We start from the raw sequence: 82,688 nt of genomic DNA, 5'->3' as shown, positions 1-82,688 counted from the left end.
ACGACCTACAAGGTTACCCTGAAGAGCAACGAGCACGGCACGATCACTATCAAGGAGCAGGTTGATCTCAACGCTGTTTCCGAGGGAACGAAGCTAACTGTCGTAGCTAAGGGTGCCAACGATAAGTGCGAGCTCACCAAGCTTACGGCCAATGGTGAGGACATCCTCAAGGATAAGACCTTCACCGTCACCAAGGACACGGAGGTTGTTGCTGTCTTCGTCGACCACACGGGCATTGATGCAGTTGCTGCGGATGCGTTTGTCATCTATCCTAACCCCGCTAGCGAGTCCGCTACCGTCACAGGTCTAGCACCTGAGGCAGCCGTAGCACTCTACACGCTGGATGGACAGCTGATCACGCGCCTAGTAGCTGACCGCTCAGGTCGCCTACAGATAGACCTCACTGCACTGAGCGAGGGTACCTATCTCGTAGTCACCGAGGGAGCTGCACAGCGCCTCGTCGTCAAGCACTAATGCGCACGATCTGACAGACGATAAGTTTGTCAGACTATAATAAGAGAGAGCTCCGTAGGACTAGTCCTGCGGAGCTCTCTATGTGTGTTTAGAGATTAGACGTTAGAGATTAGAGGTTAGAGATTAGACGTTAGAAGTACGATCATTCAGATGTCTCCGATGGCTCCAATCACTCCGATCTCTAACCTCTAATTTCTAATCTCTAACCTCTAATCGAATTCCTACCTAGGAATTTGCCAAATAGCTACCTAGGAATTGATCCAATTCCTACCTAGGAAATAAAAAATTCTTCGGAGGAATCAAATGAAACTTCGGAGGAATCAAAAAATAAGTCCGAAGAATTTGCCATTTCCTAGGTAGGAAATCAGACAAGCTCGTTTTTATCATGTGTTAGCCCTGTATTGAAGGGAGAATTATTTGTTTGTTCATATGGTTTTTATATATTTGCGATTAGATAGTGTTTGATATCGTAAGCGGAAGTTTTGGATAGAAGGCTTTTGCTCCTTGTTGAGTAGCTATCTCACTCTAGGGTATAGGAGCGTGCTTATCCTAGATTACTGAACAAATTTAGAAAGACAATAAGACTTAACTATGGGGTAAGCCGTATCTTATCGAGGAGTCTCTTGTATCAAAGCGTCCCTTACTTGGTACTTTGTAGCCAAGTGAGCGTGTGACACCATTTTTTGAAGTGGTGAAGCTTCAAGAGATAGAAACTTGTAGTGTGCGACTAACCGTCAATAAGATAGACGTTCACTTTTAATATATACTACTATGAGAAAAACAGTTACACCGTTACTCTTACTACTCTTAGCTCTTTGTGGTTTATCTATGGGCCATGCAGCAGAGAGAATGCTCACTCCTAGAGACATCACAGGCTCTTCGATACGGGCTATTACATCCGCAGAGGTTACTACGGACTATCTGATGGCTAAACCTCAGAGTAAAGCCACAAATGAAAGCCACACAAGTGCTCTCTCAGGTCAAAGAGGCGAAGAGGCAGAGCCTTGTGTCATCATCAAAGTTAAGCCGGACAAAGATGTTTACGTGGGGGTCTCTGTCTTCGAGGAAGGCGCTAAGGTAAAGGTTGAGACCGACGAGGGTGTCGTCTCTGAGATAACTCCTCCAAAAGCTCGTCCCTCTATCGAGAAGTATACGTCCAAGCGTGGTATGATCCGAATCATCGGGTTGATACATTCGATAGATAGTTCCGAAAATGGTGGCAGAGTATACGAGATTGATGCCTCTCAAAATCCTAAACTCGTCCAGCTGTTTGCCATACACAACACGATGAACACTATCAATGTCAAGGGGTGCAAAGATCTCACCTTCATTAACTGTGCTGGTAGTGAGCTCCCATCAATTGATCTCTCTGAATGCACAGAGCTGGAGACTGCTTGGCTTCCTGGAAACAAGTTTACAACTGTAGACTTGACAGGTCTAACCAAACTGAAGGAGGTGAGCTTAGAGCGCAACAACCTCTCTGAGATAAAGGGCCTCTCAGGTTGCACCGAGATAACCGAGCTAAATGTTGCTGAGAATCAACTTACGGCACTCTCTCTCGAAGGCTTGTCACGTCTAGAGAAGCTTGACTGTAGGGAGAATGGGCTGACAGCACTCGACCTCACCCCATCCCCCGCACTCAAAGAGATATACTGCTACAAGAATGCTATCAATGGTCAAGCTATGAAGCAACTCGTTGAGAGTTTGCCCTCTAGAAGTGGAAGGGGCTATGGCGATCTATATGTGATCAACTCATCGGACAATAGTGAAGCGAACCAAATCTCTAAGGAGGACATAAAGATAGCAGACAAGAAGTCTTGGAACGTCTATGACTACAAAGACTATGAGAATGGTGGCAAGAATCCACTAGCCAATGAGCGCGTTGCTAAGGCTAAGAGCTATAGTCTACAGCTTACGAGAGACTACATTGATATAGCTTTTGCTACTCCTGACACAGAGGTCGCTCTATATACGGCTGGTGGCACGCTCCTACAGAGTGCACGTACAGACCTTATGGGTAGTCTACAGCTACAGGTCGCAGAGCTGCCCGCAGGCGCTTACCTCCTTTCTATAGGAGATGAAGTCGCTAAGATAATGCTCTAACACTTGCGATACACTCTTGCTACGAGACTGTCTCGTGCAGTCTTATACTAAATGCACAAGGAGGGACTCCCTCAGTCGATGTCCGTCAGATCTTGATCTGAGGGAGTCACTCCTAACTAAGATAGTTGACTCGAAGAGTCACATATACTAACCTAACAACAATACAATGAGAAGATTACTTCCCCTCTGGCTATGCCTACTAGCGCTTGTCGCAACGCAACTCTATGGGCAGCAGAATAGCCTGAAGCAAGATGATGTAGTTATTAAGCACAAGGTGGCATTCTTCGCCTCTCCTACTAGTGGGGGAACCATAGACGCTGTGTACTTTGACGATAACTTCAGGATGATCTATTTTCAATCTGGAGATTCAGTTCCTGAAAACCGTGTACCCATCTTTACAGCCAAAGCTAATGATGGCTATAAGCTGAAGAAGTGGGTCGTCAATGGCGAGGATGTAAAGCTTAATGAGAAGCGTCCAAATGACTGTAAGGTTGTGGTTCAGACGGATCTTAGGGTAGAGGCTGTCTTTGAAGATTTGAATGCTACGCCTCAGAAGACCTACGCATTGACACTAACCCCTTCAGAAGGAGGCAAGATTGTTGCTAAAGCTGATGGTGCGGAGATCACAGACTTAACTAAAGTTGCTCAAGGTACTAGGGTAACCATCGAGGCTACACCAGACGCTGGTTACAAGCTCACCAAGCTTACGGCAAATGGTGAGGACATCCTCAAGGATAAGACCTTCACCGTCACCAAGGACACGGAGGTTGTTGCTGAGTTTGTCGACCACACGGGCATTGATGCAGTCGTTGCGAATGCGTTTGTCATCTATCCTAACCCCGCTAGCGAGTCCGCTACCGTCACGGGTCTAGCACCTGAGGCACCCGTAGCACTCTACACGCTGGATGGACAGCTGATCACCCGCCTAGCTGCTGACCGCTCGGGTCGCCTACAGATAGACCTCACCGCAATGAACGAGGGTACCTATCTAGTAGTCACCGAGGGAGCTGCACAGCGACTCGTCGTCAAGCACTAATGCTTATGCTCAGCTCTTCATATCATATCGCAAGGCACTATAAACAAATAAACTAATACATCTCATGAAAAGATTATTACCTCTTTTACTATGTCTCTTGACACTAGCAGTACCAAGGCTCTATGGTCAGGACTGCACTGTCACCTTTTCAGCCGACCCTGCCGAGGGTGGCTCCGTGATAGTTAAGAATCAGACAGATAACTATGCCTCCGTTCAAACTGGAGGTAAGGTCTCTAAAGGTAGCAAAATCTCAGTAACCGTTGTGGAAGGAGATGGTTACGAATTTGACCACTGGGAGATAGATGGCCAACCTAGTAGCGAGTATACAAGACTAAGGTTCGAATACGTAGTGGAGAAGGATGTCACCTTCAAGGCTAGCTTCCGTAAGCTGGAAAGTCTAGCTGTGACCTTCTCTGCAGAAGGACCTGGTTCCATAAGGGGAGCGAATCGTGGTCGTCCAATAACCACTGGCCAAATCCTTGAAGAAGGTACTACCCTACACTTCTATGCAACAGCTAACGAAGGTGCTGAGTTCCGTGACTGGACTGTCAATGGAGAAAAGGAATCTGAAGGGATTCCAAGTATTGAATACGAGGTTCAGAAGGGTAAGCCAAACACCATCGTGGCAAACTTCGTGTCGACGGCAGCTGCCAAGGAGTATGTCGTGAACTTTGTCGCTGACCCTGCCGAGGGAGGCTCAGTAACGGCAGAGAATACAGTAACCTATAAGCCAGTTAAGACAGGTGCATCTGTCGCAGAGAATGCCTCCTTGAAATTCACAGCTACGGCAAACGAAGGCTATGAATTCGAGAAGTGGACCGTCAATGGTGCAGACACTCCTGGATCCTTCACAGACCCCATGGAGCTCTCTCTCGATATTACAGGTGAGACTAGTGTCGTAGCTCACTTCAAGGCTCCAAAGAAGTACGCAGTGACCTTTGCCGCTGAGCCTGCCGAATATGGTACGGTCACAGCTACGCGCTACGATCGTGATTCTGAAAAGGATATCCCCTTCAATTCGGGCGATGAGATCGAGGATGGTATCTGGGTCACCTTCAACGCTAATCCTGGCGCAGACTACAAGGTTGAGAAGTGGCTTGTCAATGGTGCGGCGATTGATATGCCTAGCAACCCCAATAAGTATGAGATTCAGCTCAAGGAAGCCCTTGATGTGAAGGTGGTCTTCACGACTAAGCCCAACGAGGTGACGCTGAAGTATAGTGTTGCTGAAGAACCAGCTGAGGCTGGGCAGATTGCCGTCGCTGTCACACCAAAGGGTGGTGGCGATGCCGTCTCTGTCGATAGTGGCAAAAAGGTGGCTCGTGGTTCGAGCGTTACCTTCACCGCCACACCAGCGACTGGCTACGAAGTCGATAAGTGGCTCGTCAATGGTACGAAGGATAAAAAGGCTGGTCAAAGCACTACCCTAACCATGACCCTAGATGAGGATACCGAGGTGCAGCTCTTCTTCCAGAAAGAAGCAAAGAAGTGTACCATTAACCTCACCGCTGACCCTGTTGAGGGTGGTACGATCAAGGCGACTGGCTATGTCAATGATGTGTTCACGACCATAACTAATGGTAAAATCGTTCCCGAGAACTCTTATCTAGACTTTGAGGCCACGGCAAATGAGGGCTATGAGTTTGAGAAGTGGACGTTCAATGGTACTAAAAAAGAAAATCTGTTTGGTGAGCCAAATAAGCTCTCCTTTGTCCAGATTATTGACAATACGAATGTCGTAGCTCACTTCAAGAAAGTCGCCTCTAAGATCACGATTACCTACACCGCTGGTGAGCACGGTAAGTTTACCGCGGTAAAGGTTCAGAAGGATGGCGAGGATGATGTGGTTGTCAAGTCAGGTGATGAGGTAGACAGAGGCGCATACATCGTCTTCAACGTGATGCCTGACAAGGGTTACATCGTAGATAAGTGGACCGTCAATGGTGAGGAGGTACACAGTAGAGAGGTGAACTCCTACGATGCTTCCTTTGACGAGACCAGCGAGGTCAAGGTAACCTTCAGAAAGCCTAAGCTGACGATCGCTGCAGCTGAGGGTGGTAAGATAGTCGCTAGGGTGGGCGATAAGGAAGTGTCTAACGACGCTGACGTCGCTCTGGGTGCGAATGTCTCCATCGAGGCTACACCAGACGCTGGCTACGAGCTCACCGCTCTTACAGCAAACGATAAGGATATCCTCGCTGCCAAGTCCTTTGCGATGAAGGGAGACACGAAGGTTGTCGCTACCTTTACTAAGAAGGCTCAGCCCACGACCTACAAGGTTACCCTGAAGAGCAACGAGCACGGCACGATCACTATCAAGGAGCAGGTTGATCTCAACGCTGTTTCCGAGGGAACGAAGCTGACGGTCGTAGCTAAGGGAGCCAACGATAAGTGCGAGCTCACCAAGCTTACGGCAAATGGTGAGGACATCCTCAAGGATAAGACCTTCACCGTCACCAAGGACACGGAGGTTGTCGCTGTCTTCGTCGACCACACGGGCATTGATGCAGTCGCTGCAGATGCGTTTGTCATCTATCCTAACCCTGCTAGCGAGTCCGCTACTGTCACAGGTCTAGCACCTGAGGCAGCCGTAGCACTCTACACGCTGGATGGACAGCTGATCACGCGCCTAGCTGCTGACCGCGCTGGTCGCCTACAGATAGACCTCACCGCACTGAGCGAGGGTACCTATCTCGTAGTCACCGAGGGAGCTACACAGCGCCTCGTCGTCAAGCACTAAGGACCACGATCTGACAGACGATAAGTTTGTCAGACTACAATAATAGAAGAGCTCCGTAGGACTATCCTGCGGAGCTCTTCTCGCATATTTAGAGGTTAGAGCGAGACGTGTGGCGACTGGTAGAAATACACGGAACGAGTAACGGTTGTAGGGACGCACGAGAGTGTCTAGTGGGAGGGCGTCCGTTGTGTCAAAGGTTACAGTGTCAGGGCTTTAACGGGAACGGACGCACAGATCGTGCGTCCCTACAAAGGGTTACTCGTCTCGTGTGTCCGTACACAGGGTTACTCGTCTCGTGCGTCCGTACACAGGGCTACTCGTCTCTAATTTCTAATCTCTAATTTCTAACCTCTAACCTCTAACCTCTAATCTCCCCCCCCCTAGGAAATGCCCAAATTCCTCCGTAGATATTTTTGATTTGCTACCTAGGAAATGGTCAAATTCTTCGGACTTATGATTTGATTCTTCCGAAGTTTCATTTGATTCCTCCGAAGAATTTTTTCTTTCCTACGTAGGAATTGGGCAAATTCCTAGGTAGCTATTTGGCAAATTCCTAGGTAGGAATTCGATTAGAGGTTAGAGTTTAGAAATTAGAGGTTAGAGGGGACTCCTCTAGTGGCACTAGTAGCTCTAGTGGCACTACTAGTATTAGTGCCCCTGGCTAACAGCCAATAGCCAACCGCTAATAGCTAAAGTGTGGCGCGCGTCAAAATTGTGTACCTTTGTGCAGATTAGCCCCCTTCTATGCGGTTGATGCCTGCGAGGAGGGTTGGTCTTGAGGGGAGCGAAGGGTTCGCCTCCCGATCACACATTACAGACAGAAGATAGAAGACAGTATACCAAGATGATTATAGTCAACGACCTCACGATACAGTTTGGCAAGCGCGTGCTCTTTGCCGATGTCAATCTTAAGTTTACCCCCGGCAACTGCTACGGCATTATCGGTGCCAACGGTGCGGGTAAGTCAACGATGCTCCGTATGATTAGCGGTGAGCTAGATCCGACGCGTGGCACCGTCACTTTCGGACCTGACGAGCGTCTCTCGGTGCTGAGTCAGGATCACTTTGCCTTCGATGAGTACACGGTCATCGACACCGTCTTGATGGGGCATGACAAGCTCTGGAAGATCATGAAGGAGAAGGACGCTATCTACGCTAAGGAGGACTTCTCCGACGAGGATGGTGTCAAGGCGGCTGAGCTGGAGGAGCAGTTTGCCAACCTCGATGGGTGGAACGCTGAGAGCGAGGCGGCAGCCCTCTTGAGCGGTCTCGGTATCAAGGAGGATCTGCACTACCGTCTGATGGGTGACATTAGCGGTAAGCAGAAGGTGCGTGTGCTACTAGCGCGCTGTCTCTTTGGCAAGCCGGACAACCTACTCCTTGATGAGCCGACGAACGACCTAGACCTAGAGACTGTCTCTTGGCTTGAGGACTATCTCGCCGAGACTGAGAGTACGGTCCTCGTGGTGAGCCACGACCGTCACTTCCTTGATGCTGTGTCGACCCACACGGTGGATATAGACTTTGGTAAGGTGAGACTCTTCGCAGGTAACTACAGCTACTGGTATGAGTCTAGTCAGTTGGCACTGCGCCAGCAACAGCAGCAGAATAAGAAGCTTGAGGAGAAGAAGAAAGAGCTCGAGGAGTTCATCCGTCGCTTTAGTGCCAACGTGGCAAAGAGCAAGCAGACTACCAGCCGTAAGAAGATGCTGGATCGTCTTGATATCAACGAGATCGAGCCGTCGTCACGTCGCTACCCAGGCATCCTCTTCCAGCCAGACCGTGAGCCGGGCAACAAGGTGCTAGAGGTCAACGATCTCTCGGCCGTGACGGACGAGGGAGAGGTGCTCTTCAAGGGGCTGACCTTCAATGTGGAGCGAGACGACAAGATCGTCTTCATCAGCCACGACCCGCGTGCTATGACGGCACTCTTTGAGATCATCAATGGCAACCGCAAGGCGCAGCAGGGGAGCTACGAGTGGGGGCAGACGATCACGACTGCTTATCTACCATTGGACAACAGCGCTTACTTCGATACCGACATGACAATCCTAGACTGGCTCGGGCAATTTGCCAAGGACACGAACGATGTCTACCTCAAGGGCTTCCTAGGGCGTATGCTCTTCAGCGGTGAGGAGGTGAACAAGCGCGCCTCGGTCCTTTCGGGAGGTGAGAAGATGCGCTGTATGATCAGCCGTATGATGCTTCCCCCAGGGGCTAATGTGCTGATCCTCGACACCCCGACGAACCACCTGGACCTGGAGTCGATTCAGGCGTTCAACAACACGCTTATCTCCTTCAAGGGGAATGTCCTCTTCTCAAGCCACGACCACGAGTTCATCCGCACGGTGGCGAATCGTGTCATCGAGCTGACGCCAAACGGGATCATCGACCGTATCATCAACTACGACGACTACATCACCGATCCGAAGGTGGCTGAGCTACGCGAGAAGTACTACAACGCATAAAGAGAGCACACGCCTATGGCTCGTATCCTCGCTATCGACTACGGCACCAAGCGCACGGGGCTGGCGGTGACCGACTCGCTACAGATCACGCCTGGGGCGCTCGACACGGTGCCTACGCATCAGCTCCTCAACTACCTAGCGGATTACTTGGGGCGTGAGGAGGTGGAGACGATCGTCCTCGGCAAGCCGACACAGATGGACGCAACGCCCTCGGCGACGTGGCAGGCGATACAAGCTTTGGCTAAGAAGCTGCAACATCTCTATCCTCAGATACGTCTAGAGTATGTGGACGAGCGCTTTACCTCTGTCTTGGCACAGCAGACGATCCGCGAGGCGGGCATCGGCAAGCAGCGCCGCCGACAGGACAAAGGGTTGGTGGATCGTATCAGTGCGACTATCATTTTGCAGAGCTATCTAGAGAGTTTGCACATACTTCACTAAAAGAAAGAATTAACCGTTTACTCTTATGGCTAAGACCTTACCTATATACCTTTACGGACAATCAGTGCTTCGCAACATGAGCGAGGACATAACGCCTGACTATCCGAACCTCTCGGAGCTGATCGCAGACATGTGGCAGACGATGTACGAGAGTGACGGCATCGGCTTGGCGGCTCCACAGATCGGGCGCAACATACGTCTGCAGGTGATCGATGCGACGCCTCTGGCGGATGAGTATCCTGAGTGTGCCCAACTTAAACTGGTTATGATCAATGCGCATATGCACTCCCTGAGCGAGGATACTTGTTCGGAGGCTGAGGGTTGTCTGAGCTTGCCCGGCATTAACGAACGGGTCGTGAGACCTAAGTCGATCGTGGTGGACTATATGAATGAGCAGTTTGAGCCACAGCATCTAGAGCTCTCGGGCTTTGCGGCTCGGGTGGTGCAGCATGAGTATGATCACCTAGATGGCAAGCTCTTTGTGGATCACATATCGGCGATGCGTAAGCGACTAATCAAGAAGAAGCTCCAGCATATAGTCGACGGTCGGATACGTGTCGGCTACCCCGTGATGCGTAATACGATACATTAGCCCGTATGCGCCCGCTCCTACGATCACTCTCTCTGCTCCTCTGCATGCTCTGCGTGTGGAGCAGTGCGCTATGGTCGCAGATAGATACGGAGCGTGTGATGACGATCGGGCGCAATGCGATCGGCTTCAAGGATTTCGTGGTCGCCATTGAGCACTTTAACCAAGTGATCGAGGTGTCGCCAACGATGGCTGAGCCGTACTATTACAGAGCTTTTGCGAAGCTTATGCTGGGCGACTATGCGGGTGCCGAGCGAGACGCGACGCTCTGCCTGGAGCGCAACCCTTTTCTCTCTAGAGCTTACATGGTACGGGGGGCGGCACGGCACAATCAGCAACACTATGCGGAGGCAGCGACAGACTATGCGCAAGCGCTCAAGATCACGCCGGACGACTTTTACCTCTCGTTCAACCTCGCGGGCTCGCTCTACGGAGCCGAGCAGTATGAGCGTGCCGACTCGGCAGCGCTCGCCCTGACGCAGCGTCACCCGAAGGAGGCGCGGGGCTACTTCCTCGCCGCGGAGATAGCGTTGCGACGACAAGACACGGTCGCGGCGGAGGGACGGATCGCCGAGGGCTTGGCGATAGACTCGCTGAGTGCTGCGCCTTATCGGATGCTCTCGACGATTGCTTACCTGCGGGGTGACTACAAAGGGGCGCTACGCTACCATGACAAGAGCATAGAACTAGATCCAAACCAAGCTAGCGACTACATCAACCGTGGACTGACACGCTACAAGCTAAAGGAGTACCGTGGCGCTATGGAGGACTACAACCAGGCGCTCCTCTTGACGCCTCACGATGCGGTCGCTCGCCACAATCGCGCCTTGCTACGTATCGAGGTGGGCGATCTACAGGGTGCTCGCGAAGATCTGCTAGAGGTGGTGCGTCTGCAACCGACCAACCTGACGGCACACTTTAACTTAGCTTTGGCCCAGACGCAGACGGGACAGTACCGTGAGGCGATCGAGACGCTAGACTATATATTAGGTCGTCGACCAGAGTTCCTCTCGGGTTACTATCAGCGCTCGGAGGTGAAGCGTCTGCTCGGTGACGCTGCTGGAGCGGACAGAGACTACTGGTTCGCCTACAAGCTAGAACGTGGGCAGGTCAAAGCGCCTAAGCCGACCATCGCTGACAGCACTGGGTCAAGTGTGGCGAGCGATGAACTGTATGCGCTAGACCATCACGCTGAGCTACAGTCTGCGAGCAGTGATGCGACACCCTCTTCGCTTACTACAGAAACCTCTTCGCTCCGTGGTTCGATCCAAGAGCAAGCCAGTTCGTCGGAGGCTTGTCCTGCTTACGAGCTCACTTACTTTGTGCAAAAGAGTCACGACAAGCTCTTGCCTCGCTCGAACTTTTCCGCAGAGCTAGAGGCGTACAACGAGCGTACGAGTTACCAACCCCGTCTCTTGCTTGCCATCGGTGCTCAGTCGCTAGACAGCACGCAGCTCCATGTCGTGCTGGAGGATATCGCGCGTCTGCAGGCTCGTGGCGCAGAGCAGTCGGCCGACTGGCACCTGCGTATGGGCATCGACAAGCTACTCTTGCGAGACATCGGCGAGGCGGTCTCACAGTTCAACGCTTGTCTCGATCTGGCCCCTCAGCAGCCACTTGCTCTTCTGGCGCTTAGCACGGCGCGTCTCATGCAGGCGGAGACGCTTACAGAGCCTAAGCAACAGAAGCTTATGTACGACTTAGCGATGCGTCAGCTCACCACCGCCATCAGTCACGCCCCGCAGATAGGCTATCTCTACTATAACCGTGCTCATCTGCACCAGACGCTGGGGCATACGGATCAAGCGATCGCAGACTACACCAAAGCGATCGAGCTCCTGCCCCAAGCTGGCGAAGCTTACTACAATCGTGCCCTGCTCCTCCAGCAGCAGGGACAGCATGAGCAGGCGATAGATGACTTGAGCCGTGCTGGCGAGCTGGGCATCTATCAGGCTTATTCTCTTATCCATACTATTCAGACACGCTGATGATATCCGTTCAAGACCTTACGGTAGACTTTGGGAAGCAACTCCTCTTTGACTCGATCAACTTTGTCATTAGCAAGGGCGAGCGGGTCGCACTTGTCGGGCATAATGGGGCGGGTAAGTCAACCTTGATGAAGATCCTCGTCGGCATCGAGCAACCTACGAGTGGTACCGTCAGCCGTCCTCGAGACCTTTCGATAGGTTATCTACCACAGGTCAAAGAGTTGGTCGACCACACCACCCTGCGGGCGGAGGTCGAGGAAGTCTTTAAGGATGTGCAGTCGCTCAATGATCAGTACGACCGCCTGAGCGAAGAGCTGGCGACCCGCACGGACTACGACTCGCCTGAGTACTTAGAGTTGATCGAGCGCCACGGACATCTCACCGATCTGATACAGATGCACCACCCGTCGCAGTACCTTGCCGAGATGGAGCGGACGCTCCTCGGACTGGGCTTCGAGCGGAGCGACTTCGACAGGCCGACCCGTGAGTTCTCGGGTGGATGGCGTATGCGTATCGAGCTGGCGAAGGTGCTGCTGAGCAATCCCGATCTGCTCCTCCTCGATGAGCCGACGAACCACCTAGACATCGAGTCCATCGACTGGCTCGAGCACTTTCTCATCGCCCGTGGAGTCACGCTCCTCCTCGTCTCGCACGACCGTACCTTCCTCGACAATGTGACCAACCGCACCATCGAGATCGAGCTGGGACGCATCTACGACTACAAGACTTCCTACAGTCACTATGTCACCCTGCGTGAGGAGCGTCTGGAGCAGCAGAAGCGAGCTTACGAAAATCAGCAGAAGAAGATCCAAGACATCGAGTCCTTCGTCGAGCGCTTCCGCTATAAGCCGACGAAGAGCGCACAGGTCCAGAGCCGTCTCAAGCAGCTAGACAAGATCGAGGAGATCGAGCTCGACGAGATAGACACACGGCACATCAACTTTACCTTCCCGATGGCAGGGCGCAGTGGCGACTATCCCGTCATCATCGAGGACCTAGACAAGAGCTACGGCTCTCTCTCCGTGCTGCGCGACGTATCGATGACCATCAAGCGTGGCGAAAAGGTCGCCTTCGTCGGGAAAAACGGCTCCGGTAAGTCAACCCTCATGCGCTGTATCATGGGACAAGAGGAGTACACCGGCAAGCTCCAGATAGGACACGGCGTAGAGATCGCATACTTCTCTCAGAATAGGGCGCAGGAGCTTCCCGCCAATCAGACTATCCGTGACGCCATCGACAGCTTGGCGCGTGGCGACATGCGACTACATATCAATGACATGCTGGGTGCCTTCCTCTTTGGCGGGGAGGTGGCCGACAAGCCGATCAGCGTGCTCAGTGGTGGCGAGCGCGCTCGTGTCGCCATCATGCAGATGCTCCTAGAACCTGCCAACCTGCTCATCCTCGATGAGCCGACCAACCACCTGGACATCCGAACCAAAGAGATCCTCAAGCGAGCCATCGCAGCCTTCCCCGGGACCGTCATCGTCGTCTCGCACGACCGTTACTTCCTCTCGGGGCTCGTCGACCGCATCTTCTCCTTCGGCCATGGTGCCGTACGGGAGTGCATGAACGGTCTCGACGGCTACCTCGCCACCCTCCACGAAGAGCTCAGCCAATCGCCAACAGCTAACGCCCAACAGCCAAAGCCCAAAGCCCAGCCACTCGACTACCAGCAGCAGAAAGAGCAGCAAAAGCGTCTGCGCACCCTCCGTCGTACCGCCGAGACCCTCGGCGAGCAGGTCTCCAAGCTACATGATCAGCAGGCTGAACTGGAGAAGAAGATCGAGACCTCCCCGTCTCCTCAGCTTATCGAGCAGTACACCCTCGTCAATGGTCAGCTTCAAGAGGTTACCAAGCAGTGGGAGGATGCCGAGTTTGCCCTCATGGAGTACGAGGAGGAGATCCAACAGTAGTAATTAGCCAGCCAACCCGTGAGACAGTTCCTTAAGCTCTTCGGCAAGTACATCCGCCCCTACCGCCACTACATAACAGGTGGCGTCATTGCCAATATCCTCTCGGCGCTGCTCAACCTGCTCGCCTTCTCGCTCATCATGCCGATCCTGCGTATCCTCTTTGGTATGGAGCGAGCCACACCCGTCTACCATACGCTCGACAGCATCAACTGGTTACGTCCTTCAGACTGGAGCGTAGCTGTAGACTACATCGTGGGGAACTTCAACTACTACGTCTCCCAGCTCATCCAGCAGTACGGCCCCTCCCGCACGCTCCTTCTGCTCTGCATCTACCTCGTCGTCATGACGTTCATCAAGGTAGGCGTCACCTACGCAGGCATCTATATGCTCGTGCCGATCCGTACAGGCGTGGTCCGAGATCTGCGCAATGAGTTCAATGCCAAGCTCCTTCGGTTGCCGATTTCGTTGATCAGCGAAGAGCGCAAAGGCGATCTCCTCGCACGCTTTTCGGGAGATGTCGCCGAGATCGAGTACTCCATCATCAGCATCCTAGAGAGTCTCATCAAGAACCCCATCCTCATCGTCATCTACCTCATAGCGCTCTTTGCGATCAGCTGGGAGCTTACCCTCTTCGTCCTCATCGTCCTGCCGATAGCGGGCTACATCATGGGTGCCGTAGGCAAGCGCCTCAAGCGAGACAGCCTCGAGGGGCAGACGCAGTGGGGACGACTCATGAGCATGGTCGAGGAGACCCTCTCGGGTCTACGTATCATCAAGGCATTCAATGCGGAGCAACAGATCTCTCACCGCTTCACCTCCGCCAACGAGCGCTATCGTCGTACCATCGCGCAGGTCTACGCTCGGCAAGGCTTAGCGCACCCCATGAGTGAGTTTCTCGGCACCACCGCCATCGCCATCATCCTCTGGTATGGCGGTAACCTGATCTTCGCTGGTAGTAGCAGTATCACGGCCGATGCTTTTATCTACTACCTCGTCATCTTCTACAGCATCATCAATCCGGCCAAAGAGCTCAGCCGCGCCTCTTATTCTATCCAAAAGGGGCTAGCCTCCATGACGCGTATACAGACTATCCTCGACTATCCCGAGCGTGTCACAGACCCCGCGGAGCCTCTGCCCGTCACCTTTGACCAGAGCATCTCTTACGAAGATGTCTCCTTCCGCTATCAAGAGCCCTGGATCATCCGCCACCTTAACCTCACCATACCTAAAGGTCAAATGATTGCACTCGTGGGAGCCTCTGGTGCGGGAAAGAGTACGCTCGTGGATCTCCTGCCTCGCTTTTACGACGTCACCTCAGGACGCATCACCATCGACGGGACAGACATACGACAAGTCAAGGCGAGCGACCTGCGCGACCTGATAGGATATGTCAATCAGACGCCGATCCTCTTCAACGATACGATCCGCAACAACATTACCTTCGGCATGGAGCGCCCCGTCAGCGACGAGGAGGTACGCACCGCTGCCGAGGCCGCCAATGCGACTGAGTTCATCGATCAGCTCCCCGAGGGGATGGAGTACAACATTGGTGATGGCGGCAGCAAGCTCAGTGGCGGGCAGCGCCAGCGACTCAGCATAGCACGCGCCCTGCTCAAGGACTCGCCCATCCTTATCCTCGACGAGGCAACCTCGGCGCTCGACAACGTCTCCGAGCAGCTAGTCCAGGAGGCCATCCAGCATCTCGTCAGCGACCGCACCACCATCGTCATCGCACACCGTCTCTCCACGATCATGCACGCCGACCTCATCTGCGTCATGCAGGAGGGGCAGATCATCGAGCAGGGCACCCACGAGGAGCTACTTGGGCGTGGCGGGATCTATGCCCAGCTCTACCAGATACAGTTTAAGGAGTAAAAGCTCCCCCTCCCTGTATCTAGAAAAGCCTCCCCCACATATCATATGAAACAACCATCGACCCTCCTCGCCAGCCTGATCCTATCTCTTGTCGCTCTCTGCACGCCCATCGCGATGCAAGGACAAAGCGACAACGCCAGCGACAGCCTCAAGTGTAGACTGTTGCATAAAGGCGAATCGCTGTGTTGCTTTCGGGATTCGGCTTCGGTCACATACGGAGGTATGCTCCCTTCAGACCTCACCCTCAGCGCCTTGCGCTTCATCCTTTCTGCAAAGTCAGGACAATCTTGCAAGCAAGATTGTGAGACTGTTGACTTTTGCAACAGTCACATACGGAGGTATGCTCCCTTCAGACCTCACCCTCAGCGCCTTGCGCTTCATCCTTTCTGCAAAGTCAGGACAATCTTGCAAGCAAGATTGTGAGACTGTTGACTTTTGCAACAGTCTCAAGATGCGCTGTGGCATCGTGCTGAGTGGAGGAGGCGCTAAGGGACTAGCACATATAGCGCTCCTCGAGCTGATCGACTCCCTGCAGATACAGGTCGACTATATCTCTGGCACCTCCATGGGGGCTGTGGTCGCTGGACTTTACTCGTCTGGGCATAGTGCCACGGAGATCAAGGAGCTGGCCCGTCAGGAGGACTGGGGACGCATCCTGAGCAATCGGCTACCTTACGACAAGGTGGACATGTGTGAGAAGGAGGACTACGGGACTTATGCGCTAGAGTTTCCCATGCGCCGAGGCATCCCCAAGCCACCCTCCTCAATCATCGAGGGGCAGTACCTGATGGAGGTTTTGATGCGCTACACCTTTCCCGTGCGACATATCACCGATTACGCCCAGATGCCGATACCGCTCCAGCTCGTAGCCTCGGATGTCGGAGCGGGAGGCGCCTGCGTGATGACCTCAGGATCGATGCCACTCTCCATACGCGCCAGCCTTGCGATCCCAGCCTTCTTCGCACCCGCTGTGGTCGATGGTAAGCTACTCGTCGATGGAGGCTTGGATCGCAACTTTCCTGTCGAGGAGGTTCGCTCCATGGGAGCCAACTTCGTCATCGGTAGTTATACCGGAGCTAGACTGCGAAACGTGGAGGAGCTTGAGCATAGTCCTATTGATGTCATCCTGCAGTCCTATGCACTCCTGACCAAAAAGGAGGTAGAGCGTCAAGCCAGTCAAGTAGATGTGATGCTAGACTTCTCCCAAGCGTTGAAAGACTACACTTCGGCAGACTTTAGTCAGCGTGAGCGGATCATAGCGCTCGCAGAGATTGAGGCGCACAAGCTCTTGCCACAGCTCATCGCCCTCAAGGCTCGGCAACTCGCCCAGGGCATTACTTCTCAGAGGCGACAGCTCGCCCCAGTCTCTATACCGATCCAGCAGGTCAAAGTCTCAGATCAGTGGGGAAGCCCCCTAGATGAGTCAGAGACAAAGTTCATACAAAGTGTGATCGGTGACGATTTCTCTATCCTAGACTCCCTGGAGCTTCTCCAGCAGCGCATTGAGATGCTGATGGGCTACAACCGCTACGCACAGGTCTACTACACCTACGAGGCAGACTCGACGAGAGGAGACCATGAGGTCAACACGATACACTTCTTTATCAAGAAAAAGCCACAAGCCCTCCTCCGACTAGGAGCTTACTACGACCCCTACGAGTCGGCAAACATCATTCTCAACACTTCACTCAGAGATCTGCTCCTCCCCAACTCGCGACTCTCCGCCAAGCTCGCCATATCTCAGCTCCCTAAGCTACGCGCTAGCTACTGCAAGTGGCTCGACAACGGTTACTCCTACTGGCTCAGTCCTTACATCTCCCTCCGCCTAGACCGCTGTGACAACATCCGTCTGCGCTACCTCTCACAGATAGAGGACCACACGGAGGCCACCTTCTACCAGGCATCCCTAGCCAGTGGTCTGAAGATGGGCTACACCTTGTCGCCACAGTCTCAGATAACGCTCGGCATCCAGTACGGCTCTATGTATGTGTGGCAACCACGCCCACCCTTTGACCAAGATATGAAGGCTTCTGCACAGGCACCCTCGTCTGACTGGGTGCCTATGAATCAGTTCAACCAGCTGATACAGGCCAACCGCACGCCTAAGCTAAGCTACCGCCACGGCACCTGGACGATGAATCTAGCTTACCAGCAAAACAGCTTGAATCGAAAGGCCTTTGCTACACGGGGTAACCACTTCGCACTAGCCGCAGAGCTTACGCTAAAAAACTCCTACGCTCTCTCACCACTCCCCGCAGATGCCTCGGAGAGCCAGAAGCAGACCCACAACTTGCTCAATCCTGAGGAAAGCATATCCCCACAGCGGGGACCCCTCTTGCATCTCTCTGTCTATGAGCATCTAGTCGCCCCCCTGAGTCGGAGGGTAGCGCTACACGGACGACTCTTTGGCGGGGTCAATCTAGACCTTGGCAAGCCTTGGCGAGAGAGCTTTCACTTCGACAGTTACCTCTTCTTAAGTCAGAAGTTTCACCTCGGGGGCTTTGCCAATGTCGGTCTAGACGATCAACCCATCTTCTCTGGACTACGATACCGAGAGTATCCGGTCAACAACTTAGCAGCGCTCTATCTAGGTGTACAGTACACCCCGATCAAGAACCTCTACATCACCCCACACATCAGCGTCGGTGCAGATGTCCAGGCACCCAACATACAGGACAGCGACCTCCTCTACGGCGCTGGCATCGATCTAGACTACGACTCCCTGATAGGACCTATCAAGCTCTCGTTCAGTCGCTCCAACGTCCTACGCGCCTCACGCTTTTTCTTTAGCCTCGGGTACGCCTTCTGACACCATCGCTAGACCTACCTGCTCCGACCTCGGGAGAAGTCCGAATCCTCGTGAATATTCGAATACTCAGAGTCGGGCTGTAGCGCTACGTCGTGTAGCTCGCTCCACACTCCTCGGTTATCGTCCTGTGCAGCTCCTAGGGGAGTGGTTATGATGCGTCGGCCCTGAGGTGAATGGGTTAGGTGCAAGCGGTGTCGCCATTTTTCACTATCTTTGTAGAGAACGAAAGTAAATCACACTATGGCTGCCAAAGACAAGAAAGTACTCTACATCTCTCAGGAGATATATCCCTACCTCCCTGAGAGTGACCTCGCACATGTCGCTCGTTACCTCCCAGAGCATATACAGAATGCAGGAAATGACGTACGTATCTTCATGCCACGCTACGGCCTGGTCAATGAGCGTCGCAACCAGCTTCACGAGGTGATCCGTCTGTCGGGTATCAACGTCATCGTCGACGACTACGACCACCCGCTCGTCATCAAGGTCGCCTCGATCCCCTCTACACGTATACAGGTCTACTTCATCGATAATGCTGATCTCTTCGGACGCAAGAGCCTCTTCGGTCCTCCCTCCGAGGGAGCGCCAAGTGACAATGCGGATCGCAGTATCTTCTTCATCCGAGGCGTCCTGGAGGCGATCAAAAGCTTGCACTGGATCCCCGATGTGATTCATTGTCTGGGGTGGTTCTCCGCTTTGGCGCCCGTTTACCTGAAGACGGCTTACAAGGACGATCCCTACTTCGAGCGCGCTAAGGTGATCTTCTCGGTCGATGGCAACGAGGAGGAGGGCGAGATCGGCGAAGACCTGATCAAGAAGCTTGAGTTTGACAAGATTACAGGCGACATGCTGGACCCGCTGCAAGGAGAGGTGACGCCAGATGCGCTACGTCGTATGGCGATCCACTACTCAGATGGTGTGATCCTGGGTCAGGAGTCTGTCTCTCCCGAGCTCATTGAGTACCTTCGCTCGGAGCCCGACCAAAAAGTGCTGGAGTACCCCGGCCCAGCGGTAGACCACGCTGAGGCTTATGTAGACTTTTACCGCAGCTTTACGGAGTAAGAGCTTCCCTTTCTGATATATAAACGAAGCCCCTGGCGATCGATACACGATCTCTAGGGGCTTCGCTGTATTAGGAGGTTTCGCAGGGCTGACGCATTATAAATAAAAATGAGTTCATTTCAATTCCTACCTAGGAATTTCCCAAATAGCTACCTAGGAATTGGCCCAATTCCTACGTAGGAAAGAAAAAATTCTTCGGAGGAATCAAATGAAACTTCGGAAGAATCAAATCATAAGTCCGAAGAATTTGGTCATTTCCTAGGTAGCAAATCAGAAATATCTACGGAGGAATTTGGGCAATTTCTAGGTAGGAAATCAGACGAGCTCGTTTTCATCATGCGTCAGCCCCTGATTTTCATACCCAAAAATGGCTAGTATGAGGGAAATAAGTCGTACCTTTGTGCTGTTTATGTGGCTCCGTCTATCAGATCATAGTGGTGGAGTGGTGAGAGGTCGCTGGTGTCCCCTATTTCTAGCACTTGCTTACAAGTCTCTCCTGCTGTAGAAGATGGTGCTGAGCGCATAGCAAACAGAACGTATGTAGGGGTCTATTGCTAGGAAGGTTTCGCTCAATCACCCTCTCAAGGAGTTGAGCCCTACGCCTTTTATTCATCCTAATTATGACAGACAAACCGAACAAAAGAATTATCGAAGAGGTAGTGGTACGCTTCTCAGGCGACTCAGGTGACGGTATGCAGCTCACGGGTTCAATCTTCTCTGACATGTCAGCGATGTATGGTAACTCGGTCTCGACGTTTCCTGACTATCCTGCAGAGATCCGTGCTCCTCAAGGCACACTGGGAGGTGTGTCGGGCTTTCAGGTGCGCATCGGCCATGACCAAGTCCACACGCCTGGAGACTATGCCGACGTGCTGGTGGCGATGAATGCTGCAGCACTCAAGGTCAATGTGAAGAATCTACGTCACGACTCGATCATCATCATCGATAGCGACTCTTGTGGAGAGAAGGATCTCAAGAAGGCTCTCTACGAGACAGACGATCCCATCAAGGAGCTGGGACTCAACCCTGACAGAGTCCTCGCATGTCCCATCAGCACGATGGTTCAGGAGGTACTTAAGGATGTGGATATGGACGCTAGAGGCAGACTAAGGTGCAAGAACATGTTTGCCCTGGGTGTCGTCTCGTGGCTCTTTGACCGTCCCCTAGAGCAGGCTGAGCACTTCATCAGCAAGAAGTTTGCTAAGAAGGAGATCATTCGTCAGGCCAACATAGCAGCTCTCCACGGAGGCTACTCCTATGCGGCTAATACCCACGCATCTGTAGGCACTCCCTTTGTCATCGAGGGCGCTCCACAGGAGGCTGGCGTTTATCTTGACGTGACGGGCAATAAGGCTACCGCTTTCGGACTCATAGCTGGCGCTGAGCGTGCTGGACTCAAGCTCTTCCTCGGATCTTATCCTATTACTCCAGCCACAGACATCCTTCACTTCCTTGCTAAGTACAAGTCTCTCGATGTCATTACCGTACAGGCTGAGGACGAGATAGCTGGTATCTGTACTGCCATAGGAGCCTCCTATGCTGGTCGTCTAGGTGTTACCTCGACGTCGGGTCCTGGTGTGGCTCTCAAGAGTGAGGCACTCAATCTAGCCGTCATCGCTGAGCTACCTCTCGTACTCGTAGATGTACAGCGTGGTGGCCCCTCGACAGGTATGCCTACGAAGTCAGAGCAGACCGACCTCCTACAGGCTATGTACGGGCGTAATGGTGAGTCTCCGATGGTCGTAATCGCTCCTACCTCTCCCTCTAAGTGCTTTGACGCCGCTTACTATGCGGCCAAGATAGCTGTAGAGCATATGACTCCAGTTGTTCTGCTCTCAGACGCTTATCTGGGCAATGGTTCGGTTGCTTGGCGTATACCTGACTACGAGCAGTATCCCGCTATCAAGCCTCATTACGTAGATCAGTACAAGGGCGAGGAGCCTTGGATGCCTTATATGCGTGATCCCGAGACGCTCGTACGCTACTGGTCTGTACCTGGTCCTGGCGCTCTGCCATACCGTACAGGTGGTCTAGAGAAGGATAATAAGACTGGCGCTATCAGCACGGATGGTCCTAACCATGAGCTGATGGTCCTACAGCGTCACAACAAGATACAGCACATCGCAGAGGTGATCCCACCGCTCACCGTAGAGGGTGATGTCGAGGATGCTGAGCTGCTTATCGTCGGGTGGGGTAGTACCTACGGCCACCTGAGCGATGCTTGCCATGCCCTGCAGAAGAAGGGGCATAAGGTAGCGCACACGCAGTTTACCTTTATCAATCCTATGCCTAAGAACACGGAGGAGATCCTGCGTCGCTACCCACGTGTCGTCGTTGCTGAGCAGAACCTCGGTCAGATGGCTATGCTCCTACGCAATAAGGTATCTGATGCCAATATCTATCAGTACAATCAAGTGCAGGGACAACCGCTCAAGGTGGAGAACCTCGTCACTGCCTTCGAAGAGATAATCGCTGAGCAACTGTAAAAACCACAACTGCTATGATTGAAACAAATAGTAATCTAGAGAAGGGCACACTACGCTTTGCCCCCAAGGATTTCAAAAACGCATCACCCGTCAAGTGGTGCCCAGGTTGTGGCGACCACGGTGTCCTAGCGGCTGTCCACAAAGCGATGGCTGAGCTAGACATAGCTCCCGATGAGACGGTCGTCGTCTCTGGTATCGGTTGCTCCTCGCGACTACCTTATTATATGAGTACTTTCGGCTTCCACACCGTCCATGGTCGTGGTGCTGCCGTAGCTACAGGTGTCAAGGTGGCTCGTCCCGACCTCACCGTATGGCTGATGTCTGGCGATGGCGATAGCCTCGCTATCGGTGGTAACCACTTTATCCATGCTGTACGACGTAATGTCGATATCAACGAGGTGCTCTTTAACAATCGCATCTACGGACTGACCAAGGGACAGTACTCACCTACGTCGCCTCGTGGTCTGGTCACCAAGAGCTCACCTTACGGAACTGTCGAGGATCCATTCGAGCCAGCTGAGCTGGTGATGGGTGCTCGTGGCAACTTCTTCGCTCGCTCACTTGATGTGGATCAGCCTACGCTCACCGCTTGCTTGCTAGCGGGTGCTAAGCACAAGGGCTTTGCTGTCACAGAGGTGCTGGTGAACTGTATGATCTTCAACAACGGTGCTCACGCTGCTATCAGCGACCGTGCCGTTCGTGCCGACAAGACGATCGTCCTGCAGCACGGTGAGAAGATGCTCTTTGGTGAGGACAAGCAGCGCGGTCTCGTGCTCGATGGCTTCAAGCTACGTGCCGTGACAATCGGTGAGGATGGCTATACGCTCGACGATGTGCTGACGCACGATGCGCACGAGCCGAATCCCTTCCTACATATGATGCTCGCCGCTATGAACGCAGCCGACGGCCTCCCCGTCGCTATGGGCGTCATACGTGATGTCGAGGGACCGACTTACGACTGGGCTGTCCATGATCAGATCGATCAGCAAAAAGCAAAGAACAAGGTCCGCACACTCCGCGAGCTCCTCATGACGGAGGACACGTGGGAGATCAAGTAAGGCGCACCTCTTAGTCTACTCATCACCTGCGTAAGGTGACAAAAATAGCGAGGGAGACTCACGGATGGGTCTCCCTCACTGTTTCTTTATGGCTGTTAGCTGTTGGCCGTTGGCTGTTGGCTAGGGCTATCGGAGCAATCGGAACTATGAGAACTATCGGAGCAATCGGAACTATCTGAATGATCGGACTTCTAACCTCTAACCTCTCATCTCTAACCTCTAACCTCTAATTTCTAATTTCGTACCTTTGCGCTATAATAGAGAGAACTGTATGGATTACAATCACCACGACATAGAGCAAACGGCTCAGCGCATCTGGCATGACGCAGATATTTATCGCGTAGAGATAGACCGTGATAAGCCTTCGTACTACGTACTCGACATGTTTCCCTATCCCTCAGGGGCGGGACTACATGTGGGGCACCCGCTAGGATACATTGCCTCAGATATTTACGCTCGCTATAAGCGACTACAAGGGTACAACGTCCTGCACCCGATGGGGTACGACGCCTTCGGTCTGCCGGCCGAGCAGTACGCTATCCAGACGAATCGTCACCCGGAGGAGACGACGCGGGTCAACATAGCGCGCTATCGTGAGCAGCTAGACAACATTGGCTTTGGTTTCGACTGGAGTCGCCAGGTGGTGACCTGCGATCCGGAGTATTACAAGTGGACGCAGTGGGCATTCATACAGCTTTTCCACCATTACTACGACACCGCCACGGAGCGTGCCGAGCCTATCGACAAATTGATTCAGTATCTAGAGGTTCACGGCACGGAGGGCTGTACAGCCTACGCCAGTACGCCACTGGAGCTGACGGCTGAGGCGTGGCGAGCTGCGAGCGAGGCGCAGCAGTCAGAGTGGCTGATGCACTACCGCCTGGCCTTCCTCGGCGAGAGTGTGGTCAACTGGTGCCCTGAGCTGGGTACCGTCCTCGCCAATGATGAGGTGAGCGATGGCGTGAGCGAGCGTGGTGGCTACCCCGTGGTGCAGCGCAAGATGAAGCAGTGGAGCCTCCGCGTCTCTGCTTATGCGGAGCGTCTGCTAGCGGGTCTCGACCAGCTCGCCTGGAGCGATGCTCTCAAGGAGATGCAGCGTAACTGGATCGGTAGGTCGATCGGAGCATCGGTTACCTTCAAGGCTAGCACGGCTCATGGCGAGCTGCCTATCGAGGTCTTTACCACTCGTCCCGATACGCTCTACGGAGTGACCTTTATGGTGCTAGCTCCCGAGAGTAGTCTGGTGGCTGACCTGACTACGGAGGAGCAGCGTGACGCTGTTGAGACCTACCTAGATCGCACGAAGCGCCGCACAGAGCGTGAGCGTCAGGCGGATCACTCGGTGACGGGTGTCTTCACGGGCTCTTATGCACAGCACCCGCTGACGGAGGCGTTGATCCCGATCTGGATCAGCGACTATGTGCTGGCGGGCTATGGCACGGGCGCTATCATGGCGGTTCCAGCGCACGACTCGAGAGACTTTGCTTTCGCACGGCACTTTGACCTGCCGATACGTCAGGTTGTTTTGCCAAAGGGTGGCGAAGCGTCCGATCCCTCTACTTGGAGCGAAAGCCTCGACAGCAAAGAGGGCGAGCTGATCAATTCGCCGCTCCTCAATGGCAAGTCAGTCTCTGAGGCAATTGACTGGATGTGTCACTACCTGGACGAGCAGGGGCTCGGTCAGAAGCGGATCAACTACCGCCTGCGCGACGCTATCTTCAGCCGCCAGCGCTACTGGGGCGAGCCGATACCTATATATTATAAGGAGGGCGTGCCGCACACGCTACCGCTTGACAAGCTCCCGCTGACTCTGCCTGAGGTGGACAAATATCTCCCCACGGAGAGTGGCGAGCCTCCGCTAGGACGTGCCAAGCACTGGTGCACCGAGGAGGGCTATCCCTACGAACTCTGCACGATGCCAGGCTTTGCGGGGAGTAGCGCATACTACCTACGCTATATGGATCCGCATAATCATGATGCTTTGGTCTCCCCCGAGGCCAATAACTACTGGCGACAGGTGGATCTCTACATCGGCGGTACGGAGCATGCTACGGGGCACCTGATCTATAGTCGCTTCTGGAATAAGTTCCTCTACGACCTCGGGGTCGTGTGCGAGGATGAGCCATTCAAGCGACTGGTCAACCAAGGGATGATCCAGGGGCGCTCCAACTACGTCTACCGCATCAAGGGGACGAACCAGTTTGTCACCTACTCGCAGCGTGAGCAGTACGACGTGACGCAGATGCACGTGGACATACACTTGGTCCACAACGATGTCCTCGATCAGGAGGCATTCCGCCAGTGGCGTGACGACCTGCACGATGCGACCTTTATTACCGAGGCGGATGGTAGCTATCTCTGCGGCTATGGGGTGGAGAAGATGAGCAAGTCCATGTTTAACGTGGTCAACCCCGACGAGATCATCGAGCAGTATGGCGCTGATACGCTGAGGATGTACGAGATGTTTCTCGGTCCCCTGGAGCAGAGCAAGCCGTGGGACACGAATGGCATCGACGGCGTCTATCGCTTCCTCAAGCGTGTCTGGTCACTCTACCACAACAGTGAGGGGCAGCTCACCGTCTCGGCCGATGCTGAGGCTAGTCGTGAGCAGCTACGCACGATCCATAAGCTGATTCAGAAGATCACTCAAGACATCGAGCGTCTCTCCTTCAACACCTCCATCTCGGCCTTTATGATTGCCGTGGGCGAGCTACAGAAGGCCGAGACCACTTCGCTGGAGGTGCTTCGACCCTTGGCGGTTCTGCTTTCGCCCTTTGCGCCACATATCGCAGAGATGCTGTGGCAGGAGATGCGCTCCGCATGCAGTAGCGACACGCTCTCGGCCGAGAGCATCGTTACGGCCGCATGGCCCCAGTGTGACGAGTCGCTCATCGCTGAGGATTCGGTGCGCTATCCCGTGAGCTTCAATGGTAAGGTGCGCTTTAACCTCGAGCTCCCCGCTGGTCTCTCCAAGGAGCAGATCGAGGAGCAGGTGCTAGCGCATCCCGACGCGGTCAAGTGGATCGACGGCAAGCCACTCAAGAAGGTAATTGTCGTGCCAGGGCGCATAGTCAACATAGTATTGTAATGACAAAGTCTTCGGCCCCTGCCGTACTGGCGCTGGGCCAAGGGAAGACTATTCCATCTATCTCTAGAAAACAAATCATATAGTATGTCTCAAGCTTTAGGAGCTTCCAATAGTAATCGAGCGAAAGTGTGGTACTTCGTTCACGACTTCTTTTTTATCGTCCTAGGGGTCTGCCTCTATGTGATCGGCTGGGCGGGCTTTATCCTCTCGCAGGAGATCGCCACAGGCGGGCTCGCAGGTGTCACAACCATCATACAGATAGCTACAAGCATCCCCGCCTTTATCCCTTACAACATCATCAACGTCGGACTGCTGATCGTCTCGATCATCTTCCTGGGGTGGCGCTACTCCGTCAAGACGCTCATTGGGGTCATCCTCATGGGTATCGCTATCCCTATTGGTCAGGCTCTCTTTGGAGATCCGAATACTGAGGTGTACCACAACCTGAGTCACTGGCTTACGGACAACATCCCCAATGTGGGTCCCCTGCTACAGGGAGAGCGCTTTATGGCGGTCATCATTGGCGGTATCCTGTGCGGTAGTGGTCTCTTTTTAGTCTTTCATGTGAATGGCAGTACAGGTGGTACGGATGTCATTGTCTCTATCTTTAACAAGTACACGACGCTCTCGCTGGGGCGTGCTATGATCTTGATAGATGCGACGATCGTGACGGCCTCTTACTTTGTCAATGTCTACATCTCGGGCAAAGATCCGCAACTCGGCGCTGAGCTACTCACCTTCTCGATTGTGGAGGTGGTCTTCTGCTCGATGACGCTCGACTACTGGACCAATAGCAACAAGCACTCGACACAGCTCTTTATCTTTAGCAAGAAGTATAAGGAGATCAACGAAGCAATCACGCAGCGCCTGCACCGAGGCTGCACGCTCATCCATGCCGAAGGGGGGTACTCGCAGGAGGAGATGCGCATCCTCATGGTGGTCACTCGCAAGGCGCAGCTACAGAGCATCAATCGTATCATCAAGGAGATCGACCCCAATGCCTTCGTATCGGAGGGCACCGTGCACGGGGTCTACGGACGAGGCTTTGACAATCTGAAGTAAGGTCAAAGTCAAGGCGACATGCTCGCTACGAGTCGGCACAACAAAGCACTACTCGCTCTACTAGGCTGTTTGCTAGTAGGGGGTGTAGTGCTTTACTTATATCGTCCCGAGGGCCTGCCGATACCTCGTTGCCCCTTCCTACAGCTCACGGGGTGGCAATGCCCTGGCTGTGGCTCGCTACGAGGCATACACGCTCTGCTACATGGCGACCTAGGACGGGTGCTACAGCTCAATGTGATGCTCATCCCTGCACTGGTCTACTTCACCCTCCTCGTGATACTGGAGCTACTCCGCCCCTATCGTCCACAAGCAGAGCGCCTCTACCGAAGCTTCGCTGGGCGCACCGCCTGCTGGATCATCTTCACCATCATCGTCGTCTGGGGCATCGTACGTAATCTCCTCTGAGACAGTTTTAGCACCTTATGAGACCTCTGCTACTCCTGACGCTTTGCCTACTCCTCTCTTGTAGTGGAGCGCTCGCACAGAGCAGTTCGTCAGACACGCTCGTCCCATCGCCCGATCCGCTTGTAGCACTACTCCCAGGAGCGCTCTATGCTGCCTATCCGCTCCATCACAGCGATGAGGCTATCCGCACGACTCGGCACAACCTCCTAGGTCCTCAGTGGCGCCATCACTACGACGACCACATGCAGTTTGCCTCTTACGCACTACAGCTTGCGATGCGCTGTGGCGGTGCCACGGGACGCTCCCGCTCGTGGGGCGAGATGCTGACAGCCGATGGCATAGGCGCACTAGGGACAGCGGCGATCGTCCTTTCGGTCAAAAGAGGTGTGCAGCGCATGCGACCCGACGGATCGACACACAATAGCTTTCCCTCGGGGCATACCGCGACAGCCTTCCTCGGCGCTGAGCTCTTTAACCTAGAGTATGGAGCCGACTACCCTTTGCTGGCTCATCTGCAGTATCTCTTCGCCACCTCGGTCGCTTTCTGTCGCATGGCCAACAACCGTCACTGGTACTCCGACGTCCTGTGGGGCGGCCTCATCGGAGTGACCATGGCGCGTGTCGGGTATCTCGCCAGTGATCTCATCTTCGGTCGCTACACACCTGCGGTAAGCTCGGATAGTCCAGACCAATACTTCTACGTCTCGCTCCTTTATAGTCGTAACTTATTCGGCGGGGCTGGCTGTCTCGGCACGCAGCTCGGCTGGCAAACGCCCTCTCTCAACTATGCTGCAGAGCTCTCCCTACGACCCGACAAGGAGCATCCCACGCTCCACGGCGACCTCACCGTGGGAGCGCCACTCTACCAGTGGCGATACTTAAGCCTGCGACAGAGCTACGGCATAGGCATAGGCTATGACAAGGCGGCTAGCGAGCGTACCTATGCACATCTGCAGGCTGGTCTAGAGGCTCTTCCTAGACTGCGCTACCTAGATCGGCTCGGTCTCTTCCTCCGGCTCCACTGCGAGCCTTATCGTCAGAGCTACCTGGCGCTAGGCCTGTCGCTCCGTCATCCCTGCTGGTAAAGCTTCTACGGTCTAGCCTCTTTTTCGTACCTTTGGAGAGCATTCAGTAATCTATGGTCGCTTCGAGACGACCATTCCTTCACTCATCTCATACTATCCTATGACTAGAAGAAACTTGTTTCGTAGCCTCGTGGCTCTCATTTTCTCTACATTAGCTCTGCCTATGACTGCACAGCAAGGGACCAAGCAGATGACCCCAGAGATGCTCCTCACGATGCCTCGTGTAGGAAGCTACGCTCTAGCGCCTAATGGTAAGCAGGTGGTCTACAACGTATCCCAACCCTCTATTAAAGACAACAACAGCCGCACCTCTATCTACCTCATCAATAGCGATGGCACAGGACGTACCGAGCTGACCGCCTCCTCCGCTGGTAGCGAGTACAGCCCACGCTGGAGCCGGGACGGCAAGCAGATATACTTCATGCGTAGCACCGACCAGGGCATGCAGCTCTTCGCACGCACCCTCAGCGATGGGGCCGAGCGTCAGCTCACAGCTATCGATGGCGGTATCGTCGACTATCTCTTCTCGCCCGATGAGAAGACGCTCCTCTATGTGCAGGACATCAAGGCTCGCCCCGTCGTCACGGACGTTTATCCTGATCTAGACAAAGCTGACGCACGCATCATCGAGGATCTGATGTATAAGCATTGGGACGAATGGGTCTCGACGATGCCACACCCCTTTATTGCAAAGGTTACGGCACAGCCCATCACCAAGGGGCTGGACCTTCTCGAGGGTGAACCCTATGAGGCGCCTATGCGTCCCTTCAACGGTATCGAGGATATAGCCTTTAGCCCCGATGGCAACCTCATCGCTTACGCTTGTCGCAAGAAGACTGGACTGGAGTACAGCCTCTCGACCAATAGCGACATCTACCTATATAATGTCTCGACTGGCGAGACAACCAATGTCAGCGAGGGCATCATGGGCTACGACACGAACCCCGTCTTCAGCCCCGACGGTCGCTCGCTCATCTGGGTCGGTATGGAGCACGATGGCTACGAGTCTGACCTGCAGGTACTCTACCTCTACGACTTGGCTAAGAAGCAGTACCGTCCTCTCACGGCCGACTTTGAGTACAATATCGCCAACCCCACTTGGAGTGCCGACAGCAAGACCATCTACTTCACCACCTGTCGTGAGGCGCTGACCCACATTTACAGCTATCAGCTGGCTAATGGCAAGATCAAGCAGATCACCGACGGGCAGTACAACTACACAGGCTTTGACCTTAATGACAAAGGCATCTGCGTAGCCTCTCGCCAAGCGATGACCTACCCCACAGAGCTCTTCATGGTCAATCTGAAGAACGGCAAAGCTACTGCGCTAACTGAGGAGGACAAACCAATCATGAGCCAGCTAGGCAACCTGACTTGCGAAAAGCGCTGGATGCCTACGACCGATGGTGGTAAGATGCTCACATGGGTCCTCTACCCACCGCACTTTGACAAGAGCAAGCAGTACCCCTCTATCCTCTACTGTCAGGGTGGTCCGCAAAGCACCATTAGCCAGTTCTGGTCTTACCGCTGGAATCCACGACTTATGGCGGAGCAGGGCTACATCGTCATCCTCCCCAACCGTCACGGCGTGCCTGGCTTTGGCAAGGCGTGGAACGAGCAGATCAGTGGTGACTACAGCGGGCAAAACATCCGCGACTACCTCACCGCAGCTGACCTGATGCGTCAGGAGCCCTTCATCGATCCTCATCGTATGGGTGCTGTCGGCGCTAGCTACGGTGGCTACTCGGTCTACTACCTGGCAGGTGTACACGAGGGACGCTTCGCAGCCTTCATCGCTCACGCTGGTATCTTCAACCTCGAGGCGCAGTATCTCGAGACTGAGGAGAAGTGGTTTGCCAACTGGGATATGGGTGGTGCTCCTTGGGAAAAGGACAACGCTACGGCTCAGCGCACCTTTGCCAATTCCCCTCACAAGCTCGTTGACAAGTGGGATACGCCTATCCTGATCATTCACGGAGAGCATGACTACCGCATCCTCGCTTCGCAGGGTATGATGGCTTTTGACGCAGCCAAGATGCGTGGCATACCGACGAAGATGCTCCTCTTCCCCGAGGAGACGCACTGGGTCCTCAAGCCTCAGAATGCACTCCTATGGCAGCGCACCTTCTTTGACTGGCTCGATCGTTGGCTCAAGAAGAAGTAAGAAGCCGTGATAGATACACTCGTATTTGATTTCGGAGGCGTTTTAGTAGATCTCCAGCCGGAGGTGTCGCTAAGACGCTTTCGCGAGTTAGGTGTCCAGGACATCGACGAGATGCTCAATCCGTACCGACAGCTCGGTGTCTTCCACGACCTAGAGATGGGGCTCGTGGGGCGTGAGGAGTTTGTCACACGGCTCAATGAGCATGCGGGCACAGCCCTGACCGACGAAGAGATCAATGAGGCGATCATGCTCTTCCTCAAGGGAGTCCCTCAGTACAAGTTTGACTACCTAGAGCAGCTACGCAAGCAGTACAAGATCTATATCCTGTCAAACACCAACCCCTACATCATGGCTTATGCCCACAGTCCGCACTTCCTCCCCGCCACGGGGCGGACGCTGAGCGACTATGTGGACAAGGTCTACGCCTCCTGTGATATGCACACGATGAAGCCCGACCTAGCTATCTATGAGCAGATGATAGCGGACAGCGGGATGGTGCCTGAGCGGACGCTCTTCATCGACGACAGCACGGCCAATCTAGAGGCAGCCTCAGCGCTTGGCCTGCAGACCCTCCTAGCGGTCAATGGCATGGACTGGAGACCCGCACTAGAGGTCCGTCTGCAGTAACACTACTTATAGGATACACAATAGAGTCAGGGGACTCAGTCGCTTCGGTGATTGAGCCCCCTTGCTTTAGGCTATCCTAGCGACTCTAGAACTCATTCATAGGAGGCAGTATTGAAAAGCCTCTCCCAAACTGAGACTGTTGCATAAAGGCAGGGCTGACGCATTATAAAAATAAGTCCGTTTCAATTCCTACCTAGGAATTTCCCAAATTCCTCCGTAGATATTTTTGATTTGCTACCTAGGAAATGGTCAAATTCTTCGGACTTATGATTTGATTCTTCCGAAGTTTCATTTGATTCCTCCGAAGAATTTTTTCTTTCCTACGTAGGAATTGGGGCAATTCCTAGGTAGCTATTTGGCAAATTCCTAGGTAGGAATTCAATTTCTCGGGAAGAAGGTCTAATCAGGGAGGATCCGTAGCCACTCTGTAGAGATTCGAACCGTGTATCCCTAGCTATCGTCATGTATAGCTTCTAGACGGTTGGGTTATAATGCAACAGTCTCCGTGGCGCTTTGCGATGCAAAAAGCAGAAAGCCCAACCGCTTCTAGTCAGCGATTGAGCTTTCTCACTAAGCTTTCTAGTTGGCTAGCGCTTGCCCGAGGCGTCGATCTTGAGAAAGAGGGCGAGCATCAGCGAGAAGCCCCAGAGCGAGGAGCCACCGTAGCTAAAGAAGGGGAGTGGGATGCCGATGACGGGGACCAGTCCTAGCACCATCCCCACATTGACCATCAGGTGAAAGATCAAGACGCACGCTAGGCAGTAGCCGTAGACCCGCCCGAAGGTGGAGGGGTGCCGCTCCGCTCGCCACATGATGCGTAGGATCATAGTGAGGAAGAGGAGGAGCAGACCCACGGACCCCGCAAAACCTTGCTCCTCACCGATGGTGCAGAAGATGAAGTCGGTGTCTTGCTCGGGAACATACTTGAGCTTCGTCTGGGTGCCCTGGAGGAACCCTTTGCCTAGGAGTCCGCCTGAGCCGATAGCTATCTTCGCTTGGTCTACATTGTACCCAGCGCCTCGTGGATCCTGCTCGATGCCGAGCGACACGGCGATACGCATCTGCTGGTGCGGTGCGAGGATGTCGTTGTAGACATACTCGACGGAGAGCGAGAAGGCGAGCAGCCCTAAGCTGGCTAAGCCGACTAAGAGGTAGGAGCGGGAGTAGTGCAGCAAAGCGCGAACGAAGCAGAAGAGGATGATACAACTCATCAGTGCCAGTGCGACGTAGCTGTAGTCTATCGGCAACCAGCGCAGAGAGACATACATGCCGACGAAGTATACGACGCTGACGATCCACAAGATGCGCCGCTCACGGGGCTTCCACCGTACGATGCTGCTGAGGTAGAGGATGGTGGCGACGGAGATGATGCTACAGATGAGCAGACGGCTAGCGTCGGTAGCACCCCAGCTGACGTCGGCTAGCATGAGCGCCACAACAAAGAGCGTGACCGCTAGCGAGGCGAGCAGGAGGAAAGCACCGGAGAGTCCCTCACGATAGAGTGCTAGGAAGAAGGCGCAGAAGACGAGCGCCGACCCAGTCTCGCTTTGCAATATGATGATCGCCATCGGTAGGAGTATGATGGCAAAGACCTCTAGATAGCCTCGCATGGTGGTGAGCTTGAACTCGGGGCGGTTGAGCCAGTAGGCGAGCATGAGTGCGGTACCGAGCTTGGCAAACTCTGCGGGCTGCACTCGTATGGGACCCATGACTAGCCACGAGCGGGAGCCTTTGATATCAGGCGCTACGACGGCTGTCACGATAAGTAGCAGGACGAAGCCTATATAGAGGTAGGGCGCTCCCGACTCAAAGAGGTCTTCGTCGATGAGGAGCACTACCCCGCCTAGTACGAGCGCTAGGGAGATCCATATGAGCTGCTGCATTGGTCGGCCTCCCATCTCAAGGAGATGACCTGGTGTGAAGTCGTACGTAGCTCCGCATATGGCGAGCCATCCACCCGCTACCATCAGGAGGTAGAGGATGATAAGCGGCCAGTCGAGGCGCATCAGGAGGTTGCTACGTCGTTGCTTGCTAAGGTATGGCATGCTGCTCGTTGGGTCTTATAGGTCGTGTGAGTAGAATATCTTCTGTCGGCTGATCTGCTCGACAATGGCTTGGGAAGCTCCCGATAGCTGGCCATCACGCAGGTAATACTCCATCATGACGCGCCCGATGGGTACACCGTAGACAGCTCCGAAGCCTCCGTTCTCAACGTAAACGCTGATGGCCACTTTGGGGTCTTCGAGGGGCGCAAAACCGATGAAGGCGGAGTGGTCTTTGCCAAAGCGGTTTTCGGCTGTACCGGTCTTACCGCATACGTTGATTTCGCCTGGGGCAAAGTTTGCCCGACGGCAAGTGCCTGCCAGGACAGCGCCATGCATCCCCTGAGCTATCTCCTCCCAGTAGTTTGGCGACACGACCGTATGGTGTGGCGTGGTGAAGAGGGTGTCTAGCGGGTTGTGCTCGATCTTGTGGATGACGTGGGGTGTGTAGTAGTAGCCTCTATTGGCGATGATGGATGCGAGGTTTGCCATCTGTAGCGGAGTGAGTAGCACCTCGCCCTGACCGATGGAGAGAGAGATGATGGTGGAGGAGGTCCAGCGACTGTATACGCGGTCGTAGACGGAGCTATTGGGTATGAAGCCACGGTTCTCGCCTGCTAGATCGATGCCGAGCTTGTATCCAAAACCAAAGTCTACCATATAGTCGCGCCACTTATTGAGCGCGTCTTGTACGGTCGGGTAGCGAGAGCGGTCGTCGAGGAGAAAGTGCAAACCCCAGCAGAAGTAAGCGTTGCAGGAGGTGGTCAAGGCGCTACGTAGGTTGAGCGGAGAGGCGTGACCGTGGCAGGCGGGTCGTCCACGCATACGAGGATAGCCATGAGCGCAGGAGAGGAGTGTGGAGGTGGTGACGAGATGCTCCTGAAGCATCACGGCTCCCATGGCGGGCTTGAAGGTCGAGCCTGGGGGATAGGTACCCATGATGGCACGGTTGAAGAGCGGCTTGCCCTCCTGTAGGACGAGTTGCTGATGCGCCTTGCCCAAGCTTTTGCCCTGTAGCATGCGCACGTCGTAAGTGGGTGAGGAGACGAGGCAGAGTACTTCGCCACTCTTGGGCTCGATCATGACGATGGCACCACGCTTGCCCTGCATGAGCTTTTCGCCTAGGCTTTGCAGTCCTATATCGATGCTGAGGGTTAGATCTTCGCCTGGGATCGCCTCGATGTCGTCTGCGCCTTCGTTGTAGCTGCCCTGTATCCTACCACGGGCGTCACGGAGCAAGAGATTGACTCCGTTGCGCCCTCGCAAGATGCGGTCGTAGGTGCGCTCCACGCCACTCTTGCCGACATACTGTCCGAGAGCGAGGGTGCTGTCGGCTTTGAGTTCCTCAGGACTGGACTCGCCTAGGTAGCCGAGTAGCAGAGCGGCATTGGGCTGGTCGGAGCGACGCACGGCGCGTGGTCGGAGCGTGAAGCCAGGTAGCCGGAAGAGTTGCTCCTGTATGAATCCCGCCTCCTCGCTGGTGAGCTGTGACCAGAAGAGTTGTGGCGTAAAGGGCGAGTAGCCAGGATTGATGGAGCGGTCTCTTAGCGCTGTCATGCGCTTGTCGAGCTCCTGCTCGGAGGTGTGGAGGAGGCTTGCCAGTAGGGGTGTGTCGAGGGTGTCGGCTAGCTCTTTTGTAGTGACGAGGAGGTCGTAGGCTGGCTCGTTGTAGACGAGGAGGGTCCCTTTGCGATCATAGATGACGCCACGGTCGGGGAAGATAACCTCCTCGTAAAGAGCATTGCGCATGGCGCGCTCCTTGTACTCTGAGCTGACGAGCTGCAGATAGCCGAGCCGTATGATGTATAGTGCGACGATGCCTATAGCAATCAACGGGAGGACGGCGATGCGTAGTCGATGGCGTGGACGCTCCATAAGCTGATCCGCTAGCTCTGATGCCGTGGTAGGTGCTCTAGGAAGAGCATCTGCAGGATCATCACGATGAGATAGGTCAGGAGCATACTGCTACCCAGCCGCAGGGCGTAGTACTCCCAGTCGAAGCCACCTAGCGAGTCGAGTGTGAAGAGGACAAACTGGTGGATCGCCACCATCTCTAGGATGACTAGCCAGATGCCCCAGCCATGTATGCGCATGGAGGGCGCGCGTCGTAGGTTGCTCTCGATATCGACAACGGGAGCTAGAAGATAGTTGCGCAGGAAGCCGACGAGTGTCAAGGCGGCCATGTGTAGTCCAGGTGTGCCGCTGAGCAGGTCGACGGAGAGTCCGACGAGCGCTCCGACGAGCGTGAGCCACTCTTTCGGAGTGTCTACGCTAAAGAGTAACAGCGCAAAGAGATAGACCGAAGGAGTCGCATAGCGAAAGAGCTGTATGTAGTTAAAGACCTCTACCTGTAGCAGTACCAGCAGTACGATGCCTAGGATCGTCCATATCATCTGTAGTCTCATAGCTCCTCTCTGCTCGCTTGCTCTTCTAGATTGATCGTATTACCCCCCGTTATCACATAGACGTTGTGTAGCTGTCCGAAGTCTGTCGCTAGGAGCACTGGGAGCTCCTTACGATAGGTGAGGCGGGAGCCTTGAGGGCCTTCGCCCTCTAGCCTGCCGATCATCATGCCTGGGGGGAAGATGGCGGAGTAGCCGCTCGTCACGAGCGTATCTCCGACAGCTAGGTGCGCATGCTTCGGCAAGCCCCGCACGATGCTCTCTGCGGGTGAGAGCTTTTGTCGCCAAGAGAGATCCCCCACATGCCCCTCGCGGAGGGTCATACAGCTGAGGGTTAGGCTTTCATTGATGAGCGGTACGACCGTTGCGTAGCGAGGCCCCACCTGAGCTACGATGCCTACGACACCACGCTGGGAGACCACCCCCATATTGGGTTTGATGCCGTCACGTGCGCCACGGTCTATGGTCATCATATTGTTTGCCTTGAGATAGGTCAAGCTGACTACCCGAGCTGTCACAAAGGTAAAGCTGGGCTCCTCCCGCACAATGGTGTCTAAGGAGTCTAAAGGCGCCATCACCTGCGGTACTACGGTGTCCGCTAGGAGGTACTCGAACTGCCTCTGCAGAGCTAGGTAGCGCCCCTCGAGTGACGCTAGCTGAGCCGTGAGCTGCTGGTTCTCCTGCTGTAGCGAGAGGTAGGAGCGCCAGCGTGCCCCCTCGGTGTGAATCCTCCCCACGACAGACGAACTGGCAGCCGCTCCCACGAATGAGTGGTAGAGACTGCCATGAAAGAGTAGGAGCAAGGCGATCGCCTCACACACCACTAGGAGCACCCAGTGCAGGTTCGCACGAAGGAGTTCGAGGAGACGACGCATTGCTATCTTTTGTTGCTACTATAGCGCCACGTGACGACCCTTCTAGTGAATGAGAAAGTTGTAACTATCTACATTCTTGAGCGCCTTGTCGGTGCCCATAGCCACAGCGCGTAGTGGATCCTCGGGGACGTTGAACTGTATGGCGAAGCGACGTGTCAGTCTCTCGGCTAGACCGCGCAGGAGTGCGCCACCGCCTGTCAGGGAGATACCGTTTTGCGTCACATCGGAGTAGAGCTCGGGAGGTGTGCTCTCGAGCGTCTTGAGGATAGCGCTCTCGATCTTGACAATAGACTTGTCGAGACACTGAGCTATCTCTTGATAGGAGACGCTGATCTGGCGTGGCAGGGAGTCCATCAGGTCGGCACTGGTGACGATGAAGTCCTCCGGAGCGTTGTCTAGCTCAGCTAGAGCGCTACCCACCTCGATCTTGATCTGCTCTGCGGTGCGCTCACCGACACGTACATTGTGCTTCTGGCGCATGTACTCCATGATGTCGTGGGTAAACTCATCACCAGCCACACGTATTGACTGCTTTGAGGAGATACCTCCGAGCGAGATGACAGCTATCTCAGTCGTACCACCGCCTATGTCCACAACCATGTTGCCCTCAGGAGCGAGGACATCGATGCCGATACCGATCGCAGCGGCCATCGACTCGTAGAGCATGTAGACGTCACGACCGCCAGCGTGCTCGCTTGAGTCCTTGACGGCGCGTATCTCTACCTCCGTACTGCCCGAAGGCACGCTTACTACCATACGTAGCGAGGGAGAGAAGAGCGAGTGCGACTTCTTGTTGATCTGCTTGACCATACCTCGGATCATCTTCTCAGCTGCGTCAAAGTCCGCTATGACGCCATCCCTGAGGGGACGCACCGAGCGAATGTACTCGTGCCCCTTCTCATAGATCTCCCGAGCCTTCGTGCCCACGGCGATCACCTCGTCATTGCGACGGTCGAAGGCGATGACACTAGGCTCGTCAAAGACGATCTTGCCATCCTTCATTATGATTGTATTAGCTGTACCGAGGTCTATAGCTAGTTCTTGTCTTAGTTTGAATAGTCCCATATATCGTTTGGTTGTGACTAATGATTAATGTCTAAAGTGGCGTACCCCTGTCGTCACCATGGCGACGCCCTGCTCGTTGCACGCGTCGATGCTCTCCTGGTCGCGTATCGACCCGCCAGGCTGTACGATAGCTGTGATGCCCGCTGCAGCAGCTAGGTCTACACAGTCACGGAAGGGGAAGAAAGCGTCGCTCGCTAGGACAGCCCCCTTGAGGTCAAAGCCAAAGTTGTGCGCCTTCTGGATCGCTTGTCTGAGCGCTGAGACACGAGAGGTCTGACCGATACCAGTCGCTAGGAGCTGGCTATCCCGGACGATAGCCAGTGCATTGCTCTTGCAGTACTTGACGATGCTCTCGGCCATGCGTATGTCGGCCATCTCATCTTCTGTGGGCGTAGCCTCTGTGACAGAGGTGTAGACGACAGGCTCGGAGAGGATGTCAGGGGTCTGTACTAGGTAGCCTCCCACCGCTGAGCGGACGCTGTCTTGGTCGGGCAGCGGTGCTTTCTGCAGGAGGAGGATACGCTTCGACTTTTGACCTAATATCTGCAAAGCTTCGGTGTCAAAGTCGGGTGCGATGAGCACCTCAAAGAAGATGTGCGAGATCTGCTCCGCCGTCTCCTTGTCTATCGTCCTATTTGCCACAAGGATACCGCCAAAGGGCGACTCCGTGTCAGCTTCATAAGCAGCCTGCCAAGCCTCCGAGATGGTCTCACGAGACGCTATACCGCACGGGTTGGTGTGCTTGAGGATCGCAAAGGTGGGAGCCTCAAACTCCTGAATGAGATGCACGGCGGCGTCTAGATCCTGCAGGTTGTTGTAGGAGAGCTCTTTGCCCTGTAGCTTGTCAAAGTAGCGATCCAGGTCACCAAAGTAGAAGCCCATCTGGTGGGGGTTCTCGCCATAGCGTAGGACGCGCGGGTTGCGCCCTGAGAGATGTAGTGCGGTATGAGCGCCAGCGTCGAAGTAGTTGAAGATATCACTGTCGTAGGTCGCTGTCACCTCAAAGGCCCGCAGTGCATAGCTCCTTCGCTCGGGGAGGGTCGTGGTACATCCGTCCCGCTCCAGCAGATCGATCAGCCCGTCGTACTGATCGCGGTGCGAGCAGATGAGCACGTCATGGTAGTTCTTGGCGGCAGCACGTATGAGGGAGATACCGCCTATGTCTATCTTCTCAATGATCTCCTCCTCGCTGGCACCACTAGCGACCGTCTCAGCAAAGGGGTATAGATCCACGATCACAAGGTCTATCAGGGGAAGTGCGTACTGCGCTACCTGCTCCTCGTCATGCGCATTGTCTCGCCGTGCGAGGATACCGCCGAAGATCATCGGGTGGAGCGTCTTGACACGTCCTCCTAGGATAGAGGGCAGAGAGGTTAGCGCCTCAACGGGTGTGCAGGGTATACCGAGCGACTCGATATACTCTTGAGTACCTCCAGTGGAGACGATCTCTACATCGGCAGCATGTAGTATCTGAGCGATACGGTCGATGCCCTCCTTGTGGTAGACTGATATGAGGGCTCGTCGGATAGATCTTGTGGTCATAAGCCTTGTGGCGTGTGGGATAGGGTGAATAGTAGCTCTCCTAGGCAACCCCTAAGCAGAGCAATATGTGGGTCATAGCTACAGTAGCTACAAAGGTAGTAAAAAGAGCCGATACACGAGACTTTTCTAGAACGCATATTCCGACAAAATCGTCACGCGTCCCATCGGGCACCTGATGTACGGAATCTAGGAAAAAGGCGCTTTTATGACTTCGAGAGTGCTGTTTTTGCCCGAAAATAGAGCTCAGAGCGAGATTGTTTGGCGATTTTCATCCAAAATAGTTGCAGGTAATGAAAAAAACACTATCTTTGGAGCGTGAATAGGACTAAACGACTCTAGAGCACTACGCTACAAGCCGTCAAGACCATTCGCAAGGAACCTCAAGCAAGAGAATCTTATTACTAATCATAAACAAGTATACCTATGAACAAAACAGATTTCATCAAGACTGTAGCTGATAAGGCTCAGCTAACTCAGAAGGACACAAAGGCTGTCTATGAGGCTATCGTAGAGACAATCCACGAGGAGATGAAGAAGGGTGAGCGCCTCACTCTCGTAGGCTTTGGCTCATTCTACGTCTCTGAGCGTGCTGCTCGTAAGGGCATCAACCCACGCACGGGCAAGACTATCCAGATCAAGGCTAGCAAGTCTATCAAGTTTAAGCCAAGCACGGCTCTAGATATCAACAAGAACAAGCGCTAGTTACTCGCATAGGTGCCTTCGGGAGAACTATCGCCTCCCGAGAGGCCTTGACAAAAAGAGAGGAGCAGACCCCGATGGAGTCTACTCCTCTCTTTGCAATAATACTTTTGGAGACTGTTGACTTTCGCAACAGTCTCTTTTGGAGGTAGTTATTTGGTTGCCCGGCGGAAGGAGTACCTCAGGATGAGTCCCAAGAGTGTCAGGCTAACGGGGAAGGCAAACCAGATACCCATCAGCTGTGGCCCATTGCCCTCCAGTCCGATGCCAAAGCCGAAGAGCCACGCCATCGTTGGCGCTACAATCAGGTGACACAGCGCAGCCGCTGGCGCTAGGATCGCCACACGGCTGATACCCCTCAGCGCATTGGCATAGACGATCTGCAGCGCATCGCCTATCTGGTAGATACAGAGCGGTATGAGCGCTAGATAAGTAGCCTCAGCGACCGAAAGATCTGCATTGAAGAGACGTACCAATGGTTCACGGCACAGGACCAAGAGTGGCATCATCACCGCTGCCACAAAGAGACAGAGGTAGACACCCGCACTGGCTACGTATCGGGTCTCTCGTCGCTCACCCTGTGCTAGGAGCGTGCTACTACGGATTGCGGTGGCCGCGCCGATGCCGTAGTAAACCATGAAGCCTAGTGTGCTAATCGTCGCAATGATCTGGTGCGCTGCCAAGGCTGACGTGCTGATGCGAGCGACCAAGATGACTGCCACGGAGAAGGAGGCTGCCTCCATACCCATCTGCAGAGCCACCGGCGTGCCGAGGCGTAGCAGTGGAACCAACCCCTCACGCCACGACCAGTGCAGACCTTTTATCCGCTCTAGGATCTCACGGTAGCGTGGCAACAGAGCGGTTACAGCTACGATCGCTATGAGCATCACCACACGACTTATCAGCGTTGCAATGCCTGCACCGTACAAGCCCCACTCGGGGAAGCCCCCTTTGCCATAGATGAGAAGGTAGTTGAACCCGATGTTGAGTACATTGCCAGTCAGCGTTATATACATGGGGATCTGCGTGTCGCCCATCCCCTCGGTGTACTGCTTGAACGTGTTGAAGAGCATCACCACCATAAAGCCCAAGATCTGAATACGGTAGTAGGGCAGGGCGATGGGGCGCAGCTCCTCCGATAGGTTAAAGGCGCCGAGGCTTCCCTCGAGGAGAAAAAGCCCTCCGCCGATCAGCAGGGCGATCAGCAGGTTGAGCAGGAAGCTATGCCCTAAGTAGTGAGCCACTTGATCCGAGCGTCCCCACTCCTTATTGGTCGCCACCAGCGGGGTCAGTCCGTAGGAAAAGCCCATGCCGAAGATGATGACCAGGTTGAGAAAGTTATTGACAAAAGAAGCCGCCGCCAGCTCTGATAGACTATGATGGCTCACCATCACATTGTCGGCAAAGCCCACGAGGATCAGCCCCACCTGCCCGATGATCACAGGCAGACCCAGACGCAACAGCGGGCGAAAGTGCTCCTGACAGCTCCGATAGTACGCGCTCCAGCTCATATCACACGAACCGCACCGGACGACTAAGAGTTGAGACGTGCGAGAAACTCCTCCTCCGTGACGAGCGGGATGCCGAGCTGCTCCGCTTTAGCACGCTTAGAGGGGCCCATGTCGCTACCCATCAGGACGAAGGTCGTACGACTCGAGATGCTCCCCACGTTGACGCCGCCGTGCTGCTCGATGAGCTGCTTGTATTCGTCACGGCTGTGCTGGGTGAAACTGCCTGAGATAACGATCCGCTCGCCCTCAAGGCGGTTGGACTGAGGCGTGTCGGTCGCCTCCTCGGCACGCTCCTCCAGGACTACGCCGCAACGCTGTAGCTCTGCGATCAACTGCTGGTTGCGCTCCAGCGAGAAGAAGTAAACGACCTGCTCGGCTATCTTCGGGCCCACGTCGGGGAGCGCCTGTAGCTCGTAGGTGGTCGCCTGGGCTAGTCGGTCGATGCTCTGGAAGTGTCGTGCCAGCGTCTTCGCCGTGCCTTCGCCGACGAAGCGGATGCCGATGCCGTAGAGTAGGCGAGCGAAGGGACGACCCTTCGACTGCTCGATGCTGGCGAGGAGGTTATTGATCGACTTATCCTTAAAGTTTGGCAGTTGCGCCAGATCGCTAGCGGTGAGTTTGTAGAGGTCGTCGATGTTTTCGATAAGATGTCTGTCAAAGAGTGCGTCGATCGTCTCAGGTCCCACGTTGATATCGGCAGCTCTACGTGTGCAGTAGTGCTCTATCCGTCCCATGATCTGTGGCGGGCAGGCGTAGCTATTGACGCAGTAGTAGCCCACCGAGCCGTCGATCTGCTGGAGTGGCGCACCACAAGCGGGGCAGTGCTCAGGCAGTCGTACAGGCTCCGCATCGGGTCGTCTGAGACTTGGCTCCACAGCGGTGATCTTGGGGATGATCTCCCCGCCCTTCTCGATATATACGTAGTCATGGTAGTGCAGGTCGAGGCTCTTGATGAACTCCTCGTTGTGTAGCGTGGCGCGACGCACCACCGTCCCCGAGATGAGGACTGGCTCCACATTGGCCACTGGCGTGACGATGCCCGAGCGACCCACCTGATAGTCCACCGAGAGAAGCTCTGCGCGCGCATTCTCTGGCTGATACTTGTAGGCAAAAGCCCAGCGTGGCGACTTCGCCGTATTGCCGAGCGTGCGTTGCTGCGTGAGACTGTCCACCTTGAGGACGATACCGTCCGTGGCGTAGGGCAGGTCGCCCCGCTGCACGTCCCACTCATCTATATAATGGTATAGCGCCGACAGGTCGCTACTCTTAAATGGCGCAACGCCCGTGTCAAAGCCCATCTCCTCGAGCAGCTTCATCCGCTCATAGTAACTGTCTGGCAGACGTGTCTCATCATCTAGCGCATAGAGGTAGTAGCAGATGCAGAGCAGACGGCGCTGCGCCACGATGCGACTATTCAGCGTCTTGAGCGTACCAGCCGCCGCATTGCGAGGATTGGCAAAAGGCGCTTCGCCCTCAGCCTCACGCTCCCCATTGAGTCTTTCGAACTCTTTGAAGGGAAGTAGCACTTCGCCCCGCACCTCAATGCGCCCCTTCGTATAGTCGGGATGCCCCGCAATAGAGCGCAGACGGAGTGGCACCGACTGGATCGTCCGTACATTGACCGTCACATCATCGCCGAGCGTCCCGTCACCTCGCGTCACGGCACGCACCAGCACGCCCTCCTCGTAGATGAGCGATATGGAGGAGCCGTCGTACTTCATCTCTGCCACCCACGGCACATCGTCCGTAGCTAGGAGCGTGTCGGTACGCTGGCAGATCTCAGCGATCTCGTCGTAGTTGTACGTATTTGAGAGCGAAAGCATCGGCTGCTCGTGCGCCACCTGGACGAAAGCATCGTTTCGATCCCGCCCCACACGGAGCGATGGCGAAGTGGGGTCTGCAAACTCAGGGTGCTCCGCCTCCAACGTGAGGAGTCGCTGCATCAGGGCGTCGTAGTCCGCATCGCTAATGGTTGGGGCATTGTCTAGGTAGTAAGCGCGGTTGTGCTGCTCGATGGTTTTGCGCAGCTGCTCTATCTCCAGCTCTGTATTATTGGATGTCATAGGGAGTTACTTCACTTGGTCAAAGGGAGTACGATTCGCGATAGCGCTCCCGAGCGTCACCTCATCGGCATACTCGATCTCGTCACCGATAGAGATACCCCGCGCGATGAGCGATACCAGCACACCCGTAGACTCTAGACGCTTATATATATAGTAGTTGGTCGTGTCACCCTCTAGGGTCGAGCGTATGGCGAGGATTACCTCACGGACAGGCTCCTCCTGGACACGCTCGTAGAGCGACTCAATCTCTAGGTCGTTTGGCGTGATGCCATCTATCGGAGAGATAATCCCGCCCAAGACGTGGTACAGACCTTTGTATCGGTGCGTCTGCTCGATGGTCAGGACGTCTTTCACCTGCTCGACGACGCAGACGGTACTCTGGTCCCGCTGCGGATCGGAGCAAATGTCGCAGAGCGGGCTGTCGCTGATACAGTGGCACCGCTCGCAGTAGCAGATCTTCTGGCGAAGGTCTATGATCGCTTCCCCCAGATGCTGCGCATAGGAGGGCGGCTGACGAAGCAGGTGTAGCGCCATACGCATAGCAGTCTTGCGCCCTATGCCAGGAAGGAGGGAGAGCTGATCTACGGCACGCTCGAGCCATTGGGAGGGGTACTGATCTTTCATAGTCTAGTAGGTCGCCACAAAGATACGAAAATGGCGACTGCTACAACTCGTAGCGATGCACGGCTTCAGGGCTGATGCATCATAAAAATGAGCTCGTCTCATTTCCTACCTAGGAATTTGCCCAATTCCTACCTAGAAAATGGGCAAATTCTTCGGACTTATTTTTTGATTCCTCCGAAGTTTCATTTGATTCCTCCGAAGTTTCATTTGATTCCTCCGAAGTATTTTTTATTTCCTAGGTAGGAATTGGGGCAATTCCTAGGTACCTATTTAGCAAATTCCTAGGTAGGAATTCCATTCTTCGGTAGGAAGGTGTAATCGGTGAGGTTCTGTAGCCCCTAAGTAGCAATACTCGAACCGTGCATCTCTAGTTATTGTCATCTGCCGCTCCCAGCCAGCTGGTTATCGTGTGTAGACCCTGTGCATGGCTTCCCTCCTCTCTTAAAATCAAATAGAGTCCCCCAGAGGTGCCAGCACGGCTCTTACCTCTAGGGGACTCTATATTATATATGTATAGTAGTGCGCTTACTTAGCAGGCTCTAGCTCTACTGTGAAGTGACGCAGCACCGGTAGCTCACGGGTGATGACGTAGCCACGTGTGATCGACTCACGACGGTCGTAGACGTTCTTGCAGGCTGCTGCGATGACGTCCATATGATTGTTCGTGTAGGTACGACGTGGTATCGCCAGGCGGAGTAGCTCCAGCTTGGGGTAGCGATTCTCGCCCGTCTTGGGGTCACGGTCTGCTAGGATAGAGCCGATCTCGACACCACGGATGCCAGCCTCTAGGTAAAGCTCGATGCCGAGCGTCTGAGCGATAAACTCCTCCTTGGGAACGTGCGTCAGGATCTTCTTCGCATCGAGGAAGATAGCGTGTCCACCTGCAGGACGCTGATAGGGTACGCCGTACTCGTCTAGCTTGCTGCCGAGGTAAGCCACCTGACGGATGCGGGTATCGAGCATGTCAAACTCCGTGTTTTCATCCAGACCGATAGCGAGCGCATTCATATCACGACCGTTCATACCGCCGTAGGTGAGGAAGCCCTCATTCATCACGGCATACATAGAGCACTTGTGATAGAGCTCCTCGTCACGCATAGCGAGGAAGCCTCCCATGTTGACCACAGCGTCTTTCTTGCTAGACATGGTCATGATGTCAGCGTAGCTAAGCATCTCACGGACGATCTCCTTGATCGACTTGTCTGCGTAGCCCTCCTCACGAGTCTTGATGAAGTAAGCATTCTCAGCAAAGCGAGCACCGTCAATCTGTAGGAGGATGCCGTACTTGTGGCACAGTTCACTCGTCTCACGTACATTCTTCATAGAGACAGGCTGACCGCCGGCCGTATTGTTCGTCACCGTCAGGACGCACATAGGGATCTGCTCCTTGGGGTACTTCTTAAAGCAATCCTCCAGCTTGTTCAGATCCATCTCACCCTTGAAGGGTAGCTCCAGCTCCGTATTGCTAGCAGCATCGATCGTGCAGTCGACAGCTACAGCCTTGCGAAACTCAATGTGCCCCTTCGTCGTGTCAAAGTGTGAGTTGCCCGGTACGATATCGCCTGCCTTGAGCGTAGCCGAGTAGAGCACATTCTCAGCAGCACGGCCCTGGTGTGTAGGGATCACGAGCGGGAAGGTGCAGATCTTCTCGACAGCGTCCTTGAGGTTTTGGAAAGAGGAAGCACCCGCATAGCTCTCATCGCCAACCATGATGCCAGCCCACTGACGGTCACTCATAGCGCCCGTACCCGAGTCGGTGAGGACATCGATAAAGACCTGTGATGACTTGAGGCTGAATAGGTTGTAGTGTGCTTGCTTAATCCACTGCTCACGCTGCTCGCGTGTGCTCTTATGTATCGGCTCTACCATCTTAATGCGGTAGGCCTCAGAAAAAGGTATCTCCATATCAGTTCTATTAAATTATTGTGTTCTTTTACTGCCTCAAAGATACGGAAAAATTCAAACTCGTCGCTTGTATGGACGGAATGAGTAGCCTTTGTAGTACAGCAAGACGAGTAACGGTTGTAGGGACGCACGATCTGTGCGTCCGTTCCCGTTAAATGTTACAGTGTCAATGCCAGAACACGTCTTGCTGTACTACAACGGACGCACAGATCGTGCGTCCCTACAACCGTTACTCGTCCCGAGCGTCCTTACATTTCGCTCTTCGATTCGTAAGACCTTGATCGCTTGCCACCTCGTGCAGATTTACTACCTTTGTCACGATTAAGAAGGTTATATAAGATTCACACAAAAGCATCTACACATATGCAGATAGTAGACATCAGAGGACGCGAGATACTAGACTCGCGCGGCAATCCAACAGTAGAGGTAGAGGTCATCCTAGATAGCGGAGCCATGGGGCGTGCCGCTGTACCCAGTGGAGCCTCTACAGGGGAACACGAAGCTCTCGAACTACGCGACGGCGACAAGAGCCGTTACCTAGGTAAGGGCGTCCGCAAGGCGGTCGAAAACGTCAACGAGATCATCGCTCCTGCCCTCTTCGGCATGAGCGCACTCGAGCAGCGTGAGATAGACCAGAAGATGATAGATCTAGATGGCACAGAGACCAAGAGTGTACTCGGGGCTAACGCTATCCTAGGCGTCTCGCTAGCTGTCGCTAAGGCGGCTGCCGACGAACTGGCTATACCCCTCTACCGCTATCTCGGTGGTGTCAATGCACACATACTCCCCGTGCCGATGATGAACATCATCAACGGTGGTTCACATAGCGATGCGCCCATCGCTTTCCAAGAGTTTATGATCCGACCCATCGGTGCCAAGAGCTTTAGCGAGGCACTCCGCATGGGTTCCGAGACATTTCACGCACTCAAGAAGGTGCTCCACGATCGTGGTCTCAGCACTGCCGTAGGTGACGAGGGTGGCTTCGCGCCTAAGCTGGACGGTGTAGAGGATGCACTCAATAGCATCGTCGAGGCTATCCATCAGGCTGGCTACAAGCCCGGTAGCGACATAACTATCGCTCTAGACTGCGCCGCTAGCGAGTTCTACCATGAGGGCGTCTACAACTACGCCAAGTTTGAGGGTGAGAAGGGTCAGCAGCGCACACCCGCTGAGCAGGTCGCATACCTAGAGACGCTCGTCAGCAAGTACCCCATCGATAGCATCGAGGACGGTATGGACGAAAACGACTGGGAGGGATGGCATCTACTTACCGAGAAGCTCGGCGACCGCCTGCAGCTCGTCGGGGACGACCTCTTTGTGACCAATGTGGACTACCTCAGCCGTGGTATCAAGGAGGGTTGCGCTAACTCCATCCTGATCAAGGTCAACCAGATCGGGTCCCTCACAGAGACCCTTGACGCCATTGATATGGCACATCGTCACGGCTTCACAGCAATCGTGTCGCACCGCTCGGGCGAGACCGAGGATACGACCATCGCCGACATCGCTGTAGCAACGAATGCGGGGCAGATCAAGACCGGTTCGCTAAGCCGCACCGACCGCATCGCCAAGTACAACCAGCTACTACGTATCGAGGAGGAGCTAGACGCACGAGGCACATACGGCTATCGTCGTCTACGCTAGCTAGACGAGGAGCGCTTCCCAGCGACCCCGCTCTAACAGGACCGCTTACGATCAAGTAAATTCATACGCCACGGAGGAAATCTCAAATTCCTCCGTGGCTGTTTTTGTTTCTCCACCGAGGTGCGAAGTAAAACTTCGGAAGAATGAAATCGTAAGTCCGAAGAATTTTTCGGAAGAGGGGGGGGGGGGAGCTATCGGAGGCGTCGGAGTGATCGTGCGTCCCTACAGCCGTTACACGTCCCGAGCTTCACGACAACGGCTCCCCGTCCGATCGCTCTGATAGCCCCGATCGCTCTGATAGCTCCGATCTCCTCTCTAACCTCTAATCTCTAATCTCTAACTTCTAATCTCTACGCCCGTTTGTCGGGTCAAAAAGTTTTTGTACCTTTGTCCCCGCTATGCCTACTATAGGTAGTTGTGATGTGCGCGTTGATGCGCTTTCGCAGGCTCGTAGCAGGGTAGCACGAGAATCATATTTGTATATCAAGAATTAAGTAAACGAGAAGTTAATGCCTACTATCCAACAGCTAGTAAGAAAGGGACGAGAGACCTTTGAGGAAAAAGGTAAGTCTCCAGCCTTAGGTTCATGCCCACAGCGTCGTGGCGTCTGTGTCCGCGTTTACACAACCACCCCTAAGAAGCCTAACTCGGCTATGCGTAAGGTGGCTCGTGTACGTCTGACCAACGGCAAGGAGGTTAATGCCTACATCCCCGGTGAGGGTCATAACCTTCAGGAGCATAGTATCGTATTGGTGCGTGGCGGTCGTGTCAAGGACCTGCCTGGTGTACGCTACCATATAGTGCGTGGCGCACTCGATACAGCTGGTGTCGACGGTCGTCGTCAGCGTCGCTCTAAGTATGGAGCTAAGCGTCCTAAGGCGAAGTAAACTAGTCGCCTAGATTGAGATGCCGTGGCGAGGTGCTGGATGGCCTACTGTCCCCCTCAGCCGACTACTACCCCTAGCGGGTGAGTACACTATATATAGGTACATCAGCGAGTACCTCTCCCCACAGAAATATCTATCGACACTCCTAGTCGCAGTGCACGCGAGCTCTCTAGAGTCCTGCATGTCTCGCACGGGAGTGCAATCTAAATCTAGTAACCACACTTGTCCTCGTGGTTCTATTTGGATAAGCTAATCCTTGAGAGATCAAGGATAGGTTGAGTAAATGCTCCAGAGGGGGCGTTGAAGACAACAAATCATTATGATGGCAACCCAAATAAGACGACGAGACAATAGTATAATATCACGAAATAATGAGAAAGGCTAAGCCTAAGAAGAGGCAGGTACTGCCCGATCCCGTGTTTGGAGATCGTCAGGTCACAAAGTTTGTGAACCACCTCATGTATGATGGCAAGAAGAGTCTTGCATATAGCATCTTCTACAGAGCCCTTGATATCGTCAAGGATAAGATGTCGCAAGAGGAGAAGAGCGCCCTGGAGATCTGGAAGGCAGCTCTTGATAATGTAACCCCCCACGTGGAGGTCAAGTCTCGTCGTATCGGAGGAGCAACCTTCCAAGTGCCGACAGAGATACGTCCAGAGCGTAGGGAGTCTATCTCCATGAAGAATCTGATCATCTTCGCTCGTAAGCGTGGTGGTAAGACGATGGCTGACAAACTCGCAGCAGAGATCATGGATGCCTACAATAGTCAGGGTGGTGCGTTCAAGCGTAAGGAGGACGTACATCGTATGGCTGAGGCTAACCGTGCTTTCGCACACTTCCGCTTCTAACCTACATTAACCATAAAATCTATGTCTGCAATTCATTCTAAGCTCGAGCAAACTCGTAATATCGGCATCATGGCACACATCGATGCTGGTAAGACGACGACCTCGGAGCGCATACTCTTCTACACTGGACTAACACACAAGATCGGAGAGGTACATGATGGTGCCGCTACGATGGACTGGATGGAGCAGGAGCAGGAGCGTGGTATCACGATCACCTCTGCTGCTACTACGACCTTCTGGACCTATGGTGATAAGAAGTATAAGATCAACCTGATCGACACCCCAGGACACGTTGACTTTACCGTAGAGGTAGAGCGCTCACTCCGTATCTTGGATGGTGCTGTGGCTACTTTTTGTGCCGTGGGTGGTGTACAGCCTCAGAGTGAGACTGTATGGCGTCAGGCTGACAAATATAAGGTGCCACGCATCGCATACGTTAATAAGATGGACCGCTCGGGCGCAAACTTCTACGAGGTACAGCGCCAGATGGTCGATATGCTCGGAGCTAAGGCTTGTCCTATCCAGATCCCTGTTGGGGAGGAGGACTCCTTCAAGGGTGTCATAGATCTGATCACTATGAAGGCTATCATATGGCATGATGAGACCATGGGTGCCGAGTATGAGATCGATGAGATCCCCGACAATCTCCGTGCTGATGCTGAAGAGTGGAGAGATAAGCTCCTAGAGACGCTCGCAGAGACTGACGAGACACTTATGGAGAAGTACTTTGATGATCCCTCTACGATCACAGAGGACGAGATCCGTAATGCTATCCGTACAGCTACGCTAGCGATGGAGATCTTCCCGATGCTATGCGGCTCTTCATTTAAGAATAAGGGTGTGCAGACGCTTCTAGATGCTGTCTGCGCTTATCTCCCTAGCCCTGTAGATACACCTGAGGTGGTAGGTCATGCAATAGACTCTGACAAGGAGGAGGTGCGTGAGGTCGATCCCGACGCTCCTATGAGTGCCCTCGCCTTCAAGATCGCTACCGACCCCTTCGTAGGTCGTCTTTGCTTCTTCCGCGTGTACAGTGGTCATATCGATGCTGGTAGCTACGTCTTCAATTCTCGCTCTGGCAAGAAGGAGCGTATCTCACGTCTCTTCCAGATGCACTCGAACCATCAGAACCCGATGGAGACTATCGGCACGGGTGATATCGGTGCTGGTGTAGGCTTTAAGGATATTCGTACGGGTGATACGCTCTGTGATGAGAATGCACCGCTCGTACTGGAGTCTATCGACTTCCCCGATCCAGTGATCGGTATCGCTGTGGAGCCTAAGACGCAGAAGGATATGGATCGTCTTGGCGTCGGGCTGTCTAAGCTCGCTGAGGAGGATCCAACGTTTGTGGTCAATACCAACGAGGAGACGGGTCAGACCGTCATCAGCGGTATGGGTGAGCTACACCTTGATATCATTATAGACCGTCTGAAGCGTGAGTTCAAGGTCGAGTGCAACCAGGGTAAGCCTCAGGTGGCTTACAAGGAGGCTGTCACTCAGACTGTCGACCTACGCGAGGTATACAAGAAGCAGTCAGGTGGTCGTGGTAAGTTTGCTGATATCATCATCAAGTTTGGTCCTGCAGACGAGGACTTCGACGGAGCTCTACAGTTTGTCGATGAGGTAAAGGGTGGTAATATCCCGAAGGAGTTTATCCCCTCAGTCCAGAAGGGCTTTGAGAAGGCTATGAAGAGTGGTGTCCTCGCCGGCTATCCTCTAGATAGTCTCAAGGTGACCCTGGTGGATGGATCTTTCCACCCAGTAGACTCTGATCAGCTATCCTTTGAGGTGGCAGCTATGATGGCCTTCAAGGAGGCTTCTGAAAAGGCTAGCCCCGTCCTCATGGAGCCTATCATGCAGCTTGAGGTGGTAACACCTGAGGAGAACATGGGTGACGTGATCGGCGACCTCAACAAGCGTCGTGGTCAGGTCGAGGGCTCAGAGGTCAACCGCTCTGGTGCTCAGGTTATCAAGGCTAAGGTGCCCCTGAGCGAGATGTTTGGCTATGTGACCGCCCTACGTACGATCACGAGTGGTCGTGCCTCCAGTACGATGAGCTTCTCACACTACGCAGAGGTCTCCTCGTCAATAGCAAAGAAGATCCTTGAGGAACTCAATGGTCGCGTTGATTTGATAAAGTAATAATCTCACAATATAGTAATGAGCCAAAAGATCAGAATCAAGCTGAGGTCATACGACCACATGCTCGTAGACAAGTCTGCCGAGAAGATCGTCACGGCCGTACAGAATACTAATGCGCTGGTCAGTGGTCCTATACCACTGCCCACGCATAAGCGTATCTTTACGGTGAACCGCTCCACCTTCGTCAATAAGAAGAGCCGTGAGCAGTTTGAGCTAAATGCTCACAAGCGTCTGATCGACATCTACAACGCCTCAGCACCTACGATTGATGCGCTGATGAAGCTGGAGATGCCCAGTGGCGTAGACATCGAAATTAAGTATTAACCAGAGTAATCAACTACAGAAATGCCAGGATTATTAGGAAAGAAAATCGGAATGACATCCGTATTCAGTGCCGAGGGCGTCAATGTGCCATGCACTGTCATCGAAGTAGGTCCTTGTGTAGTGACTCAAGTAAAGACTGCTGACCGTGATGGTTATGAAGCGATCCAGCTGGGCTTTCAGGATGCTAAAGACAAGCATACGACACGCCCACTGCAGGGACACTTCAAGGCAGCCGGAGTGACTAACAAGCGCCACTTGGCCGAGTTCATGGGCTTTGGATCAGATTACAAGCTCGGTGATGAGATCACCGTAGAGCTCTTCAACGATACCCACTATGTGGACGTACACGGGACGAGCAAGGGTAAGGGATTCCAAGGTGTAGTCAAGCGTCACGGATTCGGCGGTGTCGGTCAGTCGACACACGGTCAGGATGACCGTCTACGTGCTCCCGGTTCTGTCGGTGCATGCTCTTACCCTGCGAAGGTCTTCAAGGGTACACGCATGGCTGGACAGATGGGTAACAAGCGCGTCACGGTACAAAACCTCGAGGTGATCAAAGTAATGCCCGAGCACAATATACTCGTACTCAAGGGTAGTGTGCCAGGAGCTAAGGGTTCAATCATAGCAATAGAGAAGTAATGGAACTATCAATCTACAATATACAAGGTGAAGATACGGGACGTAAGATAGCCTTGGAGAGCTCCGTCTTTGGCATAGAGCCCAATGATCACGCTATCTATCTAACCGTCAAGCAGTACCGAGCTAACCAGCGCCAGGGTACGCACAAGACCAAGGAGCGCAGTGAGATGAGTGGCTCCACACGCAAGCTATTCCGCCAGAAGGGTACGGGTGGCGCTCGTCGTGGTGATATCAACTCAAACATCCTACGCGGTGGTGCACGTGTCTTCGGACCACGTCCACGTAGCTACAGCTTCAAGCTCAATAAGAAGCTTCGTCAGCTAGCACGTCGCAGTGCTCTCACATACAAAGCTCAGGACAACGAAATCCTAGTGCTGGACCAGTTGAGCTTCGATGCTCCTAAGACTAAGACCTTTGTGAGCATGGCAAAAGCTCTGAACGTAGATGGACAGAAGACGCTCTACGTAGTGTCTCAGATCGAGGATGCCGTAGCACTGAGTGCTCGCAACATCCCTGGTGTCAACATCATACGTGCTCAAGATCTCAATACATATTGTGTGCTGGATTGTCGCAAGATAGTCTTCACAGAGGATGCTCTAGCACATGTCAATGAGATGTTTTAAGTCGAAACACAGTAGTAGAGCATTGATATGGGAATCATAATCAAACCAATAATCTCAGAGAAGATGACAGCCATCACTGAGAGCAATCCGCAGAGGTACGCTTTTCTAGTAGCACCTACTGCCAACAAGATTGAGATACGTAATGCTGTCGAGAAGATGTACAACGTCAAGGTCGAAAGTGTCAACACCTGTCGCTACGACGGTAAGCGCTCAAGCCGCTATACCAAGTCGGGTGTCATCACGGGTCGTAAGCCAGCCTTCAAGAAGGCTTTCATCACGCTCCAGGGTGAGGATACAATCGATTTCTTTAGCAATATATAAGCAATGGGAATCCGTAAACTAAAGCCCGCAACGCCGGGGCAAAGACACAAAACTATTGGTGCATTTGACGCCATCACTGCCAGTGCACCAGAGAAGTCTCTTGTAGTTGGAGCTCGTAAATCGGGTGGTCGTAACAATACTGGCAAGATGACCATACGCAACGTAGGCGGTGGTCACAAGCGTAAGTATCGTATCATCGACTTCAAGAGAACGAAGGATGGCATCCCCGCTACAGTCAAGAGTATCGAGTATGATCCAAACAGATCATCTCGCATCGCACTCCTATACTATGCCGATGGAGCTAAGAGCTATATCATCGCTCCTAACGGACTGACTGTAGGCCAGCAAGTGATGTCAGGTGACAACGCAACACCTGAGGTAGGTAACGCACTGCCACTAGCTAAGGTACCTGTCGGTATGATCGTGCACAACGTGGAGCTACGCCCTGGTCAGGGTGGTAAGCTGGTACGTAGTGCTGGTGCCTTCGCACAGCTGGTAGCTCGTGAAGATAATTATGTCGTACTACGTATGCCTAGTGGAGAAACTCGCCGTATCCTCGCAGCATGCAAAGCTACGATAGGTAGTGTCGGTAACTCTGACCACGCACTCGAGAGATCAGGCAAGGCTGGCCGTACACGCTGGCTAGGTCGCAGACCACGAGTACGCGGTGTGGCTATGAACCCTGTCGATCACCCAATGGGTGGTGGTGAGGGCCGTGCCTCCGGAGGACACCCACGCTCACGTACGGGTCTATACTCTAAGGGTCTTAAGACGAGAGCTCCTAAGAAGCACTCCTCTAAGTACATCATCGAGAGAGCCAAGCGTAAGAAGTAATCATTGTATCATTTAAGCAAGAACTAAACACATGAGTCGTTCACTTAAGAAAGGGCCATTTATCAGCGTTAAGCTCGAAAAGAAAGTTTTGGCTATGAATGAAAGTGGCAAGAAGTCAGTCATCAAGACTTGGTCTCGCGCCTCAATGATTTCTCCAGACTTCGTGGGACATACGATCGCCGTACACAATGGCAAGAGTTTTATACCTGTATTTATTACAGAGAATATGGTGGGTCACAAGCTCGGAGAGTTCGCTCCTACGCGTACCTTCCGTGGTCACTCTGGCAATCGCTAGTTAAGCACCCCTGTAATAGATCGAATCAAAGTAATTATCACACATGAGTGCCAATAATCAAGATACAATAGAGACGACCGCTCAGGAGACGGTGACACAGCCCGCTGTAGCTAAGCTACGCAATGTGCCCACATCTCCTCGCAAGATGCGTCTAGTCGTCGATAATATAAGAGGCATGGAGGTAGAGCGCGCGATGGCTACACTGAGATTTAGCTCTCGCCGTGTAGCAGCTCAGCGTGTAGAGCAGCTCATACGTAGCGCTGTCTCTAACTGGGAGCAGCTCAACGGCCGCAAGGCTGATGAGGGTGAGCTCTACGTCTCCAAAGTTTATGTAGACGAGGGTGTCACACTCAAGCGTCTACGCCCAGCCCCACAAGGCCGTGGCTACAGAATCCGCAAGCGTTCGAATCACATCACCGTGTGGGTCGACCAAATAGTTAACAACGTAGCTAAGTAACTGACATGGGACAGAAAATTAATCCAATAGCAAACAGACTCGGCTACATACGTGGTTGGGACTCTAACTGGTATGGTGGTCGCAACTATGGCGATACCCTAGTAGAGGATGACCGTATCAGAAAGTACCTACACACTAGACTGTCAGGTGCTCTCGTGAGCCGCATCATCATAGAGCGTGCCCTCAAGGTCGTCACCATAACCATATGCACCGCTCGTCCCGGCATGATCGTCGGAAAGGGTGGTCAAAACGTGGAGAACCTCAAGGCTGAGCTCAAGAAGGTCACAAAGGCTGACAACATACAGATCAACATCTACGAGGTGCGCAAGCCTGAGGTTGATGCCGTCATCGTGGCTAACGATATAGCTCGCAAGCTAGAGGGACGTATGTCATACAGACGTACCGTCAAGATGGCTATCGCAAACGCTATGCGTGCTGGCGCTGAGGGTATCAAGATACAACTCTCTGGTCGTCTCAACAACGCCGAGATGGCTCGCTCCGAGCTATACAAGGAGGGACGTACCCCACTACACACACTACGTGCTGACATCGACTATGCTCAGGCTGGAGCACTCACCAAGGTGGGTATGATAGGTGTCAAGGTCTGGATCATGAACGGCGAGGTATACGAGCGCCGCGATCTAGCTCCTGACCTCTCACAGCCACGCCGTCAGGCAGGGCGCCGAGGTGGTGACTCTCGTGGTGATCGTCGTGGTGGATTCCGTCGTGGAGGACGCAATAGATCTAATCGCTAATCAAAGACCACAGCTATGTTACAACCTAAGAAGACTAAATTTAGAAGGCAACAAAAGGGCCGCATGAAGGGCAATGCACAGCGTGGCAACCAGCTCGCATTTGGTTCTTTTGGTATCAAGAGCCTAGAGAGTAAGTGGATCACCGGCCGTCAGATAGAGGCTGCTCGTATTGCGGTAACGCGTTACATGCAGAGACAAGGACAGGTCTGGTGCCGCATCTTCCCCGACAAGCCAATCACAGCAAAGCCTGCTGAGGTGCGAATGGGTAAAGGTAAAGGTAATCCCGAGGGATTTGTCGCTCCAGTGACTCCCGGTCGTATGCTCTTTGAAGTAGAGGGTGTACCTTACGAAGTCGCCAAGGAGGCTCTACGTCTGGCCGCTCAGAAGCTGCCAATCACGACAAAGTTTGTCGTACGTCGAGACTACGACGCTGCTAATCCTAATGTTTAATCCGCTAGACCTTATACAGCTATGCAGATAAGCGAAATCAAAGAGCTCACAACGGAGGAGATCCGTGAGCGTATAGAGGCTGAGCAGGCTACCTACCAGCAGAAGAGGATAGACCACTATGTCTCTCCAGCTGAGAATCCTGCAGCTTTTAGAGAGCAGCGTCGCACGATCGCTCGTCTCAAGACTGTCCTCGCTGAGCGAGAGACAAATAACTAACCCTGCAGAATAGACTATTATTCACATGGAAAGAAAACACAGAAAAGAGCGCATCGGGATCGTCACCAGCAATAAGATGGACAAGACCATCACCGTAGCCTCACGCTTCAAAGAGAAGCACCCTATATATGGTAAGTTCGTCAGCAAGACTAAAAAGTACTATGCACATGACGAGAAGAATGAAACGAACATCGGTGACCGTGTCCGCATCATGGAGACGCGTCCTCTGAGCCGTACCAAGCGTTGGAGACTCACCGAGATTATAGAAAGAGCGAAGTAAACTATGATACAGCAAGAATCAAGACTCAATGTAGCAGACAATAGTGGTGCTCGCGAGGTACTCTGTATCCGTGTACTCGGTGGCACCCGCCGCCGCTATGCTTCGGTCGGAGATATCATCGTGGTGACCGTCAAGAGCGTCATCCCCTCCAGCGATATGAAGAAGGGTACTGTCGCTAAGGCTCTCATCGTAAGAACCAAGAAGGAGATACGTCGCACTGATGGCTCTTACATCCGCTTTGATGACAACGCCTGCGTACTACTCACCCCCAATGGCGAGCTACGTGGTACACGTATCTTCGGACCAGTAGCTCGTGAGCTACGTGCCGTCAATATGAAGGTCGTGTCTCTAGCTCCTGAGGTCCTTTAACTTATATAGAGAATAGAGATGAGCAAGTTTCATATTAAGAAAGGCGACATCGTCATGGTAAATGCTGGTGACGACAAGGGCAAGACAGGACGTGTCCTCAAGGTTCTCGTCAAGAAGCAGCGTGCGATCGTCGAGGGGCTCAACATGGTATCCAAGCATACCAAGCCCAATGCACAGAACCCCCAGGGAGCTATTCTCAGCATGGAGGCTCCAATACATATATCTAACCTGAATGTGCTAGATCCTCAGTCTGGCAAGGGAACGCGTATAGGACGTCGCCGTGATGATAACGGCAAGCTCGTACGCTTTGCTAAGCAGTCAGGAGAAGTAATTAAGTAACTATGGCACTGACAGTAAATCTTAAGAAGCAATACACAGAGCAGATCGCTCCCGATCTGATGAAGCACTTTGCCTACAAGAGTAGCATGCAGGTGCCCCGCCTAGAGAAGATCGTCATCAATCAAGGCTTGGGCATGGCTACAGGTGACAAGAAGATCATCGACGTAGCTATCGATGAGCTCACACAGATCACCGGACAGAAGGCAGTAGCGACACACTCTCGCAAGGATATATCCAACTTCAAGCTACGTAAGCAGATGCCTATCGGTGTCATGGTTACACTGCGTGGAGACCGTATGTACGAGTTCCTCGAGCGTCTCGTACGTGTCGCACTCCCACGTATCCGTGACTTCAAGGGTATCAACTCTAAGCTGGATGGACGTGGTAACTATACGCTAGGTATCTCAGAGCAGATCATCTTCCCTGAGATCAACCTCGACAGTATCACGAAGATACTAGGGATGAACATCACTTTTGTAACCTCAGCTCCTACCGATGAGGAGGGCTTCGAGCTACTCAAGCGCTTTGGTCTTCCCTTCCGTACTACTAATAAGTAAGATACACATAGGTTTATGGCAAAAGAATCAATGAAGGCCCGTGAGGCCAAGCGCCAGAAGCTAGTTCAGAAGTATGCGAAGCGTCGTGCTGAGCTCAAGGCTGCTGGAGACTATGAGTCTCTGCAGAAGCTACAGACACTCCCTCGCAACTCCTCTCCTGTGCGTCTGCACAATCGCTGCAAGATCACGGGACGTCCCAAGGGTTATATCAGACAGTTTGGCATCAGCCGTATCCAGTTCCGCGAGATGGCTTCTGCTGGTCTTATCCCAGGGGTGAAGAAAGCCAGCTGGTAAAGAATCTCTCGTCGACACCCACATCCGAGGACAGAGATCTCTTGTAGACAAATCGTCTATAGAGAGTCCCAAGGCTTAGATACACTACACTGAGAGCGGGTTGGAGCGTCATGTGCCGCCCATACGGCAGGCGTGATATACTTCCGATAGGCTCCGAAAGTTTTCATAGTATCTAGACTATTTGTATCTTTGCCCAGAATTGTCCTCTCATATATCCCCTCCACACCAGGGGGGAGTGTATGAGATGCTCGCACTCTCTAGAGTGAGAGCGTGGGGCGATGACTGATAGCGAATCAATTAAATATTGTCTGGGGTAGCCTATCACTTACAGCTCCCAGCCTTGGTATGCGAGACTCCTCCTATTCATACAGGAGATCATCTCTTCCGCAAGAAGATCAGAGATCCAGAGGAGTCGATGATACATTAGGCAAGGAGCTTAGAGCAAGCTAGGAACCCTCCAGATCAATTTAATCTTAATACACAATGACAGATCCAATAGCAGATTATCTCACCCGATTGCGCAATGCAATCAAAGCGGGTCACCGTGTGGTAGAAATCCCAGCTAGCAACATCAAGAAGGATATCACCAAGATCCTCTTTGACAAGGGCTACATCCTCAACTATATGTTTGAGGAGGAGGGATGCAAAGGAACCATCAAGGTCGCCCTCAAGTATGACCTCTCTAACAAGGTCAACGCAATCAAGAGCCTCAAGCGTGTCTCACGCCCAGGCTTACGTAAGTATGTAGGCTACAAAGATATGCCTCGCGTACTCAATGGACTAGGTATCGCCATCCTATCTACATCTCACGGCGTCATGACTGACAAAGAGGCTCGTGAGCTCAAGATCGGTGGTGAGGTACTATGTTATGTATATTAATCCTCCATATAGCAAAGTAATATGTCTAGAATAGGTAAACTACCCATAGCTATACCACAGGGCGTGACCGTCTCTCAGGAGGATCACTACGTAACAGTAAAGGGCCCCAAGGGTGAGCTCAAGCAATATATAGATCCTCGCATCGAGGTCTCTATCGAGGACGGTGAGATCACACTCGCACGTCACTCTGATGAGCGCCAGGAGCGCTCCCTGCACGGTCTCTACCGTCAGCTAATCCACAACATGGTGATGGGTGTACACGAAGAGTTCACCCAGACGCTCGAACTAATCGGTGTCGGTTACCGTGCGACCAATCAGGGGCAGATCCTAGAGCTCTCACTAGGCTTCACGCACGCCATCTATCTGGTACTCCCCAATGAGATCAAGATTGAGACCGAGATGGTGCGCAATCAGACCCCTAAGATCATCCTAAAGTCTTGCGATAAGCAGCTCCTAGGACAGGTCTGTGCTAAGATTCGTTCATTCCGCAAGCCAGAGCCATACAAGGGCAAGGGTGTTCGCTTCCTCGGTGAGGAGGTACGCCGCAAGTCTGGTAAGACGGCTGCTAAGTAAGTCGTATCCACTATCTAAGTAAAGAGTCATATGAACAAGAAAGCACAAAGAAGAAAGCACATCAAGACACGTGTGCGTGGCAAGATAAGTGGTACACCCCAGAGACCACGTCTGTCTGTGTTCAGAAGCAATAAGCAGATTTACGCACAGGTTATCGACGATATAGAAGGACGCACCCTAGCAAGCGCCTCCTCACTCAAGATGGAGACCTCTGGTACTAAGAAGGAGGTAGCCGCTCAGGTAGGACAGGAGATAGCTCGTGTAGCTCTTGCTGCTGGCATTGATACAGTGGTTTTCGATCGTAATGGATATCTCTATCATGGTCGTGTCAAGGAGCTAGCAGATGCAGCTCGTACAGGAGGTCTTAAATTCTAAATCACAGAGCACATCATGGCAATAGCAACAAATAGAGTCACAGCTACCAATGATCTAGATCTTAAGGATCGTCTAGTAGCTATCAATCGAGTAACTAAGGTCACGAAGGGTGGTCGCACCTTTACCTTTGCAGCGATTGTTGTCGTCGGTAACGAGGATGGCGTCGTAGGCTATGGTATGGGTCGTGCCAGCGAAGTGCCCGCAGCCATCGCCAAGGGCGTAGAGGCTGCTAAGAAGAATCTCATACGTGTCCCCATCCACAACGGGACCATACCTCACGAGCAGATAGGCCGCTTCGGTGGTGCTCGCATCTTGCTACGCCCAGCCTCTGCAGGTTCGGGAGTCATAGCAGGAGGTGCTATGCGTGCGGTACTAGACAGTGTAGGTGTTACCGATGTCTTGGCAAAGAGCCAGGGATCGACGAACCCTCACAACCTCGTCAAGGCTACCATCGCAGCACTCGCTGAGCTACGCAGCCCCTTGATGGTTGCGCAGAGCAGAGGCGTCTCTGTAGAGCGCGTGTTTAAAGGATAATCACCTAGACAAGTAAAGAGTATTATGGCAAAAATCAAAATCGAGCAAGTCCGTAGTCGCATACGGTGCAACAAGTCTCAGAAGCGCACCCTCGATGGTCTAGGTCTTCGCAAGATGCACCAGATTGTAGAGCATGAGGATACCCCTCAGATCAGGGGTATGGTGGCCAAAGTACACCACTTGGTTCAGGTCGTAGAGTAATAAAATATAGACAGATAATAGCAATGGACTTATCTACACTCAAGCCAGCCGAGGGCTCTGTTCACTCTCGTCGTCGTATCGGTCGTGGTCAGGGATCTGGCCGTGGTGGCACGTCTACACGTGGACACAAGGGAGCCAAGTCTCGCTCTGGATACAAGCATAAAGTCGGATTTGAGGGTGGTCAGATGCCTATACAGCGTCGCCTACCTAAGTTTGGCTTCAATAATATCAATAGGGTAGAGTATCGTCCTGTGAACCTAGCTGCTCTTGAGCAGTTGGCACAGAATACGGAGTTCTTCCCCAATCAAGCAGAGACAGCTGTCATCACTAAGGACAAGCTTGTCGCAGCTGGTCTAGCCTCACGTAATGAATCCGTAAAGATCCTAGCACAGGGTGAGCTGACACGACCCATACAGGTCGAGGCAGATGCTTACTCAGCTCGTGCCAAGGAGCTCATCGAGGCTCAGGGAGGATCGATACTACAATAAGATAAGCTGATATGCGGTTAGTAGATACAATTAAGAATATATGGAAGATTGAGGATCTGCGTAAGCGGATTCTCATCACTATCCTGTATGTGGTTATATACCGACTAGGTAGCTTCGTCGTATTGCCAGGGGTCAATCCTGATACACTGACCAGTCTAGCCAGCCAGACCAGTGAAGGTCTGATGGCACTGCTCAACATGTTTTCGGGAGGAGCCTTCTCCAATGCTTCGATATTTGCTCTAGGTATCATGCCTTACATCTCGGCAAGTATCGTCATGCAGCTGGCGGCGATCATCATCCCCTCTATGCAGAAGATGCAGCGCGAGGGTGAGAGTGGGCGACGTAAGATCAACCAGTGGACACGCTACCTGACGGTACTGATTCTGTTGATTCAGGCTCCAGCCTATCTGTTGAATCTAGACATGCAGCTACGCGCTGCTGGAGCGTCGCTACCTTCGGGCTTCATGTATCGTGTATTTGCTACCGTCATACTAGCTGCGGGCAGTATGTTTGTCCTTTGGCTAGGTGAGCGCATTACAGACAAGGGTGTCGGCAATGGTATCTCATTCATCATCCTTATCGGTATTATCGCTCGTCTGCCTCATGCGCTGATAGCGGAGTTTAACTATCGTCTCATCAGTGCTTCAGGAGGACTTGTGGCATTCCTCGCTGAGATCGTATTCCTACTCTTCGTTACGGCAGGAGCTATCCTACTAGTACAGGGTACGCGCAAAGTGCCCGTGCAGTACGCCAAGCGTGTCGTAGGTAATAAGCAGTATGGTGGCGCACGTCAGTATATACCTCTCAAGGTCAATGCTGCCAACGTGATGCCTATCATTTTCGCTCAGGCGATCATGTTTATACCTATCTCACTTGCTAGCTACTTCACAGGAGGCGATGGTACGCCCTCACGCTTTATCCAGGTATTGTCAGACAATACGAGCTTCTGGTACAACTTCATCTTTGCTACGTTGATCATCCTTTTCACCTACTTCTATACGGCGATTACGATCAACCCCACGCAGATGGCCGATGACCTCAAGCGCAATAATGGATTTATCCCAGGCGTCAAGCCAGGGCGTAGCACACGTGACTACCTCGATGGTATCATGGATCGTATCACACTACCTGGAGCACTCTTCCTCGCGATAGTTGCTATCATGCCAGCCTTTGCTCAGATACTGGGTATTAGTTCGGCATTTGCACAGTTCTTCGGAGGTACATCACTGCTGATCCTCGTAGGTGTGGTCCTAGATACACTACAGCAAGTCGAGAGTCACCTACTGATGCGTCACTACGATGGTCTACTGAAGAGTGGACGTATCAAGGGACGTACCGGGTCCGTATCAGCGTATTGATACTCCTTACAGTAGCGTTGTTTCATTTGACTATATTCAAATAGATGATTTACCTAAAGACATCAGAGGAGATAGAGCTGATGCGTGTGGCCAACAGACTCGTTGGAGAGACCTTGGGGGAGGTGGCAAAGCACATTGCTCCTGGGGTTACCACCAAGCATCTAGATACGATCGCCTATACCTTTATATGTGATCACGGAGCTACTCCTGCGTTCTTAGGTTATGGAGGCTTCCCGGCCAGTATCTGTACCTCGATCAATGATCACGTGGTACATGGTATCCCTTCGGATCGAGAGATACTGCACGAGGGAGACATCATCTCCGTAGATTGTGGCACGCATATCAACGGCTTTACGGGCGATAGTGCTTACACCTTTGCAGTAGGGGAGATCGATCCCGAGGTAGAGCGTCTGCTGACGGTCACTCGTGACTCCCTCTACCTAGGTATCAAGCAAGCTGTCGAGGGTCACAACGTGGGGCACATCGGGGCCGCCGTCCAGCGCCACTGTGAAGCGCAGGGGTATGGCATCGTCCGTGAGTTGGTGGGTCATGGTATCGGGCATGCAATGCACGAAGATCCCAACGTCCCCAACTACGGATTCCCAGGAGTTGGTCCCAAGCTACGCGCAGGTATGTGTATCTGTATCGAGCCCATGGTGACGATGGGACGTCGCAAGGTCGTCTTTGAGTCCGATGGATGGACCGTCCGCACGCATGACGGCAAGCCTGCAGCGCACTTTGAGCACTGCCTCGCCATTATGCCAGATGGTCAAGCACCCCAGATCCTCTCTACATACGAGTATATCAAAGAAGTATTAGGCACACGAGAGTTTTAATATGGCCAAGCAAACAGCTATTGAGCAGGATGGAGTCGTCCTAGAGGCACTGAGCAATGCTATGTTCAAGGTACAGCTCCAGAACGGACATATCATCACGGCACACATATCGGGCAAGATGCGTATGCACTTCATCCGTATCCTGCCAGGAGACAAAGTCAAGGTAGAGATGTCTCCGTACGACCTCACACGTGGTCGCATCTCCTATAGATACAAGTAATCAAGTCATAGCGACAATCAGAATAAGAGCATACTATGAAAGTCAGAGCATCAATCAAAAAGCGATCAGAAGACTGTAAGATCGTCAGACGCAAAGGTCGTCTGTACATCATCAATAAGAAGAATCCTAAGTTCAAGCAGCGTCAAGGATGAGCTTAGGGATGAAGCTCCGCACATCTCTTAGGATGACGGAGAGTCAGCTTATCATGCAACAAACATCACACAGTATATAGAGTATGGCAATAAGAATCGTCGGCGTCGATCTGCCGCAAAACAAGAGAGGTGAGATAGCCTTGACCTATATATATGGTATAGGTCGTAGCAGTGCTGCTCGCATCTTGGATGCTGCAGGGGTCGATCGCAACATCAAGGTCCAGGATTGGACAGATGATCAAGCTGCAGCTATCCGTGAGCAGATCTCCAATGGCTATAAGGTCGAGGGTGATCTACGTAGCGAGACACAGCTCAACATCAAGCGTCTTATGGACATCGGCTGCTACCGAGGCATCAGGCATCGTCTAGGTCTCCCACTACGTGGGCAGAGCACCAAGAATAATGCCCGTACACGTAAGGGTAAGCGCAAGACAGTCGCTGGTAAGAAGAAGGCAACTAAGTAATAGAACCACCTTATGGCAAAGAAAACCGTAACAAAAAAGAGAGCAGTCAAGGTCGATGCCCAGGGGCAGGCGCACATACACTCTTCTTTCAATAACATCATCATCACCCTTACCAATAGTGAGGGACAGGTCATCAGCTGGTCATCAGCTGGTAAGATGGGATTCCGTAGCTCTAAGAAAAACACCCCCTATGCAGCTCAGCTCGCAGCTCAAGACTGCGCTAAGACAGCATTCGATCTAGGGCTACGCAAGGTCAAGGCTTATGTCAAGGGCCCCGGCAACGGTCGTGAGTCCGCTATCCGCACCATCCACGGTGCTGGTATCGAGGTGACAGAGATCATCGACGTCACACCACTACCACACAACGGCTGCCGTCCTCCTAAGAGACGTAAGGTCTAGTTGCTACAAGTATAGAGATCACAGCTACCTAGAGAGCGATTGCACCGCCCATGTAGAGATAGCGTGGAGAGTCCACATCAGGACGCAACCCTCACTTATCTACAGATAGACTGCACGGTCAGTCCTTGGTGCACCTCGTGACATGGCAAGCTCTACAGATAGGTCTCAGCTTAGAGATAGACTCAAGATAGTGACTCTGTAAGTCGACAGACGTAGTGTGAGATTGATGCGGTTGCTCATTTACTTTCCCTCTTATTCTAATCGCATCGCGGCTGCTCTATATGCGCCGTCACTTCTAGACTTACTACTTGAGATATGATCCCAGCCTTGACCACCACACAGCAGAGAGTGGCGCTTATGCCCTCGAGCATCCTGTAGAGCAGATGTATGGTGTAGCATTTAAATGAAATAGAACAATGGCAAGATATATTGGTCCTAAGTCCAAGATCGCACGCAAGTTTGGTGAGCCCATCTTTGGTGCAGACAAAGTCCTGAGCAAGAAAAACTATCCTCCAGGTCAGCACGGCAACAACCGTCGTCGCAAGCAAAGCGAGTATGCACTTCAGCTCCGCGAGAAGCAGATGGCTAAGTACACCTACGGAGTCCTAGAGCGTCAGTTCCGCAATCTCTTTGAGAAGGCACAGCGCACCTCAGGCATCACGGGTGAGATACTTCTACAACTCCTCGAGTCTCGTCTAGACAACGTTGTCTTCCGTCTAGGCATCGCTCCCACACGTGCTGCTGCACGTCAGCTCGTCTCTCACCGTCACATCGTCGTCGATGGTGAGGTGGTGAACATCCCCTCCTACACCCTCAAGCCCGGACAGATCGTCGGCGTACGTGAGCGTGACAAGTCTATGGAGGTCATTGCAGACGCTCTCGCTGGATACAATCATAGCAAGTATCCATGGTTAGAGTGGGATGCACGCACCTACAGCGGTAAGTTCCTCAACGTACCCACACGTGAGGAGATACCCGAGCCCATCAAGGAGCAGCTCATCGTCGAATTGTATTCTAAGTAACCCTCTAACTCTATGGCAATATTAGCATTTCAACAACCTGACAGCGTCCTCATGCTGGACGCTTCGGATCACTACGCCAAGTTTGAATTTAAGCCTCTAGAGCCAGGCTATGCTATGACTATTGGCAACGCCTTGCGGCGCATCCTCCTCTCATCGCTAGAGGGGTATGCAATAGCTTCTATCCGTATCGAAGGTGTAGAGCATGAATTTGCTACTATTCCAGGGGTATTGGAAGATGTAACCCATATCATACTCAACCTCAAGCAGATTAGATTCAAGGCTACTGTAGAGGATCCTCAGGAGGAGACCATCACGCTCCATGTCACAGGTCGTAACACCTTTAAGGCTGGTGACCTCAATAAGGTCTTAACAAGCTATAAGGTGCAGAACCCCGACTTGGTCATCTGCAATCTTGCTGAGGATGCTGACTTCACGATCGAGGTACGCATCAATAAGGGACGTGGCTACGTCGTCTCCGAGGAGAATCGTCGCGAGGACGACCCCGTCAATACGCTCCCTATCGATGGTATCTACACCCCGATTCGCAAGGTCAATCAGACTACCGAGGCGTATCGTGTAGATCAGCGCACTGACTACGAGAAGCTCGTCCTAGAGATCGAAACTGACGGCACCATTCACCCACGTGAAGCTCTGCGTCAGGCTGCGATGATTTTGATCTCGCACTTCACACTCTTTACGGACAAGGAGTTTGAGGTCGAGCTCCCCGAGGAGGAGCCTGAGCAGCTCTTAGACAATCAGGTGATGAAGGTTCGCTCCCAGTTGATGACAGACCTAGCGACGACAGATCTCTCTGTCCGTGCGCTCAACTGTCTCAAGGCTGCGGGCATCTCCACGATTGCCGACCTACTTAGTAGGGATCGTGAGGAACTCTTGAAGATCAAGAACTTCGGCAAGAAGTCGCTTGTAGAGATCGAGCAGTTCTTAGCAGATCAGAAGCTGGACTTTGATATGGATCTCACACCCTATAGATTAGATAATGATTAATCCCTCTTATGAGACACAATAAGAAATTCAACCATCTAGGCCGCTCCAAGGCACATCGTGAGGCTATGCTTGCCAACATGGCTAGCTCACTCATCATGCACAAGCGGATCAATACGACAGTGGCCAAGGCTAAGGAACTGCGCAAGTTTGTCGAGCCTATCATTACCACGGCAAAAAATGACACCACCGCATCTCGTCGTCTAGCCTTCAGCTACCTACGAGACAAGGAGGCAGTCAAGGAGCTCTTCGGCACCGTCGTCGACAAGGTCGGCGATCGCCCTGGAGGTTACACACGTATCCTACGCACGGGACTACGTCTTGGCGATAACGCCTCTATGTGCTTTATCGAGCTTGTAGACTTCAACGACAACATCGCCAAGAGCGCCTCTGCACCTAAGAGTGATGGCAAGAAGCGCACACGTCGTTCACGTCGTGGTAGCGCTGCTACTAAGGCAGCTGCCCAGCCAGAGGCTCCAGCTGCAGAAGAGCCAGCACAGGCAGAAGAGCCAGCACAGGAGTAGTAACTTCACTAGGGCACTGACGAGACACAGCCACATAGTTCACCACCCATGTGGATAGACTCTATGTAGCGTGTGAGGGCTGACAAAAGCCCCCTGCCACTCGTCCTGAGCTCAAAGTAACAATAGGAGAGGGAGTGTCGAGCAATTAGCTCGGCACTCCCTCTTGTCATTTTCCAGGATGCGATCCACTGGGGGGCAATGTCTCAGGGCTGATGCATGATAAAAACGATCTCGTTTCAATTGCTCCCGAAGAATTGAATTCCTACCTAGGAATTTGCCCAATTCCTACCTAGGAAATCAAAAATACTTCGGAGGAATCAAATGAAACTTCGGAGGAATCAAATGAAACTTCGGAGGAATCAAAAAATAAGTCCGAAGAATTTGGCCATTTCCTAGGTAGCTATTTGTGGAATTCCTAGGTAGGAATTGAAACGAGCTCATTTTTATCATGCGGTAGCCCTGGGGGGAGGATTAAGTATTGTCGTATAGACGTTGTATTTCAGTAACTTTGATTGCTGAGAGCTGGGGAGTCCCCTTTACCTCGGGTTAATACACACAGCTTGTTTTATCGTCAAGTAGCATCTTCCACAGAGCCACTACAAGCAATCCCCTTGCAGTACGGTCGTACTGCAAGGGGATGCTTCGTCGTTTGTAGCTTATGTCAGATCCTCTAGTTTTGTCCTAGAGAGGGGATCATCGTATCGCCATACATCTTCGAGAGTAGATCGTAGCAGAGCTTGTCCTTCTTCTCACAATACTTCTCTGTATACGTGCTGACGTACTTTGCCTGCTCGAGGAAGTTAGAGTCCACTAGGGCTAAGATAGCCCGATCCTTATTTTCGGGGGTCTGCTCCTCGATGTACTGTAGCATCTCTCTAGGGATCTCGTTTCTATCAGAGAGTGAGATAGTAGTGCCATTAGGTAGGGTCACATTCCGGACCTCATACTTAATTGAGTAGTCATCGTAAATGTCCTGAGAGGTCCTAGAGACATGCTGGAAGTAGTAATCGGCAGATCGGGTACACTCCTTGAGCCCCTCTAGAGATAGCGTAGTAGTACCACTGTAGTACCAATGCTCAAACTCGTCACTCCATAGCCCGAAGAAGACTTCGCAATCCTTTATCGCTCCCTTGGGGTAGCTTATATCGATCCAAAAGGCTGGATAGTAACGTGTGTAGTAGTAGACGTCCTCACTTTCATATCTTGTGTGGAAGGTAAGGTCTAGATACGCACTAGGGTCGTGCTCGTTGTAAAACTTAGTCCACCGATCTGCCTCTGTTTGGAACTTTACGTCATAGGGCTTGCGATAGTCTGCGTAGGCTGCCATGGCCTTGTCTCGTAGCTTCGCCTGCTCTGAGTTGCTATACAAAAAGTCTAGATAGCTTATCATCTGCTCGTAGGAGACAGACTGGTAAGTAGCCTCATCGGGGGTGCCGATCACGCGATTACGGATATCACTAAAGAGAGTGGCATACTTGATGAGCTGAGGATAACTCTTGCTCTTTGCCTCTAGTTGCTTCTGAGTCAGTGGCTTTAGGATGCTTTGCTTCAGCACTCGAGCATCAGATAGTAAGCTCCACGCCAGGACGACAACGATGGCTGCTACAATGAGAGACCCTCCGATGATGAGCCCATTGCGAAGCCCCTTATTGGTGTGCGAAGTCGTGGGTGGCGGTGCTACTGGTTCCGCTGGCGGAAAAGGTTGCACCCACTGATTCCCCTGCTGAGGAGCCTGCGTCCATTGACTTTGCTGCTGAGGAGCCTGCGTCCACTGATTTTCCTGCTGAGGAGTCTGGGTGACAGGTGGAGGCACTTGCGCCCCCTGCTGAGAAGCCTGAACGACAGACTGAGACACTTGTGGCGTAGAGGGAGTCCTCTGCACTTTTTGTTGAGCTGTTGGTGTCTGGATCTCTACATTACCACAGTAAGGACACGTCTTACGATCCTTAGGGATGAGGTGCCCACAAGCGGGGCATCTACTAATCTGTACTGAGTTTAGTCTAGTCATATCTACTGCTCTTTAGTGTGGTCTAGCTGCTAGCTAGTCATCTCTTGAGATGTCGGGATGTGAGATACCTGAGAACAAAGATATATCTTTCTCTCGAATGGCACAATTGCTTCAAAAAAAGTTATAATGCATGTTCCTCCCCCTCCTCTATGCCCCTCTTGCGAAGCTGTGGGGGCGAGGGGTGAGCTGTTGCGGTTTTTTATTACCTTTGTATGGGAGGTTATATATGGTTAAGAGCGTAGGCTCACGGACCTCCGATATTCAACTAAGGACTAGGTAAATATGGCAAAGAAAAATGAGAGGACTGTCGTCACTCCTCCTATTACAGATGTCGCAGCGAAAATGAAGGCGCTGGAGACTACCATGGGACGTATACAGAAGCAGTTTGGCAAGGGCGCTATCATGAATATGGCGGATGATGCCGTGGAGGATGTGAGCGTGATCCCCTCGGGGAGCTTGACGCTCGACATAGCTCTCGGTGTCGGAGGCTACCCTCGTGGACGTATCATTGAGATCTTTGGTCCAGAGTCTTCGGGTAAGACGACGCTGGCTATCCACGCTATTGCCGAGGCGCAGAAGCTGGGTGGTATCGCTGCGATCATTGATGCGGAGCATGCTTTTGATCCGACGTATGCGCAGGCTCTGGGAGTGGACATTAGCCGTCTGTGGATCTCTCAGCCTGATGATGGTGAGCAGGCGCTAGACATTGCCGAGCAGTTGATTCGTTCGTCAGCGGTTGATATTCTTGTGGTGGACTCGGTAGCTGCTCTGACTCCGAAGGCGGAGATAGAGGGCGAGATGGGAGATACGCAGGTGGGTCTGCACGCACGTCTCATGTCTCGTGCTATGCGCAAGATCACGGCTGCTGTGAGTCGCTCTAAGACTTGCTGTATCTTCATCAATCAGCTACGTATGAAGATCAGCTCGGGTTATAGCCCCACGGGTCCTAGCGAAGTGACGACGGGTGGTAATGCGCTCAAGTTTTACTCCTCTGTGCGCCTAGACATACGTGCCTACAAGCAGATCAAGAAGGGCGACGATGTAGTCGGCAAGGTGACGAGTGTGCGTGTCGTCAAGAACAAGGTGGCTCCTCCTTTCCGTCGTGCTGAGTTTGACATACTCTTCGGTCAGGGCATCAACCGTGTAGGCGAGATCATCGATGCTGCGACCGATATGGGTATCCTCAAGAAGAGTGGTTCGTGGTTCTCCTATCAGGGCAATAACATAGGTCAGGGTCGTGATGCGGTCAAGGAGCTCCTGGACGACAATCCTGAGCTGGCAGACGAGGTGGCTCAGCAGGTGATGGATCAGCTAGCTCATGAGGGCAAGCTACATCTCTCGCAAGAGTCTGCCGAAGGGGAGGAGAGCGAATCCCTAGACACGACGGATCAGCTGGTTGACGAGGACTTTGATATATAATAGATAGTCTGAGGGGCGTAGGGTGCGTGAGCGAAAGCTCATGCACCTTGCGAACCTTTCTAATCCACGCTATCAAATAGAGCTGGGCCTATTGCAACCCAGTCGTAAACTCTAAAGCATAGTTATCATGACAGCACTGCAGACTCCACGTGGATGGCAGCGACTCGCTGATCGTACAGACGAGGAGTATACGCCAGAACGCATCTCTGCGCTCTCTGAGGACGAGGTGTTTGTCTTCGGGAGCAATCTATTAGGGCACCATATGGGTGGTGCTGCGCGTACTGCTCATTGCGACTTTAACGCAGAGATGGGTGTCGCCGAGGGCTTGACTGGGCAGGCTTATGCTCTGCCGACGCTTGGTGAGGATATGCGACGGGTGGCTCCAGAGGCACTACGTGCTAGTCTGGTGCGCTTGCTACGCTTTGCCCTAGAGCATCCGAGTCTTACCTTCTACCTCACGGAGGTGGGGTGTGGTATCGCTGGGTGGCCTGTCGAGACTGTGAGAGAGTTGCTATGGGAGGCTGTGCGTGAGCTCTCGGAGGAGGCTTATGAGCTACGTGCTGTGCCAGCTAATCTCATCATCCCACAACGGTTTAGTTTAGTCGGCCGTGAGTCTCTCCATCTCTAGTGAGCAGTACACGCGGTATTTTGCTGAGACCCCTTCGCTACCGCTCTATGCGCAGCCCTGGTGGCTATGCGCAGCATCGGGGAGTGAGGAGATGTCGGTGCTCTCTACAGCAGGAGCTAAGGAGGGTGCCCCGACACTGGTGTGGCCTCTCTTTATGCCTACGCGACGGCACCTGATCGTGCCTCCTTACTGTCAGTTCGCTGGACCGCTGAGTGATCGTTCGGGGGCAGTGGGGGAGGAGCTTTTTGATCGGGAGCGATACATTGCCCACCTAGCAGCTATGAAGGAGCTCAGCGAGACGCTCCCCTCATCACTACGTTATATAGAGGCGCACCTACCGCTCGACTATTGGGACTGGTTCCCGTGTGAGACGCCTGCCGGTGCCTGGCGTAGCTCGGTCGCCTATACGCATCTTCTAGACTTGGCGCAAAGGTCGCCTCAAGAGCTGTACAACAGTTTGATCCGGCGAAAGGTGCGCCGCGCCACTGCCCTAGGTCTACGAGAGCTCTGGGCTGAGGAGACGAATGTGGCTAGCTGTGCGGAGATGCTGGTGAAGCTCTGTCGTAAGAGTCTAGAGCGTAGCGGAGGAGACCATCTCTGTGCCTCCTCACTGAGACGTCTTGTGACGGCTGCCGTGGCGCATCGGCAGGGTGCTGTCTTACTCCTGCTCTCGCCACAGACGGAGGAGCCTGTGGCTGGAGCCTTTGTAGCGCATCACGCCGGCACCGCATACTATATTGCGGGGGGGCAGGCGAGGACGCCTGAGGGCGAGGACGCGATGGCTCTACTACTCGATCGGCTCATCAGATGGAGTAGAGAGGCGGGGTGTCACACTTTTGACTTTGAGGGATCGATGCAGCCTGGCATCGCCTTCTTCTTTCGCAGCTTCGGAGCTGTACCACACCCTTACCTGCGACTGCAGGCGGGGCGACAGACGCTGGCTATGCGCCTGCAGCTACGGCAGTACTATCTACGGCATCTCTATTAATCTATCTATATGCGACACTACGAGGCGACAGAATATATCCTCTCTTTCCTACTCGGAGATGCGACCCCGCTCGATATCTCGGGCAAGATACGCATCTCGCGTCACGCTCAGATGCAGCACTCACCAGACTACGTCGCTTACTGCCGTCCTGAGGAGGCGAAGCCGTATCATCGTGTGGTGATCGTGCCGTCGGGCTTCTTTGACTATGAGCAGTATGGGCGTGCCGAGTCGATGCCCACACTACCTCTCGCCGAGTGGCATGGGATGCCGCTACTCTTTGGGGAGCCTCGCGAGGAGAGCTTAGAGACGCCTTATGGCACACGCCTTATTATCTACGCAGACCTCGTAGCGAGTAGCTACTTCCTACTGTCTCGTTACGAGGAGATGTATTATCGTAAGCGGAGGGATGAGCATGGTCGCTTCCCAGGACGGGAGTCCCTGGCATACCGTGCGGGCTTTCTGGAGCGTCCGCTGGTGGATGAGTATGCTGCGGAGCTACGACGACTGATGAGCGAGATAGGCCTAGCGGTACAGCCGATGGAGCCTGGCTTTAGCTCGGTGGCACTCACACATGATCTAGACCAGCCCTACTACAGCTCGGGGGTGCGGGGCTTCCTGCGCCTCCTCCTCAAGGAGCGTCTCTCGCTGCGGGCTGCTTATCGCAATACTTTCTCACGGGCTAGTGAGGATCTCTTCTTTAGCTATGGTCGCTTCCTGGATTGGAATGTGGAGACGCAGCGCAAGTGTGCTAGCCCCGTGCGAACGATCTTTTTCATTAAGACGCCTAGTCCGCATCCACTGGACAAACCAAACTACACGCTACGCAATCATAAGATAGCAGCCATCATGCGATTGGCACGGAGACGCAAGGTGGAGTTTGGTCTCCATCTAAATCTCTACTGCTCGGAGCACCCAGATGCGGTGGAGGCGGCTAAGGTAGAGCTGGAGAAAGAACTAGGTGAGTCCGTCACCTGCTCTCGTCATCACTACCTAGCGGTGCGTGAGCCTGAGGACTACAATGCGCTCCTCGGGGCTGGCATCTACCATGACTACTCTATGAGCTACGCCGATGTGGCGGGTTTTAGACTGGGCACATCGCGTCCCGTGCGCTTTATCAATCCTCAGAGCATGGCGGTCACAGATTTGATCCTGCATCCGCTCACGGTGATGGACTACACCCTACATGATGAGAAGTACATGCACCTTGACTACGCAGAGGCTGAGCGGGTGGCTCTGGCAATGGTCGAGCAGGCGTACAAGTATCATGGCGAGGTGACGCTACTCTTTCACAATGAGAATCTGCTGCTGGACGATCCACACATTTACCACACTCGTCTGTACCGAGCTTTGCTGCGCCAGATCATCAAGCTCTCGCCAGCGCCTGACATTGTTGGGCTATAGTCCTTGCGCTCCTATGCTTCCTCACCGTATCCTGCTACTGACCGACCTGCTCCCCCCGCAGTTTGCACCCCGCATTACGGCACTCCTGCAGCGCCTCCCCGAGCGTGACTGGCAGGTCGACGTGATGAGCGAAGAGATCAGAGGGGATCACCAAGGCTCTCACGGCTCTGTGGAGCGCATGAGTAGCTTGCCTGCACACCGTCTGGAGCGTGTGCCGTTAGCCCCCAAGAAGGGACGGTCGCTCTATGCGCTCGCTGATGCGCTCTGGCAGGTGAAGAGCAGGCGCCTCGTACGGCACTTGCGTCAGCATTACGACTTGACACAATACGAGCTGATCGTGGGGATGAGCTATCGCACATTCCCGCTCCCAGCGGTCGCTTGCTTGGCACGGCAGACGGGGCTACCCGCCGTGATGGACTGCCGAGACATCGTCGAGGAGTACACGCCCGAGGGCTTTCTCCCAGCACCGCTACCACGTTGGGTGCCTATGCGCCGAAAGTTCTACAGCTGGCTTCGGACTCGCTTCATCAAAGCACGAACAGCAGCGCTACGTCATGCCTCAGCCATCACGACTGTCTCCGAGTGGCACCGTGACCAGTTGCAGCAGTTGCACCCAGAGCTACCAGTCTTCTGTATCCCTAACGGTTATGACGAGGGCCTCTTCATCGCACAGCCCGATCGGTCTCCACAGCTACCGCTACGCATCGTCTACACAGGACGCTTGCTCTCGCTAGAGATGCGGGATCCGACGCTACTCCTCAAGGCACTACAAGAGGAGGCGCTAGACAAGTGGGTCCAGCGTGGAGCCGTCGAGGTCCATTGGTACTGCGACAACGCTTCGCAGAGGCTCCTCGAGCAACTCCTAGAAGCCTTTCCCCCTGGTGTCCGAGCTGCGCAGCACTTTCACGCAATGGTGCCTTACGCTGAGGTGCCGAAGCTACTGGCTCAGGCTGATATGCTCCTCCTCTTAGGCCGTCGTGAGCAACCCGAGGGGCCTCACGGAATGGTGACGACTAAGCTCTTTGAGGCGATGGCGATGCGTCGGCCTATCCTGATGGTGGAGAGCGACGAGAGCGTTGTGGCGCAGATCCTCCGGGCGCATGGCGGGGCGCTTGCTGCTAACGGTGTAGCACAGGTGGTAGATTTTGTTGCTCATCACTTGGAGCGTCTAGAGCGTGGCGAGGCGCTACCGAGAGAGACCTTTACCGATCACTATCAGCAGTACACACGTGAGGCGATGGCGGAGGCTTTCGTGCGGCTCTTCCGTACGCTCGTCTGAGCACTCTCTTTCCTTTCTAGAGGTACTAAACGAATCAAGCCCAGCAAACGAAGAGTCTGCTGGGCTTGATCTGTATAGGCGGACAGCCTATGCGATACTTTTTAGTAGTTGTCGCGCATTGGCTCGAAGAACTCCTGTGGGTGATCGCAAGCGGGGCACTTAGCGGGTGCCTTCTTAGCCTTGACTACGAAGCCACAGTTGCGGCACTGCCAGTAGATCTCCTTCTCACGCTCGAAGTACTTGCCAGACTCGACGCGCTCTAGGAGCTTGAGGTAGCGACGCTCGTGCTCCTGCTCAGCCTTGGCTACGTTGCGGTAGACGGCTGCAATGGTCTTGAAGCCCTCCTCCTCAGCGATGTCGGCGAACTCTGGATAGAGCTCCTCAGCCTCGCAGTGCTCACCAGCGGCTGCAGCCTTGAGGTTCTCGGCGGTGGTGCCGATGACGCCAGCGGGGAAAGCAGCGGTGATCTCTAGCTCACCACCCTCGAGGAACTTGAAGAAACGCTTAGCGTGCTCCTTCTCCTGATCAGCAGTCTCCTGGAAGATAGCCTCGATCTGGCGATAGCCTTCATCCCTCGCTACGCTAGCGAAGTATGTATAGCGATTTCTAGCTTGTGACTCTCCTGCGAATGACTTCAGGAGGTTCTGCTCGGTACGTGTACCTTTGATTGATTTAGTACTCATATATAGGTATTCTAAAGGTTGAACAGTTTCATTACCACCACAAAGATACCTATTTATTATGAGCCATGCAAATGTTGTATACTTCTCTCAGTGAGATTTGCCGAAAAGAGTATCTTTGTCTTCACTTGAACCAACCTTTTTAGAGACACTGGATAAGACATGCACGAATTGATTTGTCCGAATTGCAATAAGCCGTTTAGTATTGACGAGCGTGGCTATGCGCAGCTCCTAGAGCAGGTGCGTGGCGAGGCCTTTGACAAGGCACTCGCTGAGAGGGTTGCGCTCGTAGAGGAGCGGAGCCGACAGGGGCAGCAGCTCGCCGTGGCGCAGGCTGAGGCGACCCTCAAGGAGCGACTGGCACAGCGAGATACCGAGCTGGCACAGCTTCAGAGCAGACTAGACGCTATAGGGGAGAAGAGCCAAGCGGAGCTACAACTGGCGCTGGCAAACAAGGAGAAAACCATCACCGAGCTCCACGCAGAGCTGGCGCAGCAGGAGAGCCTGCGGGATAACGAACGCCTGAAAGCTCAGGCTGAGAGCCAGAAAGCACTACAAGCTAAGGAGCAAGAGATCGTCTTGCTACGCTCTCAGGCGGAGCTGCAGAGTAAGGAAGCTCAGCTAGAGCTTGGCAGGCTGCAGGAGCAACACAAGGAGCAGGAGGAGATGCTGAAGGCGCAGGTTAGCTTTTACAAAGATCTCAAGACGCGTCTCTCCACCAAGATGCTAGGCGAGACACTGGAGCAGCACTGCGCCCTAGAGTTTGAGCAGAAGCTGAGGACCTTTTACCCCTACGCTTACTTTGAGAAGGACAATGACGTGGTCGGTGGTACCAAGGGGGACTTTATCTTTCGTGACTATGCGGGAGCGGGCGAGCCCGAGTACATCTCCATCATGTTTGAGATGAAAAACGAGGCTGACGAGACCGCCACGAAGCATCGCAATGAGGACTTTCTCAAGAAGCTCGACGAGGATCGTCGCAAGAAAGGGTGCGAGTATGCCGTCCTCGTGTCGCTCCTAGAGCCCGACAGCGAGCTCTACAACGGGGGCATCGTGGACAAGTCACACCGCTACGAGAAGATGTATGTGATCCGCCCGCAATTTTTCGTACCCCTGATCACGCTCCTAGTCTCTACCTCACGCAAGAGCCTCGACATACGGAAGCAACTCTTTGAGGCGCAGCAGCAGTCCATCGACATAACGCATTTTGAAGAGGATATAGAGGAGTTCAAGGACAAGTTCGGGCGCAACTACCGCCTAGCGAGTGAGAAGTTTCAGAAGGCGATCGAAGAGATCGACAACTCGATCAAGCATTTGCAGAAGATCAAGGACAATCTCATCGGTAGCGAAAACAACCTGCGCCTAGCCAACGACAAGGCGGAGGGGCTAACCATCCGCAAGCTCACCTACAAGAACCCAACGATGCAGGCTAAGTTCAAGGAGCTCAAAGCGCTTGATCAGTCGTCGGAGGAGTAACTCGGCTAAGCTAGCGGCGGAAGGTCGGGACGTGTGAGGTAGTCGGCGACGACGATAGGGTAGTAGGTGTGCTCGAGGCGATGGATGCGCTCAGCGAGCGTGTTGACCGTGTCGTCGGGGTGGACCGCTAGACGCACTTCGCAGAGCGTCGAGCCACGATCGTACTCGCCATCGATGAGGTGGATCGTGATGCCGCTCACCTTGCAGTGCTCCTCGAGGACACGCTCGTGGACACGGTCGCCATACATTCCCTTGCCCCCATAGTCTGGCAGGAGCCCTGGATGAATATTGAGGATGCGCCGAGGGAAAGCTCGTAGCAAGCTCTCCGGCACCAAGCCGAGGAAGCCTGCGAGGACGATGGCTGTCACCTGATATTGCTCTCTGAGTTGCTCGGCAAAGGCAACGTCCGCCATCTCTTTGCGCTGGAAGACGAGAGAGCGTACACCTAGTCTCTCAGCACGCTGGAGGACTCCGGCGTGAGGATTGTCAGTTGCTATGAGCGCGACGGAAATGTCGTCTATATTTGTGAGGTAGTGGACGAGAGCTTCAGCATTTGTGCCATTGCCCGAGGCGAATATTGCTATGGTTTCCATTTTTCTTCGTACATTTGTTGCACATAAGGGGTGTATGTGTGCAAAGTGCGACGGCATTCACACGCTCTGACACCTCTTCTGCACAAAGGTACAGCTAAATCTGCGGATACGATACGCTCCTCGCGTGGAGCGACTGGCAGAGCTGCGCTACCGACCCAATATGACTAATCAATTATTCATCAAATAACCTATTAAGCAATGAACGCAGAAGTAGAAAGCAAGGTCAAAGACCTAATCGCAGACAAGCTCAACGTTGAGCTCTCAGAGGTAACTCGTGAGGCAAACTTCACCACCGATCTTGGTGCTGACTCTCTTGACACGGTCGAGCTGATGATGGCCTTCGAGAAGGAGTTTGATATGACCATCCCTGATGAGGAGGCTGAGGGTATCAAGACCGTTGGTGACGCTATCGACTACATCGAGAAGCAGCTAGCATAATCTATCTAGAGGAGTATACGCAGTAGCGCTCTCCTCACCATACGATACAGAGGTGTCGCCGCCTAGTCGCGTGGCGACTCTCCCGCTAAAGTACAAAGCCCAAGGGCAAGTCTCAGATCTCCCAGCATGGGTGCTGGGCTTGCCCTTGAGTGCTTCCCATCAATCAGTTTACACCGCTAGAACCTGTTGCACACAGCAGCAGATTCCTCATATCCTGACGCTTGACTTTGATATAGCCTATGCAATTTAACAGAGTAGTCGTGACTGGCCTAGGTGCCATCACCCCCATTGGCAATGATGCTCCTACCACTTGGCAAAACCTGCTAGCGGGCAAGAGTGGAGCAGCTCCCATCACACAGTTTGATGCTTCCAAGTTCAAGACCCAGTTTGCCTGTGAGGTCAAGGGCTTCAACCCCGAAGAGCACTTTGACCGCAAGGAGGTACGTCGCTATGATCGATACACTCAGCTCGCTCTGGTAGCAACGAAAGAGGCGATCGCAGACTCCGCTGTAGACCTAGAGCAGGTTGACAAGAACGAGGTCGGCGTCATCATCAGCGCAGGCATCGGAGGGTTAGAGACCTTCCAGGAGGAGATCATGCAGTATGATCCCGAGCGAGGGCCCCGCTTCAATCCTTTCTTCATCCCGAAGATGATCTCCGACATTGCCGCTGGACTCGTATCTATTGAGTACGGCTTCCACGGCCCCAACTACAGCGTCGCCTCAGCTTGTGCCTCCTCGACGAATGCTATCATCGACGCTGCTATCATGATACGCCTAGGCAAGGCTAAGATGATGGTCGCAGGCGGTAGCGAGGCTGCCGTGACAGTCGCTGGTATCGGTGGCTTCAACGCGATGCACGCCCTCTCCACCCGCAACGACTCTCCCGAGACAGCCTCTCGTCCCTTCAGTGCTAGCCGCGATGGCTTCGTACTAGGCGAGGGCGCCGCTATCCTTATCCTAGAGGAGTATGAGCATGCTGTCGCTCGTGGAGCTAAGATCTATGCCGAGTTTGCCGGCTTCGGACTATCGGCCGATGCGTATCACCTGACTGCCAGCCACCCCGAGGGTTTAGGCGCCAGGCTCGTGATGACCCGCGCACTAGAGGATGCAGGTATGAAGCCCGAGGATGTAGACTATATCAACGTCCACGGCACCTCGACACCTGTCGGTGATGCTTCCGAGGTCAAAGCTATCCAAAGCGTCTGGGGCGACAAAGCTTACGATCTCAATATCAGCTCCTCAAAGTCTATGACAGGACACCTCCTCGGTGCTACAGGAGCGCTCGAGGCGATGGCTATCGTCAAGTCCATCCAGGAGGATGTCGTCACACCAACCATCAATCATGAGCCAGGTGACGAAGACGATCAGATAGACTACAAGCTCAACTTCACCTTTGGCAAGGCGCAAAAGCGTACTGTCAACGTAGCCATGAGCAATACCTTCGGCTTCGGTGGTCACAACGCTTGCGTCATCTTCAAGAAGGTTCAGTAAGCGCACACGCACCGCATCAACTCATGACACTGTATCAGCGATACCCCCTCACGCACGTCGCTTTAGAGCCGACGCGTATGGAGGGGTATCGCTTTTTGGGGTCTTCTAGAGAGCGACAGCTATGAGTTCCTTTCGCACCTCTAGGACTAGATCCCTGCTTCGAGAGCTAGGCGAGCGCTGGCAGCATTGGTGGCGTAAGATGCGTGGGGGCACCTCGCAGCGCACGCCAGATCTGACCTCACTCTTTGACCGGATAGGCATCGTGCCTGTCCGCACAGACCTCTACCTCCTAGCGATGCGTCACCGCTCCTGCACCATCATCGGGGAGGGTGGGGAGAAGCTCAATAATGAGCGACTTGAGTTCCTCGGCGATGCTGTCCTCGAAGCCTCCATCTGCACCTACCTTTACCACCTCCACCCCACATGGGACGAAGGTGAGCTGAGCAAGTGCAAGAGCTCGCTCGTGAGTCGCCCCGTCAATAACGAGGTAGGTCGTCGCTTGCATCTAGAGCGCTATATCATCATGGTGCCAAGCGCCTTGGACAACTCGGTAGACATCTACGGTAACACCGTAGAGGCGCTCATTGGAGCCATCTACCTCGATCAGGGCTATGCCCGTACGCAAGAGTTCGTCCGTGACTACATCCTCCCCACCTACCGAGACATGCAGGAACACACGGTGGCGAGCATTCAGAACTATAAGAGCGAGCTCATCGAGTGGGTACAGAAGCATCACCTGTCCCACGAGTTTCGTCTTGAGGAGCATCAAGCGATGCCTCACGACCACTTCATCTACAGCGTCTGGATCGATGGCAAGCCCGTAGGCCGAGGCGCAGGTAGTAGCAAGAAGCGCGCCCAGCAAGAAGCCGCGCGTGACACCCTCGAGCTACTCAAGCAAGCCTACTCAGCCATACAGGGTCGCACTAGCTAGCCCGCCTTACGAGAGAGGGTAAGCAAACAAAGATCCCGCAAATCTTACGAGTAGCCCTTTGTAAACGCGCTCAAGACGAGTAACCCCGTGTAGGGACCCACGGAAGTGTTTAGCGGGAGTGCGTCCGTCCCCGTTAAATTTACGATGCTGTAACCTTTGACACAACGGACGCACGACCGTGCGTCCCTACATTTTCGCTACACGTCGGGGAGTCTGTCGTAGTACAGCAAGACGAGTAGCCCGTTGACGGGACGCACGAATAGTGTCGAGTGAGATGGCGTCCGTCCTGTCAAAAGCTACATCGTCAAGATCGTTCTACAACGGACGCCCTCCCGCTAAACACTTCCGTGCGTCCCTACAGCCGTTACACGTCTGATCCCTCCGATCCCTCTGATAGTTCCGATGCACTCCGATGACCTTGACCCCACACCCCTGAGGAAATCGAAAATGCCTCGGTACCAAATGGGAAACCTCCACGGAGGAACGGGAAAATTCTTCGGAAGTTTGATTTGCTTCTTCCGAAGTTTCATTTCATTCTTCCGAAGTTTTATTTTGGCCCTCCGTGGGGAAAGTTCGTTTGCTCACTGGAGATAACTGATTTCCTCCTGAGGCGAGAGATGCGAGGCGGGAGATTAGAGCGAACAGGTGTGCCCCTACAGTTTGCAATTCGTGCGTATTTTCCACTCCAAAATGCAATTTGGAGTGGAGCTCGCCCTGCTCCGGACGCCCCCTCCTCTCCAAGGAGGGCGGGAGGAGCAGGTAGCGAGCTGCCGAGACGAAAAAAGGGACGATGCGCTCACCGTCCCTTTAAGGTTAATGCAGTATATTTGCTGTGGAAACAAAAACTTAGCTATATACAAGTATGCATCTAACCCAAGCGCAAAGATACGAAATTGCTGCTCTTCTGAAGACTAATACTCCTCAAAAAAAGATCGCAGAGGTCATAGGAGTACACCCTAGCACCATCTGTAGAGAGATTAAGAGGAACTTGACACACGCTGGCAACTATAGCCCTACTCAGGCTCATATGTTTGCCAAAGAGCGACAAGATTGGAAGAACAAGGCAAGAGCTAAGTTGACGAACGCTATGAAAGCTGATATTGTCCAGTGCATTGTAGAGCATAAATGGTCTCCAGAGCAAATTGCTGGAAGGCGAAAGCTGGAGAGCAAGCCTATGGTTGGTAAGACCTCCATTTACAAGTTCCTGCATCAAGACAAGAAAGCTGGTGGCGAGCTTTACAAACACACGAGGCATGGGCTAGCTTATCGCAAGCGACGCCTGGCCGTACCAATAAAAACAGACTGGCCTAAGCGAAAGTCCATAGAGACTCGTCCTGAGTGCATTGACCAAAAGGAGCGAGTAGGAGATTTTGAGATGGATACCATTATAGGCAAAGAGCAGAAAGGGGTAATCCTGACGCTTGTGGAGCGTGTTACAGGCTTCACCATCATACGGCTTTTGGAGCATGGCAAGGACGCCAAAGCCCTCGCCAGAGAGGTTAATAAAGCTCTGAGATACTACAAGAGGATGGGACTGCTACACTCGATCACAACCGACAATGGAAGTGAGTTTACCAAGTTTAAGACCATAGAGAGGTCTCTCAAAACGCCCGTCTACTTTGCCCACCCCTATCAATCCTGGGATAAGCCTCATATTGAGTACCTAAACAAACTGCTACGCCAGTTTATCCCCAAGTCCTCTACTTTCGAAGACTTAACTGACCTAGACCTTAGACGCTTTCAGAACCTACTAAACAATAGACCCCGTAAAAACCTAAACTACAAGACACCCAATGAAGTCATCAAAAACATCATTCTTGAGAAATTGCATTAGCGGGTGGAATGTACGG

The 82,688-nt window shown here is 53.3% G+C and carries 78 protein-coding genes; 65 read left to right on the top strand and 13 right to left on the bottom strand.

Annotated features, from left to right (window positions below; translation table 11 throughout):
• From L215_RS0106575 to L215_RS0106480, 20 genes are all read left to right on the top strand, one after another.
• Positions 1-474, top strand: a 474-nt coding sequence (locus tag L215_RS0106575; protein WP_027451527.1) for a T9SS type A sorting domain-containing protein, incomplete at its 5' end; no start/stop codon positions are given.
• Positions 475-1,302: 828 nt separating this feature from the next.
• On the top strand, positions 1,303-2,577 hold the full coding sequence (locus L215_RS09380; RefSeq protein ID WP_238296528.1) for a leucine-rich repeat domain-containing protein: 1,275 nt from the start codon (positions 1,303-1,305) through the stop codon (positions 2,575-2,577).
• Positions 2,578-2,743: 166 nt separating this feature from the next.
• On the top strand, positions 2,744-3,613 hold the full coding sequence (locus L215_RS0106565; protein ID WP_025883737.1) for an InlB B-repeat-containing protein: 870 nt from the start codon (positions 2,744-2,746) through the stop codon (positions 3,611-3,613).
• A gap of 64 nt (positions 3,614-3,677) precedes the next feature.
• A complete protein-coding gene (locus L215_RS10335) occupies positions 3,678-6,353 on the top strand; it encodes an InlB B-repeat-containing protein (RefSeq protein ID WP_082239923.1) in 2,676 nt (891 codons plus the stop codon).
• A gap of 844 nt (positions 6,354-7,197) precedes the next feature.
• Positions 7,198-8,820 carry an ABC-F family ATP-binding cassette domain-containing protein gene (locus L215_RS0106555; RefSeq protein WP_025884280.1) on the top strand — a complete coding sequence of 541 codons (1,623 nt, stop codon included), beginning with the start codon at positions 7,198-7,200 and terminating at the stop codon, positions 8,818-8,820.
• A gap of 15 nt (positions 8,821-8,835) precedes the next feature.
• Positions 8,836-9,261, top strand: coding sequence for a Holliday junction resolvase RuvX (gene ruvX, locus L215_RS0106550; RefSeq protein ID WP_025884282.1), 426 nt, complete (start codon positions 8,836-8,838; stop codon positions 9,259-9,261).
• Positions 9,262-9,286: 25 nt separating this feature from the next.
• Entirely contained in the window at positions 9,287-9,853 is a 567-nt protein-coding gene (gene def, locus L215_RS0106545) for a peptide deformylase (RefSeq protein WP_025884283.1), read from the top strand.
• Between the two features lie 5 nt (positions 9,854-9,858).
• Positions 9,859-11,838, top strand: a complete 1,980-nt coding sequence (locus tag L215_RS0106540; protein ID WP_025884284.1) for a tetratricopeptide repeat protein — start codon at positions 9,859-9,861, stop codon at positions 11,836-11,838.
• Positions 11,838-13,751 carry an ABC-F family ATP-binding cassette domain-containing protein gene (locus tag L215_RS0106535; RefSeq protein WP_025884285.1) on the top strand — a complete coding sequence of 638 codons (1,914 nt, stop codon included), beginning with the start codon at positions 11,838-11,840 and terminating at the stop codon, positions 13,749-13,751. Before L215_RS0106540 ends, L215_RS0106535 begins: the two co-directional genes overlap by 1 nt.
• An 18-nt stretch (positions 13,752-13,769) precedes the next feature.
• Positions 13,770-15,626, top strand: coding sequence for an ABC transporter ATP-binding protein (locus tag L215_RS0106530; protein WP_027451526.1), 1,857 nt, complete (start codon positions 13,770-13,772; stop codon positions 15,624-15,626).
• 301 nt (positions 15,627-15,927) lie between these two features.
• On the top strand, positions 15,928-18,435 hold the full coding sequence (locus L215_RS09370) for a patatin-like phospholipase family protein (protein ID WP_244869675.1): 2,508 nt from the start codon (positions 15,928-15,930) through the stop codon (positions 18,433-18,435).
• 240 nt (positions 18,436-18,675) lie between these two features.
• Positions 18,676-19,497 (top strand): glycogen/starch synthase, encoded by an 822-nt coding sequence (locus tag L215_RS0106520; protein ID WP_025882928.1) that lies wholly within the window; start codon positions 18,676-18,678, stop codon positions 19,495-19,497.
• 620 nt (positions 19,498-20,117) lie between these two features.
• Positions 20,118-21,983, top strand: a complete 1,866-nt coding sequence (locus tag L215_RS0106515) for a 2-oxoacid:acceptor oxidoreductase subunit alpha (RefSeq protein WP_027451525.1) — start codon at positions 20,118-20,120, stop codon at positions 21,981-21,983.
• A 14-nt stretch (positions 21,984-21,997) separates the two neighbouring features.
• Positions 21,998-23,041: a 2-oxoacid:ferredoxin oxidoreductase subunit beta gene (locus L215_RS0106510; RefSeq protein WP_025882927.1), complete on the top strand. Its 1,044-nt coding sequence runs from the start codon at positions 21,998-22,000 to the stop codon at positions 23,039-23,041.
• 271 nt (positions 23,042-23,312) lie between these two features.
• Positions 23,313-26,129, top strand: coding sequence for a leucine--tRNA ligase (leuS, locus tag L215_RS0106505; protein WP_025882926.1), 2,817 nt, complete (start codon positions 23,313-23,315; stop codon positions 26,127-26,129).
• Positions 26,130-26,213: 84 nt separating this feature from the next.
• Positions 26,214-27,191, top strand: coding sequence for a YitT family protein (locus L215_RS0106500; RefSeq protein ID WP_025882924.1), 978 nt, complete (start codon positions 26,214-26,216; stop codon positions 27,189-27,191).
• 87 nt (positions 27,192-27,278) lie between these two features.
• Positions 27,279-27,596 carry a DUF2752 domain-containing protein gene (locus tag L215_RS0106495; RefSeq protein ID WP_238296259.1) on the top strand — a complete coding sequence of 106 codons (318 nt, stop codon included), beginning with the start codon at positions 27,279-27,281 and terminating at the stop codon, positions 27,594-27,596.
• Positions 27,597-27,613: 17 nt separating this feature from the next.
• Positions 27,614-28,681: a phosphatase PAP2 family protein gene (locus tag L215_RS0106490; RefSeq protein ID WP_027451523.1), complete on the top strand. Its 1,068-nt coding sequence runs from the start codon at positions 27,614-27,616 to the stop codon at positions 28,679-28,681.
• Positions 28,682-28,844: 163 nt separating this feature from the next.
• Positions 28,845-30,845 (top strand): dipeptidyl-peptidase Dpp5, encoded by a 2,001-nt coding sequence (locus tag L215_RS0106485; RefSeq protein WP_036871727.1) that lies wholly within the window; start codon positions 28,845-28,847, stop codon positions 30,843-30,845.
• Positions 30,846-30,851: 6 nt separating this feature from the next.
• A complete protein-coding gene (locus L215_RS0106480) occupies positions 30,852-31,472 on the top strand; it encodes an HAD family hydrolase (RefSeq protein ID WP_025882920.1) in 621 nt (206 codons plus the stop codon).
• A 587-nt stretch (positions 31,473-32,059) separates the two neighbouring features.
• On the opposite strand, the gene rodA is transcribed toward L215_RS0106480, so the two are convergent.
• The 6 genes from rodA to purH are packed head-to-tail and all read right to left on the bottom strand — an operon-like array spanning position 32,060 to position 39,398.
• Positions 32,060-33,517 carry a rod shape-determining protein RodA gene (gene rodA / locus L215_RS0106475; protein ID WP_025882919.1) on the bottom strand — a complete coding sequence of 486 codons (1,458 nt, stop codon included), beginning with the start codon at positions 33,515-33,517 and terminating at the stop codon, positions 32,060-32,062.
• Positions 33,518-33,532: 15 nt separating this feature from the next.
• Complete coding sequence (locus tag L215_RS0106470; protein WP_025882918.1) at positions 33,533-35,389, bottom strand: peptidoglycan D,D-transpeptidase FtsI family protein; 1,857 nt, start codon at positions 35,387-35,389, stop codon at positions 33,533-33,535.
• A gap of 11 nt (positions 35,390-35,400) precedes the next feature.
• Positions 35,401-35,919, bottom strand: a complete 519-nt coding sequence (gene mreD, locus L215_RS0106465; protein ID WP_025882917.1) for a rod shape-determining protein MreD — start codon at positions 35,917-35,919, stop codon at positions 35,401-35,403.
• Complete coding sequence (mreC, locus tag L215_RS0106460; protein WP_025882916.1) at positions 35,916-36,791, bottom strand: rod shape-determining protein MreC; 876 nt, start codon at positions 36,789-36,791, stop codon at positions 35,916-35,918. Before mreC ends, mreD begins: the two co-directional genes overlap by 4 nt.
• A gap of 42 nt (positions 36,792-36,833) precedes the next feature.
• Complete coding sequence (mreB, locus tag L215_RS0106455) at positions 36,834-37,856, bottom strand: rod shape-determining protein (RefSeq protein WP_025882914.1); 1,023 nt, start codon at positions 37,854-37,856, stop codon at positions 36,834-36,836.
• 24 nt (positions 37,857-37,880) lie between these two features.
• Complete coding sequence (purH, locus tag L215_RS0106450) at positions 37,881-39,398, bottom strand: bifunctional phosphoribosylaminoimidazolecarboxamide formyltransferase/IMP cyclohydrolase (RefSeq protein ID WP_027451520.1); 1,518 nt, start codon at positions 39,396-39,398, stop codon at positions 37,881-37,883.
• Positions 39,399-39,821: 423 nt separating this feature from the next.
• Here purH and L215_RS0106445 point away from each other — a divergent pair, with 423 nt between their 5' ends.
• On the top strand, positions 39,822-40,100 hold the full coding sequence (locus L215_RS0106445) for an HU family DNA-binding protein (protein ID WP_025882912.1): 279 nt from the start codon (positions 39,822-39,824) through the stop codon (positions 40,098-40,100).
• A gap of 149 nt (positions 40,101-40,249) precedes the next feature.
• Here the strand turns inward: L215_RS0106445 and L215_RS0106440 are convergent, their stop codons facing one another.
• From L215_RS0106440 to L215_RS0106425, 4 genes are all read right to left on the bottom strand, one after another.
• Complete coding sequence (locus L215_RS0106440; RefSeq protein ID WP_025882911.1) at positions 40,250-41,608, bottom strand: MATE family efflux transporter; 1,359 nt, start codon at positions 41,606-41,608, stop codon at positions 40,250-40,252.
• A 23-nt stretch (positions 41,609-41,631) separates the two neighbouring features.
• A complete protein-coding gene (ligA, locus tag L215_RS0106435; RefSeq protein ID WP_025882910.1) occupies positions 41,632-43,671 on the bottom strand; it encodes an NAD-dependent DNA ligase LigA in 2,040 nt (679 codons plus the stop codon).
• A gap of 6 nt (positions 43,672-43,677) precedes the next feature.
• Complete coding sequence (gene recR, locus L215_RS0106430) at positions 43,678-44,295, bottom strand: recombination mediator RecR (RefSeq protein ID WP_007364610.1); 618 nt, start codon at positions 44,293-44,295, stop codon at positions 43,678-43,680.
• A 525-nt stretch (positions 44,296-44,820) separates the two neighbouring features.
• Positions 44,821-46,200 (bottom strand): tryptophanase TnaA, encoded by a 1,380-nt coding sequence (locus L215_RS0106425; protein ID WP_025882908.1) that lies wholly within the window; start codon positions 46,198-46,200, stop codon positions 44,821-44,823.
• Positions 46,201-46,563: 363 nt separating this feature from the next.
• Here L215_RS0106425 and eno point away from each other — a divergent pair, with 363 nt between their 5' ends.
• The 34 genes from eno to rplQ all read left to right on the top strand — a co-directional run bounded on the left by eno (position 46,564) and on the right by rplQ (position 67,504).
• Entirely contained in the window at positions 46,564-47,844 is a 1,281-nt protein-coding gene (gene eno, locus L215_RS0106420; protein WP_027451519.1) for a phosphopyruvate hydratase, read from the top strand.
• 509 nt (positions 47,845-48,353) lie between these two features.
• A complete protein-coding gene (gene rpsL, locus L215_RS0106415) occupies positions 48,354-48,731 on the top strand; it encodes a 30S ribosomal protein S12 (RefSeq protein ID WP_004331537.1) in 378 nt (125 codons plus the stop codon).
• 371 nt (positions 48,732-49,102) lie between these two features.
• Positions 49,103-49,579, top strand: coding sequence for a 30S ribosomal protein S7 (gene rpsG / locus L215_RS0106410; protein ID WP_004331548.1), 477 nt, complete (start codon positions 49,103-49,105; stop codon positions 49,577-49,579).
• A gap of 21 nt (positions 49,580-49,600) precedes the next feature.
• Positions 49,601-51,724 carry an elongation factor G gene (fusA, locus tag L215_RS0106405; RefSeq protein ID WP_025882906.1) on the top strand — a complete coding sequence of 708 codons (2,124 nt, stop codon included), beginning with the start codon at positions 49,601-49,603 and terminating at the stop codon, positions 51,722-51,724.
• 18 nt (positions 51,725-51,742) lie between these two features.
• Positions 51,743-52,048 (top strand): 30S ribosomal protein S10, encoded by a 306-nt coding sequence (gene rpsJ / locus L215_RS0106400; protein WP_004331517.1) that lies wholly within the window; start codon positions 51,743-51,745, stop codon positions 52,046-52,048.
• Between the two features lie 21 nt (positions 52,049-52,069).
• On the top strand, positions 52,070-52,687 hold the full coding sequence (rplC, locus tag L215_RS0106395) for a 50S ribosomal protein L3 (RefSeq protein ID WP_025882905.1): 618 nt from the start codon (positions 52,070-52,072) through the stop codon (positions 52,685-52,687).
• The gene (gene rplD / locus L215_RS0106390) at positions 52,687-53,310 is read left to right on the top strand and encodes a 50S ribosomal protein L4 (RefSeq protein WP_025882903.1); all 624 of its coding nucleotides are present in this window, start codon (positions 52,687-52,689) and stop codon (positions 53,308-53,310) included. Before rplC ends, rplD begins: the two co-directional genes overlap by 1 nt.
• A gap of 27 nt (positions 53,311-53,337) precedes the next feature.
• The gene (gene rplW / locus L215_RS0106385; RefSeq protein WP_025882902.1) at positions 53,338-53,631 is read left to right on the top strand and encodes a 50S ribosomal protein L23; all 294 of its coding nucleotides are present in this window, start codon (positions 53,338-53,340) and stop codon (positions 53,629-53,631) included.
• Between the two features lie 3 nt (positions 53,632-53,634).
• Complete coding sequence (gene rplB, locus L215_RS0106380) at positions 53,635-54,465, top strand: 50S ribosomal protein L2 (protein ID WP_025882901.1); 831 nt, start codon at positions 53,635-53,637, stop codon at positions 54,463-54,465.
• Positions 54,466-54,496: 31 nt separating this feature from the next.
• Entirely contained in the window at positions 54,497-54,760 is a 264-nt protein-coding gene (gene rpsS, locus L215_RS0106375; protein ID WP_004331550.1) for a 30S ribosomal protein S19, read from the top strand.
• Positions 54,761-54,803: 43 nt separating this feature from the next.
• Positions 54,804-55,217, top strand: a complete 414-nt coding sequence (gene rplV / locus L215_RS0106370; RefSeq protein ID WP_025882899.1) for a 50S ribosomal protein L22 — start codon at positions 54,804-54,806, stop codon at positions 55,215-55,217.
• A 5-nt stretch (positions 55,218-55,222) separates the two neighbouring features.
• Positions 55,223-55,972 carry a 30S ribosomal protein S3 gene (rpsC, locus tag L215_RS0106365; RefSeq protein WP_025882898.1) on the top strand — a complete coding sequence of 250 codons (750 nt, stop codon included), beginning with the start codon at positions 55,223-55,225 and terminating at the stop codon, positions 55,970-55,972.
• Between the two features lie 15 nt (positions 55,973-55,987).
• Positions 55,988-56,422, top strand: a complete 435-nt coding sequence (gene rplP, locus L215_RS0106360; RefSeq protein WP_025882897.1) for a 50S ribosomal protein L16 — start codon at positions 55,988-55,990, stop codon at positions 56,420-56,422.
• A 21-nt stretch (positions 56,423-56,443) separates the two neighbouring features.
• The gene (rpmC, locus tag L215_RS0106355) at positions 56,444-56,638 is read left to right on the top strand and encodes a 50S ribosomal protein L29 (RefSeq protein ID WP_007365594.1); all 195 of its coding nucleotides are present in this window, start codon (positions 56,444-56,446) and stop codon (positions 56,636-56,638) included.
• A gap of 25 nt (positions 56,639-56,663) precedes the next feature.
• The gene (rpsQ, locus tag L215_RS0106350; RefSeq protein ID WP_025882895.1) at positions 56,664-56,918 is read left to right on the top strand and encodes a 30S ribosomal protein S17; all 255 of its coding nucleotides are present in this window, start codon (positions 56,664-56,666) and stop codon (positions 56,916-56,918) included.
• 3 nt (positions 56,919-56,921) lie between these two features.
• A complete protein-coding gene (gene rplN, locus L215_RS0106345; RefSeq protein ID WP_007365575.1) occupies positions 56,922-57,287 on the top strand; it encodes a 50S ribosomal protein L14 in 366 nt (121 codons plus the stop codon).
• 18 nt (positions 57,288-57,305) lie between these two features.
• On the top strand, positions 57,306-57,626 hold the full coding sequence (gene rplX / locus L215_RS0106340; RefSeq protein ID WP_025882894.1) for a 50S ribosomal protein L24: 321 nt from the start codon (positions 57,306-57,308) through the stop codon (positions 57,624-57,626).
• 2 nt (positions 57,627-57,628) lie between these two features.
• Complete coding sequence (gene rplE / locus L215_RS0106335; RefSeq protein ID WP_027451518.1) at positions 57,629-58,183, top strand: 50S ribosomal protein L5; 555 nt, start codon at positions 57,629-57,631, stop codon at positions 58,181-58,183.
• Between the two features lie 15 nt (positions 58,184-58,198).
• Entirely contained in the window at positions 58,199-58,477 is a 279-nt protein-coding gene (rpsN, locus tag L215_RS0106330; protein WP_025882891.1) for a 30S ribosomal protein S14, read from the top strand.
• Between the two features lie 483 nt (positions 58,478-58,960).
• On the top strand, positions 58,961-59,356 hold the full coding sequence (gene rpsH / locus L215_RS0106325) for a 30S ribosomal protein S8 (RefSeq protein ID WP_025882890.1): 396 nt from the start codon (positions 58,961-58,963) through the stop codon (positions 59,354-59,356).
• A 21-nt stretch (positions 59,357-59,377) separates the two neighbouring features.
• Positions 59,378-59,929 carry a 50S ribosomal protein L6 gene (rplF, locus tag L215_RS0106320; RefSeq protein WP_025882889.1) on the top strand — a complete coding sequence of 184 codons (552 nt, stop codon included), beginning with the start codon at positions 59,378-59,380 and terminating at the stop codon, positions 59,927-59,929.
• 30 nt (positions 59,930-59,959) lie between these two features.
• Positions 59,960-60,304 (top strand): 50S ribosomal protein L18, encoded by a 345-nt coding sequence (gene rplR, locus L215_RS0106315; protein WP_004331528.1) that lies wholly within the window; start codon positions 59,960-59,962, stop codon positions 60,302-60,304.
• 15 nt (positions 60,305-60,319) lie between these two features.
• Positions 60,320-60,838, top strand: coding sequence for a 30S ribosomal protein S5 (gene rpsE / locus L215_RS0106310; RefSeq protein ID WP_025882888.1), 519 nt, complete (start codon positions 60,320-60,322; stop codon positions 60,836-60,838).
• A 24-nt stretch (positions 60,839-60,862) separates the two neighbouring features.
• Entirely contained in the window at positions 60,863-61,039 is a 177-nt protein-coding gene (rpmD, locus tag L215_RS0106305; protein ID WP_007365557.1) for a 50S ribosomal protein L30, read from the top strand.
• Positions 61,040-61,062: 23 nt separating this feature from the next.
• A complete protein-coding gene (gene rplO, locus L215_RS0106300; RefSeq protein ID WP_025882887.1) occupies positions 61,063-61,527 on the top strand; it encodes a 50S ribosomal protein L15 in 465 nt (154 codons plus the stop codon).
• A gap of 11 nt (positions 61,528-61,538) precedes the next feature.
• Positions 61,539-62,885 carry a preprotein translocase subunit SecY gene (gene secY, locus L215_RS0106295; protein ID WP_025882886.1) on the top strand — a complete coding sequence of 449 codons (1,347 nt, stop codon included), beginning with the start codon at positions 61,539-61,541 and terminating at the stop codon, positions 62,883-62,885.
• Positions 62,886-62,929: 44 nt separating this feature from the next.
• Positions 62,930-63,721, top strand: a complete 792-nt coding sequence (map, locus tag L215_RS0106290) for a type I methionyl aminopeptidase (protein ID WP_025882885.1) — start codon at positions 62,930-62,932, stop codon at positions 63,719-63,721.
• A gap of 1 nt (position 63,722) precedes the next feature.
• Positions 63,723-63,941, top strand: a complete 219-nt coding sequence (gene infA / locus L215_RS0106285; RefSeq protein WP_004331513.1) for a translation initiation factor IF-1 — start codon at positions 63,723-63,725, stop codon at positions 63,939-63,941.
• Positions 63,942-63,976: 35 nt separating this feature from the next.
• A complete protein-coding gene (ykgO, locus tag L215_RS0106280) occupies positions 63,977-64,093 on the top strand; it encodes a type B 50S ribosomal protein L36 (protein WP_004331524.1) in 117 nt (38 codons plus the stop codon).
• Positions 64,094-64,176: 83 nt separating this feature from the next.
• A complete protein-coding gene (gene rpsM, locus L215_RS0106275) occupies positions 64,177-64,557 on the top strand; it encodes a 30S ribosomal protein S13 (RefSeq protein ID WP_025882884.1) in 381 nt (126 codons plus the stop codon).
• Between the two features lie 12 nt (positions 64,558-64,569).
• Positions 64,570-64,956: a 30S ribosomal protein S11 gene (gene rpsK, locus L215_RS0106270; RefSeq protein WP_007365587.1), complete on the top strand. Its 387-nt coding sequence runs from the start codon at positions 64,570-64,572 to the stop codon at positions 64,954-64,956.
• Positions 64,957-65,372: 416 nt separating this feature from the next.
• The gene (gene rpsD, locus L215_RS0106265) at positions 65,373-65,978 is read left to right on the top strand and encodes a 30S ribosomal protein S4 (protein WP_025882882.1); all 606 of its coding nucleotides are present in this window, start codon (positions 65,373-65,375) and stop codon (positions 65,976-65,978) included.
• Positions 65,979-65,990: 12 nt separating this feature from the next.
• Positions 65,991-66,983: a DNA-directed RNA polymerase subunit alpha gene (locus L215_RS0106260; RefSeq protein WP_025882881.1), complete on the top strand. Its 993-nt coding sequence runs from the start codon at positions 65,991-65,993 to the stop codon at positions 66,981-66,983.
• Positions 66,984-66,991: 8 nt separating this feature from the next.
• Positions 66,992-67,504 carry a 50S ribosomal protein L17 gene (rplQ, locus tag L215_RS0106255; RefSeq protein WP_025882880.1) on the top strand — a complete coding sequence of 171 codons (513 nt, stop codon included), beginning with the start codon at positions 66,992-66,994 and terminating at the stop codon, positions 67,502-67,504.
• A gap of 670 nt (positions 67,505-68,174) precedes the next feature.
• Here rplQ and L215_RS0106250 read toward each other — a convergent pair.
• A complete protein-coding gene (locus L215_RS0106250; RefSeq protein WP_027451517.1) occupies positions 68,175-69,512 on the bottom strand; it encodes a zinc ribbon domain-containing protein in 1,338 nt (445 codons plus the stop codon).
• Between the two features lie 282 nt (positions 69,513-69,794).
• Between L215_RS0106250 and recA the strand changes: the two genes are divergently transcribed.
• The 5 genes from recA (at position 69,795) to L215_RS0106225 (ending at position 75,227) form a co-directional block, all read left to right on the top strand.
• Entirely contained in the window at positions 69,795-70,931 is a 1,137-nt protein-coding gene (recA, locus tag L215_RS0106245) for a recombinase RecA (RefSeq protein ID WP_025882876.1), read from the top strand.
• A 127-nt stretch (positions 70,932-71,058) separates the two neighbouring features.
• Positions 71,059-71,559, top strand: a complete 501-nt coding sequence (locus tag L215_RS0106240; RefSeq protein ID WP_025882875.1) for an A1S_2505 family phage non-structural protein — start codon at positions 71,059-71,061, stop codon at positions 71,557-71,559.
• The gene (locus L215_RS0106235) at positions 71,540-72,547 is read left to right on the top strand and encodes a GNAT family N-acetyltransferase (RefSeq protein WP_244869674.1); all 1,008 of its coding nucleotides are present in this window, start codon (positions 71,540-71,542) and stop codon (positions 72,545-72,547) included. The genes L215_RS0106240 and L215_RS0106235 overlap by 20 nt, the downstream gene beginning before the upstream one ends.
• A gap of 9 nt (positions 72,548-72,556) precedes the next feature.
• Positions 72,557-73,948, top strand: a complete 1,392-nt coding sequence (locus L215_RS0106230) for a UDP-2,3-diacetamido-2,3-dideoxy-alpha-D-glucuronate deacetylase VimE (protein WP_025882874.1) — start codon at positions 72,557-72,559, stop codon at positions 73,946-73,948.
• A gap of 13 nt (positions 73,949-73,961) precedes the next feature.
• Positions 73,962-75,227: a glycosyltransferase gene (locus L215_RS0106225; RefSeq protein ID WP_027451515.1), complete on the top strand. Its 1,266-nt coding sequence runs from the start codon at positions 73,962-73,964 to the stop codon at positions 75,225-75,227.
• 101 nt (positions 75,228-75,328) lie between these two features.
• Here L215_RS0106225 and rbr read toward each other — a convergent pair whose 3' ends face one another.
• Positions 75,329-75,910 carry a rubrerythrin gene (rbr, locus tag L215_RS0106220; RefSeq protein WP_025882873.1) on the bottom strand — a complete coding sequence of 194 codons (582 nt, stop codon included), beginning with the start codon at positions 75,908-75,910 and terminating at the stop codon, positions 75,329-75,331.
• A 159-nt stretch (positions 75,911-76,069) separates the two neighbouring features.
• Here rbr and L215_RS0106215 point away from each other — a divergent pair, with 159 nt between their 5' ends.
• Entirely contained in the window at positions 76,070-77,383 is a 1,314-nt protein-coding gene (locus L215_RS0106215; RefSeq protein ID WP_025882872.1) for a DUF2130 domain-containing protein, read from the top strand.
• Between the two features lie 5 nt (positions 77,384-77,388).
• Here the strand turns inward: L215_RS0106215 and purN are convergent, their stop codons facing one another.
• Positions 77,389-77,976, bottom strand: a complete 588-nt coding sequence (gene purN, locus L215_RS0106210; protein WP_025882871.1) for a phosphoribosylglycinamide formyltransferase — start codon at positions 77,974-77,976, stop codon at positions 77,389-77,391.
• Between the two features lie 198 nt (positions 77,977-78,174).
• Between purN and L215_RS0106205 the strand changes: the two genes are divergently transcribed.
• From L215_RS0106205 to L215_RS0106190, 4 genes are all read left to right on the top strand, one after another.
• On the top strand, positions 78,175-78,414 hold the full coding sequence (locus tag L215_RS0106205) for an acyl carrier protein (protein ID WP_004331282.1): 240 nt from the start codon (positions 78,175-78,177) through the stop codon (positions 78,412-78,414).
• Between the two features lie 239 nt (positions 78,415-78,653).
• Complete coding sequence (gene fabF, locus L215_RS0106200) at positions 78,654-79,907, top strand: beta-ketoacyl-ACP synthase II (RefSeq protein ID WP_025882870.1); 1,254 nt, start codon at positions 78,654-78,656, stop codon at positions 79,905-79,907.
• Between the two features lie 121 nt (positions 79,908-80,028).
• A complete protein-coding gene (rnc, locus tag L215_RS0106195; RefSeq protein ID WP_052343475.1) occupies positions 80,029-80,838 on the top strand; it encodes a ribonuclease III in 810 nt (269 codons plus the stop codon).
• 862 nt (positions 80,839-81,700) lie between these two features.
• Complete coding sequence (locus tag L215_RS0106190; RefSeq protein WP_027451513.1) at positions 81,701-82,672, top strand: IS30 family transposase; 972 nt, start codon at positions 81,701-81,703, stop codon at positions 82,670-82,672.
• Positions 82,673-82,688: the final 16 nt, after the last annotated feature.

The organism is Porphyromonas uenonis DSM 23387 = JCM 13868 (genome assembly GCF_000482365.1).
Lineage (GTDB): Bacteria > Bacteroidota > Bacteroidia > Bacteroidales > Porphyromonadaceae > Porphyromonas > Porphyromonas uenonis.
This window is presented reverse-complemented; position numbering and strand designations above follow the sequence as displayed.

Bases quoted from the DNA above. Each gene is read 5' to 3' on its own strand.
- rpsL (WP_004331537.1), top strand. From the start codon at position 48,354: ATGCCTACTATCCAACAGCTAGTAAGAAAGGGACGAGAGACCTTTGAG.
- L215_RS0106565 (WP_025883737.1), top strand. From the start codon at position 2,744: ATGAGAAGATTACTTCCCCTCTGGCTATGCCTACTAGCGCTTGTCGCA.
- map (WP_025882885.1), top strand. From the start codon at position 62,930: ATGATTTACCTAAAGACATCAGAGGAGATAGAGCTGATGCGTGTGGCC.
- L215_RS0106445 (WP_025882912.1), top strand. From the start codon at position 39,822: ATGAACAAAACAGATTTCATCAAGACTGTAGCTGATAAGGCTCAGCTA.
- secY (WP_025882886.1), top strand. From the start codon at position 61,539: ATGCGGTTAGTAGATACAATTAAGAATATATGGAAGATTGAGGATCTG.
- mreD (WP_025882917.1), bottom strand. From the start codon at position 35,919: ATGAGACTACAGATGATATGGACGATCCTAGGCATCGTACTGCTGGTA.
- L215_RS0106215 (WP_025882872.1), top strand. From the start codon at position 76,070: ATGCACGAATTGATTTGTCCGAATTGCAATAAGCCGTTTAGTATTGAC.
- L215_RS0106540 (WP_025884284.1), top strand. From the start codon at position 9,859: ATGCGCCCGCTCCTACGATCACTCTCTCTGCTCCTCTGCATGCTCTGC.
- rplW (WP_025882902.1), top strand. From the start codon at position 53,338: ATGGGAATCATAATCAAACCAATAATCTCAGAGAAGATGACAGCCATC.
- L215_RS0106260 (WP_025882881.1), top strand. From the start codon at position 65,991: ATGGCAATATTAGCATTTCAACAACCTGACAGCGTCCTCATGCTGGAC.
- rplO (WP_025882887.1), top strand. From the start codon at position 61,063: ATGGACTTATCTACACTCAAGCCAGCCGAGGGCTCTGTTCACTCTCGT.
- recA (WP_025882876.1), top strand. From the start codon at position 69,795: ATGGCAAAGAAAAATGAGAGGACTGTCGTCACTCCTCCTATTACAGAT.
- L215_RS0106535 (WP_025884285.1), top strand. From the start codon at position 11,838: ATGATATCCGTTCAAGACCTTACGGTAGACTTTGGGAAGCAACTCCTC.
- L215_RS0106470 (WP_025882918.1), bottom strand. From the start codon at position 35,389: ATGGAGCGTCCACGCCATCGACTACGCATCGCCGTCCTCCCGTTGATT.
- rplV (WP_025882899.1), top strand. From the start codon at position 54,804: ATGAGTGCCAATAATCAAGATACAATAGAGACGACCGCTCAGGAGACG.
- rpsS (WP_004331550.1), top strand. From the start codon at position 54,497: ATGAGTCGTTCACTTAAGAAAGGGCCATTTATCAGCGTTAAGCTCGAA.
- L215_RS0106485 (WP_036871727.1), top strand. From the start codon at position 28,845: ATGACTGCACAGCAAGGGACCAAGCAGATGACCCCAGAGATGCTCCTC.
- purH (WP_027451520.1), bottom strand. From the start codon at position 39,398: ATGACCACAAGATCTATCCGACGAGCCCTCATATCAGTCTACCACAAG.
- rplD (WP_025882903.1), top strand. From the start codon at position 52,687: ATGGAACTATCAATCTACAATATACAAGGTGAAGATACGGGACGTAAG.
- L215_RS0106205 (WP_004331282.1), top strand. From the start codon at position 78,175: ATGAACGCAGAAGTAGAAAGCAAGGTCAAAGACCTAATCGCAGACAAG.
- L215_RS0106240 (WP_025882875.1), top strand. From the start codon at position 71,059: ATGACAGCACTGCAGACTCCACGTGGATGGCAGCGACTCGCTGATCGT.
- leuS (WP_025882926.1), top strand. From the start codon at position 23,313: ATGGATTACAATCACCACGACATAGAGCAAACGGCTCAGCGCATCTGG.
- L215_RS0106520 (WP_025882928.1), top strand. From the start codon at position 18,676: ATGGCTGCCAAAGACAAGAAAGTACTCTACATCTCTCAGGAGATATAT.
- L215_RS0106250 (WP_027451517.1), bottom strand. From the start codon at position 69,512: ATGACTAGACTAAACTCAGTACAGATTAGTAGATGCCCCGCTTGTGGG.
- L215_RS0106490 (WP_027451523.1), top strand. From the start codon at position 27,614: ATGAGACCTCTGCTACTCCTGACGCTTTGCCTACTCCTCTCTTGTAGT.
- rplB (WP_025882901.1), top strand. From the start codon at position 53,635: ATGGGAATCCGTAAACTAAAGCCCGCAACGCCGGGGCAAAGACACAAA.
- rplN (WP_007365575.1), top strand. From the start codon at position 56,922: ATGATACAGCAAGAATCAAGACTCAATGTAGCAGACAATAGTGGTGCT.
- fusA (WP_025882906.1), top strand. From the start codon at position 49,601: ATGTCTGCAATTCATTCTAAGCTCGAGCAAACTCGTAATATCGGCATC.
- ruvX (WP_025884282.1), top strand. From the start codon at position 8,836: ATGGCTCGTATCCTCGCTATCGACTACGGCACCAAGCGCACGGGGCTG.
- rpmD (WP_007365557.1), top strand. From the start codon at position 60,863: ATGGCAAAAATCAAAATCGAGCAAGTCCGTAGTCGCATACGGTGCAAC.
- rplX (WP_025882894.1), top strand. From the start codon at position 57,306: ATGAGCAAGTTTCATATTAAGAAAGGCGACATCGTCATGGTAAATGCT.
- L215_RS10335 (WP_082239923.1), top strand. From the start codon at position 3,678: ATGAAAAGATTATTACCTCTTTTACTATGTCTCTTGACACTAGCAGTA.
- rplF (WP_025882889.1), top strand. From the start codon at position 59,378: ATGTCTAGAATAGGTAAACTACCCATAGCTATACCACAGGGCGTGACC.
- L215_RS0106225 (WP_027451515.1), top strand. From the start codon at position 73,962: ATGCTTCCTCACCGTATCCTGCTACTGACCGACCTGCTCCCCCCGCAG.
- rpsG (WP_004331548.1), top strand. From the start codon at position 49,103: ATGAGAAAGGCTAAGCCTAAGAAGAGGCAGGTACTGCCCGATCCCGTG.
- L215_RS0106425 (WP_025882908.1), bottom strand. From the start codon at position 46,200: ATGGAGATACCTTTTTCTGAGGCCTACCGCATTAAGATGGTAGAGCCG.
- rpsK (WP_007365587.1), top strand. From the start codon at position 64,570: ATGGCAAAGAAAACCGTAACAAAAAAGAGAGCAGTCAAGGTCGATGCC.
- rplQ (WP_025882880.1), top strand. From the start codon at position 66,992: ATGAGACACAATAAGAAATTCAACCATCTAGGCCGCTCCAAGGCACAT.
- L215_RS0106190 (WP_027451513.1), top strand. From the start codon at position 81,701: ATGCATCTAACCCAAGCGCAAAGATACGAAATTGCTGCTCTTCTGAAG.
- recR (WP_007364610.1), bottom strand. From the start codon at position 44,295: ATGAAAGATCAGTACCCCTCCCAATGGCTCGAGCGTGCCGTAGATCAG.
- L215_RS0106230 (WP_025882874.1), top strand. From the start codon at position 72,557: ATGCGACACTACGAGGCGACAGAATATATCCTCTCTTTCCTACTCGGA.
- L215_RS0106500 (WP_025882924.1), top strand. From the start codon at position 26,214: ATGTCTCAAGCTTTAGGAGCTTCCAATAGTAATCGAGCGAAAGTGTGG.
- ykgO (WP_004331524.1), top strand. From the start codon at position 63,977: ATGAAAGTCAGAGCATCAATCAAAAAGCGATCAGAAGACTGTAAGATC.
- L215_RS09380 (WP_238296528.1), top strand. From the start codon at position 1,303: ATGGGCCATGCAGCAGAGAGAATGCTCACTCCTAGAGACATCACAGGC.
- rnc (WP_052343475.1), top strand. From the start codon at position 80,029: ATGAGTTCCTTTCGCACCTCTAGGACTAGATCCCTGCTTCGAGAGCTA.
- mreB (WP_025882914.1), bottom strand. From the start codon at position 37,856: ATGGGACTATTCAAACTAAGACAAGAACTAGCTATAGACCTCGGTACA.
- purN (WP_025882871.1), bottom strand. From the start codon at position 77,976: ATGGAAACCATAGCAATATTCGCCTCGGGCAATGGCACAAATGCTGAA.
- L215_RS0106510 (WP_025882927.1), top strand. From the start codon at position 21,998: ATGATTGAAACAAATAGTAATCTAGAGAAGGGCACACTACGCTTTGCC.
- rbr (WP_025882873.1), bottom strand. From the start codon at position 75,910: ATGAGTACTAAATCAATCAAAGGTACACGTACCGAGCAGAACCTCCTG.
- rplE (WP_027451518.1), top strand. From the start codon at position 57,629: ATGGCACTGACAGTAAATCTTAAGAAGCAATACACAGAGCAGATCGCT.
- mreC (WP_025882916.1), bottom strand. From the start codon at position 36,791: ATGCGTCGTCTCCTCGAACTCCTTCGTGCGAACCTGCACTGGGTGCTC.
- eno (WP_027451519.1), top strand. From the start codon at position 46,564: ATGCAGATAGTAGACATCAGAGGACGCGAGATACTAGACTCGCGCGGC.
- def (WP_025884283.1), top strand. From the start codon at position 9,287: ATGGCTAAGACCTTACCTATATACCTTTACGGACAATCAGTGCTTCGC.
- L215_RS0106555 (WP_025884280.1), top strand. From the start codon at position 7,198: ATGATTATAGTCAACGACCTCACGATACAGTTTGGCAAGCGCGTGCTC.
- rpsN (WP_025882891.1), top strand. From the start codon at position 58,199: ATGGCAAAAGAATCAATGAAGGCCCGTGAGGCCAAGCGCCAGAAGCTA.
- rplP (WP_025882897.1), top strand. From the start codon at position 55,988: ATGTTACAACCTAAGAAGACTAAATTTAGAAGGCAACAAAAGGGCCGC.
- ligA (WP_025882910.1), bottom strand. From the start codon at position 43,671: ATGACATCCAATAATACAGAGCTGGAGATAGAGCAGCTGCGCAAAACC.
- rpsQ (WP_025882895.1), top strand. From the start codon at position 56,664: ATGGAAAGAAAACACAGAAAAGAGCGCATCGGGATCGTCACCAGCAAT.
- rpmC (WP_007365594.1), top strand. From the start codon at position 56,444: ATGCAGATAAGCGAAATCAAAGAGCTCACAACGGAGGAGATCCGTGAG.
- rpsD (WP_025882882.1), top strand. From the start codon at position 65,373: ATGGCAAGATATATTGGTCCTAAGTCCAAGATCGCACGCAAGTTTGGT.
- rpsM (WP_025882884.1), top strand. From the start codon at position 64,177: ATGGCAATAAGAATCGTCGGCGTCGATCTGCCGCAAAACAAGAGAGGT.
- L215_RS0106515 (WP_027451525.1), top strand. From the start codon at position 20,118: ATGACAGACAAACCGAACAAAAGAATTATCGAAGAGGTAGTGGTACGC.
- rpsE (WP_025882888.1), top strand. From the start codon at position 60,320: ATGGCAATAGCAACAAATAGAGTCACAGCTACCAATGATCTAGATCTT.
- fabF (WP_025882870.1), top strand. From the start codon at position 78,654: ATGCAATTTAACAGAGTAGTCGTGACTGGCCTAGGTGCCATCACCCCC.
- infA (WP_004331513.1), top strand. From the start codon at position 63,723: ATGGCCAAGCAAACAGCTATTGAGCAGGATGGAGTCGTCCTAGAGGCA.
- rodA (WP_025882919.1), bottom strand. From the start codon at position 33,517: ATGCCATACCTTAGCAAGCAACGACGTAGCAACCTCCTGATGCGCCTC.
- rplC (WP_025882905.1), top strand. From the start codon at position 52,070: ATGCCAGGATTATTAGGAAAGAAAATCGGAATGACATCCGTATTCAGT.
- rplR (WP_004331528.1), top strand. From the start codon at position 59,960: ATGAACAAGAAAGCACAAAGAAGAAAGCACATCAAGACACGTGTGCGT.
- rpsH (WP_025882890.1), top strand. From the start codon at position 58,961: ATGACAGATCCAATAGCAGATTATCTCACCCGATTGCGCAATGCAATC.
- L215_RS0106440 (WP_025882911.1), bottom strand. From the start codon at position 41,608: ATGAGCTGGAGCGCGTACTATCGGAGCTGTCAGGAGCACTTTCGCCCG.
- rpsC (WP_025882898.1), top strand. From the start codon at position 55,223: ATGGGACAGAAAATTAATCCAATAGCAAACAGACTCGGCTACATACGT.
- rpsJ (WP_004331517.1), top strand. From the start codon at position 51,743: ATGAGCCAAAAGATCAGAATCAAGCTGAGGTCATACGACCACATGCTC.